This window comes from Streptomyces sp. NPDC057623 (genome assembly GCF_042800355.1).
Taxonomy (GTDB): Bacteria; Actinomycetota; Actinomycetes; order Streptomycetales; family Streptomycetaceae; genus Streptomyces.
Window position 1 is genome coordinate 1 of the sequence record NZ_JBHVGZ010000031.1, and the last position, 107645, is coordinate 107645.

90 protein-coding genes, 2 tRNA genes and 1 pseudogene are annotated in these 107645 nt (G+C 70.5%); 45 read left to right on the forward strand and 48 right to left on the reverse strand.

Annotated features, from left to right (window positions below):
• Positions 1–153: 153 nt before the first annotated feature.
• From ACFU95_RS27690 to ACFU95_RS27720, 7 genes are all read right to left on the reverse strand, one after another.
• The gene (locus ACFU95_RS27690) at positions 154–1125 is read right to left on the reverse strand and encodes an N-acetylglucosamine kinase (RefSeq protein WP_383832485.1); all 972 of its coding nucleotides are present in this window, start codon (positions 1123–1125) and stop codon (positions 154–156) included.
• Complete coding sequence (locus ACFU95_RS27695; RefSeq protein ID WP_383832487.1) at positions 1116–2381, reverse strand: 6-phospho-beta-glucosidase; 1266 nt, start codon at positions 2379–2381, stop codon at positions 1116–1118. The genes ACFU95_RS27690 and ACFU95_RS27695 overlap by 10 nt, the downstream gene beginning before the upstream one ends.
• A gap of 111 nt (positions 2382–2492) precedes the next feature.
• The gene (locus ACFU95_RS27700; protein WP_383832489.1) at positions 2493–3383 is read right to left on the reverse strand and encodes a carbohydrate ABC transporter permease; all 891 of its coding nucleotides are present in this window, start codon (positions 3381–3383) and stop codon (positions 2493–2495) included.
• A 2-nt stretch (positions 3384–3385) separates the two neighbouring features.
• Entirely contained in the window at positions 3386–4327 is a 942-nt protein-coding gene (locus ACFU95_RS27705) for a carbohydrate ABC transporter permease (RefSeq protein WP_383832491.1), read from the reverse strand.
• Between the two features lie 6 nt (positions 4328–4333).
• On the reverse strand, positions 4334–5695 hold the full coding sequence (locus tag ACFU95_RS27710; protein WP_383832493.1) for an ABC transporter substrate-binding protein: 1362 nt from the start codon (positions 5693–5695) through the stop codon (positions 4334–4336).
• 181 nt (positions 5696–5876) lie between these two features.
• Positions 5877–7088, reverse strand: a complete 1212-nt coding sequence (locus ACFU95_RS27715; RefSeq protein WP_383832495.1) for an ROK family protein — start codon at positions 7086–7088, stop codon at positions 5877–5879.
• A 159-nt stretch (positions 7089–7247) separates the two neighbouring features.
• The gene (locus tag ACFU95_RS27720; RefSeq protein ID WP_383832497.1) at positions 7248–8603 is read right to left on the reverse strand and encodes an MFS transporter; all 1356 of its coding nucleotides are present in this window, start codon (positions 8601–8603) and stop codon (positions 7248–7250) included.
• Positions 8604–8781: 178 nt separating this feature from the next.
• Here ACFU95_RS27720 and ACFU95_RS27725 point away from each other — a divergent pair, with 178 nt between their 5' ends.
• Positions 8782–9042, forward strand: a complete 261-nt coding sequence (locus ACFU95_RS27725) for a hypothetical protein (protein WP_383832499.1) — start codon at positions 8782–8784, stop codon at positions 9040–9042.
• A 48-nt stretch (positions 9043–9090) separates the two neighbouring features.
• On the opposite strand, the gene ACFU95_RS27730 is transcribed toward ACFU95_RS27725, so the two are convergent.
• Positions 9091–10185 (reverse strand): mechanosensitive ion channel family protein, encoded by a 1095-nt coding sequence (locus ACFU95_RS27730; RefSeq protein ID WP_383832501.1) that lies wholly within the window; start codon positions 10183–10185, stop codon positions 9091–9093.
• A gap of 318 nt (positions 10186–10503) precedes the next feature.
• Here ACFU95_RS27730 and ACFU95_RS27735 point away from each other — a divergent pair, with 318 nt between their 5' ends.
• Entirely contained in the window at positions 10504–11040 is a 537-nt protein-coding gene (locus ACFU95_RS27735) for an HNH endonuclease (RefSeq protein WP_093908392.1), read from the forward strand.
• A gap of 151 nt (positions 11041–11191) precedes the next feature.
• Here the strand turns inward: ACFU95_RS27735 and ACFU95_RS27740 are convergent, their stop codons facing one another.
• The 3 genes from ACFU95_RS27740 to ACFU95_RS27750 are packed head-to-tail and all read right to left on the reverse strand — an operon-like array spanning position 11192 to position 13763.
• Positions 11192–12538, reverse strand: coding sequence for an FtsX-like permease family protein (locus ACFU95_RS27740; protein WP_383832503.1), 1347 nt, complete (start codon positions 12536–12538; stop codon positions 11192–11194).
• Entirely contained in the window at positions 12535–13233 is a 699-nt protein-coding gene (locus ACFU95_RS27745) for an ABC transporter ATP-binding protein (RefSeq protein ID WP_383832505.1), read from the reverse strand. The genes ACFU95_RS27740 and ACFU95_RS27745 overlap by 4 nt, the downstream gene beginning before the upstream one ends.
• Complete coding sequence (locus ACFU95_RS27750; RefSeq protein WP_383832507.1) at positions 13230–13763, reverse strand: PadR family transcriptional regulator; 534 nt, start codon at positions 13761–13763, stop codon at positions 13230–13232. Before ACFU95_RS27750 ends, ACFU95_RS27745 begins: the two co-directional genes overlap by 4 nt.
• Before the next feature lie 194 nt (positions 13764–13957).
• On the opposite strand from ACFU95_RS27750, the gene ACFU95_RS27755 reads away from it, so the two are divergent.
• From ACFU95_RS27755 to ACFU95_RS27765, 3 genes are all read left to right on the forward strand, one after another.
• Complete coding sequence (locus ACFU95_RS27755; RefSeq protein WP_383832509.1) at positions 13958–14236, forward strand: hypothetical protein; 279 nt, start codon at positions 13958–13960, stop codon at positions 14234–14236.
• The gene (gene malQ / locus ACFU95_RS27760) at positions 14237–16378 is read left to right on the forward strand and encodes a 4-alpha-glucanotransferase (RefSeq protein WP_383832511.1); all 2142 of its coding nucleotides are present in this window, start codon (positions 14237–14239) and stop codon (positions 16376–16378) included.
• Positions 16379–16472: 94 nt separating this feature from the next.
• Complete coding sequence (locus tag ACFU95_RS27765) at positions 16473–16730, forward strand: hypothetical protein (RefSeq protein ID WP_383832513.1); 258 nt, start codon at positions 16473–16475, stop codon at positions 16728–16730.
• A gap of 160 nt (positions 16731–16890) precedes the next feature.
• On the opposite strand, the gene ACFU95_RS27770 is transcribed toward ACFU95_RS27765, so the two are convergent.
• Positions 16891–17403 carry a MarR family winged helix-turn-helix transcriptional regulator gene (locus tag ACFU95_RS27770; protein WP_383832515.1) on the reverse strand — a complete coding sequence of 171 codons (513 nt, stop codon included), beginning with the start codon at positions 17401–17403 and terminating at the stop codon, positions 16891–16893.
• Between the two features lie 146 nt (positions 17404–17549).
• Between ACFU95_RS27770 and ACFU95_RS27775 the strand changes: the two genes are divergently transcribed.
• Positions 17550–18497 carry an EamA family transporter gene (locus ACFU95_RS27775; RefSeq protein ID WP_383832517.1) on the forward strand — a complete coding sequence of 316 codons (948 nt, stop codon included), beginning with the start codon at positions 17550–17552 and terminating at the stop codon, positions 18495–18497.
• 32 nt (positions 18498–18529) lie between these two features.
• On the opposite strand, the gene ACFU95_RS27780 is transcribed toward ACFU95_RS27775, so the two are convergent.
• Positions 18530–19072, reverse strand: a complete 543-nt coding sequence (locus ACFU95_RS27780) for an MOSC domain-containing protein (protein ID WP_383832519.1) — start codon at positions 19070–19072, stop codon at positions 18530–18532.
• 142 nt (positions 19073–19214) lie between these two features.
• On the reverse strand, positions 19215–21791 hold the full coding sequence (gene pepN / locus ACFU95_RS27785) for an aminopeptidase N (protein WP_383832521.1): 2577 nt from the start codon (positions 21789–21791) through the stop codon (positions 19215–19217).
• A gap of 112 nt (positions 21792–21903) precedes the next feature.
• On the opposite strand from pepN (ACFU95_RS27785), the gene ACFU95_RS27790 reads away from it, so the two are divergent.
• Positions 21904–22380, forward strand: coding sequence for a DUF1203 domain-containing protein (locus ACFU95_RS27790; RefSeq protein ID WP_383832523.1), 477 nt, complete (start codon positions 21904–21906; stop codon positions 22378–22380).
• An 11-nt stretch (positions 22381–22391) separates the two neighbouring features.
• Here the strand turns inward: ACFU95_RS27790 and ACFU95_RS27795 are convergent, their stop codons facing one another.
• Positions 22392–23408 carry an aspartate-semialdehyde dehydrogenase gene (locus ACFU95_RS27795; protein WP_383832525.1) on the reverse strand — a complete coding sequence of 339 codons (1017 nt, stop codon included), beginning with the start codon at positions 23406–23408 and terminating at the stop codon, positions 22392–22394.
• A 396-nt stretch (positions 23409–23804) separates the two neighbouring features.
• Here ACFU95_RS27795 and ACFU95_RS27800 point away from each other — a divergent pair, with 396 nt between their 5' ends.
• Positions 23805–24356 (forward strand): RNA polymerase sigma factor, encoded by a 552-nt coding sequence (locus ACFU95_RS27800; RefSeq protein WP_383832527.1) that lies wholly within the window; start codon positions 23805–23807, stop codon positions 24354–24356.
• 1 nt (position 24357) lies between these two features.
• On the forward strand, positions 24358–25140 hold the full coding sequence (locus ACFU95_RS27805; RefSeq protein WP_383832529.1) for a hypothetical protein: 783 nt from the start codon (positions 24358–24360) through the stop codon (positions 25138–25140).
• 55 nt (positions 25141–25195) lie between these two features.
• On the opposite strand, the gene ACFU95_RS27810 is transcribed toward ACFU95_RS27805, so the two are convergent.
• Positions 25196–28483 (reverse strand): S8 family serine peptidase, encoded by a 3288-nt coding sequence (locus tag ACFU95_RS27810; protein ID WP_383832531.1) that lies wholly within the window; start codon positions 28481–28483, stop codon positions 25196–25198.
• Between the two features lie 225 nt (positions 28484–28708).
• Between ACFU95_RS27810 and ACFU95_RS27815 the strand changes: the two genes are divergently transcribed.
• The 3 genes from ACFU95_RS27815 to ACFU95_RS27825 all read left to right on the forward strand — a co-directional run bounded on the left by ACFU95_RS27815 (position 28709) and on the right by ACFU95_RS27825 (position 32541).
• On the forward strand, positions 28709–29170 hold the full coding sequence (locus ACFU95_RS27815) for an NUDIX hydrolase (protein WP_383832533.1): 462 nt from the start codon (positions 28709–28711) through the stop codon (positions 29168–29170).
• 276 nt (positions 29171–29446) lie between these two features.
• Positions 29447–31237: a TIGR03767 family metallophosphoesterase gene (locus tag ACFU95_RS27820; RefSeq protein WP_383832535.1), complete on the forward strand. Its 1791-nt coding sequence runs from the start codon at positions 29447–29449 to the stop codon at positions 31235–31237.
• A gap of 98 nt (positions 31238–31335) precedes the next feature.
• Complete coding sequence (locus tag ACFU95_RS27825) at positions 31336–32541, forward strand: serine hydrolase domain-containing protein (RefSeq protein ID WP_383832537.1); 1206 nt, start codon at positions 31336–31338, stop codon at positions 32539–32541.
• Between the two features lie 12 nt (positions 32542–32553).
• Here ACFU95_RS27825 and ACFU95_RS27830 read toward each other — a convergent pair whose 3' ends face one another.
• Positions 32554–32772, reverse strand: a complete 219-nt coding sequence (locus ACFU95_RS27830) for a DUF397 domain-containing protein (RefSeq protein WP_383832539.1) — start codon at positions 32770–32772, stop codon at positions 32554–32556.
• A 4-nt stretch (positions 32773–32776) separates the two neighbouring features.
• On the reverse strand, positions 32777–33655 hold the full coding sequence (locus ACFU95_RS27835; protein ID WP_383832541.1) for a helix-turn-helix domain-containing protein: 879 nt from the start codon (positions 33653–33655) through the stop codon (positions 32777–32779).
• Between the two features lie 203 nt (positions 33656–33858).
• Between ACFU95_RS27835 and ACFU95_RS27840 the strand changes: the two genes are divergently transcribed.
• Entirely contained in the window at positions 33859–34257 is a 399-nt protein-coding gene (locus tag ACFU95_RS27840; protein WP_383832543.1) for an ATP-binding protein, read from the forward strand.
• 53 nt (positions 34258–34310) lie between these two features.
• On the forward strand, positions 34311–35474 hold the full coding sequence (locus tag ACFU95_RS27845; protein ID WP_383832545.1) for an LLM class flavin-dependent oxidoreductase: 1164 nt from the start codon (positions 34311–34313) through the stop codon (positions 35472–35474).
• Between the two features lie 4 nt (positions 35475–35478).
• Here ACFU95_RS27845 and ACFU95_RS27850 read toward each other — a convergent pair whose 3' ends face one another.
• Entirely contained in the window at positions 35479–36888 is a 1410-nt protein-coding gene (locus tag ACFU95_RS27850) for a PLP-dependent aminotransferase family protein (RefSeq protein WP_383832546.1), read from the reverse strand.
• A gap of 78 nt (positions 36889–36966) precedes the next feature.
• Here ACFU95_RS27850 and ACFU95_RS27855 point away from each other — a divergent pair, with 78 nt between their 5' ends.
• Positions 36967–37194, forward strand: a complete 228-nt coding sequence (locus ACFU95_RS27855) for a hypothetical protein (RefSeq protein ID WP_383832548.1) — start codon at positions 36967–36969, stop codon at positions 37192–37194.
• A 64-nt stretch (positions 37195–37258) separates the two neighbouring features.
• On the opposite strand, the gene ACFU95_RS27860 is transcribed toward ACFU95_RS27855, so the two are convergent.
• The 3 genes from ACFU95_RS27860 to pepN (ACFU95_RS27870) all read right to left on the reverse strand — a co-directional run bounded on the left by ACFU95_RS27860 (position 37259) and on the right by pepN (ACFU95_RS27870) (position 41622).
• Positions 37259–37651: a hypothetical protein gene (locus ACFU95_RS27860; protein WP_383832550.1), complete on the reverse strand. Its 393-nt coding sequence runs from the start codon at positions 37649–37651 to the stop codon at positions 37259–37261.
• A 102-nt stretch (positions 37652–37753) separates the two neighbouring features.
• On the reverse strand, positions 37754–38803 hold the full coding sequence (locus ACFU95_RS27865) for a hypothetical protein (RefSeq protein ID WP_383832552.1): 1050 nt from the start codon (positions 38801–38803) through the stop codon (positions 37754–37756).
• A 209-nt stretch (positions 38804–39012) separates the two neighbouring features.
• On the reverse strand, positions 39013–41622 hold the full coding sequence (pepN, locus tag ACFU95_RS27870) for an aminopeptidase N (RefSeq protein ID WP_383832554.1): 2610 nt from the start codon (positions 41620–41622) through the stop codon (positions 39013–39015).
• 171 nt (positions 41623–41793) lie between these two features.
• Between pepN (ACFU95_RS27870) and ACFU95_RS27875 the strand changes: the two genes are divergently transcribed.
• Complete coding sequence (locus tag ACFU95_RS27875) at positions 41794–42432, forward strand: DsbA family protein (RefSeq protein WP_383832556.1); 639 nt, start codon at positions 41794–41796, stop codon at positions 42430–42432.
• Between the two features lie 3 nt (positions 42433–42435).
• On the opposite strand, the gene ACFU95_RS27880 is transcribed toward ACFU95_RS27875, so the two are convergent.
• From ACFU95_RS27880 to ACFU95_RS27925, 10 genes are read right to left on the reverse strand one after another with little or no spacing between them, the layout of a single operon-like run.
• Positions 42436–42672 (reverse strand): hypothetical protein, encoded by a 237-nt coding sequence (locus ACFU95_RS27880; protein ID WP_383832558.1) that lies wholly within the window; start codon positions 42670–42672, stop codon positions 42436–42438.
• Complete coding sequence (locus ACFU95_RS27885; protein ID WP_383832559.1) at positions 42672–43730, reverse strand: glycerophosphodiester phosphodiesterase family protein; 1059 nt, start codon at positions 43728–43730, stop codon at positions 42672–42674. Before ACFU95_RS27885 ends, ACFU95_RS27880 begins: the two co-directional genes overlap by 1 nt.
• A 54-nt stretch (positions 43731–43784) precedes the next feature.
• On the reverse strand, positions 43785–45212 hold the full coding sequence (locus ACFU95_RS27890) for an FGGY family carbohydrate kinase (protein ID WP_383832561.1): 1428 nt from the start codon (positions 45210–45212) through the stop codon (positions 43785–43787).
• A gap of 50 nt (positions 45213–45262) precedes the next feature.
• On the reverse strand, positions 45263–46291 hold the full coding sequence (locus tag ACFU95_RS27895) for a 2-hydroxyacid dehydrogenase (protein ID WP_383832563.1): 1029 nt from the start codon (positions 46289–46291) through the stop codon (positions 45263–45265).
• Positions 46288–47367 (reverse strand): ABC transporter ATP-binding protein, encoded by a 1080-nt coding sequence (locus tag ACFU95_RS27900; RefSeq protein ID WP_383832565.1) that lies wholly within the window; start codon positions 47365–47367, stop codon positions 46288–46290. Before ACFU95_RS27900 ends, ACFU95_RS27895 begins: the two co-directional genes overlap by 4 nt.
• A complete protein-coding gene (locus ACFU95_RS27905) occupies positions 47345–48199 on the reverse strand; it encodes a DeoR/GlpR family DNA-binding transcription regulator (protein WP_383832567.1) in 855 nt (284 codons plus the stop codon). The genes ACFU95_RS27900 and ACFU95_RS27905 overlap by 23 nt, the downstream gene beginning before the upstream one ends.
• On the reverse strand, positions 48196–49308 hold the full coding sequence (locus tag ACFU95_RS27910) for an ABC transporter ATP-binding protein (protein ID WP_383832569.1): 1113 nt from the start codon (positions 49306–49308) through the stop codon (positions 48196–48198). The genes ACFU95_RS27905 and ACFU95_RS27910 overlap by 4 nt, the downstream gene beginning before the upstream one ends.
• Positions 49305–50135, reverse strand: a complete 831-nt coding sequence (locus ACFU95_RS27915; RefSeq protein ID WP_383832571.1) for a carbohydrate ABC transporter permease — start codon at positions 50133–50135, stop codon at positions 49305–49307. The genes ACFU95_RS27910 and ACFU95_RS27915 overlap by 4 nt, the downstream gene beginning before the upstream one ends.
• Positions 50132–51013, reverse strand: a complete 882-nt coding sequence (locus ACFU95_RS27920) for a carbohydrate ABC transporter permease (protein ID WP_383832573.1) — start codon at positions 51011–51013, stop codon at positions 50132–50134. The genes ACFU95_RS27915 and ACFU95_RS27920 overlap by 4 nt, the downstream gene beginning before the upstream one ends.
• Before the next feature lie 4 nt (positions 51014–51017).
• Positions 51018–52439, reverse strand: coding sequence for an ABC transporter substrate-binding protein (locus ACFU95_RS27925; protein WP_383832575.1), 1422 nt, complete (start codon positions 52437–52439; stop codon positions 51018–51020).
• A 172-nt stretch (positions 52440–52611) separates the two neighbouring features.
• Here ACFU95_RS27925 and ACFU95_RS27930 point away from each other — a divergent pair, with 172 nt between their 5' ends.
• From ACFU95_RS27930 to ACFU95_RS27940, 3 genes are read left to right on the forward strand one after another with little or no spacing between them, the layout of a single operon-like run.
• Positions 52612–54081, forward strand: coding sequence for an FGGY-family carbohydrate kinase (locus ACFU95_RS27930; RefSeq protein WP_383832577.1), 1470 nt, complete (start codon positions 52612–52614; stop codon positions 54079–54081).
• Positions 54078–54725 carry a histidine phosphatase family protein gene (locus ACFU95_RS27935; protein ID WP_383832579.1) on the forward strand — a complete coding sequence of 216 codons (648 nt, stop codon included), beginning with the start codon at positions 54078–54080 and terminating at the stop codon, positions 54723–54725. The genes ACFU95_RS27930 and ACFU95_RS27935 overlap by 4 nt, the downstream gene beginning before the upstream one ends.
• Positions 54726–54737: 12 nt before the next feature.
• Positions 54738–55517, forward strand: coding sequence for an SAM-dependent methyltransferase (locus ACFU95_RS27940; protein ID WP_383832581.1), 780 nt, complete (start codon positions 54738–54740; stop codon positions 55515–55517).
• Positions 55518–55650: 133 nt separating this feature from the next.
• Here ACFU95_RS27940 and ACFU95_RS27945 read toward each other — a convergent pair whose 3' ends face one another.
• On the reverse strand, positions 55651–56292 hold the full coding sequence (locus ACFU95_RS27945) for a superoxide dismutase (protein WP_383832583.1): 642 nt from the start codon (positions 56290–56292) through the stop codon (positions 55651–55653).
• 147 nt (positions 56293–56439) lie between these two features.
• Between ACFU95_RS27945 and ACFU95_RS27950 the strand changes: the two genes are divergently transcribed.
• The gene (locus ACFU95_RS27950) at positions 56440–56859 is read left to right on the forward strand and encodes a hypothetical protein (protein WP_383832585.1); all 420 of its coding nucleotides are present in this window, start codon (positions 56440–56442) and stop codon (positions 56857–56859) included.
• Positions 56856–59027: a tetratricopeptide repeat protein gene (locus ACFU95_RS27955; RefSeq protein WP_383832587.1), complete on the forward strand. Its 2172-nt coding sequence runs from the start codon at positions 56856–56858 to the stop codon at positions 59025–59027. The genes ACFU95_RS27950 and ACFU95_RS27955 overlap by 4 nt, the downstream gene beginning before the upstream one ends.
• On the opposite strand, the gene ACFU95_RS27960 is transcribed toward ACFU95_RS27955, so the two are convergent.
• From ACFU95_RS27960 to ACFU95_RS27990, 7 genes are all read right to left on the reverse strand, one after another.
• Positions 59028–60422: an amino acid permease gene (locus ACFU95_RS27960; RefSeq protein WP_383832588.1), complete on the reverse strand. Its 1395-nt coding sequence runs from the start codon at positions 60420–60422 to the stop codon at positions 59028–59030.
• Positions 60423–60554: 132 nt separating this feature from the next.
• Entirely contained in the window at positions 60555–61460 is a 906-nt protein-coding gene (locus tag ACFU95_RS27965) for a TauD/TfdA dioxygenase family protein (RefSeq protein ID WP_383832590.1), read from the reverse strand.
• A 12-nt stretch (positions 61461–61472) separates the two neighbouring features.
• Complete coding sequence (locus ACFU95_RS27970; RefSeq protein ID WP_383832592.1) at positions 61473–62819, reverse strand: LLM class flavin-dependent oxidoreductase; 1347 nt, start codon at positions 62817–62819, stop codon at positions 61473–61475.
• Between the two features lie 187 nt (positions 62820–63006).
• The gene (locus tag ACFU95_RS27975) at positions 63007–63723 is read right to left on the reverse strand and encodes an ABC transporter ATP-binding protein (protein ID WP_383832595.1); all 717 of its coding nucleotides are present in this window, start codon (positions 63721–63723) and stop codon (positions 63007–63009) included.
• Positions 63699–64547: an ABC transporter permease gene (locus ACFU95_RS27980; protein ID WP_383832597.1), complete on the reverse strand. Its 849-nt coding sequence runs from the start codon at positions 64545–64547 to the stop codon at positions 63699–63701. The genes ACFU95_RS27975 and ACFU95_RS27980 overlap by 25 nt, the downstream gene beginning before the upstream one ends.
• On the reverse strand, positions 64544–65611 hold the full coding sequence (locus tag ACFU95_RS27985; protein WP_383832599.1) for an ABC transporter substrate-binding protein: 1068 nt from the start codon (positions 65609–65611) through the stop codon (positions 64544–64546). The genes ACFU95_RS27980 and ACFU95_RS27985 overlap by 4 nt, the downstream gene beginning before the upstream one ends.
• Before the next feature lie 224 nt (positions 65612–65835).
• Entirely contained in the window at positions 65836–67038 is a 1203-nt protein-coding gene (locus tag ACFU95_RS27990) for an ROK family protein (RefSeq protein ID WP_383832601.1), read from the reverse strand.
• A 466-nt stretch (positions 67039–67504) separates the two neighbouring features.
• Between ACFU95_RS27990 and ACFU95_RS27995 the strand changes: the two genes are divergently transcribed.
• Entirely contained in the window at positions 67505–68086 is a 582-nt protein-coding gene (locus tag ACFU95_RS27995) for a biotin transporter BioY (RefSeq protein WP_383832603.1), read from the forward strand.
• On the opposite strand, the gene ACFU95_RS28000 is transcribed toward ACFU95_RS27995, so the two are convergent.
• Both ACFU95_RS28000 and ACFU95_RS28005 read right to left on the reverse strand, forming a co-directional pair.
• Positions 68076–69374 (reverse strand): FAD-binding oxidoreductase, encoded by a 1299-nt coding sequence (locus tag ACFU95_RS28000; protein ID WP_383832605.1) that lies wholly within the window; start codon positions 69372–69374, stop codon positions 68076–68078. The genes ACFU95_RS27995 and ACFU95_RS28000 overlap by 11 nt on opposite strands.
• A gap of 112 nt (positions 69375–69486) precedes the next feature.
• Positions 69487–70215 (reverse strand): hypothetical protein, encoded by a 729-nt coding sequence (locus ACFU95_RS28005; protein WP_383832607.1) that lies wholly within the window; start codon positions 70213–70215, stop codon positions 69487–69489.
• A gap of 247 nt (positions 70216–70462) precedes the next feature.
• Between ACFU95_RS28005 and ACFU95_RS28010 the strand changes: the two are divergent.
• A pseudogene (locus ACFU95_RS28010) lies at positions 70463–71290 on the forward strand (serine/threonine-protein kinase); the annotation flags it as partial.
• A 2387-nt stretch (positions 71291–73677) separates the two neighbouring features.
• Here the strand turns inward: ACFU95_RS28010 and ACFU95_RS28015 are convergent.
• Positions 73678–75147 (reverse strand): amino acid permease, encoded by a 1470-nt coding sequence (locus ACFU95_RS28015; RefSeq protein ID WP_383832609.1) that lies wholly within the window; start codon positions 75145–75147, stop codon positions 73678–73680.
• 217 nt (positions 75148–75364) lie between these two features.
• Here ACFU95_RS28015 and ACFU95_RS28020 point away from each other — a divergent pair, with 217 nt between their 5' ends.
• Both ACFU95_RS28020 and ACFU95_RS28025 read left to right on the forward strand, forming a co-directional pair.
• Positions 75365–75850, forward strand: a complete 486-nt coding sequence (locus ACFU95_RS28020) for a ribose-5-phosphate isomerase (protein WP_383832611.1) — start codon at positions 75365–75367, stop codon at positions 75848–75850.
• Positions 75851–76029: 179 nt separating this feature from the next.
• Entirely contained in the window at positions 76030–76839 is an 810-nt protein-coding gene (locus tag ACFU95_RS28025; protein WP_383832613.1) for an Fpg/Nei family DNA glycosylase, read from the forward strand.
• A 44-nt stretch (positions 76840–76883) separates the two neighbouring features.
• Here ACFU95_RS28025 and ACFU95_RS28030 read toward each other — a convergent pair whose 3' ends face one another.
• Positions 76884–78149, reverse strand: coding sequence for a GNAT family N-acetyltransferase (locus ACFU95_RS28030; RefSeq protein ID WP_383832615.1), 1266 nt, complete (start codon positions 78147–78149; stop codon positions 76884–76886).
• A 162-nt stretch (positions 78150–78311) separates the two neighbouring features.
• Here ACFU95_RS28030 and ACFU95_RS28035 point away from each other — a divergent pair, with 162 nt between their 5' ends.
• Positions 78312–79490 carry a PP2C family protein-serine/threonine phosphatase gene (locus tag ACFU95_RS28035; RefSeq protein WP_383832617.1) on the forward strand — a complete coding sequence of 393 codons (1179 nt, stop codon included), beginning with the start codon at positions 78312–78314 and terminating at the stop codon, positions 79488–79490.
• A gap of 222 nt (positions 79491–79712) precedes the next feature.
• Positions 79713–80177 (forward strand): HD domain-containing protein, encoded by a 465-nt coding sequence (locus ACFU95_RS28040; protein WP_383832619.1) that lies wholly within the window; start codon positions 79713–79715, stop codon positions 80175–80177.
• 82 nt (positions 80178–80259) lie between these two features.
• Here ACFU95_RS28040 and ACFU95_RS28045 read toward each other — a convergent pair whose 3' ends face one another.
• Positions 80260–81462 (reverse strand): acyltransferase family protein, encoded by a 1203-nt coding sequence (locus ACFU95_RS28045; protein WP_383832621.1) that lies wholly within the window; start codon positions 81460–81462, stop codon positions 80260–80262.
• A 540-nt stretch (positions 81463–82002) separates the two neighbouring features.
• Between ACFU95_RS28045 and ACFU95_RS28050 the strand changes: the two genes are divergently transcribed.
• Positions 82003–82197 (forward strand): hypothetical protein, encoded by a 195-nt coding sequence (locus ACFU95_RS28050; RefSeq protein ID WP_030044846.1) that lies wholly within the window; start codon positions 82003–82005, stop codon positions 82195–82197.
• 90 nt (positions 82198–82287) lie between these two features.
• The gene (locus ACFU95_RS28055) at positions 82288–84438 is read left to right on the forward strand and encodes a PQQ-binding-like beta-propeller repeat protein (RefSeq protein ID WP_383832623.1); all 2151 of its coding nucleotides are present in this window, start codon (positions 82288–82290) and stop codon (positions 84436–84438) included.
• Positions 84439–84516: 78 nt separating this feature from the next.
• On the opposite strand, the gene ACFU95_RS28060 is transcribed toward ACFU95_RS28055, so the two are convergent.
• Positions 84517–84590 (reverse strand) — tRNA-Gly (locus tag ACFU95_RS28060).
• A gap of 131 nt (positions 84591–84721) precedes the next feature.
• Here ACFU95_RS28060 and ACFU95_RS28065 point away from each other — a divergent pair.
• From ACFU95_RS28065 to clpX, 5 genes are all read left to right on the forward strand, one after another.
• A tRNA-Pro gene (locus ACFU95_RS28065) sits at positions 84722–84798 on the forward strand.
• Positions 84799–85031: 233 nt separating this feature from the next.
• Positions 85032–86426, forward strand: coding sequence for a trigger factor (gene tig / locus ACFU95_RS28070; RefSeq protein WP_383832625.1), 1395 nt, complete (start codon positions 85032–85034; stop codon positions 86424–86426).
• A 320-nt stretch (positions 86427–86746) separates the two neighbouring features.
• Positions 86747–87355, forward strand: coding sequence for an ATP-dependent Clp protease proteolytic subunit (locus ACFU95_RS28075; protein ID WP_383832651.1), 609 nt, complete (start codon positions 86747–86749; stop codon positions 87353–87355).
• Between the two features lie 70 nt (positions 87356–87425).
• Positions 87426–88106, forward strand: coding sequence for an ATP-dependent Clp protease proteolytic subunit (locus ACFU95_RS28080; protein WP_308437638.1), 681 nt, complete (start codon positions 87426–87428; stop codon positions 88104–88106).
• Positions 88107–88286: 180 nt separating this feature from the next.
• Positions 88287–89573, forward strand: a complete 1287-nt coding sequence (gene clpX / locus ACFU95_RS28085) for an ATP-dependent Clp protease ATP-binding subunit ClpX (protein WP_062720622.1) — start codon at positions 88287–88289, stop codon at positions 89571–89573.
• A gap of 71 nt (positions 89574–89644) precedes the next feature.
• Here the strand turns inward: clpX and ACFU95_RS28090 are convergent, their stop codons facing one another.
• Positions 89645–90628, reverse strand: a complete 984-nt coding sequence (locus ACFU95_RS28090) for a hypothetical protein (RefSeq protein WP_383832628.1) — start codon at positions 90626–90628, stop codon at positions 89645–89647.
• Between the two features lie 136 nt (positions 90629–90764).
• Here ACFU95_RS28090 and ACFU95_RS28095 point away from each other — a divergent pair, with 136 nt between their 5' ends.
• The 11 genes from ACFU95_RS28095 to ACFU95_RS28145 all read left to right on the forward strand — a co-directional run bounded on the left by ACFU95_RS28095 (position 90765) and on the right by ACFU95_RS28145 (position 107011).
• On the forward strand, positions 90765–93389 hold the full coding sequence (locus ACFU95_RS28095) for a valine--tRNA ligase (RefSeq protein WP_383832630.1): 2625 nt from the start codon (positions 90765–90767) through the stop codon (positions 93387–93389).
• A 192-nt stretch (positions 93390–93581) separates the two neighbouring features.
• Complete coding sequence (locus ACFU95_RS28100) at positions 93582–95108, forward strand: bifunctional folylpolyglutamate synthase/dihydrofolate synthase (RefSeq protein ID WP_383832632.1); 1527 nt, start codon at positions 93582–93584, stop codon at positions 95106–95108.
• Between the two features lie 9 nt (positions 95109–95117).
• Positions 95118–95474, forward strand: a complete 357-nt coding sequence (locus tag ACFU95_RS28105; protein ID WP_383832635.1) for a DUF4233 domain-containing protein — start codon at positions 95118–95120, stop codon at positions 95472–95474.
• Between the two features lie 65 nt (positions 95475–95539).
• A complete protein-coding gene (gene ndk, locus ACFU95_RS28110; protein ID WP_030052239.1) occupies positions 95540–95953 on the forward strand; it encodes a nucleoside-diphosphate kinase in 414 nt (137 codons plus the stop codon).
• A gap of 269 nt (positions 95954–96222) precedes the next feature.
• Positions 96223–97242 (forward strand): rod shape-determining protein, encoded by a 1020-nt coding sequence (locus tag ACFU95_RS28115; protein WP_062720616.1) that lies wholly within the window; start codon positions 96223–96225, stop codon positions 97240–97242.
• Between the two features lie 200 nt (positions 97243–97442).
• Positions 97443–98468, forward strand: coding sequence for a rod shape-determining protein MreC (gene mreC / locus ACFU95_RS28120; RefSeq protein ID WP_383832637.1), 1026 nt, complete (start codon positions 97443–97445; stop codon positions 98466–98468).
• 13 nt (positions 98469–98481) lie between these two features.
• A complete protein-coding gene (gene mreD / locus ACFU95_RS28125; protein ID WP_383832639.1) occupies positions 98482–99165 on the forward strand; it encodes a rod shape-determining protein MreD in 684 nt (227 codons plus the stop codon).
• 128 nt (positions 99166–99293) lie between these two features.
• The gene (gene mrdA, locus ACFU95_RS28130) at positions 99294–101555 is read left to right on the forward strand and encodes a penicillin-binding protein 2 (protein WP_383832641.1); all 2262 of its coding nucleotides are present in this window, start codon (positions 99294–99296) and stop codon (positions 101553–101555) included.
• Entirely contained in the window at positions 101552–102751 is a 1200-nt protein-coding gene (gene rodA / locus ACFU95_RS28135; RefSeq protein WP_383832643.1) for a rod shape-determining protein RodA, read from the forward strand. The genes mrdA and rodA overlap by 4 nt, the downstream gene beginning before the upstream one ends.
• A 704-nt stretch (positions 102752–103455) precedes the next feature.
• Complete coding sequence (locus ACFU95_RS28140) at positions 103456–104958, forward strand: CHAD domain-containing protein (RefSeq protein ID WP_383832645.1); 1503 nt, start codon at positions 103456–103458, stop codon at positions 104956–104958.
• Positions 104959–105046: 88 nt separating this feature from the next.
• Positions 105047–107011 carry a TIGR03960 family B12-binding radical SAM protein gene (locus ACFU95_RS28145; protein WP_383832647.1) on the forward strand — a complete coding sequence of 655 codons (1965 nt, stop codon included), beginning with the start codon at positions 105047–105049 and terminating at the stop codon, positions 107009–107011.
• A gap of 249 nt (positions 107012–107260) precedes the next feature.
• Here the strand turns inward: ACFU95_RS28145 and ACFU95_RS28150 are convergent.
• On the reverse strand, positions 107261–107645 hold a 385-nt coding region (locus ACFU95_RS28150), incomplete at its 5' end, for a hypothetical protein (protein WP_383832649.1).

Genomic DNA, 107645 nt, shown 5'->3' on the forward strand with positions numbered 1-107645 from the left:
GGTGCACCAAGACCTCGGGCATACGGGCACTCTCCGACGCCGGTCCAGTCCCCTTCAGCCCGTCCGGCGTTTGAGGACGAGGCCGTTCAGGCCGATGGGGGTCCAGGGGGCGGAGCCCCCTGGGGATGGGGCGGGTAGGGGCGGACTTGCTGGTTATGGCTCGAAGTGTTGGCGGAGGCGGGTTTGCACCTCGGCCGGCGCTCCCACCGCGTCCAGCCCGAGCAGCGCCGCCCCGAGCACCGGACTCGCCGTGACCACGTCCGGTACCGCCTTGGGAGCGCGGGCGGCGAGCAGGTCGCGGATGCCGTCGGTCAGTTGTGGGTGCCGGGCTGCCAGAACGCCTCCGCCCAGCAGCACGGGTGCCTCTTCCTCCAGCAGGTCCAGCCTGGTCAGAGCGACCGTTGCCATCGTGACCACCTCGTCGGCCAGGCGGTCGACGACGCCGCGGGCGATCGAGTCGCCGGAGGCGGCCGTGGTGAAGAGGACCGGGGTCAGTTCGTGGCGGCGGGTGGGGGCGATGTGTTCGAGGTGCAGGGCCTCGATCAGGGCGTACATGGTGGGGAGGCCGAAGTGGGCGGGGAGGGTGTGCGTCAGCGTCGTGGGTGCTCCGCGGCCGTCCTCCGCGCGTGCCGCGTGCCACAGCGCCTCCTCCGCCAGGCCCCAGCCGCCGCCCCAGTCGCCGGAGATACGGCCCAGCGCGGGGAAGCGGGCGGTACGGCCGTCGGGGCGCATGCCCACGCAGTTGATGCCGGCGCCGCAGACGACGGCCACCCCACGCGGTTCCGTCACGCCTGCCCGCAGGATCGCGAAGGTGTCGTTGCGGACCTCGACGGTCGTGCCCCACGCGCGTGCGTGCAGGGCCGTCGCCAGTTGTTCCTCCTCCACGGGGAAGTCGGCGTTCGCCAGGCATGCCGAGACGTGGTCTGCGGAGGTCACGCCCGCGGCGGCGAAAGCCCGCTTCACGGTCTGGGCGAGACCCTCGATCGCCGGCTCCACCCCTACCGTGGGTGGCCGGAATCCGCCGCCGCGGGCCGTGGCCAGGACCGTTCCGTCGGGTGCCACCACCGCCACGTCGGTCTTGCTGTTGCCTGCGTCCACGGCGAGGACACGTGCGGTCATGCCCACGCTAGGTGCTCCCGGTTGTGTGCGATCAGCTGGTCGGTGAGGGCGTCGGCGTACTCGTACTGGCCGATCAGCGGGTGGGAGAGGAGGGCCTTGAAGACCCGGTCGCGGCCGCCGTGCAGGGCCGCTCGCAGGGCCAGGTCCTCGTACGCGGTCACCTGGGCCATCAGGCCCGCGAAGAGGGGGTCGACGGCTGGTACGGGCAGGGGCGTCGGGCCCTTCGCCCCTACTGATGCCTGTACTTCGATCACCGCGTCGTCGGGGAGGAAGGGGAGCGTGCCGTTGTTGTACGTGTTCACCACCTGGTACGGGCTGCCTGCCCCGCCCAGCAGGGCCGCCGCCAGGTCCACGGCCGCCTCCGAGTAGTAGGCGCCGCCCCGCTTGGCCAGCAGGTCCGGCTTCTCGTCCAGGGACGGGTCGGCGTACAAGGTCAGCAACTGGCGTTCCATTTCAGCCACTTCAGCGGCCCTGGAGGGCTTGGTCCGCAGCTCCCGTACCACCTCGTCGTGCGCGTAGTAGTAGCGCAGGTAGTACGACGGGACCACGGCCAGGCGGTTCAGGAGGGGGCGGGGGAGGTGCAGGTCGGCGGCGATCGTGTCGCCGTGGCCGGTCAGCAGGTCGGGCAGGACGTTCTCGCCCTCGGGGCCGCCCAGGCGTACCCCTGTCTCCCAGGTGAGGTGGTTGAGGCCCACGTGGTCGAGGTGGACCTGCGTGGCGGGCACGTCGAGCAGCGCCGCGAACTTGCGTTGGAAGCCGATCGCCACGTTGCACAGGCCGACCGCCTTGTGACCCTCCGCCAGGAGGGCCCGGGTCACGATGCCGACCGGGTTGGTGAAGTCGATGATCCAGGCGGTGGGGTTGGTGCGGCGGACCCGGTCCGCGATGTCGAGGACGACGGGGACGGTGCGCAGGGCCTTCGCGAGGCCGCCCGCGCCCGTCGTCTCCTGGCCGACGCAGCCGCATTCCAGGGGCCAGGTCTCGTCCTGCCGGCGGGCGGCCTGACCGCCCACGCGGAGTTGGAGGAGGACCGCGTCGGCGCCCTCCACCGCCGCGTCCAGGTCTGTCGTGGTGGTGATCGTGCCGTGGTGGTCCTGGCGGGCGAAGATGCGGCGGGCCAGGGCGCCGATCAGTTCCAGACGGTCCGTCGCCGGGTCCGTCAGGACCAGTTCCTCGATGGGGAGGGTGTCCCGGAGGCGGGCGAAGCCGTCGATGAGTTCGGGGGTGTAGGTCGAGCCTCCGCCGACCACGGTGAGCTTCACTGGGAAGTGCCTCGCCTTCGGGCGCCGGGGACGGTGATCATCGGCCGGATGTCCGGCCCGCCGCGCAGCGGCAGTCGGGGGCAGCGTCCCCCGGGGAAGTACGGCATGCCATCAACCCTTCACTCCGGTGAGTGTGACTCCCTCTACGAACGCCTTCTGGGCGAAGAAGAACACGAGGATCACGGGGGCCATCACGAGGACCGTGGCGGCCATGGTGAGGTTCCAGTCGGTGTGGTGGGCGCCCTTGAACGACTCCAGGCCGTACGAGAGCGTCCAGGCGCCCGGGTTCTCGGACGCGTAGATCTGGGGGCCGAAGTAGTCGTTCCACGCGTAGAAGAACTGGAAGAGGGCCACTGCGGCTATGCCCGGCTTGGCCATGGGGAGGACGATGCGGGTGAGTGTGCGGAATTCGCCGCAGCCGTCCACCCTTGCCGCGTCCAGGTACTCGTTCGGGATCGTCATCAGGAACTGGCGCAGGAGGAAGATCGAGAACGCGTCTCCGAACGCCATCGGGATGATCAGGGGCCACAGGGTGCCCGAGAGGTCCAGCTGCTTCGCCCAGAACAGGTACATCGGGATGATGACGACCTGGGGCGGGAGCATCATCATCGAGATGACCAGCATCAGGGACAGGTTCCGGCCGCGGAAGCGGAACTTGGCCAGCGCGTACGCCACCGGGATCGACGAGACGACGGTGAGGAGCGTGCCCAGGCCCGCGTAGACCAGGGTGTTCCGCCACCAGGTCAGGAAGCCGGGGGTGTCGAAGACCTTGGTGTAGTTGCTCCATTCCCAGGTGTCCGGGACCAGGTCGCGGGTGAGCGCCTGCTGGTCGCTCATCAGCGAGGTCAGGACGACGAACACGAACGGCAGGGTGAAGAAGAGGGCTGCCGCGATGCCGAGGGAGTGGACCGCTGTCCATTCCAGGAGCGCCCTGCGGCGGGCCGTGCGTTCGGCGACTGTTGGGTTTGCCAACTGAACGGGCTTGTCCAGCACTTGGGTCATGGTCAGTCACCTGCCTGGATCAGTCCGCCCCGGCGCCGCATCAGCAGCGCGGTGAACGCCATGGCGAGGGCGAAGAGTACGAGCGCGACCACGCAGGCCGAGCCGTAGTCGAAGCGCTGGAAGCCGAGGTTGTAGACGAGCTGGGGGAGGGTGAGTGTCGACTTGTCGGGGTAGCCCGGCTCGAACTGCTGGCCGGAGCCGCCGATGATGCCGGAGGCGACCTTCCCGGCCACGAGGGGCTGTGTGTAGTACTGCATCGTCTGGATCACGCCCGTGACGACGGCGAACATCACGATCGGCGAGATGTTCGGGAGCGTCACGAAGCGGAACCGCTGCCAGGCCGACGCACCGTCCAGCTCCGCGGCCTCGTACTGCTCCTTCGGTACGTCGAGCAGTGCGGCCATGAAGATGACCATGAGGTCGCCCACGCCCCACAGTGCCAGCGCGGTGAGGGCCGACTTGGACCAGGCGGGGTCCGTGAACCAGCCGGGGGTCGGCAGGCCCAGGCCGTCGAGGACCGAGTTGACCGGGCCGGTGCCGGGGTTGAGGAGGAAGACGAAGGCCAGGGTGGCGGCGACCGGGGGAGCCAGGTACGGCAGGTAGAAGAGGGTACGGAAGACACCCGTGCCGGTCTTGATCTTGGTGATGAGCAGGCCGATGCCGAGACCGAAGGCGACTCGGCAGGTCACCATCACCAGCACCAGCCAGAGCGTGTTGCGCAGTGCCGGCCAGAACAGCGGGTAGTCGTTGAAGACGTAGTTCCAGTTGCCCAGGCCGCGGAAGACCGGTGTGCCGAAGCCGTCGTACTTCATGAACGAGAAGTACACGGTGGACACCAGCGGGTAGGCGAAGAAGACGCCGAAACCAATGAGCCACGGTGACAGGAAGGCCATCGTCCGAAGCGCCGACCTGCGGCGCTTCGCGCGGAGAGTGTGCGTGGACATCGGGCGCTACTTCGCCTGCTCGATGTCGGTGTCGATCTGCCGGGCGGTCTTCTCCAGACCGGCCTCGAGGTCCTTCACCTTGCCGGACTCGTATTGGTAGCCGAAGTCCTGGAGCGTCGTCTGGTACGTCGAGCCGTTGACGGAGGCCGGCGGCGTGTTCGAGTGCGTGTTCTGGGCGATGTCCAGGAACGTCTTGAAGCCGGGGTCCACCTTCAGGTCGGGCGACTTCAGGGCGGCGAAGGTGGACGGCACGTTGTGGATGGCGTTGGCGAAGGAGACGACGGCCTCGGTGTCGGTCGTCAGGTACTTCACCAGTTCCCAGGCCGCGTTCTGCTTCTCGCTCTGCGGGGCGATGCCGATGATCGTGCCGGAGAGGAAGCCCTTGCCGTACTCGTCGGCCTCGTCGTCCGCGACCGGCATCGGGGCGGTGCCGATCTCGAAGTCGGTGCCGGCCTGCCGGGCCATGCCGAGCCGCCACTCGCCGTCGAGCTGCATGGCCACCTGACCGGTCTGGAACGGGTGCTTGGCACCCCACTCGTCACCGAAGGTGTTGCGGTACTTCTCCAGCTTCGTGAAGCCGCCGAGGTCGTCGATGAGCTTCTTCTGGTACGTGAACATCTCCGCGAAGGCCGGGTCCTTGGCGATGTTCGACTTGCCGGCCTGGTCGAAGTAGGTGTGGTCCCACTGGGACATGTAGTGGTCCACGACCGTCTCGTAGCCGTGGTACGTCGGCATGAAGCCCAGCTGCTCGTAGCTGTCGCCCTTGGCGACGGTGAGCTTCTCGGCGTCCTTCGCGAACTCCGACCAGGTCTTCGGCGGGGACTTGATGCCCGCCTTCTCGAAGGCGTCCTTGTTGTAGTAGAGGCCGTAGGCGTCGCCCAGCAGGGGCAGGGCGCAGCGGGTGCCCTCGAACTGGGTGTAGTCCAGCATCGGCTTCGGGATGAGCTTGTCCAGGTCGAGCTTCGACTTCTCGATGAATGGCTTCAGGTCGAGGAAGGCGCCCGACGAGCAGAACTTGCCGATGTTGGAGGTCGTGAACGACGACACCACGTCCGGGCCGCTCGAACCGCCCGCGCGCAGCGCCTGGTTGAGCTTGTCGTCGTTGATGTTGCCGACGACCTTCACCGTGATGTTCGGGTGGGCCTTCTCGAAGCGGTCGACGTTCGCCTGGATGGCCTTGACCTCGGCGGGCGCGCTCCAGCCGTGCCAGAAGGTGATCGTCGTCCTGGCGTTGGGGTCGTCGGTGGCGGCGGACTCCGACTGGCCGGTACAGGCCGTGGCGAGGAGGGCGAGGGAGGCGGTGGCGGCGAGGGCCGCGGCCGCCTTGCGGGACGGTATGGGTGTGACTTTCCAGGACTTTCCGGGCATGACGAGGTCTCCCAAGGGCGGGACGGGTGGGTGAGGAAGGAGGGGGGTGGCTGGAGGGGCCGAATCGCGGAGTGGGGCTGGGGAGGGGCTATGGGGGGCCGAGGGTGGGGCTGAGGAAGGGGCTATGGGGAGCCGAGGAGGGGGCTTATGGGGAGCTGAGGAGGTGAAGTGAGGCGGGCCGTCAGCGGCCGGTGTCGAAGACCTCGTCGCGTGTCGTCGCCAGCGCGCTCTCCAACGCGCCCCGCAGTACGGGGTGTTCACGGACGTCGCCGACCACGAGCCGGGGGCGGGCCGCGGCCAGCTCCTCCAGCTCGTCCTGGACGAGGGCGCGCAGCACCTCGCCGCCGGCGGTGAGGGAGGCGCCGCTGAGGACGACCAGCTCGGGGTCGAGGACGGAGACGAGGGAGGCGAGACCGGTGGCCAGCCGGGTCGCGTAGGTCTGCAGGAGCAGCCGGTGCAGGACGGTGTCCTCGGTGGCTGCCCGGTGGACGAGGGTGGCGGCGGCCTCGGCGTACGGTGTCGACGGGACGTGGGACATGCCGAGTTCGTGTGCGAGCCGGGGGATCGCCTGGGAACCGGCGAGCTCCTGGTAGCCGCCACTGTTGGCTTTGGTTACCTGCCGGACCAGGGGGGTGCCGGGAACCGGTAGGAAACCCACCTCGCCCGCGCCGCCGGTCCAGCCGCGGTGCAGCCGGCCGCCGAGGACCAGGGCGGCGCCCAGGCCGCCCTCGTTCCACAGCAGCACGAAGTCCTCGTGGCCGCGGGCCGCGCCGAGCCGCTGCTCGGCCACCGCCACGAGGTTGACGTCGTTCTCGTACTCGACCGGCATCGGCAGCGCCGCGGCGAGTTCGTCGAGCAGTGCGGGGGTGTGCCAGCCGGGGAGGTGGGAGGCGTAGCGCAGCCGGCCCGTGTTGGGGTCGAAGGCGCCGGGGGTGCCGATGACGAGCCGGTGGACGTCGTCGCGGGCGAGGCCCGCCGCCTTCACCGCGCCGTCCAGGGCGTCGGTGACCTGTCGGACCACGGGGTGGGCCGGGCGCCTGCCGGGGGTGGGCAGTTCGTACGACCCGACCGTGCGGCCGGTGACGTCGGCTACGGCGGCGAGGATGCGTTCGGGGGTGACATCGAGCCCCGCGGCGTACGCGGAGGTCGGATTGACCTCGTACAGCTGGGCGTTGGGGCCGGGGCGGCCCTCCGTGGTGCCGGTCGCCAGGACGAGGCCGGCGGCCTCCAGGCGGGCCAGCAGCTGGGAGGCGGTCGGCTTGGACAGGCCGGTGAGCTTGCCGATCCGCGTGCGGGACAGCGGCCCGTGCTCCAGGAGGAGGTCCAGGGCGGCACGGTCGTTCATGGCGCGCAGGACGCGCGGGGTGCCCGGCGTACCGGCGGTTCCTGCCATGGGGTCGACACCTGCCTCTCGGCTGACCAGCTTCTCAGCGATCTACGACGGAAGTCCATCCAGGATCACTGTTAGGAAAGTTTCCTATCTGGATGTCGAGGAACGTAGACCCGAACGGAAGGTGGCGTCAAGAGTGGTCTACACCAAACGACCCAGTCGTTACTTGACGGCGCTGGGCCCGGTCGCCTGTTCGTGACGGGGGAGCAGGAGCGGTGTCGCCAGCAGCAGGACCCCGGCGAGGGCGATCGCGAGACGCGGGCCGGTCAGCGACGCCAGCAGGCCCCACAGTGCCGTCACCGCCGCGGTCGTCGTCTTGCTGGTGATCGACCACGCCGACAGGGTGCGCGTGGTCCGGTCCGGCGGGGTCTGGTCGAGGCGGGTGGTGGCGAGCACCGGGGCGAAGACGCCCATGCAGGTGATCAGGCCGAACTCGACGGCCATGACGAGGAGCAGGCCGGGGGTGCCGGGGCCGATGAAGGCCAGGCCGACGGGCCAGCAGGCACGCAGGGTGCCCACGGTGCGCAGGACGCGGTGTCGGCCGTGGCGGGCGACCAGGCGCCGGGACAGGCGCGAGCCCAGCAGGCCGCCCAGACAGGGCACGGCGAAGGCGAGGCCGTACTGCCAGGGAGCGAAGCCGAGTTGGCCGAGCATGAGGACGGCGAGCAACGGGGCCGGCGCCATGATCAGGGCGTTGACCAGGAGGGTGTTCAGGAACAGGGGGCGCAGGGTGGGGTGGCCGAGGATGTGCCGCCAGCCTTCCGGAAGGTCGCTCATGCGCAGACCTGAGGGGGCGGTGGGGGAGGGGGGCCGCCCTTCGGCCGCCTCACCTCCGACTCCCTGACCTCCGGCCGCCTGATCTCCGGACGCCTGATCTCCGGACGCCCCCTGGCTTCCGGCCGGATGGCTTGCGAGCCGTCGGCCGCCGGTCTGTTGGCTTTCCTTACCGATCGCGCGGATCCCCAGCGCCGACAGCAGATAGCTCGCCGCGTCCGCCAGCACGGTCGCCATCGGGCCGAACACGCCGATCGCCACCCCGCCGAGCGGTGGGCCGAGCGCGGTGGCCGTCCATGTCGTGGCCTCGAAGCGGGCGTTCGCGACCAGCAGGTCTCCCGGCGGCACGAGCGACTTCAGATACGCCCCGCTCGCCGCGCCGAACGTGATGTCCGCCGCGGCGACCACCACCGACACCACCAGCAGTTGGCCGAGGCCGAGCCCGTCCAGTGCGAACGCGGCGGGGACGCTCAGCAGTGCCGCGCACCGGACCAGGTCCGCCGCGACCATCACCGGCCGCTTCCGGCGGAACTCCACCCACGCCCCGAGCGGCACCGCCACCACCGCCCCGACCGCGAGCCCCGAGGCCGCCAGCAGTGCCACCTCGGTCGCCCCGGCGTGCAGTACGACGACCGCGATCAGCGGGAAGGCGTCGAAGGCCAGCCGCGTCCCGAACGTACTGACCGCGTAGGCCGCCCACAGCCACCCGAACCGCCGCCCCAGCGACCGCCCGTCGCCCGCCACCTGTCCACCGCCCGCTCCGCCTCGCACAACCGCCCGTCGACCCGGGCCATCCAAGCCAGCCGGACACGCCCTGGGCAAACAACCGGGAAGAGGGCTCGCACAACCACCGGTTGTGTCCACCCGTCGAATGCTTGCGGTGAACGAACCGGGCACGCGGCGGAGCACCTAGGCTGCGCGGATGACGCGTGACCGTCGCCGTGCGCTGCTCGCCCTCGCCTCGCTCGCCGTGATCACCGCGGGGGTGTCCTTCGTCTTCTGGGCGACACGGCCCGTGCCGCACGGCGAGTGCCTGGTCGCCTTCTCCCGGATCTCCGCTGTCGGCAGCGAGCCGGTGACCGGGCGTGAGCTTGCGGAGATCGCCCGGCGGGAGTACGAGAAGGCGGTCGCCGAGGGGCGGTGTGAAGCGCCGTGGCCGCGGTGGCGGGGGTGGCTCGACTGAGGTACGCGCCCGCTGCCCGCGTCGTACGGCTGTCCCCGCCCCGCGCGGCTACTTCGTGACGCTCGGCGGTGCCAGCGGCGTCGCGGCCTGGGCCTGCGGCGAGGAGGTGTTGGCGTAGGCCGAGGGGGCCGCCATGCCCGCCGTCGGGTCCGCCATGGGCTCGCCGTCCACCAGGAGGGGAGCGCGGCCGACGATCGGGATGTCGGCCGCGTCGAAGGCGCGCTTGATGCGCCAGCGCAGCTCGCGTTCGACGGTCAGGGACTTGCCGGGCATCGTCTTCGCCGAGACCCGGACGACCATCGAGTCCAGCAGCACGCTGTCCAGGCCGAGGACCTCGATCGGGCCCCAGAGGAGCTCGTTCCAGGGCTCCTCCTTGCTCATCTTCTCGGCGACCTCGTTGATGGTGCCCCTGACCTTGTCCAGGTCCTCGGAGGAGCGGACGGTGACGTCGACGCCGGCCGTCGACCAGCCCTGGGACAGGTTGCCGATGCGCTTGACCTCGCCGTTGCGGACGTACCAGATCTCGCCGTTGTCGCCGCGCAGCTTGGTCACGCGCAGGCCGACCTCGATGACCTCGCCGGAGGCGACGCCGGCGTCGATCGAGTCACCGACGCCGTACTGGTCCTCCAGGATCATGAAGACGCCGGAGAGGAAGTCGGTGACCAGGTTGCGGGCGCCGAAACCGATGGCCACGCCCGCGACACCGGCGGAGGCGAGCAGCGGGGCCAGGTTGATGTCGAAGGCGGACAGGGCCATCAGGGCGGCCGTGCCCATGATCACGAAGCTGGCCACCGAGCGCAGCACCGAGCCGATGGCCTGGGAGCGCTGACGGCGGCGCTCGACGTTGACCAGGAGGCCGCCGATCGCCGTCCCGTCCACCGCCTGCACAGTGCGGTTCATCCGGTCTATGAGCTTGGTGATCGCCCGTCGGATCGCCACTCTCAGCACCGCCGCGATCACCAGGATCAGCAGGACCTTCAGACCTATCGCGAGCCAGGTCGACCAGTTCTGCTCGACCCAGCTCGCGGCCTGGGTCGCGCTCTCGTGGGCGTCCCGGATCGAGGGAACCGCGGGGGTCGTCGACTCCGAGGGGGTTGGCGACGGGGTCGAACCGGCGGCCAGTAGGTCGGCGGGCAAGGACACGGCAGGTACCTCCAGGTGCAGCGGTCCGCCCCACCGGCAGGCGGTCAAGGTCACGAAAAGGTCACCGGCAGGGCAGGCCCACCACACTATCGGGGCATCGTGTGTGGATCGGCGCCATGTTCGAGGGAGGAATCGTGCTCACCTGGGGATGAACTGGTGGGATGAACAGTTCGTCGTCCTGGGGATGGATCAGATGTGGTCGAAAACACTCCCAGCCCGTTACCGGCACATGGTGGCGCTTTCACCAGGCAAGAGGGGAGACTGACTACAGATCGTCCCGGCGCGAGCCACGCGCCGCCGACGCCCAAGGAGGCATCCGTGCCGCATGTCCTGGTCCTCAACGCGTCGTACGAGCCTCTCGGCGTCGTACCGCTCCGCCGCGCGCTCGTCCTCGTCCTGGAGAACAAGGCAGTCTCCCTGGAGGAATCCGGCGCCTTCATGCACAGCGCAACCGTCACTGTCCCCGCACCCAGCGTGGTCCGGCTCAAGCGATTCGTCCGGGTTCCCTATCGGGGGCCCGTTCCTCTTACCCGTAGGGCGCTCTTCGCCCGCGACGGGGGCCGGTGCATGTACTGCGGTGGCGTCGCAACCAGCGTCGACCACGTCATCCCGCGCAGCCGCGGGGGCAAGCACGTCTGGGACAACGTGGTGGCCTCGTGTCGCCGCTGCAACCACGTGAAGGCCGACCGACACCTGTTCGAAATCGGCTGGCGGCTGCGCCACAAACCCGCTCCACCCACCGGACTCGCCTGGCGCATCATCGGCACCGGGCATAGGGACCCGCGCTGGCTGCCGTACTTGCAGCCGTTCGGCGCGGAGGACGCCATGGCCCGGATCGACGGCATTTCCGCCTGACGGTCCGGGCCTTCGCATACCTGCTGTGCGGTGCCCGCGACCTCCGGCCCCGAGGGTCCCCCGTGCCCCCGGGGCCGGACGGTCGCCCCGCCAAGCGGCCGTTCTCCCGCAGGACCGCGGCGCTGCTCTCACCCGTACCGCGGCACCGCTCTCACCCGTACCGCAGCTCCGCCGGCCGCACCGACCTCCGCAGCAACGGCAGTGACGTGGCCGCGGCCAGCAGGCAGGCGGCGTACACGGCCACCGGGACCAGGACCGGCAGCAGCGGTACGGACCCGACGGCGTCGTCGCTCAGGCCGGCCCAGCCCACGTAGATCGCCGTGCCGCCGGCGCCCGCCAGCAGCATCGCCGGGGCGAGCGGCAGCGCCGTCTCCAGGAGCAGCACCCGGCCGAGGACACGCTGCGGCACCCCCGCCGCGGCCTGTGCGGCCAGCCCCCGGCGGCGCGTGGCCAGCGACTCGGCGGTCCCCACGGCCAGGGCGGCCAGGGTCAGCGCCAGCGCGACCAGGACCGCCGCACCGGACAGGCCGAGGGCCGTGGAGTAGTACGAGCGTTCCCCGGCCAGGTAGGGGGTGTGGTCCACCACGTGCAGCATCACCGCCCGGATGCCGGCGAAGGCCGTGCCCACGACCGTCACCAGCAGCACCGCCGCATGGGTACGGGCCGCCGCCCACGGGTCGTCCCGCAGGCGCTCCGCCGCGATCAGCACGGCCGGGCGCTGGGCGCGGGCGGCGAGCACGGAACCCAGCCGCCGGGACGACCAGCCCGCCAGCCATACGGCCGAGACACCGGTCAGCAGACTCAGGGCCACCACCGTCAGCGGGGCGAGGAAGAACCGGAAGGGATTGCCGAACACCGTGCTCACGGCGATCAGGCCCGTCGCCACCACCACCAGCACGGTCACCGCCAGGAACACCCTCCCCGGCCCCCGCGTCGGCCGCACCCGCCGTACCCAGCCCAGCGGCGAGGCCACCAAGCGCCGCAGCGACAGCGCGCTCACGATCGCGCCCAGCACCGGGACGGCCACGGTGACCAGGGCGATGCCGAGCCACGCCAGGGGCTCGGGGCGCTGCCACAGGCGCAGCAGGAGCAGGACGCAGAACACCGTGGCCACCGCCGAGCCGGCCAGACAGGCCAGCCCCGCCTCCAGGGCCGCGATCCGCCGTACCTGGGCGGGTGCGGCCCCCGCGAGGCGCAGCGCGGCAAGGCGCCGGTCGCGGTGCACCGCCCCCACGCGGGCGCACTGCCCGAGAAAGCCGAGGACCGGTATCAGCAGCATCAGCAGTGCGACGATCACGCCCCGCCGGTCGCCGGCCTGGTCCAGGAGTCCGGAGCTGACGGAGACGCGGTAGTGCCCGTCGAGCGGGGCGATCGTGGCGACGGCCAGCCCGAGGCCGGTCGCCAGCGCCGCTCCGATCGCCGTGAGCGTGACCCGCCACCACTCGCGCCGGTCGGATCCCCGGGTGAGCAGCCAGGCCAGCCTGAGGTCGGCTCTCATGCCGCCACCTCCAGCGGCGCCACGGCCCCGTCGGCCAGCCGCACCTCGCGGTCCGCGTACGCCGCCACCTGGGCGTCGTGCGTGATCAGCAGCACCGCCGTGCCCGACTCGCGGGCCGTGTGGGTCAGGGCCGTCATCACCTGCTCGCTCGCCAGTGAGTCCAGTGCCCCGGTCGGCTCGTCCGCGAAGACGATCTTCGGGCCGGTGACCAGCGCGCGGGCCAGGGCCACCCGCTGTGCCTGGCCGCCGCTCATCTCACCCGGCCGCAGTTCCTCCTGACCGCGCACCCCGAAACGCTCCAGCCACTCGCCGGCCCTCGACCGCGCCTCCTGCCGTCGCTCGCCGGCGAGCAGCAGCGGCAGGGCGACGTTGTCCAGGGCCGTCAGCTCGGGGATGAGCTGCCCGAACTGGAAGACCACGCCGAACTCCGTACGCCGCAGCTCGCTCAGCCGCTTCTCCGGCAACCGGTCCAGCCGCTGCCCGTCGTACGTCACCGAACCGGCGTCCGGGCGGACGATGCCGGCCAGGCAGTGCAGCAGCGTGGACTTCCCGCCGCCGCTGGCGCCGGTGACCGCGAGGATCTCGCCCGCCCGCAGTTCGACCGAGGCGCCGCGCAGGGCCTGTGTCCTGCCGTGTGCCTTGACGAGGTCACGGGCCGCCAGCAGCGGCACCGCGCTTTCCGCTGTCCTGCTCATCCTGCGTCTACCTCCGCGGTCAGAGTGGTGAGCCGGGCCGCCGTGGTCGTCATCCAACGGAGGTCGGCGTCGAGGTGGTTGAGGGCGTAGTCCGCCGAGAGCACGGTCGCGAGATCTGTGCCCCGTGCGGTCTTGACCGCCGTGAGCTCGCGCATCCGTGTCATATGGGCGGCGCGCTGGGCGCGCAGATAGGTCTCGGGGTCGCCGCCGGACAGGATCGACACGACGACCTTGGCGAAGATCTCGTTCGTCACGAACGGCGCGGGCGGCGCGATCTCCCCGGCCCACTCGGCCAGTTCACGCGCTCCGCCCTCCGTCGAGCGGTACACGGTCCGCTCCGGGCCGCCGTCCGAATCGGTGCCGTCGACCTCGGCGAGTCCGTCGCGGACCAGCCGCTGCAAAGTCGTGTAGACCTGCCCGTAGGCCAGCGGGCGGGCCTGCGGGAAGCGTTCGTCGTGGCGTCGCTTGAGGTCGTAGCCATGGCTCGGCCCCGTGGCGAGCAGCCCCAACAGGATGTGGCGGGTGCTCATGCCGATCATTATGTACTGAGTACATGTACTGAGTGAATAGTGATCAGGAAAATGGTCCGGGAGAAGCGGCCTTTGCAACAGGATGTGCGGAACAGAATGTGAGGAGAGGCACGTTGTTTCTCTTTGTACGTCTGTCATCGCGTCCGCTGGGTAGGGCTGCGGTAACCCACGTCGTACTCGACAAGGAGGTCCCCGTGGCCACAGCATCGGCCCTGTCCAAACCTGAGGCGCCCATCGAGCCCGGTCTGTACGAAGGCGTCTTCGCCGAGCCCGAGATGCACGCCTGCGTCTTCAGCGCCGAGGGCGCCTGCTTCGAAACCCCCCTCACCAGCGAACCACCCCTCCCCGACGCGGAGCCGCTCACCAGCGAGCCGCCGCTCGCCGACGCCGCGCCGCTGACGAGTGAGGCGGCGACCTGGGACATGGGTATGGACATCGGTATGGACATGGACATGGACTCCCCGAGGCCGTAGATGACAGCAGAGCGGTCGGCCGAAGCCCCTGCCGAGGGTCCCCAGGACCCCGAAGGTCTTGAAGACCTCCCCTCCGACGATCTGGCGCGGCTCGCCGAGCTGCACGGCGTCGCCACCTCCTACCAGCCGTCCGCCGACCGCACCGTCACGGCCTCCGCCGCCGCCCTCACCCTCGCCCTGGCCGCCCTCGGCATCGACGCGAGCACGCCGCGTGCCTCCGCCGCCGCGCGCGCCGCACGGGAGCGGGAGCTGCGCGAGCGGCTGCTGCCCCCGACGGCGGTGTGCTGGAGCGGCGCCGAACCCGGGGCGCTGGCCTCGCTGCCCTCCGGCACCCGGCTGCGCATCGACACCGAACAGGGCGAGACCCGCACCGCCGTCACCCAACTCCCGCCCGGTGTCCACCGGTTGACCGCCACCGCCCCCGACGGCCGTACGGCGACCAGTCACCTGGTCGTCGCCCCGCCCCGCCTGCCCACGGCCGCCGGACGCTCGTACGGCCTGCTCGTCCAGCTCTACTCCCTCCTGTCCCGCCGTTCCTGGGGCATGGGCGACCTCGGTGACCTCGCCGAGCTGGCCGCCTGGGCCGGCCGGGCACTCGGCGCGGGATTCGTGCAGGTCAACCCGTTGCACGCGGCCGTGCCCGGGACCCCGACCGACCCGTCCCCCTACCGCCCCTCCTCCCGGCGCTTCCCCGACCCGGTGCATCTGCGGGTCGAGGACGTGCCCGAGTTCGCCTACGTCGAGGACCGCGAGCGGGTGCGGGTGCTGCTGGAGCGGGCCGGGCGGTTGCGTGCGGCGGTGCTGGAGAAGGGGGAGCTGATCGACCGGGACGCGGTCTGGGAGGCCAAGCGGGAGGCGCTGGAGCTGGTGCGCGAGGTGCCGCTCGGGCCGGGGCGGCAGGCCGCCTACGTCGACTTCCTCGCCCAGGAGGGCCAGGCGCTGGAGGACCACGCCACCTGGTGCGCGCTGGCCGAGGTGCACGGCTCGGACTGGGCGCGCTGGCCGGCGGGGCTACGGGATCCGCGGTCGCCCGAAACCGCCCGCGCGCGGGGCGAGTTGATGGACCGGGTCGACTTCCACTGCCGTCTCGTGTGGCTCACCGACGGCCAGCTGGCCGAGGCCCAGCGGGCCGCGCGGGAGGCGGGGATGCCGGTCGGGATCGTGCACGACCTCGCGGTCGGCGTGCATCCCGGGGGCGCGGACGCCTGGGCGCAGCAGGAGTACTTCGCGGCCGGGATGTCGGTGGGCGCCCCGCCGGACGCCTTCAACGCCCGTGGCCAGGACTGGGGGCTGCCGCCCTGGCGGCCGGACCGGCTGGCCGAGTCGGGGTACGAGCCGTACCGCCGCCTGCTCAGGGCGCTCTTCCGGTACGCGGGCGCCCTGCGCATCGACCATGTGATGGGGCTGTTCCGGCTGTGGTGGGTGCCGCAGGGGCAGCCGCCCACGGAGGGGACGTACGTCCGCTACGACGCCGAGGCGATGCTCGCGATCCTGGTGCTGGAGGCCTCCCGGGCCGGGGCGGTGGTGATCGGGGAGGATCTGGGCACGGTGGAGCCGGGAGTGCGGGAGACGCTGCGCTCGCGGGGCGTGCTCGGCACCTCGGTGCTGTGGTTCGAGCGGGACTGGGACGGCGACGGCCGCCCCCTGCCGCCGGACTCCTGGCGCGCCGACTGCCTCGCCACCGTCACCACCCACGACCTGCCGCCCACCGCGGCCCGCCTCACCGGCGACCACGTCGAACTCCGCGACGGCCTCGGCCTGTTGACCCGCCCCCTGGAGCAGGAGCGGGCCGAAGCGGCGGCGGACACCGCCGAGTGGCTGGAACTGCTGTCCCGGCTCGGGATGCTGCGGGGCACCCACGGGGGGCGCTGCGCCTCCGAGGAGGAGGCCGAGATCCAGGGCGTCCACCGCTTCCTGCTGCGCACCCCGGCCCGCATGGTCGGCGTCTGGCTCCCCGACGGCGTGGGTGACCGCCGCCCGCAGAACCTGCCGGGGACCTGGACCCAGTACCCGAACTGGCGGCTGCCGATCGCGGACGCGGAGGGGAGGGCGGTGACGCTGGAGGAGCTGGCGGGCTCGGCCCGGGTGCGGGCCCTGCTGGAGGTGCTGCGGGCGGGAGCGGGAGCTGCCGGGCCGCGATGACCACGCGCCCGGCACGGGGGGCTGGGCGGCCGCCCGCGCCTCATACGGCACCCCGGGCGCGCGGCCCCTCGTGGGGTTCGATACTTTTGGCAACGTGGACAAGAAGAACGCCCTGCGCGCCGGCGCCCTGGTCGCCGGTACGACGCTGATGATGCTGCTCATGTCGTCCCCCGCGCTCGCGCTGACGCGTGACGACGGTGACGACCCCGGCCCGGGCCTGAGCGTCATCGAGACGCTGGGCCAGTTCGTCCTGGCCCCCCTCGTGATCTTCGCGGTCATCACGGGCCTCGTGATGGTCCTGGACCGCTCCACGGACCGCCGGCCGAAGGCCAAGTCCAAGGCGAGGGCCTGAGCGAGGCAAGCGCCTGAACGAGGCGAGGGCCTGATCGGGGCGTTTTGCCCGGTCCTGGCTTTCCCGCAGCTTTTCCCGAGGGCGCCGACCCCGTCGTACGTACGCGCATCCGCCGTACGCCGACGAGGCCGGCGCCCTCGGTGTGTTCTCCGGCGGGCCGCTAGCGCTGTTCGGGTGTCCCCGCCAGCAGCTCCCGCAACAGGTCGGCCAGTCGGTCGGCCTGTTCGCCGTCGAGGGCCGACAGGGCCTCCGTCTGGACGGCGAGGCCGGCGCCGACCGCCTCGTCGATGAGGTGCAACCCCTTCTCGGTGAGGGTGACCTGCAGACCGCGGCGGTCGTGCGGATCGGGGGAGCGGCGCAGCAGGCCGGCCCGTTCCAGCTTGTCGAGGCGGCCGGTCATGCCGCCGGTGGTGAGCATCAGCGTCGCCGAGAGCTGCCGGGGCGAGAGCGTGTGCGGCTCACCGGCGCGGCGCAGGGTCGCCAGGACGTCGAACTCGCCGCGCGAGATGCCGTAGGGCGTGTACGCCTTCTCCATGCGGTCGCCCAGTGTGCGCGAGAGGCGGAAGATCCGCCCGAAGACCTCCATCGCCTTGGTGTCGAGGTCGGGCCGCACGGCCGCCCACTGGTCGACGATCGCGTCGACGGGGTCCTTGCGCTGGGGGCGTTCGCTCATGTGCCGAGTATCGGTCGTCGGACGCTCGGCCGCAAGAAAGTGGCTTGACGGAAAGTAGCTTACGACTAAGCTACTTGCCATCGACCTGTTCCGAGTCCGGCCGGACGTGTTCCTGGCCGACCTCCCTGCCTCGAAGGGTGCGTGCCATGGGTGCGCTGATACTCCTCACGGCGCTCGCCCCCGTCTCCTGGGGCACGACCTACGCGGTCACCACCGAGTTCCTGCCGCCCGACCGCCCCCTGTTCACCGGCCTGATGCGCGCGCTGCCCGCCGGACTGCTGCTGCTCGCCCTCGCCCGGGTCCGCCCGCGCGGCGCCTGGTGGTGGAAGTCGGCGGTGCTCGGCGCGCTGAACATCGGCGCCTTCTTCCCGCTGCTGTTCCTGTCCGCGTACCGGTTGCCCGGTGGCATGGCGGCGGTCGTGGGCTCGGTCGGGCCGCTGTTCGTCGCGGGACTCGCGGCGCTGCTGCTGGGGGAGCGGCCGACCGTGCGGACGCTGCTCACCGCGGTCGTGGCCGCGTTCGGGGTCAGTCTCGTCGTGCTGCGGGCGGCCGGTGCCCTGGACGCGCTGGGCGTCCTGGCGGCGCTCGCCTCCACCGCCTCGATGTCCACGGGCACGGTGCTGACCAAGCGCTGGGGACGCCCGGACGGCGTCGGACCCCTCGCCCTCACCGGATGGCAGCTGACGGCCGGCGGCCTGCTCATCGCCCCGCTCGCCCTCCTGGTCGAGGGCGCGCCGCCCGCGCTCGACGGCCCGGCGATCGGCGGCTACCTCTATCTGGCGCTGGCGAACACGGCCCTCGCGTACTGGCTCTGGTTCCGCGGCATCGGCCGCCTCACCGCCACCCAGGTCACCTTCCTCGGGCCGCTGTCCCCGCTGACCGCCGCCGTGGTCGGCTGGGCGGCACTGGACCAGACGCTGACGCCGCTTCAGCTGGCGGGCATGGCGCTGGCGTTCGGGGCGACCGTGGTGGGGCAGATCGGGGCGGGGCGCCGGGTGGCGGCGAGGGCGGCCACCGGTGAGTCCTTCGGTTCCGCTGAAGTGAGGCATCGAGAGGACTCGACGGACGTGAAGGTTCAGGCGTTGCGACGGTAGATCGCCGCGGTCCGCGTGAGCACCCCGTGGGATCAGACTTGGTCCAGCCGCCGATGCGGTCCGTCGGGGAGCTTTACCTTGATCAAGTCGCCGGGGCGCACCACCCCGCCTTCCTTCACGACACTCATGATCCCGGCCTTGCGCACGATGTTCCCGGCCTCGTCACGGCCGACGACCTGCTTCAGCAGCCCGTTTCGGAAGTTGTCGATCTGCAGGCAGGGGTTGCGCAGCCCGGTCACCACCAGCATCGCGTCCTCGCCCAGGCGCAGCTCGGTGCCGACAGGCAAACCGAGCAGGTCGATGCCGCGAGTGGTGACGTTCTCCCCGAGCTCACCTGGCGCGACCCGGTATCCCGCGCCACCGACCTCGGCAAAGAGCTCTTCGTGGATGAGGTGCACCTGGCGCAGGTTCGGCTGAGTGGGATCCTGGGCAACGCGGGAGCGATGCCTGACCGTCACACCGGCGTGGACGTCTCCCTCCACGCCCAGTCCGGCCAGCAAGGTGATGCTGTCCCGGTTCGGCTTGGTGAACGAATACCGGCCATTGCTGCTGACCGCCGTCACCGTCCCGTTCATGCCTGCGAACCTCCTCCTCAGCGGCGATGACCCTTCAGGAGCCTAGCCCTCAAGCCTCAGTTTTCAAGGCGTGGTCCCGTTGCGAGGAGGGCGCCCGGCGCAACAGCACCGGGCGCCCTCGTCGACGTACGTACTACGGCCGTTACTGCTCAGCCGCCGTGTCCGCGGCCTGGGCCTTCAGAGCCCGTTCCACGCCCGCCCGGGACTCCGAGACCAGACGTCGCAGGGCCGCGTTCGGCTCCGTCGACGTCAGCCAGCTGTCCGTCTTCTCCAGCGTCTCCTCGGAGACCTGGATCGTCGGGTACAGGCCCACGGCGATCTGCTGGGCGATCTCGTGGGAGCGGGAGTCCCAGATGTCCTTGACCACCTCGAAGAACTTGTCCCCGTACGGGGCGAGGAGTTCGCGCTGGTCGGTCTGGACGAAGCCGCCGATGACCGCCTCCTGGAGGGCGTTCGGGAGCTTGTCGGAGTCGATGACCGACGACCAGGCCTCGGCCTTGGCCTCGGGGGTCGGGCGGGCCGCGCGGGCCGTGGCGGCGTGACGCTCGCCGGCCGCCGTCCTGTCCCGCTCGTACTCGCCCGCGATCTCGGTCTCGTCGAAGCGGCCCACGGCCGCCAGGCGCTGCACGAACGCCCAGCGCAGCTCCGTGTCGACGGCCAGCCCCTCGACCGACTGGGAGCCGTCCAGCAGGCCCTCCAGCAGGTCCAGCTGCTCCGGCGTACGGGCCGTCGCGGCGAACGCCCGCGCCCACGCCAGCTGGTGGTCGCTGCCCGCCTCGGCGGACCGCAGATGGGCCAGCGTGGCGTCCGTCCAGCGGGTCAGCAGGGCCTCGCGGGCGGCCGGGGCGGCGTACAGCTCGATCGCCAGCTTCACCTGGCGCTGCAGCGACTGCACGACGCCGATGTCGGACTCCTTGCCGATGCCCGACAGGACCAGCGAGAGGTAGTCGCGGGTGGCGAGCTCCGCGTCGCGCGTCATGTCCCAGGACGACGCCCAGCACAGGGCCCGCGGGAGGGACGCCTCGAAGTCGCCGAGGTGCTCCGTGACGAAGGCCAGGGACTGCTCGTCCAGGCGGACCTTCGAGTACGACAGGTCGTCGTCGTTGAGGAGGATCACGTCCGCGCGGCGCTTGCCCACCAGCTGCGGAACGGCGGTCAGTTCACCGTCCACGTCCAGCTCGACGCGCTCGTCGCGCAGCAGCCTGCCCGACGCGTCGTCGAGGCTGTAGAGGCCCACCGCGATGCGGTGCGGCCGCAGCGTCGGCTCACCCTTCGCGCCGGCCGGCAGCGCGGGTGCCTCCTGGCGGATCGCGAAGGACGTGATGACACCGTCGGCGTCCGTCTCGATCTCGGGACGCAGGATGTTGATGCCCGCCGTCTCCAGCCACTTCTTCGACCAGGTCTTCAGGTCACGGCCGGAGGTCTCCTCCAGGGCGCCCAGCAGGTCGGACAGGCGCGTGTTGCCGAACGCGTGGCGCTTGAAGTACGCCTGCACACCCCGGAAGAACTCGTCCATGCCGACGTAGGCGACGAGCTGCTTGAGGACGGAGGCGCCCTTGGCGTACGTGATCCCGTCGAAGTTGACGAGGACGTCGTCCAGGTCCCGGATCTCGGCCATGATCGGGTGGGTGGAGGGCAGCTGGTCCTGCCGGTAGGCCCAGGTCTTCATGGAGTTGGCGAAGGTGGTCCAGGAGTTCGGCCACTTCGATCCGGGAGCGTGCGCGAGGCAGGACGCCTCCGCGTAGGTGGCGAACGACTCGTTCAGCCACAGGTCGTTCCACCACTCCATGGTGACCAGGTCGCCGAACCACATGTGGGCCAGCTCGTGCAGGATCGTCGCCGCACGCTGCTCGTACGCGGCGTCGGTGACCTTCGACCGGAAGACGTACTGGTCACGGATGGTGACCGCGCCGGCGTTCTCCATCGCGCCCGCGTTGAACTCCGGCACGAACAGCTGGTCGTACTTCGCGAACGGGTACGCGTAGTCGAACTTCTCCTGGAACCAGTCGAAGCCCTGCCGGGTCACCTCGAAGATCGCGTCCGAGTCGAGGTACTCGGCGAGCGACGGCCGGCAGTAGATGCCGAGCGGGACGGACTGGCCGTCCTTCTCGTAGACGCTGTGCACGGAGTGGTACGGGCCGACGATGAGCGCCGTGATGTACGACGAGATGCGCGGCGTCGGCTCGAAGGACCAGACGTTGTCCTTCGGCTCCGGGGTGGGCGAGTTGGAGATCACCGTCCAGCCCTCGGGGGCCTTCACGGTGAACTGGAAGGTGGCCTTCAGATCGGGCTGCTCGAAGGACGCGAAGACGCGGCGCGCGTCCGGGACCTCGAACTGGGTGTAGAGATATGCCTGCTGGTCGACCGGGTCGACGAAGCGGTGCAGGCCCTCGCCGGTGTTGGTGTACGCGCAGTCGGCGACCACCCGCAGGACGTTGCGGCCCTCCAGCAGGCCCGGCAGCGCGATACGGGAGTCCTTGAAGACCTCGCCCGCGTCGAGCGGGTCGCCGTTGAGAGTCACCTCGTGGACGGTCGGTGCCACGAGGTCGATGAAGGAGTCGGCGCCGTTCTCCGTGACGTCGAAGCGCACCGTGGTCACGGACCGGTAGGTGCCGCCTTCCTGCGCGCCGGAGAGGTCGAGATCGATCTCGTAAGAGTCAACGGTGAGCAGCTTCGCCCGCTGCTGCGCCTCTTCGCGAGTCAGGTTTGTGCCAGGCACGCGGTCATCTCCTCGATATGTGTGGGTTGCGCCATCCTTCCACGGGACCTGCACGGAGCGCGATGTCCGTTTACCGCCGGTGGGCGGGACGTACGCGCGTGACGCTGGGGACATGACGACCTATCGCGCACGCCCCGTCGACCCGACGGCCCTGAAGGAGCTTCGCTCTGCTGACGACGCGGGACGCCGGACGGTTCCCGTGACCGACGAGGAGGGCGGGGCGCCCCTGCGCTGCTGCCTGCGCAAGAGCGCGCCCGGGGAGCGGATCGCCCTCGTCTCGTACGCCCCGCTGCGCCGCTGGGCGGCCGGGAACGGCGCCGATCCGGGTGCGTACGACGAGCAGGGGCCCGTCTTCATCCACGCGGAGGAGTGTGCCGGGCCGCGACTGGACGGCCTGCCCTTCGTGAACGCGCACCGCGTGGTCCGCCGGTACTCGGCCGAGGGGCACATCCTCGGCGGAGAGCGGGTCGAGGGCGCGGACAGCACGGCCCAGGGCCTCCAGAACGCGTTCGACGACCCGTCCGTGGCGCTCGTCCACGTCCGGGCCGTCGAGTACGGATGCTTCCTCTACGAGGTCCGCAGGGCCTGAGGGGGCAGGTCCTAGCCCTTCAGCTCCGCCGCCACCAGCTCCGCGATCTGCACGGCGTTCAGCGCCGCGCCCTTGCGGAGGTTGTCGTTGGAGAGGAAGAGGGCGAGGCCGTGCTCGACCGTCTCGTCCTGGCGGATCCGGCCGACGTAGGACGGGTCCTGGCCGGCCGCCTGCAGCGGGGTCGGGACGTCGCTGAGGGCCACGCCGGGGGCGCCGGCCAGCAGTTCCTTGGCGCGCTCCACGCTGATCGGGCGGGCGAAGCGGGCGTTGACCTGGAGGGAGTGGCCGGAGAAGACCGGGACCCGCACACAGGTGCCGGAGACCTTCAGCTCGGGGATCTCCAGGATCTTGCGGGACTCGTGGCGGAGCTTCTGCTCCTCGTCGGTCTCGTTCAGGCCGTCGTCGACGATCGAGCCGGCCAGCGGCAGCACGTTGTACGCGATCGGCGCGACGTACTTGTTCGGCTCGGGGAACTCCGCCGCCGAGCCGTCGTGGGTGAGCTTGGGCGCGTCGTCGCCGACCTTCTTGACCTGCTCGAACAGCTCGTCCACGCCCGCGAGACCGGAGCCGGAGACCGCCTGGTAGGTGGCGACGACCAGCGCCTGAAGGCCCGCCTCGGCGTGCAGCGGACGCAGCACCGGCATCGCGGCCATCGTCGTGCAGTTCGGGTTGGCGATGATGCCCTTGGGGCGGTCGGCGATCGCGTGCGGGTTCACCTCGGAGACGACCAGCGGGACCTCGGGGTCGCGGCGCCAGGCCGAGGAGTTGTCGATCACCACGGCGCCCTGGGCGGCGACCTTCGGCGCCAGGGCCTTGGCGGTCGAGCCGCCCGCCGAGAACAGGACGATGTCCAGGCCGCTGTAGTCGGCCGTCGTCGCGTCCTCCACGGTCACGCCGTCCAGGACCGTCCCCGCCGAGCGGGCCGAGGCGAACAGGCGCAGCTCGGTGACCGGGAAGTCCCGGTCCTTGAGGATCCTGCGCATGACCGTGCCGACCTGACCGGTGGCTCCGACGATTCCGACCCTCACGGCGACTCCTTCTACGTGATCTGCGTGGCTTGTCTGTGTCTGCTGCATGGCCGAGGCGTTTCCATCATGCGGTCAGCCTTGGTCCGCCTGTCCAATCGTTTGACCGGGATGACCGAACGGTGGAACGCGTCGGACCCCGGCCAGAGCCGCGGTTCTGCGGCGCTCACCCGGGCTGAGCTGGAGATATTCGCCCTGCGGCGGCCCCGCACCGCAAGCTCGCCTGCCCGCCCGCAACCGGCCTACGCGGCGGTGTGACGTACGCCTCTGCGCGTGTCCCGGTGCGCGCCTGTGTGCGGCTCTGTGTGCAGCGGCGGGGCGTCCCGGGAAATTCCGGCGGACGAGGTCGAACGTTTTGGCCCGTCCTGGCGTCACAGTCACCACACGGCGAGGGGAGGGGTGGCTGTGCTGCGCAGAAAGGCCCGCCGCGACCAGGGGGGCGGTGCCGTCCAGGAGGTACCGGACGATCCGCTGGACGCGGCCCAGGAACGTCGGGTGCGGGCGGTGCTCGCGCTGGGCGGGGTGCCGCAGGCGGACCTGCCGGACGGGGTACAGCAGGTCCGCCTGCGGCTGCTGGAGCGGGCCGCGAGCGGGCGCGAGGCCCCGCGGGACGTGTCGGCGTGGGCGGCGGTCGTCGCCTCCAACCTCGCCATGGACTGGCACCGGGCCAAGAAGCGCCAGGAACGGCTCGGTGAACGCCTCGCCTCCCTGCGCCAGCCGGCCGCCCACCCCTCCGGTGAGGAGACGAGCCTGCTCTCCCTCGCCGTCGCCCGGGGCCTGGACGAACTGCCCGACGCCCAGCGTCAGGTCCTTGTCCTGCGTTTCTACGGCGATCTCCCCGTGCGCGACATCGCCGAGGAGCTGGGCATCCCGGAGGGCACGGTCAAGAGCAGGCTGCACACGGCGGTACGGGCCCTGCGCGCCCGCCTGCACGAGGACGAGGTGGTGTGACATGACCGCCGAGCACGAGGGCCGCGCCGGCGTCGACGCGCTGATGGCCGCGATCACCGACGAGCCGCTCACGGACGAGGCGCGCGCGGACGCCGCCTTCATGGCGGAGCACCGGTCGGCCGTCGCCGATGTGGCGCTGCTGCGGGAGCAGCTGGGGATCATCGGGCACGCGCTCGCCGAGCCGGCGGCGGCCCCGGCCGCCGAGCCGGAAACCGACCCCGTTCCCGACCCCGCCCCCCTTCGGGTACGACAGCCCTCCCGCGCCCGGCGCCGCGTGTTCGCCGTCGCCTTCGGCGGGCTCGCCGTGGCCGCCGCGGCGTCCGTGCTGGCGGGCATGGGCTGGCTGCTGACACAGGCCGGCGGCGACGCCTCCGACGCGGGGGCCGGTGCCGCCGCCGACAAGCAGGCATCCTCCGAGGCCGGCGGCGGCAATGCCTTCGGCAGCCCCGGCTACCTCGCCTGCTCCCGCCTCGTCGCCGAGGGCAGGGCCACCTCGGTGGAACGGCTCCCCGGTACGACGTCCCTGCGCGTCACCCTGCACATGAGCCACTACTACAAGCCGGACAAGCCAGATAAGACGGACAAGGGCGAGGAGGAGCTGACCTTCGTGGTCGACGAGAACCTCGTCCCGGGCCTGCGCGCGGGCGACCCCGTCCTCATCGGTATCCCCCAGGGCGCCCGCCAGCCCGACTTCTGGGCCGTCGGCGAGCAGAACATCGCCCCCGAACGGGCCTGGATCACCGCCTCGCTGCCCAAGTCGCGCGACCGGACCTGCGGGGGATGACAGAGAAACGGGCGGGCGCCCACACGGACGCCCGCCCCACTGCCGTACCGCGACGCTACGGCGTGACCTTCTCGATCTTCACGTTGCCCACGCCCGCCGCCGTGCCGCGTGTGTTCAGCAGCCGGACCTGGCCGAAGAACTCACGTCCCTCGGGCGCGGCCGCCGCGGCGGTGACACTGCCCGCGACCGTGGCCGAGTCACCCGTGCCGAGCTTCACCGGGGTCGACTCGTCGACCGTGACGGTGCCGAGCGCCGAGGAGTAGAACACGTCCAGGTAGTCGAAGGCCGTCGAGCCGGCCGGCACCGAGTACCCGACGACCTCGATGCTGTACTTCCCGGCGGCGGGCTCGGCGATCGAGACCGCCTCCTCCGAGTCGCCGTCGGCGGAGCTGCCGACCTGGGTGCCGGCCGCGTCGTAGACGACCAGGTCGAGGTCGGCGGCCGCGTCGGAGACGTTGCCGATGGAGACGTCGAGGGACGTGGCGCCCTCGGGCACGTCGACCGTGGTGGTCTGCGTGTCGCCCTCGGCGATGGTCGGACGCGCCGTCTTCGAGGAGCCGAGCGGGCCGCCGGCCAGCTTGCCGTCGAGGGCGGCGTACTTGTTCGTCACCTTCCAGGAGGCGGCGGTCGGGGTGCCGACCTTGGCCTCGGGGAGGGTCACGGTCTCCGGGTCGAAGGCCGCGCCCAGGACGGTGACGTCGAGCTTGTACGGGTTGTCGAGCAGCGGCGACGTACGGCGCGACTCGACCTCGATCTCCCAGACGCCGGGCTGCGGGTCGGCGTAGGAACGCACGTCCGGCTTGCAGCCGTTGCCGTCGAGGTAGTTGTTGTAGCAGTACGGCGTGCCGGTGTTGTCGGACGGCGTGCCGTACGGGTGGATGGCGATGAACCGGGTCTGGCTCTTGTCCTTCAGCCCGTCGATCGCGATCTCCAGCGACTTCGCGCCCTCGGGGACGGTCACGAAGTACGACTTGGTGCTGTTGCGTTGCGTCGAACCGGCCGCGGAGTACGAGTACTTGAGCGGCTCGGAGACCACGACCGTGTTGAGGACCTGCTGGTCGATGCCCTCGGTGCGCGGGTCGTCGACCTCCAGGATCGCGCTCTTGATGCCGGCCGAGGACGGCTTGGCGGCGACCTTGACGGTGACCGGCTTGTTCAGGCCGAGGCCGATCTCGTCCGAGCCGACGATCCGGAAGGTGTCCCCGGCGTTGTTCTCGAAGTGCAGCTCGTGCCGGATCGCCTTGTCCGCGCCGGACGTACGGGTGATCGTGACGTCGTACGTCTTCTTCTGGCCGGCCTTCAGGCCGCCCTCGCGGTCGTAGACGCCCGTGCCGAAGCCCGGGGTCTTCAGGAACTGGTCGATCGCGGTGTCGACCGGCGCCTTCACCGTGTATTCGTGGGCGGTGGCGCCGTCACGGATCGAGTCCCAGGCGTCCACGATGTTGATGAGGCCGGCCCCCTCCTCGTACGCCTGCACACCCTTGATGTGGTCGGCGGTCGAGGTCAGCGCGGTGCGCAGCTTCGCCGGGGTGAGGTCGATGCCCTTGGCCTTGGCGGCGCTCAGCAGCAGCGCGGACGCGCCCGCCGCCTGCGGGGACGCCATCGAGGTGCCCTGGAGCATGCCGTAGCCGGCCGGGAGCGAGTAGCCGGCCTCGGCGACCGGGGCGCCCGGCAGCCAGGTCTGGATGGTGTTGATCGCGGCACCCGGCGCGGAGAGCGTCGGGGTGAAGCCACCGTCCTCACGCGGGCCGCGCGAGGAGAACGGCATCATCGCGTACTTCTTCTCCACGGCCGAGCCGTAGTTGGCGGCCCAGGTCTCCTTGGAGATGGTCGCGCCGACCGAGATGACCTTGGCGGCCAGCGCCGGGTCGCCGATGGTGTTGGCGCCGGGGCCGGAGTTGCCCGCCGAGATGACGAGCTGGACGCCGTAGGTGTCGATGAGGCGCGTGTAGAGCTCGGCGCGCGCGTTGTTGCCGTCGTTCAGCGCCGGGAGACCGCCGATGGACATGTTGACGATGTCGACGCCGCGGTTGACGACGAGGTCGATCATGCCCTCGGTGAGCGCGACGTTGGTGCAGCCGCCGGTCCAGGTGCAGGCGCGGGACGCGACGAGCTTCGCGCCCGGCGCCGCGCCGTTCATCTTCCCGCCGAACAGGCCGTTCGCGGCGGTGATGCCGGCGACGTGGGTGCCGTGCTCGGACTCGATGACGCCGATGTTGACGAAGTCGCGCTTCTGCCCGACCCAGTCCCCGCCCAGCGGGTCCATCGGCACGTCCTTGCGGATCTGCACGACGAACGGCTGGCGCTCGACGACGTCGGTGGCCGGGTCGTCGGTGCCGAAGTACCCGATCTGGTAGCCGTCCTTGTACGGCTTCATCGGGGTGTCGTCACCGAAGTCGAAGTTGTTGTTGAGGTCGACCCGGACGGTGCCGTTCGCGGCGTCGTAGAGGACGCCCCAGGAGTCGGTCTTGTCGCCGTCGCGGTTGGCGTCGCCCGCCGCGTCGCCCCCCGTGGTGTACGACTCCAGGAAGGTGCTCACCTGGTAGGAACCCGCGGGCGCCGTCCAGGTCTTGCCGCCGAAGGTGAACGTGGGCCCGGAGACGGAGGTCACCATCGGGCGCCAGGTGCGGTCGTTGTCGACGATCGGGTCGGTGGCCGTGACCCAGTCGACGATCTTGCGCTCGCCGGTGGTGGTCTTCTGGAGCGCGGGATGCCCGAGGTCCACACCGCTGTCGAGGATGCCGATGGTGATGCCGCGGCCGTCCGCCTTCGGGTGGTCCTCCACGAAGTCGACGGCGCCCGTCTCGAAGGACGGGTTGTACGGGTTCTCGGCCGGGGTCTTCTTGTTCGGGGCCGCGTACGAGGTCGCGGCGGCCGTCGACTTCTTCGTGTCGACGGCGGGGTCGTCCAGGGGTATCTCCTCGCGCAGGTCGATGCCGTGCACCGAGGAGAGCTTCGTGGCGGCGGCGATGGCCGAGTCGGCCTTGCCGGTGGGGACGGTGGCCCGGACATAACCGAGCTTGTCGTACGTGCGGCCCACAGAGCCGACCGCGTCCAGCTGCTCGGCGACCTTCTCGGTCTGACCGGGCGCGGTCGCGATCATCATCGTGACGTTCTTCTCGCCGTCGGCCTTCGCCTCGGCGAGCAGATCGGCATCGCCCGAACCGAGCTTGTCGTGCGCGGACTTGACGCTCGGGTCCGTCACGGCGGGCGCGGGATCCGCGGCGATGGCCATGGGTATCGGCCCGGCCGCGGAGAGCGCGGCGACGAGACCGGCGGCCACGGCTATGCGGGCCGCGCGTCTCGGACCCGGCTTCGGTTCGCGCTGGGGGTTGAGGGTCATCGGCATCCCTTGTTGGTAAAGGAGCATCGGTCGTCCGGTATGTGATCCCGGACGACCGCACAGCCTTACGCAAGGGAAGGATGTTTGGGAAGAGTTGACCGAATCGATATGGAGGGATGGGGGAAACCCGCTATGCAATTGGGGTGAGCGGGCCGAAAGGGGCAAGTCGCCCACAAGCCGGAAAATTGCCTGCGCCCCGCCCTTCCGGCCGTCTAACGTCCGTATGTGCGGAAGAAGTTGAGGGTGGCGGCCTACGCCATTTGCGTTCGTGACGGACAGCTCCTCCTGGCGCGCTCCCCGGCGCCCGGCGGCGGCTTCGAGTGGGTGCTGCCGGGTGGCGGCATGGAGCACGGTGAGGATCCCTACGACACGGTGGTGCGGGAGGTGGAGGAGGAGACCGGCTACCTCGTCGAACCGACCGGGCTGCTCGGCATCGACTCCGCCCATCACACGTTCCCGAGCGGCCGCTTCGGCCGGCCCGTCGACCACCACGGCGTACGGCTCGTCTACGAGGCCCGGATCACCGGCGGCGACCTGCGCTACGAGGCCAACGGCTCCACCGACATGGCGGCTTGGCACGAGATGGACGCCGTGACGGCTCTGACCCGGGTCTCCATGGTCGACAAGGGGCTGTCGCTGTGGCGTGAGCGGCCCGCGGCGGGGCGGATCGGAGCCGCCGGGGTCTAGGGCTTTCGCAACAGCCCCAGGCGTGGTTCAGACGCCGGGAAACAGCTTCACTACCCCGGAAGATGAACACGGAGTGACCGCGTCCCGGCCGTTCGAGGAGCGGCCGTGGACGCGGAAGGTAGTCCAAGATCCACGTACGGTGATCGGCGCTGCCCGTTGCGGTCATGTTCATGCGCAGGTCATCCCCACTGCCAACGATCCACAGTGAGCGGGAGGTTCGCTTCGGCGACCGCCCGCGACCACTGCCGACGCGTTCGCACTCGGGGAGATCGCGCCATGTCGCGCATACGCTCTGTCGCCAGCTCCGCGCTGGGGATCCACCGTCGTACCCTGCTCGCCGCCACCGGTGCGGTGACCCTCTCCGCGGGCGTCGGCTACGCCCTGCGGCCCACCGAGAGTGAGGCCGCCACCACCACGCCCGCCGCGGACGCGGCAGGTGCCGGGGCGGGCAACGCCGCCGCCGAGGCCCCCGTCGGCGCCTCCCGCAGGGTGCCGGTCGCGCTCGCGCCGTACACCAAGGGCACCACCGTCGCCTCGGTCGCCACCCCCACCGGCAGCTCCGGCTACCGCCGGCTCGGCGACGGGCCCGGCTGGAAGCGGGTCGTCCGCGAGAACCTGGCCACGGCCAGGTCGGGGCGCGAGAAGCGGCGTACGGCGCTCGCCGCCTTCGTCCAGCTCACCGATCTGCACCTGATCGACGCCCAGCACCCGCTCCGCCTCGAATACCTGCGCTCGACGGACGTGCACGCCTGGCGGCCGCAGGAGGCGCTGACCGTGCCCGGCGCGGTGGCGCTGGTCGAGCGTGTCAACGCGCTGCGGGGCGCCCCCGTCACCGGCGCCCCGCTCCACTTCGCCATGACCACCGGCGACAACACGGACAACAACGCCAAGTCCGAGCTGGAGTGGTTCCTGACGGTGATGAGCGGCGGCCGCGTCACCCCGAACACGGGTGACCCGCGGCAGTACGAGGGCGTCCAGAACAGCGGCCTCAAGCTGTACTGGCAGGCCGACGACAGCGTCCGCGACGCCGACAAGCAGCTCGGCTTCCCGCACATCGAGGGCTACCTCGCCGCCGCGATCCGCGAACTGCGCAGCCCCGGCCTGAACATCCCCTGGTACTCCACCGTCGGCAACCACGACGCGATGCCGCTCGGCACCTACGCCTCGCACGCCGACTCCTACCTCACCGACCTCGCGGTCGGCGGCAAGAAGCTCATGAGCGTGTCCGCGGCGGACGCCAAGAAGCTCCAGGACTCCCTCAAGCAGGACAAGGACCCGAGGGGCACCGTCTTCAAGGACTTCCTCAAGGCCCACGCCCGCTCGACGCGCTCGGTCACCCCGGACGAGAGCCGGGCCCCGTTCACGCCGAGGGAGTATCTGCAGGCCCACCTGAACCCGGCGCACCGCGGCCACGGCCCGGTCGGCCACGGCTACTCGACGGCCAACCTGGACGCGGGCACCCAGTACTACAGCTTCCGTATCGCCGACGACGTCATCGGCATCAGCCTCGACACCACCGACCCGGGCGGCCACTACGAAGGGTCCATCGGGGCGGCGCAGTTCAAGTGGCTGGACCGGACGCTGCGCGAGAACAAGGACTCGTACGCGATCGTCTTCAGCCATCACACCAGCAAGACGATGGGCAACCTCCGCCGCGACCCGGCCCGCCCGGGCGAGCGGCGCGTGGGCGGCGCCGAGGTCGTCGAGCTGCTGGCGAGCCACCGAGGCGTCCTGGCCTGGGTGAACGGCCACATCCACAAGAACGTCATCACCCCGCACTCCGCCGCCGGGGGCCGCTCCTTCTGGGAGATCTCCACCGCCTCCCACGTCGACTTCCCCCAGCTCGCCCGGATCATCGAGGTGGTGGACAACAACGACGGCACGCTCTCCCTCTTCACCACCCTGATCGAGTCCTCGGCCCCGCACCGCACGAACTTCACCGACCACTCCCAGACGGGCCTGGCCGCCCTCTACCGCGAGCTGTCCCTCAACGCGCCGGGCGCGAGCACGAAGCTGGCGGGTGACCGGAAGGACCGCAACACGGAGCTGGTGCTGAAAAAGGGCTGAATCGCGCTCAACTGACCCATCCCGTTTCAACCTTCGCGACAGCCGGCCGGTCTCTCCCGGCGATCACGCTCGACGGAGCGTGCGGAACGGGGAGAGACATGAGCGTACGTACGATCCGCACGGCCCTCGTGGCCGCGACGGCGGTGGCGCTGTCGGTGGCCCTCGTGGCCCCCGCTGTGGCGGCGACGCCTGCCGGAGCGGGCGGTCACGACGCCACCCGCAAGGCCATGGAGGCCGCGGTCGACGCCGGTGTCCCCGGCGTGACGGCGACGGCGAAGGACGGCCACGGGACCTGGTCGGCGACGGAGGGCGTCGGCAACCTCAGGACGGGGAAGCCGCGTTCGGCGGACGACCGTTACCGGGTGGGCAGCATCACCAAGACCTTCGTCGCCACGGTGCTGCTCCAGCTGGAGGCGGAGGGCAGGCTGTCGCTGGACGACTCGGTGGAGAAGTGGCTGCCGGGGCTGGTCCGGGGCAACGGCCACGACGGGAGCCGGGTCACCCTGCGTCAGTTGCTCAACCACACCAGCGGCATCTTCAACTACACGGCGGACGAGGGCTTCGGCGAGACGTACTTCCTCAAGGACGGCTTCTTCGAGCACCGCTACGACACGAACAAGCCCGAGGAACTGGTCGCGCTCGCCATGACCCACGAGCCGGACTTCGCGCCGGGTACGTCGTGGAACTACTCCAACACCAACTTCGTGCTCGCCGGAATGGTGATCGAGAAGGCCACGGGCCGCCCGTACGGCGAGGAGATCCGGGCGCGCGTCATCAAGCCCCTGCACCTGACCGCCACCTCCGTCCCGGGCACCCGCGTGACGGTCCCGGGCCCGAGCAGCCGGGCCTACTCCAAGCTGGCCGAGACGGCGACCGGCCCGACCTACGACGTCACGAAGATCAACCCGTCCCTCGCCTACGCGGCCGGCGAGATGATCTCCAACTCGACCGACCTCACCCGCTTCTACACGGCCCTCCTGCGCGGCAGGCTCCTCCCGCGCGAGCAACTGAAGGAGATGACCACGACCGTGCCCGTCAACGGGGCCACCGGCTACGGCCTCGGCCTGATGAAGACCGAGCTGAGCTGTGGCGTCAGCGTCTGGGGCCACGGTGGCGGCATCCATGGCTCGATATCCGAGGCGGTCACGACCAAGGACGGCCGTCGTTCCCTGGCCTTCAACTTCAACGGCGACTGGTCGGGGGAGACGGGGGCGGTGATCGAGGCGGAGTTCTGCGGGACGGAGCAGGACACGAAGCGCCGAGTCGAGTCGGGCGTGAGGTTCGCACCGTCCCGTATCGGCTGACCGGCACGCCCGTCAGCGCCGGGCGCCCACGGCGTGGGCCACGAACGCGGTCCACGCCGTGGGGGGCAGTACGAGGGCGGGGCCGGTGGGGTTCTTGGAGTCGCGGATGGCGATGCCCTCCGCGGGGAGACGGGCGGCTTCGAGGCAGTTGTTGCCAGTGCCGTCGCTGTAGGACGACTTGAACCAGGCGTTCTCGTGCGCGAGTTCGTGGGCGGTAGGCATCGTGGGCATCGGGCTACAGCTCTCGTTCCAGTCGGTGGAGGAATTCGGGGGTGTCCTCTGGAGGCAGCGCTGATGCTGTCATGGCCTCGAACCGGCGCATGAAGCGGTCCACTTCACGGGGTTTGTCCGAGGTGGAGAGTGCACCCCAGGCATTGTCCATCTGGACTCGTGGTGGGAACGCGTTGCCGAAGTCGAGGAGGGCGAAGTCGTAAGTGGCGCGGTAGCTCCAGCGGAACGGTAGGACCTGGATGGTGACGTGATCCCACGTCGACAGCTTTTCCAGCTTCGCGTACTGCTCGCGCATCACATCGGCGCCTCCGACCGGGTATCGCAAGGCGGCCTCTCCGAGGATGACGTGCAGCCTGACAGGGTCATCTCGCGTCAGTACCGCCTGGCGCTCCATCCGCACCGCGACGCTACTGCGAATGACTTCGCTCGTGGTCTCCTCGATCGGCTTCTGCACCTCATGCAGAGTCTGTGCGTATCGCTCGGTCTGAAGCAAGCCGTAAACCAGCGCTGGGTGGTACGCCTTCATGGACTGGGCCACCGGCTCCAGCCCGACGAATCCCGGCATGCCCGCGGGCATCAGTCCCCGGTGCTGGGTCAGCCAATCCTGCTGACTGGACTCGCGGTTGAGGCTGATCAGGGACTCGATGACCTCTTCGTCGGTAACGCCGTACTTGGTCAACAGCTTCCGCAGGTCGCCGACATTGCGGAAGTTGAGCGAGCCGGTCTCGATGCGCTGGAGCGACGCCTCGGAGATCCGCAGGCCCTGGACCGCCTGCTTACGAGTCAGCCCGATTCCCAGTCCCGCATCACAGTTCTCACGCAACTGGCGCAGTTGTAGACCAAGTTCGAGTCGTTGCGCCGTCCGTCCGCGCTTCGCAGCCATGTGCACCGCCTTTGTGCTTCAGCACGTTGTGCTTGTGTTCCTGTGCGGAGTGTGACATCTCGCGTGGTGCTGGCGCAGCTGATTGTGCGGATCCAGGCATAGTCCAATTTTGCCACTCCTGAATTTTCAGAGCATGTTCGATTGTGGCGGCGCAAGTGGGACGAACACGCTGATCGGGAAGCCCCCACCAGGAAGGACCGCCCATGTCCACCCTCCTCACCCAAGACTGGTCCCTCGGCTACCCCATGACCCTCCGCAGCGTCCGCCTCGCCCGTCTCCACACCCGCCGTCGGCTGACCATGTGGAACTGGACCGGCGACATCGACGACGCCGTACTCGTCACCTCGGAGCTCGTCGCCAACGCCGCGCGGCACGGCAGGCTCCCCGGCCACGAACTCTGGTTGCGGCTGGCCGTGCTGGAGGGCGGCGGCCTCACCGTCGAGGTGTCGGACCCCGTGCGGGCGTTCCCGAAGGTCGGCACAGGCGCCGATGGCCAGGAAGGCGGCCGTGGACTCCTCGTCGTCGCCCAACTCGCCGCCGAACTCGACTGGTTCCTGCGCGCGGAAGTCGGCAAAACGGTTCGAGCACGTTTCGGGTGCTGAACCAGTACATTCGGAATCCAGCACTCCGAATCGTGAAAGGCCGCCCCCCAGCGATGAAACTCGACATCTTCAGCGAGATACAGAACCCCCGCCCCTGGCCCGCCGGCGACCACCAACACCGCCGTATCCAGCAGGCGATCGAACAGGCGGTGCTCGCCGACGAGCTGGGCTACGGCTGCTGGTGGCAGGTCGAGCACCACGGTGCGGAGGAGTTCAGCCTCTCCTCCGCGCCGGAGCTGCTGCTCGCCGCGCTCTCCCAGCGGACCTCGCGCATACGGCTCGGGCACGCCGCCGTGCTCGCGCCGCGCGAGATCAACCACCCCGTCCGGATAGCCGAACGCGCCGCGATGCTGGACCAGTTGAGCGGCGGGAGGGCCGAGATAGGGCTCACCCGGTCGACCCCGCCCGAGTGGCGACTGTTCGGCGCCGACCCGGCGACCGTGCGGGAGCGGACGCGGGACGCCTTCGAGGCCGTACCGAAGATGTGGACCGGGGACACGTCGGTGAGTGGCGGCGTTCCCGTCGTGCCGGCGCCGTACCAGAACCCGCATCCGCCGCTGTGGCAGGCGGCGTCGAGCCCGGCGTCCTTCGAGGAGGCGGGGCGGCGCGGGGTCGGGGTGCTGGGGACGACCCTGTGGGAGCCGCTGGACCGGGTGGCGCGGCTGGTCGAGCTCTACCGGGCCGCCGCCGCGCAGTGCCGCGAGCCCGTCGGCGCCACCGTCAACGACCAGGTCGCCTTCTTCACCTTCGTGCACTGCGCCGAGACCGACGAGGAGGCCATGCGGGGCGGCGCGGCGGCCGCCGCGGCCTGGTACACGGCCACCGCGCTCACCTTCTTCGAGGCCGCCGGGGCCTTCATGGAGACCATGGAGAGGGAGCGGGCGCTGGCCGCCGACCCGAACGGCGGTGGTCTCGCGGGGGAGTTCCTGCGCCGGGAGGCGGCGGCGGCCGGCGGGCCGAGCCCGGCCCAGCTGGTCATCGGGCGCATTCTGCAGGGCGAGACGGTCCCCGACGACGAGGTCTACAACGCCCTCGCCGCACAGGACTCCCTGATCGTCGGCAGCCCCGAGACCGTCCGCAAGAAGCTGCGCGGCTACGCCGACCTGGGCATCGACCGGCTGATGTGCTTCCAGCAGGTGGGGGCCCTCGCGCACGAGAGCGTCATGCGGAGTATGCGGCTGGTGGGGGAACTGATCCCGGAGTTCGACCAGGGCTGAGCCTCTACCCGGCTTCCTCGATCGCCGCCCGCAGACGCCGCACGGCCTCGTTCACCGCTCCGTCCGCGAGATTCCCGTACCCGAGGACCAGGCCGTGCTCGGCGTGGTCCTCGGTGGCGTGGTAGGCGGTGAGGTCGGCGATGCGCAACGACCTGCCCGCCGCCGCCCCGACCACCGCGGCGGAGTCCACGTCGGCGGGCAGCCGCAGGATGAGATGGAGGCCGGCGGCGATGCCGGAGACCGGTGCGCCCGGCAGTTCGTCGGCGAGGGCGCGCACGAGGGCGTCACGGCGGTCGCGGTAGCGCTTGCGGGAGGCCCGCAGGTGGCGGTCGTAGGCGCCCGACTCCAGCAGTGCGGCGAAGGCGAGCTGGTCGAGGGTCGACGGCTGGGCCGCCGTCTGGTCGGACCGGTGCAGATGCCGGGTCCAGCGGGGCGGTGCCACGATCCACCCGATGCCGAGCGCCGGGGACAGCATCTTGCTGAGTGACTTGAACAGGACGACGCGCGACGGGTCCATGCCCTGAAGGGCCGCGACCGGCCGACGGTCGTAGCGGAACTCCGCGTCGTAGTCGTCCTCCAGCACGACGCCGTCCACCTCGCGAGCCCACCGCAGCAGGGCCGCGCGCCGCGCGGGGGCGAGCACGGTGCCCAGCGGGAACTGGTGCGCCGGGCTCGTCAGCACCGCCCGGAGGCCGGGGTGTCCGGCGAGGTCGTCGACGCGCAGGCCCCCGCCGTCCGTGCGCACGGGCACCGGGTCCATACCGGCGGCGCGGATCACCTCGCGCAGCCGGGTCCAGCCCGGTTCCTCGCACCCGACCGCGTCGATGCCTTCGGCGCGCAGGGCATGGCAGAGGCGTCGCACGCCGTCGGTCACGCTGGTGCACACGGTCACGTCGTCCGGGGCCGCCAGGACGCCGCGCGACCGGCGCAGGTACTCGACGAGCAGCGGCCTCAGGCGGGGGTGTCCGCCGGCCGGCGGGTAACCGAACTCCGTGAACTCCATGGTCGTCACCTGTGCCCGTACGGCCTCGGCCCACCGGCGGCGCGGAAACGCGCGCAGGTCCGGCAGCCCCGGGCCGAGGTCGAAACGCGCCTCGGGAGTCTCACGCGCCGCGCGGCGCCCCGACCCGGCGTCCGGGGCGTTCGTCCAGCGCACCCGGGTGGCGGAGCCGGTCTGCGCCTCCAGATATCCCTCGGCGATGAGCTGGCTGTACGCCTCCGTCACCGCCCAGCGCGAACAGCCGAGGTCGGCGGCGAGCTGACGGCTGGGCGGCAGGGCGGTGCCGACTTCGACGCGCCCGTCCCGGATCGCCGCGCGCAGCGCCCGCTTCACGCGCTCGTGCAGCGGTCCGTCACCCGGCCGGCCCAGGTGCAGCAGAAGATCGCCCGCCAGATTGGTCTGTGATTCCCGCATGCCATTGGACGGTAGCAGCGAGCCATTTCTCGCTACCTTCGCATCACCGACGAGTGAGTGGACGTGAAGGAGGCCGTCGTGGCCACAGTGAGGCGCTCGATACCGCTCGGGGACCAACACCAGGTGTTCCGCGGCGTGTTCGAGGACTGGCAGACCAGGGCCGGTGCGCTGTCGGCCCTCCCGGACGCGCCGGTCGTACCGGCCGGGACCCGGCGCGGGCGCACCGCGTGGCGTCGGCTCCGGACCCGCTTCGGCCGGGGCGCGCACGCCCGCCGAGCCGTCGCCGTCGACTGCCCGGCCGCCTGACAGCGAGGTGGGCGGGGCGGCTCGCGCCCTAGCAGCCGCCGCGTCCGCCGCCCCAGCGGGCGCCTTACGACCGGCCCTCGGGCAGCCGACCCGGTCGGCGGCGCCACAGCGGGCGGTACGGGCCGTGCGCGGCGGTCAGGACCGCCAACCCCGCCGCCCCGTAGGCCACATAGCCGGCGCCCCGCCAGTAGAGACCGGACCGGTCCTGCTCCTGCGCGTACTTCTGCTGGTCGTACGTCCTCGTGCCCGTCGAGCGGCCGTTCTCGGTGCTGTAGGAGACCGCGCAGGTGTAGCCGCGTCGCATGGGGCCGGGGTGTGACTCGCCGTCCTCGCCCAGTTGGAGGCCGGGGCACTCCGGGACGCCGTGGGACGACGCGCCCCTCGCCAGCGTGACCAGGCCCCACAGCAGCGGCACCAGGAACAACGCCAGCAACACGCCTCGCACTTCACGTCTCATCCCGCCCAACCTAGCCAAGGTGCCGATGGCACGAGGAGGGGCCACCGGTTCTGGCCCGGCGGCCCCTCCTCTCCCCTCCTGGTGCTGCCTCCCGGTCCGTCACTACCTCGGCAGCACCACGACATACGCGGCCGGATCACGGTCTGCCGCGGCCATCAGTGCCGTACGGACCACCGCCGCCTGCTGCTCCATCGTGTTCCGGAGCTTCTTCGGGGTGATGTAGACGACCGTGATGCCGAGGCGCTCCAGATGGTCGCGCTTGCGGGCGTATTCGGACCAGAGGGCGTCGTCGTCCTGGCGGGGTGCGCGGGTGTCCAGCTCCACTGCCACGGCCTGGTCGGGCCAGTAGGCGTCCAGGCCGCCGAGGTGAGGGCCGCCGGGCAGGCGCAGGTCGACGTTCCAGACGGGGTCGGGCAGGCCGTACACGTGGACCATCTCGTACAGGCGGTCCTCCGCGATCGCCCGGCCCTCGGCGAGGAGGGAGTCCACCGCGTCCACCACGTGCGGGCGGGAGAGGAGCTTCGCCTGGTTCAACTCGCGCACCACCGACGCCGGTTCGCAGTGCCCGGCGCGCACGGCCTCGGTCAGCAGGCGGCGTACCGCGCCCGCGTCCGTCAGTTCGGCCACCGCGTCGGCCAGGGCGCGGGGGACCGGCGCCACCGGGAGGCCCGTCACCTGCTGCGGGGTGGGGAGCGAGGAGGTGCGCAGGACGCGGGCGCAGCCCGTGGAGCGCAGGCGCCGCATGCGGGGGACCAGGACGTCGATCGTGTCCAGGGCGGTCAGCGGCGGCGTGGCGGAGAACCCGTGCAGGGTCAGCGCCGCGAGGCCCGTGATCACCGCGTCCGGGTAGGCGGGGGCGGCGTGTGACTCCTCCGCGTTCGGCTGGGACGGCACCGCGGACGACCGTTCCCGCGCCGCGTACATCAGCACCGCGTGCAGGCGCTCCTCGCTGGTCGGCGGACCGGGGTGGAGCAGCAGGACGCCGGGGAGGATCTGCTGCCAGGGGCCGCCGGGGCGGCACTGCTCGTTCATCTCGGCGGTCGCGACGCCGTGCGACTTCAGCTGGGCCGCCGTCATGACACGGCGGTGCACCTCGGAGAGGTGACGCAGGGGGCGGGGGGAGAGCGGGGGGAGCGGGGCGTTGTGGTTCATGACCCGGAGGTTCCCGCGTCCCGTCCGCCCTTTAACCGCTGTTACACGCCCGTCGACAAATACGGACAACCCGGCACTAAAGGACGGGTGTTCGGATGCCGAGTAGGCACGGAAAACCCCTGGTCCGTTCGGGTTGGGCCAGGGGTTACGGCTGCTATTGCCTGAATTCCGTAACGGTCACGGAGGGCCGTGATCGTTGGCCAAAGGTCTTATGCGGTTGACGCCGATCCGGATGCCGCCGCGTCACACGCCTGCCCCCGCAGCCCCCGCGCCAGATCGTCCCGCGCCTCCAGCACCAGCCGCCGCAGCGCCGGCGCCGCGTCCGCGTGGGCCGCGAGCCACGCGTCCGTGGCGTCCAGCGTGGCCTGCGACTGCTGGAGCCCCGGGAACAGGCCCTGGACCACGTCCATACCGATCTGGATCGACCGCTCGGCCCACACCCGCTCGATCGCCGCGAAGTACTTCCCGGCGTACGGCGCGAGCAGCTCCCGCTGGGACGGCTGGGTGAGCCCGGCGATGGTCGCCTCGACCAGGGCGTTGGACAGCGCGTCGGACTCGACGACCTGCGCCCACCCCTGGGCCTTCACCGCCTCGGAGGGCCGGGCGGCGAGGCACCGGACCTGGTGGCGCTTGCCGGACGCCGTGTCGTCCCGGGCCAGTTCGGCCGCCAGCGCCGACTCGTCCGCGACACCGTGCGCGGCCAGCGGCTCCAGGAACGACCAGCGCAGCTCCTGGTCGACGTCCAGCCCCTCGATCTTCTCCGTGCCCTCCAGCAGCCCCCGCAGCAGCCCCAGGTCCTGCGGCCTCGACGCCACCGACGCGAGGAACCGCGCCCACGCCAACTGCTGCTCGCTGCCCGGCTCGGCCGCCCGCAGCTCCCGCAGCGCACCCTCGGCCAGCAGCCGTTCGCCGGTCGTCCGCCACCCGGGCGCCGCGTAGTGGACCAGCGACGAGTCCGCCCACGCGTGCAGCATCTGCAGCACCCCGATGTCGGACTCGCGGCCCGCGAACCGCAGCACCAGGTCCACGAAGTCCCGCGCCGGCAGCAGCGCGTCCCGCGTCATGTTCCACAGCGCCGACCAGCACAGGGCCCGCGCCAGCGGGTCGGTGATGTCGCCGAGGCCGGCCTTCAGGGTCTCCAGGGAGGCCGCGTCGAAGCGGATCTTGCAGTACGTCAGGTCGAAGTCGTTGACGAGCACGAGGTCGGGGGCCTCGGCGCCGACCGCGAAGACGGCCACCGTCCGTGGACCGGTGACGTCGATCTCCTCCCAGCTGTAGCGCTCCAGAGTTCCCGCCTCGGTACGGCGGTACAGGCCCACCCGCACCCGGTGCGGCCGCAGCTCCGGACGGGACTCGGCCGCCTCCTGCACCACCGCCAGCTCCTCGACCCGCCCCCGCGCGTCCAGCAGCACCTGCGGGGTCAGCGTGTTCACGCCCGCCGTCTGCAGCCAGGCCCGCGACCACGCGCCCATGTCCCGGCCACTGGTCTCCTCCAGCACCGACAGCAGATCGCCCAGACGCGTGTTGCCGTACGCGTGCCGCTTGAAGTAGCGCCGCGCGCCCTCCAGGAAGGCGTCCTGGCCGACGTACGCCACGAGCTGCTTCAGTACGGAAGCCCCCTTGGCATAGGTGATGCCGTCGAAGTTGAGCTTCGCGTCCTCCAGGTCACGGATGTCCGCCGTGATCGGGTGCGTGGAGGGCAGCTGGTCGGCGCGGTACGCCCACGCCTTGCGCCGGTTGGCGAAGGTGATCCAGCCGCCCTTGAAGCGGGTCGCGTCGACCAGCGCGAACGCGCCCATGAAGTCGGCGAAGGACTCCTTCAGCCACAGGTCGTCCCACCACTCCATGGTGACCAGGTCGCCGAACCACATGTGCGCCATCTCGTGCAGGATCACGTTCGTCCGGCGCTCGTACGACGCCTGCGTCACCTTGCCGCGGAAGATGTACTCCTCGCGGAAGGTCACCATCCCCGGGTTCTCCATCGCGCCGAGGTTGTACTCGGGCACGAACGCCTGGTCGTACTTCCCGAAGGGGTACGGGTAGTCGAAGTGGTCGTGGAAGAAGTCCAGGCCCTGCTTGGTGACCAGGAAGACGTCGTCGGCGTCGAAGTACGGGGCGAGACCCTTGCGGCACATGGCGCCGAGGGGGACCTCCAGCGTCGTACCGTCGGCGAAGGTGCGCGTGTACGAGTCCGTGACGTAGTGGTACGGGCCGGCCACCACGCAGGTGATGTACGTCGAGATCGGCTTCGTCTCCGCGAACCGCCACACCCCGTCCGCCTGCGAGCCGACGCCGTTGCTCCACACCGTCCAGCCCTCGGGCGCCCGCACCTCGAAGCGGAACGGCGCCTTGAGGTCCGGCTGCTCGAAGTTCGCGAAGACGCGGCGCGAGTCGGCCGGCTCGTACTGCGTGTAGAGGTAGACCTCGCCGTCCTCGGGGTCGACGAAGCGGTGCAGGCCCTCACCGGTGCGGGAGTAGGCGCACTGGGCGTCGACGACGAGCTCGTTGTCGGCGGCCAGGTCCTCCAGCACGATCCGCGAGCCGTCGAACACCTCACTCGGGTCCAGATCCCTGCCGTTGAGGGAGACGGCCGTCACACTCGGCGCGATCAGGTCGGCGAAGCTGGTGGTGCCGGGCTCGGCACAGCGGAAGCGGATCGTGGTGACCGAGCGGAAGGTGCGCGGCGCCCGGCTCCCGGAGTCCCCGGCGCCCGCCTCGCCGAGGGCGGAACGCACGTCGAGGGACACGTCGTACCCGTCGACGGCCAGCAGGGCGGCCCGCTCCCGGGCCTCGTCACGGGACAGATTCTCACCGGGCACGAGTGGCACTCCCTCGGGTGGTGTTCAGTATGCGGACAGCGCTGATCCTGCCATGCGCTCCTGGCCCGCGGCACCGGTGCCACAGCCGGTGCGGCCCCCGGGAATGGCCGGGCGGGAAGCGACGTTCCTCCTGACGTTCCGCGGACACACGCCCGCCTCATGAGGAGAGACATGTCGGAGAAGACCCCCGTCGACTTCTGGTTCGACCCGCTGTGCCCCTGGGCCTGGATGACCTCGCGCTGGGTGCAGGAGGTGGAGAAGCTCCGCGACATCGAGGTCCGCTGGCACCTGATGAGCCTCGCCGTCCTCAACGAGGACAAGCTGGACGACCTCCCCGCGGAGTACCGCGAGCTGCTGGAGACCAAGGCGTGGGGCCCGGTCCGGGTCGTCATAGCGGCGCAGGAGGAGCACGGCGCCGAGGTCCTCGGCGACCTCTACACCGCGCTCGGCACCCGCATCCACAACCAGGGCGAGGGCCCCGGCAAGGAGACCGTCGCCGCCGCCCTGAAGGACGTCGGTCTGCCCGAGTCCCTCATCGAGCACTGGGACGGCACCGAGTACGAGCCGCAGCTGCGCGCCTCCCACAAGGACGGCATCGACAAGGTCGGCCAGGAGGTCGGCACCCCGGTCATCGCCGTCCCCGGCGCCGACGGCGAGCAGATCGCCTTCTTCGGCCCCGTCGTCACCCCGGCCCCCAAGGGCGAGGACGCCGCGAAGCTCTGGGACGGCACCCTCGCCGTGGCCTCCGTGCCGGGCTTCTACGAGATCAAGCGCACGCGTACGAAGGGGCCGGACTTCAGCAACCTGTAGGGGTCACTCCGGCTCCGTGGCGACGGCCGCCTCCCTGCGGAACTTCTCGGGGAGGAGGTCGTGGTCACGCAGGCGTCCGGCGGGGAAGTACGTCAAGCAGCCGACGGCAGTGCAGCGCCAGAGGTCGTCCACATAGTGGCGCTCCCCCTTCCGCTCACGGACGGCCGCCTTCTCGGCGTTGTCGAGCTTCTGGAAATCCTGCATCGTGCCGCAGGTCGGGCAGGCCCGGCTTCGCGTCATCAACCCCTCCTCGCCATCACCGCCAGATCCGGGAAGTCGGTCACCACCGCGTCGACCCCCATCCCGTAGTACAGCGCGTACTCCGCGAACGCGTCCCCGAAATCGTTCGCTCCGGTACCGCGCCGGAACTGCGCCGGCAGGAACTGGTTCTCCGCCCGGAAGGTGTACGGCCCCACCCGCAGCCCCGCCGCGTGGGCGTCCGCGAGGACCGGCGTGCCGACGAGCGACGACTTGTCCGGCCCGATCCAGTCCGCGTACCCGGCGATCCGTGCCAGCCCCGCCGGGGTCATCATGTCCTTGTACGTCGTCGGATCACCGGACGAGACCAGGTCGTACGGCCCGCCCGTGGTCCCCAGCGCCTGCCACAGCGGCACCCCCAGCCGCTCGGCCGCGATCCGCTTCAGGCTCGTCGGCTCGAAGGACTGCACCACACACTCGCGCCGCCCCAGGCGGTTGCGGCGGATCACCTTCGCCAACTCCGGCTCCAGGGGCAGGCCCAGCCCGCGGAAGTACGTCGGGTGCTTGGTCTCCGGGAAGACGGCGATCGTCCGGCCGTACGTCTTCGAGAGCTCGCGGGCGAGGTCCACGACCTCCTGGAAGGTCAGGACGTGCTCCCGGCCGTCGAAGACCGTGTTGCGGTCGCGCACCAGCGGCAGCCGCTCCACCGCCCGCAGCGTCCTCAGCTCCGCCAGCGTGAAGTCCTCGGTGAACCAGCCGGTCACCGCCCGCCCGTCCACGGTCCTGGTGGTACGGCGGCCCGCGAACTCCGGATGCGCCGCCACGTCCGTCGTCTGCGAGATCTCGTTCTCGTGCCGGACCACCAGGACGTGGTCCTTCGTCGGGACGAGGTCCGGTTCGATCCAGTCGGCGCCGGTCTGCACGGCGTAGGTGTAGGAGGCCGCCGTGTGCTCGGGGCGCCAGCCGGCGGCGCCGCGGTGGCCGATGACGACCGGCCGTCCCGGGCGGTGGGAGGCGGCGGCCGCGGCCGTGGGTACGGTGACGGCCGCCGTGCTGCCGACGGCGGCCGCGAGCAGCAGGGATCTACGTCTCGGGTGCATACAACTCCCCTTCTTTTTCAGGCACTTGAGTACACCGCGCTTGAGTGCGCCTCTTCAGCTCCGTGCCCGGCCGCGCGCCTCGGAAAGGCGGGCCAGGTGTTCCTCATAGCCCTGCGCGTAGTACGCCGCCCGCCCCGCGTCCGGCTCGACGACCGCCGTCGGCCGCGTCCACGCCGCCGCGTCCAGCGCCACCCCGTACCGCTCGGCCGCCGCCAGCACCGCACCCCGCGCGCCCACCTCGCCCTCGACGACCCTGAGCGGCCGCCCCAGGACATCGGCGAGCAGCCGCATCCAGGCCGGGCTGCGCGTACCGCCACCGCACACCGCCAGCGTCCCGGTGAGCCCCGCCGCCTGAAGGCAGTGCCGGGCCGCGTAGCCGATGCCCTCGCAGGTCGCCCGGACCAGATCGGCGCGGGTCGACTCCAGGGAGACACCGGTCAGTTCGGCGCGCAGACGGGGTTCGACGAACGGGGCGCGTTCGCCGGAGGGGGCGAAGTACGGCAGGACGCGCACGCCGTTCGCCCCCGGCGGCGTCTGCGCCAGCAGCCCGTCGACCTCCTCGTGCCGGACGCCCGTCGTCGACAGCACCCAGTCCAGCGCCGCCGTCCCGACCATCGCGGGCATCGCGCGCAGCCAGTGCCCGGGCCGGTCCGTGTTGATGTACAGGCCGGCCGGCTCACCCGTCAGATCGAGGCCGGTGGTCGCGACCAGACTGGCCAGGCAGGTGCCGACGATGAGGAGCCCGTCGCCGGGGGAGGTCACCCCCGCGCCGAGTGCGCAGGCCGGGAGGTCGTACGGCCCGTTCGCGATCCGCGTCCCCGGCGGAAGCCCTTCGCCGCTCGTCCGGTCGGTCGCGACCGGGTCGCTGACGGGCGCGAGGAGCCCGCGGCGGTGGGTCAGGCCGAGGAGCTCGACGACGCGGTTGTCGTACGTCCGGGTGCGCGGGTCGAGGAACGGCATGGACGCGTCCGAGACGTCCGTGGTGGCCCGGCTTCCTCCCGTCAGCCGTTGGAACACCATGTCCTTGCAGTACACGGCGGCCCTGGCGGCATCCAGCGCCTTCGGCTCATGGCTGTCCAGCCACGCCAGCAGCGGCCCGGGGCACCCCGGGAACATCGCGCTTCCCGTCCGCCGGAACACGGTCTCGAACGTGCCGTCCGCCAGCCACCGGTCGACCAGCTCGTGCGCCCGCCCGTCCATCCAGGAGGCCGCCGCCCGCACCGGCCGCCCCTCGGCGTCCACCAGCCACACGCCGTCGCCCTGACCGGTGAGCCCCGCCAGCTCGACCGGTTCGGGGACGCGTCCGGTGACCTCACCGAGGACGGCGACGACCGCCCCGTACAGCTCGTCCATGTCCTGCTCGACGAACCCGCCGTGCAGGGCGAGGCCCACCGGGCGGGACGCCACGGCCAGTTCACGGCCGTCGGAGTCGAACCCGGCCGCCTTCACCGTGGACGTGCCCACATCGATCCCGACGTACATTCCCACCCACCTCTTTGACTCGGTCGGCTGTGCTGTGCTGGTCATCGCCCTCAGGTCAGACAGTGGGCCAGCGGCTCCCCGCGCGCCCAGCGGCCCACCTCGGCCGCCGCGATCGCCGCCGCCTTCTCCGCCACCGCGCGGGACGCGCCGCCCAGGTGCGGGGTCAGGACGACCCGGTCGGCGAGGGCGTGCAGCCGGGAGTCCGGGGGGAGCGGCTCCTGTACGTAGGTGTCCAGGGCCGCTGCCGACAGGTGGCCGCTCTCCAGGCCCGCGCACAGCGCGTCCTCGTCCAGCAACGGGCCCCGCGCCGCGTTCACCACCACCGCGCCCCGCGGCAGCAGGGCGAGTTCCCGGGCGCCGATCAGGCCGCGGGTCTCGGTGGTGAGGCGGGCGTGCAGGGTGATCACCCGGGAGGCGCGCAGGAGATCGTCGAGGGAGGCGACCCGCAGGCCGTGGATCTCGCCGTGGACGTACGGGTCGAAGACCATGACCCGGGCCCCGAACGCGCACAGCACGCGCGCGACCCTGCTGCCCACGGCCCCGTAACCGACCAGTCCGACGGGCAGGTCCTCCAGCTCCAGCCCGCTGTGCTCGTAGGTGTAGTAGGTCGCCCCCTCCCAACTGGCCCGGCGGGCGAGAAGGTCGTGGGCCTGGGGGATGCGGCGCAGGGCCGCCAGCATCAGGCCGACCGTGAACTCGGCGGTGGCGGCGGCGTTGCGGCCGGGGGCGTAGCACACCCGGACGTCGTGCCGCTTGGCCGCGTCGAGGTTGACGTTCACCGGGCCGCCCCGGCAGACGACGACCAGGCGCAGGTCCGGGCAGGCGTCGAGGACGCGTTCCGTCACCGGGCCCATCTGGGTGACCAGCACCGTCGCGCCGGCGAGTGCCTCGATCAGCTCGTCCTCGGCGTCGCTCGCCTCCGTCACCTCGGCCACCGGACCGAACGGTTCCAGTGGCCAGCCGAGAGTCAACTCGCCGATGTCACAGGTGAGTTCACGGCCGATGGCCCGGCTGATGAGCGACGGCAGGATGAAGTGGTCGCCCGCGGCCACCACACGCACGCGGTTCCCGTTGGTCATCGCAGGGAGTCTCCCGTCTCGGCGTCGAAGACATGGGTGAGGTGAGGGTCGGCGGTGACATGGACACGGTCGTCGTGGGCGAGGCGGACCTCGGGGTCGGTGAGGACGACGAGGGGCTTGTCGACGCCGTCCAGAGTGAGGGTCGCGATGCCCGACTCCAGCAGGGGTTCGTGGGCGACCACGCGGGCGGGCAGGCCGTCCTCGCCCGTGAGGGAGAGGTCCTCGGGGCGGATTCCGACCACCACCTCACGGCCTTCCGGTACGGGAAGCGGGAGGGCGATCCGCACCGTGGGGGAGAGACGGGCGTGGGCGCCGGCTTCCGTGGTGCCGGGGAGGAGGTTGATCGCGGGCTCGCCCACGAAGTCCGCCACGAAGACGTTGGCGGGGCTGTCGTAGATCTCGTACGGCGTGCCGAGCTGCTGGATGACCCCGTCCTTCATCACGGCGATCCGGTCGGCGAGGGACAGGGCCTCCTCCTGGTCGTGGGTGACGAGGATCGTCGTATGGCCCAGGTCGCGCTGGATGCGCTTGAGTTCGCGGCGGGTCGTGTCGCGCTGGGCCGCGTCCAGGTGGGAGAGGGGCTCGTCGAGGAGGAGGACGTCCGGTTCGCGGATCAGGGCGCGGGCCAGGGAGACGCGTTGCTTCTGGCCGCTGGAGAGGCCGGCGGGGCGGGCGTCGAGGAGGGGGGTGAGGTCGACGCGTGCGGCGATCTCCCTGACCTTGCGGTCGACGTCGCCCCGGTCGGCCCGGCTGCGGGCCTTCAGGCCGAACGACAGGTTCTCCGCCACCGTGAGGGGCGGGTAGAGGGCGTAGTTCTCGAAGGCGACCCCGATGTTGCGCTGTTGGGCCGGGCGCGCGGTCACCGACGCCCCGCCGACCAGGATGTCGCCGCCGGTCACCGTCTCCAGCCCGGCGATCATCCGCAGGGTGGTCGACTTGCCGCAGCCCGACGGGCCGAGGAGGCCGAGCAGCTCGCCGGAGCGCAGGGTCAGGTCGATACCGCGTACGGCGTCCACCGCCGGACGGCGCCGCGCGCGGTATGTCTTGCGCAGATCACGTAGCTCCAGCTCGGTCATCGCTGCCCTTCGTCACGGTCGCTGCCTCAGGACCCGTCCTGGCGCAGACTTCGTAGGTGACCTTGTGCTCGTCCAGGTCCCGCAGCGCCTCCGCCGACGCCCCGTCGTCGACGAGGAGCAGGTCGAAGCGGGAGAGCGGAACCACCCGGTGCAGGGCGACCCTGGCGAGCTTGGTGTGGTCGATCAGCAGCACGTTGCGGGCGGCCGCGTCGAGCATGGCCCGCTTCACCGACACGATGTGCTGCTCCTGGTGGTAGGCGTAGCCCCCGCGCACGGCCGACGTCGACGTGAAGCAGACGTCCACGCGCAGCTGCTCGATCGCCTCGACGCAGGACACGCCGAGGAAGGAGGAGTGCAGCGGGTCGTAGTCGCCGCCGAGGGCCATGAGGTGGATGCCGCGCTGGTCGGAGAGGAGGTTGATCGCCTCCAGGAAGTTGGTGACGATCGTGAGCGGGGTTATCTCGCCCAGGCGCAGCCTGCGGGCTATCTCCAGGGTGGAGGTGGAGTCGTCCAGCATGATCGCCATGCCGGGCTCGACGAGTTTCAGGGCGCGGTCGGCGACGGCGGCCTTCTCCGCGCGCATGGTCTTCAGGCGGTACTGCACGTTCGACTCGAAGACACCGGACGGCTGGGCCGTCACCCCGCCCCTGAACTTCCGGACGATGCCCTGCCGTTCGAGTTCGTCGAGGTCCCGGTGGATCGTCATGAGACTGACGCCGAAGCGCTCGGCCAGCTCGGCCGCCGTCGCCGTGCCGTCGGCGAGGACCCGCTCGGCCATGGCGGCCTGGCGGGCGGCGGGGCCCTGCTGGCCGGTGCTGTGGTTGCTGCTCATCGCTTCTCGATCCGTCGTCCTGGGCGCTCCGGCCGGTCGGCCTCGAACAGCAGCAGGTTCTCAGGCCGGACCGTCAGCCGGACCGGATCATCGGGGCGAAGGCCGGTCGCGTCGCCGCGCGGGGCGACCAGCGACACGTGCTGCTCGCCGAGCCGGACCGTGACCTCCACCGACCGGCCGAGGACCTCGGTGACGTAGACCGTGCCGGTGAGCTCGTGACCGGGGGGCTGCCCGGGGGCCTGTCCGGGGGCTTCGCCGAGGCTCAGGTCGCGGGGGCGGACGCCGATCAGCACCTCCGTGCCGGGGGCGGCGTCGGCCCGGATCGGCAGCTCGACCGCGCCGTCCGCCGACCGGAAACCGCCGTCGGCCGTGACCGCTCCGGGGAGGAGGTTGATCCGGGGGCGCCCGAAGGCCCGCGCGACCTCGGTGTCGTGGGGCCGGTACCAGATCTCCTCCCGCGTGCCGGTCTGCACGATCCGCCCGCCGCGGATGACCCCGATCCGGTCGCCGAGCGCCAGCGCCTCGACGGAGTCGTGGGTGACGTAGAGGGTCGTGGTGCGCTGTACCGCCCCGATCGCCTTCAGTTCCGCCCTCATCTGCTGGCGCAGCTTGGCATCCAGATGGGACAGCGGCTCGTCGAGGAGGAAGGCGCGGGCCGGACGGACCAGGACCCTGCCCAGGGCCACGCGCTGTCGCTGGCCGTTGGACAGCTGTCCGACGGGGCGGTCCAACAGGGCGGAGATGCCGAGGAGTTCGGCGATCTCACCGATCCGCTGCCGGGCCCGGTCGGCGGGGAGGCGGTGCCGGGGGGAGCGGAGCGGGGAGGCGAGGTTGTCGTAGGCCGACTTGTGCGGGTAGAGGGCGTAGCTCTCGAAGCACATCGCCACGCCACGGTCGTAGGGCTCGACGCCGCGCATGTCCCTGCCGTCGAGTTCGACGGTTCCGGCGTCCGGCTGTTCCAGCCCGGCGACCGTCTTCAGGGTCGTGGTCTTGCCGGCGCCCGACGGGCCCAGGAGGCAGAAGAACTCGCCCTCCCGGACGTCCAGTTCGAGGCCGTCGAGTGCGGTGACCTTGCCGTATGTCTTGTGGACGCCCGACAGCCGGATCATGACTTCACCGCCCCGAACGACAGCCCCCGCACCAGATACCGCTGGATGGTGAGCGCCAGCAGCAGCGGCGGGATCACGGAGACCAGCGCGGCGGCGGCCGTGAGGTTGTACTTGGGCCGGTCGCCGCCGAGGAAGGACAGGGCGCCCACGGTCACGGTCTGGGCCTCGTTGGAGGTGAGGATGAGGGGGAAGACGAAGTTGTTCCACGCGAAGATGAAGGCGAGGAGGGACACGGCCGCCACCCCGGGCTTCACCAGCGGGAGGGCCACTCTCAGGAACGCCTGCTTGCGGGTGTAGCCGTCCAGCAGCGCCGCCTGCTCCAGTTCGGGGGTGAGGTCGGCGAAGTAGGACCGCATGATCCACACGATCAGCGGAAGGGTGACGAGCTGGAGCACCCAGATCATGCCGACGTACGTGTCGAAGAGTCCGAGCTTCTGGTACAGCACGAACAGCGGGATGATCACGGTGAGTTCGGGTGCGAACCGGAACGACAGCAGCGTGAACATCAGGTTCTCGGAGCCCTTGAACCGCCAGCGCGCCGAGGCGTACGCCGCCGGGAGCCCCACGAGGAGCGACAGGACCACCGCGCCCACCGACACGACCAGGCTGTTGACGAAGAACCGCACGAACGGGATGCCCTCGCTGTCGCCGAGGACCGTGCGGTAGCCGTCGAGGGTGGGGGAGAAGGAGAAGTAGGTGGAGAAGAGTTCGTTCGTCGGCTTCAGCGACAGGATCACCATCCAGGCGATCGGGAACAGCGCGAAGACGAAGTAGAGGATGAGGGCGGCGTCGGCCAGCCACCCCGACAGGCGTTTCCTTACCGTCATTTCGCCTCGGCCGCCTTCCGCTGGATCTTCCCCAGGTGCTTCACCAGCACCATCGCGGCGAGATACACGACGGCCCACAGCACGATCGTGTAGCTGATCCCGAACGAGTACCGCTGGAAGCGGATCGCCTCCAGGTACGCCCGGATCTGCAGGACGACGGTCGAGTCACCCGGGCCGCCCTCCGTCAGGGCGTAGATGATGTCGAACACCTTCAGCGAGTCCATGAAGCGGAAGATCACCGCGACGAGGACGTACGGCCACAGCATCGGCAGCGTGAGGCGCCGGAAGGTGTACCACCAGCCCGCGCCGTCGACGGCCGCCGCCTCGAACGGGGAGGTGGGCAGCGACCGCAGACCGGCGAGGGCGAGGATCGCCACGAACGGGGTGTAGACCCAGACGTCCACCGCGATCGACGACAGCAGGGCGCCGGTCGGGGTGTCCGTCCACTGGACTCCGCCGAGGCCGAAGGGTCTCAGCAGGTAGTTGATCACTCCTACCGACGGCTGGAGCATCAGCTTCCAGATGATCGCCGCGATCACCGGCGCGATCATCAGCGGCAGGATGAGGATCTTCTCCAGCACCCGTCCGACGATCGTCGACCGGTGCAGCAGCAGGGCCACGGTCACGCCCAGCAGGGTCTCCACGGCGGCCGCCCCGACCGCGTACAGCACCGTCACCCACGCCGAGTTCCAGAACGCCTCCTGCGTGAAGACGGTCTCGTAGTTCTCGAACCGCACCATGTCCGGCTGCGGCTTGCTCGCCGAGAAGTCGAACAGCGTGTAGTAGAGGCCGAGTCCGAAAGGGTAGAGAATCCCGCAGGTCAGCAGTAGGGCGGGGACGATCAGGACGTACGGGCGAAGGGCGAGCCGCCATCCCATCGGGCTAGCCCACCTTGTCGGCGAGGTCGCCCGCCAGGTCGTCGAGCACCGACCTCGCGCCCTGGCCGCCGTAGATCTCCTGGAGGGCGGATGCCCAGCTGGTGGTCGCGTCGAAGAACTGCGCCTGCGGGGTGAACTGGATCTTCGTCTGGTCGACGACCGTCTCGAAGGTCTCGATGAAGCCGGGCAGGTGCCTCATCTTGTCCTTGTAGGCGCCGGCGTCGGCGATCGACTTGCGCACCGGGTCGATGTGGTTGTGCGTGATCGCGCTCCTGAGCAGGTGCTCCTTGCCGGTCGCCCACTGCAGGAACAGCCAACTGGCGCTCTTCTTCTTGCTCTTGGCGTTCATGCCGAGCGACCAGATCCACATGTTGGTGGAGAGCGACCCGTCCGGCCCCTTGGGTCCGGGGTGGAAGGCGATCTTCCCGGAGGCGGGACTGGCGCCCTCCACCGCCTGGAAGTAGGCGGCCGTGTCGGCGTCGAACAGCATCCCGGCCTTCTTCGCGCCGAGGTCGCTGGAGCACTGGTACCAGGTGTACGACGTCCAGGACGGCGGCCCGCCCTGCTTGACCATGCCCGCCCAGTCCTCGGTGAACGCGACGGCCTCGGGGCTGTTCATGGCGGGTGTGAGCTTGCCGCCGGCGACGGTGAAGTCCTTGAGCCCGTTGCGGGCGTACATCGTCATGAAGCCGGGGTGGATCGTCGCCCAGCTCCGCGACCCCCGTACGGCGATCCCGTACATGCCGTCGAAGCCGGCACCGGGGGCCTTCTGCTTGATGGCCCCGGAGATCTCGCGCAGCTCGTCGAAGGTCTCGGCGGGCTTGAGGCCGAGCTTCTTGAAGACGTCCGTGTTGTAGGCGACGACGTTGGTCTCCCAGCCCCACGGCAGCGCGTACTGCCCGCCCTGGCCGAGCGGCGCGCCCGCCTTCAGGGACCACTGGTCGGCCTGGAGGAGGTTCGGGAAGAAGTCGGCCTGGTCCCATTCGGAGCCGGTGGCCGAGGAGTTGCGCATCCACGGGCCGAGGTCTTCGAGCCAGCCGGGCGGGCCGTACTGCCAGACCATGTAGGCGCCCAGCATGAACACGTCGTACGAAGCACGTCCGCTGGACAGGTCGACGGTGAGCTTGTCGAAGTAGTTGTCCTCGGGGAAGACGTCGTACTCGACCTCGATGCCGGTCCTCTCGGTGAACGACTTCAGGTCGGCGATCAGCGCGTCCGTGTACGGATGCTTGTTGAGCAGCGCTTTTACGGTCGTGCCCTTCTCCCGTTTCCAGTCGAAGGAGCCGGTGACGTCGTCCGCGGCCGAGCCGTCGCTCTTGTCGTCGTCACCGCCGAATCCGGCCCCGCAGGCCGCGAGCAGCGGGGTCGCGGCGGCCGCGGCGGTCAGGGCCAGGAAGCGGCGCCGGTCGTGCACGTGCATGTCCATCCGTGACCTCCACGTGGGGTTCGGCCATCCGGGGGTGCTGGTTAACACGGCGAGTCGACTCGTTAACAGAGGGTGGAACGGCGGAAGTTGGGCGTCAATCCCTCGCGCACGGGAAAATCTCAGTGCAGAGTGAGAAGTTCACGACTCGGATCGCGATGTACGGGAGGTCCGGATGGTGCACGAGCACTTCGAGGGCGAGGCATGGCTGGGGATCGACCTGGGCACCCAGAGCGTCCGGGTCCTGCTGGTCACCGGGGACGGCACCCTCCTCGGCGGCGGCTCGGCCCCCCTCGGCGGGCGACGGGACGGGGCACGGCACGAGCAGGATCCGGGGGAGTGGTGGGAGGCCCTGTGCGCGGCGTCGCGTGCCGCGCTGCGGGGCCGCTCGAAGGTACGGGTCGGCGGGCTCGCGGTGTGCGGGACGTCCGGGACCGTACTGCTGACGGACGGGGCGGGGCGGCCGATGAGCCCCGCGCTGATGTACGACGACGGGCGCGCCACGGCGCAGGCGGCACGGGCGAGGATGGCGGGGCTCGCGGTGCAGGACACCTGGGCGTTGCCGAAGGCGCTGTGGCTGGCCGAGGAGTACGGGCACGGTCGGATCACCCACCAGCCCGACCTGGTCGTCTCCCTGCTCACCGGCGAGCTGCCCCCGGCCGACTCCAGCCACGCCCTGAAGACGGGCTACGACCTGGAGCGCGACGCCTGGCCGTCCATGCTGGCCCGCCTCGGCCTGTCCGACACCGCGATCCCGGACGTGGTCCGCCCCGGCACCCTCCTCGGCGAGGTCTCCGCGACCGCCGCCGAGGCCACCGGCATCCCCGCCGGCACCCCCGTCCTCGCCGGGATGACCGACGGCTGCGCGGCCCAGATCGCCTCCGCCGCCCTGCGCCCCGGCTCCTGGAACTCGGTGCTCGGCACCACGCTCGTCCTCAAGGGCGCGTCCGCCAGCCCGGTCCGGGACCCGACCGGCGTGGTCTACAACCACCGTGCGCCGGACGGGAGCTGGCTGCCCGGCGGTGCCTCCAGTGTGGGCGCGGGCGTGCTCACGGCGGCGTTCTCGGGCGCCGACCCCGCGGCCATGGACGAGCTGGCCGCCGCCCATGAGCCGGCCGGCGCGATCACCTACCCGCTGGTGTCCCCCGGTGAGCGCTTCCCGTTCCTGGCCCCGGACGCCTTCGCGCTCGTCCTCGGCGAACCCGAGTCGGACGCCGACCTGTGGGCCGCGCTCCTCCAGGGCGTCGCCTTCACGGAACGCCTGTGCCTGGACTACCTGCACCACCTGGGCGCCCCTCTCGACGGCCCCCTCACCCTCACCGGCGGCGCCGCCCGCAGCCCGTACTGGAACCAGCTGCGCGCCGACGTCCTGGGCCGCCCGGCCCGCGTCCCCGAACAGACCGAACCGGCCCTGGGGATGGCCGCGTTGGCGGCGTACGGCGCGGGCGCGGCACCGGATCTGGCGGCGGCCGCCGAGCGCATGGTCCGCATCGGCACGACCGTCGAGCCCCGCCCCGACCGCACCGCCCGCTTCGCCGAGCCGTACGCCCGCCTGGTCGACGAACTGACCAATCGGGGCTGGCTCCCGCCCCCGGTCGCGGCGCACGCGCTGGCCCGCCTGGACGGGGATACTGCGCAGTCATGAGCACGAGCACTGATGCGAGCAGGGGTACGACGCTGCTGCTGGCCCGGCACGGGCAGACGATCTGGCACGCCGAGAACCGCTACGCCGGGATCAGCGACGTGGCCCTGACCGACACGGGCCGCGCCCAGGCCGAGGCCCTCGGCCGCTGGGCCGCCGCCCACCCGGTCGACGCGATCTGGACCTCGCCCGTGTCCCGGGCGGTCATCACCGCCGACCCCGCCTGCCGGGCCCTTCGGCTCACCCCCCGCCGCGAACCCGGGCTGCGCGAATGCGACTTCGGCGTGCTGGAGGGCCGTACGCTCGCGGAGTTCGCGGCCGAGGACCCGGCTGCCGCGGCGGCCTTCCGCACCGACCCGGTGGCCCATCCGTTCCCGGACGCGGAGGACCCCGCCGCCGCCGCCGAACGCGGTGCGGCCGCGCTACGCCGTATCGCCGCCGCGCACCCGGGGGAGCGGGTCCTCGTGGTCGCCCACAACACGCTCTTCCGGCTGGTGCTGTGCACCCTGCTGTCGATCCCGGCCGGGGAGTACCGCAGAGTGTTCCCCCGGTTGCGGAACGCGGCGATCAGCGAACTCCGCATGAAATCCGACGGATCCGCCGCACTTCTCTCCCTCAATGTGCCGTGCGAGCCGGACGTCTCGTAGCACCATGTGCCCATGACGGAGATCGACACCTCGGTACCCCACTCGGCCAGGATCTGGAACTACTGGCTGGGCGGCAAGGACAACTACCCCGTGGACGAGGCGGCGGGTGACGCCTACACCGCCGTCTTCCCCGGCATCGTCACCATCGCCCGCAGCAGCCGTGCCTTCCTGGGCCGCAGCATCCGGTACCTGGTCACGGAGGCGGGCGTACGGCAGTTCCTCGACGTCGGCACGGGCCTGCCCACCGTCGACAACACCCACGAGGTCGCCCAGCGCCTCGCCCCCGAGTCGAAGATCGTCTACGTCGACAACGACCCGCTGGTCCTGGCCCATGCCCGTGCCCTGCTGACCTCGACGCCCGAGGGTGTGACGGCGTACGAGGACCTGAGCCTCTACGAGCCGGAGAAGATCCTTCAGGCGGCCTCCCGGACCCTCGACCTCTCCCGGCCCACGGCCCTGATCCTCAGCGGCATCCTCGGTCACGTCGCCGACTACGAGCAGGCCCGCGGCATCGTCCGCGGTCTCCTGGCCGGCCTGCCCTCCGGCAGCTACCTCTCCCTCAACGAGGGCTCCCGCGGTACCGACCCGGCCTACGAGCAGGCCCAGGACGCCTACAACGAGACCGGCGCGGTCCCGTACTTCCTGCGTCCCGTCGACCAGATCGCCGCCTACTTCGAGGGCCTGGACCTGGTGGAGCCCGGCCTCGTCTCCGTCCCGCTGTGGCACCCCGAGCCGGGCGGCGAGGAGCCCCTGCCGATCGGCCAGCACGGCGCCCTGGGCCGCAAGCCCTGACGCCCGCCCGGACGCCCGCCCTTCCGGCACGGGGAAGCCCCCGCGAGTCACGTCCTCGCGGGGGCTTCCGTCATTCCGCCTGCCGTGCGTGAAAGGTGAGAAGACGATCACGAGGCAGGACGCTCGGGGCTCGTCACGGAGCGAGCAGCAGCACGTCGGCGCGGGACCTGGCGGCGGTGTAACGCCGGGCCACGTCCTGCCAGTTGACGACGGCCCACATGGCGTCGATGAAGTCGACCTTCTGGTTCCTGTACTGCAGGTAGAAGGCGTGCTCCCAGGCGTCGAAGACCAGGATCGGGGTCGAGCCCTGGCCGACGTTGCCCTGGTGGTCGTAGACCTGCTCGACGATCAGGCGCCCGCTGAGCGGCTCGTACGCCAGCACGCCCCAGCCGGAACCCTGCGTGGTCGCGGCGGCCTTGGTGAGCTGCGCCTTGAAGCCCGCGTAGGACCCGAACGACTCGGCGATGGCGTCCGCCAGCTCGCCCACACCGTCGGCCGCGAGCGGCTCGCCGCCGCCGTCACCGGTCATGTTGTGCCAGTAGATGCTGTGCAGGATGTGCCCGGACAGATGGAAGGCCAGGTTCTTCTCCAGTCCGTTGACCGACCCCCACTGCTCCTTGTCCCGCGCCTCCGACAACTGCTCCAGCGTGTCGTTGGCTCCCTTGACGTACGCCGCGTGGTGCTTGTCGTGGTGCAGCTCGATGATCTCGGGGCTGATCACCGGCGCGAGCGCGGAGTAGTCGTAGGGCAGTTCCGGGAGTGTGTAGACGGGCATGAAGGGTCCCCTCAGAGCTCTTGTTGCAAATATCTTGCAACAACAAGCTAGCAGCAGGAGAGGGGAAGTGTCCGTCCGGGCGTGCGAATGGGGAATGCGTCGCCAGGTCAGCGGGCTCTACTATCGGCACTCGTGGAGAGGGGTGTCATGGGACCCGAGATCGCCGAACTCGCCCGCACGGCGGGTACGACGGTGGTGGCGCTGATGGCGGGGCAGGCATGGGAATCCGCCCGGGACGGCGTGGTGGCCCTCTGGCAGCGCTTCCAGCCCGCCCGCGCCGAGGCCGTCGGCGGCGAGCTGGAGGCCACCCGGGAGGACCTCCTCCTCGCCCGGGCGTCCGACGACACGGACACCGAGGCCGAGTTGACCGCCGAGTGGCAGGCACGCGTCCGCCGACTGCTCCTCGCGCGGCCCGAGGTCGCCGACGAACTGCGCCGCATCCTCGCGGAGTTGAACCCGCAGCTTCCCGACGCGCGGCCCTCGGTGGACGTCCGGCTGCGCGCGGAGGCCTCCGGCCGCGGCCGGGTCTACCAGGCCGGCCGCGACCAGCACATCACCGAACGATGAGCGAACTCGGCGCGCGGGCCTCGGGACAGGGGCGGATCTTCCAGACGTCCGGCGACCAGTACATCCAGGAGCACCACCACCATTACGACGCCGGTGCCACACCGCTCTTCGGCCCGGAGCCGCCGGCCCGTCACGCCGGGCCGCTCGCGCCCGACTCGGTGCGCGTTCCGCTGGTGGGGCGCCCGCCGGGCATCCTCCGTAACCGCGAGGAACTGCGGGACGCGCTCTCTACGGCCCTCGCCGGCCCCGGCGGCGACGCCCACGTCGTGCACGGCATGGGCGGCTGCGGCAAGACGGCACTCGCGCACTGGCTGTTCACCGAGGCCGTACGCGCACACGGCCGGGTCGGCTTCTGGGTCAACGCCTCCGAGCGGATGTCCCTGCGGGCCGGGATGCTGGCGGTGGCGGGGGACCGGGGGGCGGCCGCCGGTGAGCTGGCCGCCGCCGCGGCCGGACAGCGCGCGGCGGCCGACCTCGTCTGGCACTACCTCGACCACTCCGCCGCGCCCTGGCTGCTGGTCCTCGACAACGCCGACGATCCGACCGTGCTGGAGGACGGGGCGTGGTTGCGTACCAGCCCCCGGGGGACGGTTCTGGTCACCACGCGGCATGCCACCTCGCCACTGTGGCGGGGGCCGGGGGTGACCCGTCATGGCCTCGGGCTGCTGCCGTTGGACGACGCGGCCCAGGTCCTGTGCGACCTGGCGCCCGACGCGGGCGATCTGGAATCGGCGCGCAAGGTGGCCGAGCGCCTCGGCCGTCTCCCCCTCGCGCTCACCCTGGCCGGTTCCCATCTCGCCCACCAGCTGCTGGAGTCGTGGTCCATGGACGAGTACGACCGCAAGCTCGACGAGGAATCGACGTCCATCGTCGACGGCGGGGCCCGTGGGTACGGCAGCGGGCAGTCACGTCAGCTGGTCGGCCGGACCTGGCAGTTGTCCTTGGACGCCCTGACCGAGCAGGGGCTGCCGGAGGCGACGACGCTGTTGCGGTTGCTGTCGTTCCTGGCGCCGGATCCGGTGCCGTTGAGCGTGCTGGCGCAGCTGGCCCGGGGACAGGTCGGGGTCGATGGGCTGGTGCCTCCCTTGTCGGCAGGGCAGTTGGAACCCGCGTTGCGCGGTCTTCTCGACCATTCGCTGGCCGAACTGGTCGAGGTGGACGGGGTGCGATGCGTACACGCGCACGGGGTTCTGCTGGACAGCGTGGCCGCCGGGGTGCCGGAGAGTGGCCGGCCGGACCTCGCGGAGGTGGCGGCCGCCATGCTGGAAGCCGCCCTGCCCCAGCCGCCCGTCAGGCGCGGCAACCTCACTCTGCTGGTGCCGCACGCCATGGCCCTGTTGACGGCGGCACCCGATGAACGGACCGCCGTACTGGCGGTACGGGTGGTTCGCGCGGTCCACGAGTCGGGGGACATACCAGCCGCCCTGGCCCTGGCCTCCGACGTGGTCGACGTTGCCGGGGAAGCCCTCGGCGTCGTGCATCCGGTGACACTGGACGCCCAGGACGCGCGGGCCAAGGCACTGATGTGGGCGGGCCGCTGGGCCGAGTCCGAGGCCCTCTTCCGCACGGTCATCGCCCACCGCGAACGTGTCCTGGGCCCCGACCACCTGGACACGCTGCGCAGCTGCCGCAACATCCGGCAACCGCTCGGCGTCCTCGGCCGGCCCGAGGACGCCGAGCGCTTCGCGCGCCGCGCCATCGAGGGGCAGCGGCGCCTGCTGGGGGAGAACTCACTCGAGACGCTGGACACGTGGAAGAGCCTGTTGGCACTCCTGGCCGTGACCGGCAGGGAGCGGGAACTGGAGACCGAGGCGTCCAGGCTCCTCGGCGTGTGTGAACGTGAGCTGCCCGCGGACCACCCCACGACGGTGGCGGTCCGCCACGAGTACGGCGAGAGCCTGCGGGCGCTGGGACGGTTCGAGCAGGCGGAGCCTCTGGCCCGTGGCGTGCTGGCCGACCTGGTCCGGCTGCACGGCGCCGATCATCCCCAGGCCATCGCCGCCCTGTGCCTCACGGCCCGGGTCGCTCACGGGCTGGGGCGGACCGATGCCGTCGCGGCGCTCGAAGAGGTCATCGAACGACGGGAGCGGGCGCTCGGTCCCGAGCACCCGCTCGTCGCGAGCAACCGTGCGTGGCTCACCGAGTGGCAAGCCGAGGGCCGACCGTGATCAGCCCTTGGCACGCGCCTTCTGCCACCCGTACCCCACCACCGCCAGGAACACCGTCATCCCCCCGGTCGAGTACAACTGCACCCGCGTATCCGGCTCCCGAGCCATCAGCACGAAGATCGTCGCCATCCCCGCCAGCGCCACCCACGTCAGCACCGGGAACGCCCACATCCGCACGACCAGCTTCTCCGGGGCCTCCCGTTCCAGGCGGCGCCGCAGGCGCAGCTGGGAGACGGCGATGAAGATCCAGACGACGAGGATGACCGCGCCGATCATGTTCAGCAGCCAGGGGAAGACGTCGTCCGGCCGCCAGTAGCTCAGCACCACGCACACGAAGCCGAACACAGACGACGCGAGGACGGCGACGCGCGGAACGCCGCCCGACACACGGCCCAGCACAGCGGGCCCCTGTCCGCGCTGGACGAGCGAGTACGCGATGCGCGAGGAGCCGTAGATGTTGGCGTTCATCGCGGACAGGAGGGCCACCAGGACCACCACGTTCATGACCTGGCCGGCGCCGGGGATGCCGAGGTGGTCGAGGGTGGCGACGTACGGGCCCTTCGCGACGACCTCCTCGGAGTCCCAGGGGACCAGGGTGACGACGACCGCCATCGAGCCGATGTAGAAGAGGGCGATGCGCCACATGGCCGTGCGCACCGCGCTCGCCACGCCGCTGACCGGGTTCTCCGACTCCGCGGCGGCGATGGTGACCGTCTCCATGCCGCCGTAGGCGAAGACCGAGGCAAGCAGGCCGATGATCAGCCCCTCGCTGCCGTTCGGGAAGAAGCCGCCCTCACCGGTGAGGTGCGCGGTGCCCGGCGCGTCCGTGCCCGGCAGGACGCCGGCGATCGCCAGCCCGCCCAGCACCAGGAACAGGGCGATCGCGCCGACCTTCAGCGCCGCGAACCAGAACTCGAACTCGCCGAAGTTCTTCACGGCGGCCAGGTTGGCGCCGCAGAAGACGACCATGAACAGGGCCACCCACGCCCACTCGGGCGTATGCGGCAGCCAGGTCGTGACGATCTTCGCGGCGCCGATGCCCTCCAGGCCGACGGCCGTGCAGAGCAGGACCCAGAAGGACCACCCGGCCGTGAACCCGGCCCAGGGGCCGATCGCCTTCTCGGCGTGCGCGGAGAAGGAGCCGGAGGACGGGTACGCGGCCGACATCTCGCCGAGCATCCGCATCACCAGCATCACGAGGAGGCCGGAGAGGACGTAGGCGATGACGATCGACGGGCCGGCGGCGGCGATACCGGCGCCGGAGCCCACGAACAGGCCCGCCCCGATGACACCGCCGAGGGCGATCATCGACAGGTGACGCTGCTTGAGGCCGTGGTTCAGTCCGGGGGAGACACCGTCCGCCTTCGCGGGCGTCTCCGTGGAGGTGCTGGGCATGGGCGCGGCTCGTCCAATGCGTGAGAGGGCAAAAAACGCCCACAGTCTGGACAGCCTCTCCGCTCAGAAGGAGAGGCTGCCCAGTATGCGGACACTCGCCGCACTGTATGTGACGCGTCGGCTACGCGGTGGCTATGCGGCGGCAGGGGTGGCGACGGCCGTGTAGTGCGACGCGTCCCCCTCGATCGAGTAGCTCGCCTTGCCCTCGATGCCGACCGGCACGTCACCGGCGACGGTCACCCGGTGCAGCCGGCGCGGCAGCCCGTCGTAGTTGTCGATGGCGTAGTGCTGGGTGATGCGGTTGTCGAAGACGACCAGCTGGTTCTCGGACCAGCGGTGGCGCAGGACGTTCTCGGGGCGGGTGACGTACGCCTGGAGCAGGTCGAGGATCTTGCGGGACTCGCCCGGCGAGAGGCCCACGATCCGCTGCGCGAACCCGCCGATGAACAGGCCCCGCTCACCGGTCAGCGGATGGACCCGGACCACCGGGTGGACCGTGCGGTACTTGATCGACGTGAACTCGGCCCGCTGGGCGGCCTGCTGGTCGTCGATGTCCTCGTCCGGCACGGCGTAGTCGTAGTCGTTGGTGTGCTCGGCCCACAGGCCGTCGGCCAGCTTCCGCAGCGGCTCGGGCAGCTGGCGGTAGGCGGCCGCCGAGCTGGCGATCAGGGTCTCGCCGCCGTACGGCGGGATCGTGATGCTGCGCAGGGTGGTGGCCTGCGGCGGGTTGAGGACGAAGGTCACGTCCGTGTGCCAGTTGTTGGCGGCACGGCCGCGCTCGCTGTCGACGGGCAGGACGTTCGGGACACCGGTGACGGAGGAGACCGTCGGGTGGGCGGTGGTGACGTCGCCGAACTGGCGGACGAAGGTCTGATGGGTCTCGTCGTCGAGGTTCACGTCGTCGAAGACGAGCGCCTTGTGGGTGTTGAGGGCCTCGCGGAGCGCGGCGACCGTCTCCTCGCCGAGCGGCCGGGAGATGTCGACGCCGGAGACGCGGGCGCCGATGTGAGCGGTGACCTTCTGGATGTCGAGGGACATGAGGGGGGCCTTTCAGACGAGAGCGGGTGCGGGGGCGGGGGTGACGTACTGGTTGGCGGGGCGCGGGAGGCCGTAGCGCTCCCGCAGGGTCTGGCGGGGGCCGTACGCGCCGCGCAGCAGACCGCGGGCGCGCAGGATCGGGACGACGTGGTCGACGAAGGCGTCGAGGCCGGAGGGCAGCACCGGCGGCATGATGTTGAAGCCGTCGGCGGCACCCTGGGTGAACCAGGTCTCGATGGCGTCGGCGACCTGCTCGGGCGTACCGGCGAAGGTGAGATGACCGCGGCCGCCGCCGAGCCTGCCGATGAGCTGCCGCACGGTGAGGCGGTCGCGTCGGGCCAGCTCCACCACGAGCGTGTAGCGGCTCTTGGCGCCCTCGATGGCGTCCTCGGGCGGCAGGTCGGCGGGGAGTTCGGCGTCCAGCTCCAGGGTCCCCGGCTCCAGTTGCAGCAGGCTCTCCAGCCGGTCCACGCCGTGCACATGCACGATGTGGTCCTCCAGGACCCGCTCGGCCGCCCGCGCCTCGGCCTCCGTCGAGCCGAGCACGGGCACGATGCCGGGCAGCACCTTGATGTGCTCGGGATCGCGACCGGCCGCCGCCGTACGTGCCTTGAGGTCGGCGTAGAAGGCCCGCGCGTCCTCGATCGTCTGCTGCGCGGTGAACACCGCCTCCGCGTACCGGGCGGCGAAGCCCTTTCCGTCCTCGCTCGACCCCGCCTGCACCAGCAGCGGGTAACCCTGCGGTGTGCGCGGGACGTTGAGGGCGCCCTCGACGCTGAAGTACGTCCCTCTGTGCCGCGGCGGATGGATCTTGGCGTCGTCGCCCCACACGCCGGCCGCCTTGTCGCCGGTGATCGCGTCGTCCTCCCAGCTGTCCCAGAGCTTCAGGGCGACGTCCAGGAACTCGCCGGCCCGGGCGTACCGCTCGGCGTGCGCCGGCTCGGCGTCCAGGCCGAAGTTGCGGGCGGCTTCGGCACCGGCGGTGGTGACGATGTTCCAGCCCGCCCGGCCGCCGCTGATGATGTCGAGGGAGGCGAACTTGCGGGCCAGGTTGTAGGGGGAGTTGTAGGAGGTGGAGGCGGTGGCGATGAGGCCGATGTGCTCGGTGGCGGTCGCCAGCGCGGTGAGCAGCGTGAGCGGCTCCAGGGCACCGGCCGGGCGCTGGGCGAGGTTGCTCCACAGCTGGGGGCCGTCGGCGAGGAAGAGGGAGTCGAAGGTGCCGCGTTCGGCGACGCGGGCCAGGTTGACGTAGTGGGCCAGGGACACGTGCGCGTACGGGTCGCTCTCGGGGAGCCGCCAGGACGCTTCGTGGTGGCCGGTGTTCATGAGGAAGGCGTTGAGGTGGAGTTGCCGGGCCATGGGTGTCCTTCAGGGATGGAAGGTCGGGGTGCCGTATGAGCGCCGGTCCGGACTCTTCAGCCCGTACGGCGTTTGAGGACGAGGCCCTTCGGGCCGAGAGCGGGGGTCCGGGGGCGCGGCCCCCAGGGATGGGACGGGTGGGGGCGGCGGGGGCGAGGACCGCCCGAGCCCCGGCGGCGACCAGCGCTCACCTGACGTCCTCGGTCACGCCCAGCGCCGCGAGCAGCCGCCCCCGGTACTCCCCGCGCGCCCGCGCATCACGATCGATGGCCAGGTCGACCCCGACCCGCCCCCGCTCCAGCACGAGCACCCGGTCGGCCAGCACGATCGCCTCGTCCACGTCATGCGTGACCAGCAGCACCGACGGCCGATGCCGCTCCCACAGCTCCCGGAGCAGGTTGTGCATCTTGATCCGGGTGAGCGCGTCCAGCGCCCCGAACGGCTCGTCGGCCAGTAGCAGCTCCGGCTCCCGCACCAGCGAGCGGGCCAGTGCGGCGCGCTGCGCCTCACCTCCGGACAGCTCGCTCGGCCAGGCGCGCTCGCGGCCCTTCAGCCCCACTTCTTCGAGGGCCTCGCGCCCCTTGCGCTCCGCGTCCTTGCCGTCGAGCCCGAGGAGGACGTTGTCCAGGACCCGCCGCCACGGCAGCAGCCGTGAGTCCTGGAACACCACCGACACCCGCTGCGGCGCGCTGAGCTGCCCGCTGCCGGCGACCTCGTGGTCGAGCCCGGCGACCGCTCTGAGCAGGGTGCTCTTGCCGGAGCCGCTGTGCCCCAGCAGGGCCACGAACTGGCCGGCGGGGATGTCCAGGTCGATGCCGTCGAGCACGACACGTCCGTCGAACGAGCGGGTCAGGGAACGCAGCTGGACGGCGGGACGGGTCAGCTGCTCAGTGTGCGGCGCCACGACAGCACCCTCCGTTCGATGAGGCGGACCGTGCTGTCCGAGATGAGGCCGAAGACGCCGTAGACGACCAGGCCGACGAGGATGACGTCCGACTGGCCGTAGTTCGTGGCCTGGAACATCATGTAGCCGAGGCCGCTGGTGGCGTTGATCTGCTCCAGGACCACCAGGCCCAGCCAGGAGCCGGTCACGCCGAGCCGGAGTCCCACGAAGAACCCGGGCAGCGCGCCGGGGATGACGATCTCCCGGATGAAGCGCGGCTTCGACAGGCCCTGCACCTCGGCGAGTTCGACGAACCGGTTGTCGATGCCCGACAGGGCGGCGTGGGTGTTGAGGTAGATCGGGATGTAGACGACGATGGCGATGATCGCGATCTTGAAGGTCTCGCCGATGCCCAGCCAGAGGATGAACAGCGGGATCAGACCGAGCGTCGGGATGGCCCGGTTGAGGTTGACCGTGCCGTCGATCAGGGCCTCTCCGGTGCGGGTGAGCCCGGAGGCCAGGGCCAGCACGATGCCGGCGGTCAGACCGATCGCGAAGCCGGACGCGGCCCGCTGGAGCGAGGTGAGGATGTCGGTGACCAGCGTCCCGTCGGTCCACAGCTGGGCGCCGGTCTCCACCACCGTCCAGGGCGCGGGGATCGCGGCGGGGTCGAGGGCCTCGGCGGCGGACGCGAGGGCCCACAGGGCGAGCACCAGCAGGGGCCCGGCGAGCCGGGCGGCGGGCAGGCGCTTGCCGGGCGCGAGCCCGCGGCGGCGTTCGCGGGGCCGTTCGTCGGCGACGACGACGGCGGCCTTGTGCAGGGTGGTCGTGGTCATGGCGGTCACTTCCGGTACTCGGCCGGTACGGACTTCGCGGCGATGCCCTCGAAGCGGTGGTCGAAGAGCTCGCCGACGTCGAACTGGTTCACGAAGCCGCCCTCCGCGAGCAGATCCGCGGTCTCCTGCTCCCACTTGATCGCCTCGTCCCAACTCGGCGGGAACAGCGGCTTGTTGGCGAGCTCGGTGATGGCCTGCGCCTGGGCGAGGGTCAGGTTCTGCGTCTTGACGTAGAACTCCTGGTTCCAGACGTCGGGGTTCTCGTACGTCCACACCTGGCTCCTGGCCCAGAGCGGGATGTACGCGGCGATCGCGGCGGCCTTCGCGGGGTCGTTCAGCACCGGGACCGGAGCCCACAGCAGGTTGAGCAGGTCGACGACGTCGGTGGTGATGGTGCGGGCGCCCTTGGACCCGTACTGCGTCAGATAGGCGGGCGCCTGGGTGTTGCCGAGCGGGGCGATGTCGACCTGGCCGGACTGCAGGGCCGTGAGGAACTGGTTGCTGGTCAGCGGGACCAGCTCCACCTCGTCGTACTTCAGGCCGGCCTTCTTCAGCGCGCGCAGCAGGACGACGCCCTGCGCCTGCCCCTGCGAGAAGGCCAGCCGCCTGCCCCGGAAGTCCTCGACCGACCGGATGTCGCTGCCGGGCTTGGTGGCGAACAGGTAGTTGGGCCTGCGGGTGATGTTGATCGCCACGATTTTCGCGTCGAAGCCCTGGTAGTACGCCTGGATCGGCGGAATGCCCGCGTTGTTGGCGAGGTCCAGGGACTTGGCCCGGAAGGCGTTGATGACATCGGGCCCGGCGCCGATGTTCAGCCAGTTGCTGATCTTGAAAGGAGGGTCTCCCAACTCGGCCAGTCTGAACTGGAGTTGCTGGGCGTTCTGGAACGAGGCGATTTTCAGGCTGGTACCGGCCGGGACCTTGGTGGCCAGCGGGGCGGTCGAGGCGCCCTCGCTGTCGGCGGACGCGCTGCCGGCGCAGCCGGTGAGGCCGGTGAGTCCGGCGGCGGTGACACCGAGCAGCGAGGTCAGGAACAGGCGGCGGTCGACACCCGGGGCAGGCAGAGAGGGCATGGCAGGACTCCGTAGGCCGAAGTGATCGGAAGGCAGGTGAGGGAAAAGCGCATGCGGAATTCCGGGCAGGCGAAAGTCAGGAAAAGGGAGTTCACGCAGGAGGAAATGAGCGCTTCACACGCGGCGACGTGTCAGCAACAAAGGGTGCGACAGCTCACGAACAGGCTCATGAGCAGGATGTTCCCGGTCATCGGTGGCCCCTGTCAACATTCCGAGTTTCTGAATTAAATAGCCTCAGGTGACGCGGCCAGTGGATCCCGGTAGAGCACGTCCAGCGCCACCGAACCACCGGCCACGGCAAGGACGGAATCCGGGAAACTCGACGGCACGACCGCGGCCGCCCGCTCCGCACCGACCGCGTTGCGCAGCGCGCCGAGGCAGTCCTCCCGGCTCAGGACGCCGATCTCGGTGACCACGACGACCTCCGGGTTGAGCACGTCGAGCAGCAGCCCCACCGCCCGCCCGGTCATCCGCGCGCGCTCGGTCAGCAGCCGCACCGCCACCGGGTCCCCGCCCGCCGCCGCGCGCAGGACATGCACGGGGTTCGTCCCGTCGACGACCCCGGCCGCCCGCGCCCGCCGGCACAACGTCCGCTCGCTCAGCTCCACCTGGAGGCAGCCGACCCGCCCGCACTCGCAGGTCTCGCTGCCGCCCGGTACCGGGAGATGGGCGATCGTGCCGGCCTGGGAGCGGGGGCCGTGATGCACCTCGTCGTGCGTGGCGAACGCCGCGTCGACCACGTTCCCGACGAACAGATGCAGCACGCTCCCGCTGCCGCGCGCCCGCCCGAAGAGCCGCTCCGCGTTCACCAACGCCCGCGCGTGCCCGTCCACATGGACCGGCAGCCCGGTGTGCGCGCCGAGCACCTCCCGCACCGGCACGTCGCGCCAGCCCAGCAGCGGGTGTTCGACGACGGTCCCGGAGTCCCGGTCCACCCAGCCGCCCGCGGCGACGCCGACGCCGAGCGGCCGACTGCCCGGCGCCGCCGCCAGCAGCGCGGCCAGCCCGTCGGCGGCGCGGGCGAGGACGCCGTACGGATCCGTCGCCCCCGCGTGCTTCAACTCCCGTGTGGCGACGACCCGTCCGCGCAGATCGAGCAGCGCCACGGTGGTGTACGGCACCGCCACATGCACCCCGCCCACCACGAACCGGGAGTCGTCCAGGTCGATGGGCACATGGGGCCGCCCCACCCCACCCGACTGCCGGGGCGCCGCGGCCTCGCGGACGAGCCCGAGTTCCGTGAAGCGGGCGCAGTAGTCGGTCACCGAGGCCGGTGACAGTCCGGTCAGCCGGGCGATGGTGCTGCGCGCGACCGGCCCGTGCTCCAGCACGGACCGCAGGATGACGCTGGCGCTCGTCCGGCGCCGGTCGCGGTCGGCGATACGAGGGATGGGGGAGGAGAGGGTGGGTGCCGCGGTACGGGGCATGGGGAACTTCCTGGGGAGCCGGTCCGACACTTGCGCCGTCTGGGAGCGGGCGAGTCGTACCGGAGCACCGGAGGGCGACTCACCCCGGGTGGCGACAGACGGCCGTGCCCACGCGTCGCAGGTCGACGTGGCGACGCGACGAGAAGTTCAGGGACTGGGCGACCATGCGCTCGAAGCTAGCAAAACGGCCCACCGCTGCCCAGACGGCGACCGACGGGCGAGACGCTCACTTCTCACAGGGCGACCCGTTTGGTGAGTCCCTACAGTCGCCTCCCGCCCCGGCATGTGAGCTGAACATCCCTGCCTCAGTGACCGGCATCACCCCCTGACCGGTGTAACACCCACCGTTTGTCCGAAGCCCACCAACCTCACGAACCGGCCTTTGTCGACCACTGACGGTGAGGGACCGAAACCCCCTGGGATAGCGTCACAGCGTCCCGTACCGCCCTCACTCCGCGGAGTCCCCATGAGCACCGCCGCTGCCGCCCCCGCCCGCCCCGGGCAGGTCCTCGCCGACCTGATCCCGGCCTCCCGACTGCGCGACATCGCGCTCGTCGTCGGCGGCGCCGCGTTCACCGGCCTCGCGGCCCAGATCGCCGTGCCCGTGCCGGGCTCCCCGGTGCCGGTGACCGGCCAGACCCTCGCGGTGCTGCTCGTCGGCACGGCCCTCGGCGCCGGCCGCGGCTTCCTCTCTCTCGCGCTGTACGCGCTGGCGGGCATCGCGGGCGTGCCGTGGTTCGCGGACGGCACCTCCGGCGCCGCGGCCCCGTCCTTCGGCTACATCCTCGGCATGATCCTCGCGTCCACCGTCGTCGGCGCCCTGGCCCGCCGCGGCGCCGACCGCACCGCGCTGCGCACCGCGGGCGCGATGCTGCTGGGCGAGGCGATCATCTACGCCGTCGGCGTCCCCTACCTGGCCCTGGCCACCGGCATGTCGGCGACCGCCGCGATCGCGGCCGGCCTCACCCCGTTCCTGATCGGCGACGCCCTGAAGGCGGCCCTGGCGATGGGCGCGCTGCCCACCACCTGGAAGCTGCTCAACCGCTGACGCCGTAGCCGGTTCGCAGGAGGCTCGCCGGGTCGTACCGCGACTTGATCCCGGCGAGCCTCTTCGACGTCTGCGCGTCGTACAGCCCCTCGCCCCGATCCCCGGCCCCGAAGGCGAAGTTGACGGCCCGCCCGAGCGTGACGGGTGCGAGCAGGGCGAAGGCGGGGTCCAGGATCTCCCGGGCCCGCGCCCGGTCCGCCATGGTCAACAACCGCACCAGGAACCTCCCTTCGCGGTACGGCACCGAGTTCGGCGCGGGCCGGGCCAGCGCCCCGCCCAGATGGTTGACCTGCACGACGCACATGGCACCGGCGGCCTCCGGACCGGTCCGGGCGAGCACACCGGCCACCGCGTCGAGGTCCCACTCACCCAGCACCGCGCTGTCCCCGTAGTAGGCGTGCGGGAAGTCCGGGTCGCTGTGGATGGTGTGGCTCTCGGCGTACGGCATCTCGCGCAGCGAGTCGGACAGCACCGGCCCGATCCTCCGCAGCGGGGCCACGACCCGATCGCCGTCGGCCCCGGTCCAGGCGACCCGCACCGAGAGGACGTACCGCCCCCGTAGGTGTGGCGGCAGCGCCGGGATGTCCGGATACGGCACGGCGGCGAAGGACGACGTCAGCCCCTCGGGCACGGTCCGCGTCCACTCCTCGTACGCCCGCAGCGCGACCGCCGGACCAACGTCCCGCCCGTCGAAGGCGAGGGCTCCGCCGTAGAGCGTGCGGACGGGAACGAGTCCCATCTCCAGCCCGGTGACGACGCCGAAGGCGTGTCCGGCGCCGAGGAGCGCCCAGTACAGCTCGGACTCCGGTGTCACATGGCGCAGCCGCCCGTCGGCGGTGACGACGTCCAGTGAGCGGACGTGGTCGGCGGCGTAGCCGAACTCCCGCGCCAGGATGCAGAGTCCGCCGCCCAGCGTGTACGAGACGGCGCCGACCGACGGGGCGGATCCGTTCAGCGGAGCCAGCCCGTGGGGCGCGGCGGCCGCCACGACCTGCCCCCAGCGGACGCCCGCCTGGAGACGGACGGTGCGGGCGTCGGGGTCGACGACGACCCCGGCCATACGCCGGGTCGAGACGACGACCCCACCCTCGACCGGGCCCGGCAGCCCGTGCCCGGTGGCATGGACGCCGAGCGGCAGGTTCCGGTCGGCCGCGTGCCGCACGGCGGCGACCACGTCATCGGCCGAGGACGCGGCGAAGACCACGTCGGGGCGCTGCGCGAACCCGGTCTGAAACCCGGCGAGTTCTTCTGCGTCTGCTACGTCTGCAACCTCGTCCACATCGTTCATGGCACCGAGGATGGCCGCATTACCTGACAACCACCGTCAGGTTTTCCGGCAGGGAACCGGGGCACGGTACGCGACCGCACCCCGGTCGCCGCCCACCGGCAGCCGGCGCTGCTCAGCCCTCCTGCGGCCGCCTGGGACGCCGCAGCTGTGACCACCACAGCCCGGCCGCCCCTGCCGCGATCAGCGTCGCGCCGGCCGCGCCGAGCGGCAGGACGTCCCGGCCGAGGCCGGTCTTGGGCAGCTCGTCGGCGCCGGGCGCGACGGGCTTGTTGTCGGTGCCGAGGAGCAGCGGGGTGGCCGGGGCGTCGGGCGACGGGTTCGTCGTACCGAACGGCACCGGGCCCTGCTGCCAGTACGTCTTCTTTCCGTCGCCGGTCTGGACGGGGAGGCAGATCTGACCGGCCTTGCCGAGGTCGTAGGTCGCGTCGACGGCGTACGACTTCGACTCACCGGCCGGGAGATTGTCGATGGGGCAGGCGAATCCGCTGTTCGAACCCTCGGGAAGACTGCCTTCCGCGATAGCTGAACAGCCCTCGACATTCTTGACCGTGAGGCCGTCGAAACCGACGACCAAAAGCTGGATCTTTCCGCTGTCCTTCGTCCCTTCGTTCTTCACCGTGGCGGTGATGTCGGTCTCCTGCGAACTGTTGTCCACCGAGATCTTTTCGGGCAGCAGAGTCGTCAGTTTCACCCCTGCCGGCGCCTCGTCGATGACCTTTCCCCCCTTGCTGCTGCCAGGACCCTGGTCGTCCGCGCCGGCAGTGGCGGAAAGGATCAGCACTGCCGAGAAAGATGTCGCGACCAGCGATCCCGCGATGGCCGTCGTGCGACGAGAACTCATGTTCGTCCCCCTTGCCTGCGCCTGAATTCGCAGTACTTGAAGAGTTACCACAAGATTTCTCCGCACTATGCTGGTACGGCATGAAGTGTGACCATTGTGTTTCAATGGCGAATGTCCGATGCGGCGTAGAGGGGGGTGCAGCGGATTGCCGGGAAATATGGGCGACATGGGAAACATGGAAAACGCGGGGGATGCGAGGAGTGCGGGGGGTGCGGGGAGAAAGAGGAACGGCGGTGTTCCAGGTTTACTGGTGACGGGCCGTTATCGATTGGTCGAGAGTATCGGCCAGGGGGGAATGGGGCGTGTGTGGCGAGCGGTCGACGAAATGCTCGATCGGCTGGTCGCCGTCAAGGAGATGCGCATCGACGGCCTCGACCCCGAGGACACGCGCACCCGCCGTGAACGCACCCTGCGGGAGGCGCGGGCGACGGCACGCATCGACCACCCCAACGTCGTCCGGGTCTACGACGTGGTCGACGAGGGCGAACACCTGTGGATCGTCATGGAGTTGGTGGCCGGCCGCTCCCTGGAACGCATCATGGCGGAGGAGGGCCCGCTGGGCCCGTGCGAGACGGCCCGGATCGGCATGGGGCTGCTGGCGGCTCTGCGCCAGGTCCACGCCGGGGGCGTACTCCACCGGGACATCAAGCCGGGCAACGTCCTGGTGGAGACGGAGGCCACCCGGGCGCGCGGGCGGGGCCGGGTGGTCCTGACGGACTTCGGCATCGCGGCGATCCAGGACGCGAAGGCCCTCACCATGGTCGGCATGCTGGTCGGCTCCCCCGACTACATGGCCCCCGAGCGCATCTCCGGCCGCCCCCAGGGCCCACCGTCCGACATCTGGTCCCTGGGCGCCACCCTGAGCGCGGCCCTCGCCGGCCGCTCCCCCTTCTCCCGCGACACGACCCTGGCGACCCTGCACGCGGTCCTGTACGAGGAGCCCGAACTCCCGCCCACGGCAGGCCCCCTGCGCGACATCCTCACCGCCCTCCTGGAAAAGGACCCCACCCTCCGCCCCGGCCTGGACGACCTGGAGACGTCCCTGGAACCGGTGGCGTTCCCGACACCTACGCCGACGATGCCGGTGGTGGGAGGGCTTGGTGGCGGGGGAGGGGGAGGGGGAGGGGGAGGGGGTTCTGTGGGGGCGCCGGGGGTGCGCGGGGGGCCGGTGACTGAGGGTGGTTCTGGGCGTGGGGGAGCGGGGATTGGGGCCGTTCCCGGGCTCGGGGGCCGGGGAGTCGAGGGTGCGGCCCGCACGGCGGCCCCTGGTACCGGGCGTGGTGGAGCGGCGGAAGAGGCCGGCTCCGGGCGTCAGGGCGCGGAGGCTGCGGCGGGTCTTGAACGTTGGGGGACGGAGACTGCGGCGGGTCCTGAGTCCGGTACGGAGGCAGGGGCCGGCTCCGCGTACCGGGGCACCGAGACCGAGGTGGAAGCCTCAGGATCGGGCGCGGAATCCGAGGCGCGGGAGTCGGGGGCCGGGCGGCTACGGCCGACTGCTGGGCGTCAGGAGCCGGGCGCGGGCGGGCAGTTGGTCCCGGACTCGGGCGGACAGCCGGAGCCGGGACCCGGGGAGACGTTGGTTCCTGGAGCGGCGGGGCCGACAGGGGCGGGGCAAGCTCCGGAGCGTGGGCCCGGGCGCGGGGCCCTCTCCGGAACCGAGCCCTGGGATGAGGCGGCCGTGGGGGAGGCCCTCCCTGGTGCCGAGCCGTCGGACAGTCTCGCACCAGAGCCCGGGTGGTCGCACGGTCCGGCACCGGAGCCGGGCCCGGCGAACGGTTCGGCGTCAGAGTCCGAGCTGTCGGGCGGGCCTGTGCCGGAGGCGGGGCCAGAACCTGTACGCGGATCTGGGCATATGGCCGTACCTGGGTCTGGGCCGGAATCTGTACGTGGGCCCGCGCCCGAACCCGTACGAGACTGTGAACAGGAACCCGGCCACAACTCCGGGCCGGAACTCGAACCTGGCTCCAGCCAGGAACCCGAACCCCAACCCGACCACGAGCCCAGCTCCGACGCCTACGCCGACCCTGCCCCCAACCCCAACCCCGCCCCACCGCCCGAGCCGGACCGGACAGCCGTATCGCTCCATGAACCCGAGCAGACGCGAGGACCCGCCACCGAGTCCGCCCCCGAACGCGGGCAGACGCATGCACCGGCGCCCAGCCCACAGCCCCCACATGGCCCCGATTCCGCGACGACGAAGCTCCCCCTCACCCCCCACCTCCCCCTGAGCCCCCAGCCGTTGAGGGAATCGCCCACCCCCGCCTACCTGGCCCCCTCCCGAGTCCCTCCCCCGCCCGACCCTCGTCAGCCGGAAGACGTACGCGACGCCATACCGCCGCAGCTCTCGGCCCCCACCAAAGACGAGCGAGCCAAGGCCACTCCCGCCCCTGCCTCCGACCACTCACCCACCCCCACACCCCCACCCACCCCGGCCAAAGACCCCCCTCGCGCCCCCGACGCCTCCACCGGACTCGCCTCCCAGGCGGGCTCGGAGCCCCGCTCAGAGGTCCGTTCACCCGCCCCGGGGGCCGACAACTGCAGCGGAGCGCGACCGCACCGCCCCGGCGTCTCCCTGGCGCGCGCCGAAGCGATGACCGAGCGGCGGCCGGTACCCGATCCGGGGCACGTTTCCGGGCCCGGGCCCGGGGGCCGACCACCCGGCCCGATGCCACCCGGCGAACTCCCCGGCCCCGCGGTCCCGGCGGAACACCCCCGACACCCCCGGCGCCGTACCGGAAAGGTCGCCGCCGTCGGAATCGTCGCCGCAGGCGCCGTCGTGGCGGTCATCCTGGCGACCGACCCAGGGTCACCCGGAGACGATCACTCCGGCTCCGCACCCTCAGGGTCCTCCTCCACCGCGACATCCCCGGGCACCGGCCCGTCGTCCACGGTCGAGGGCACATCGAGGCCGCAGAGCCTGCCGCCCGGATCGCGCAGGGAGGCGGGCGGGTTCGCGTGGGTGCCGCCCGAGGGCTGGCGGCGGGACGTCCAGACCGGGTCGGAGGTGCACTACACGTCACCGGACGCCGAACAGGAACTCGCCGCCAAGTCGTCCTTGGCGCGCGACGACCTGATGGACTCCTGGCAGAAGTCGGAGGAGAACGCCCAGCAGGGCCGGCAGTACCGCAAGATCCGCCTGGAACGGACGACGTTCCGCGGGCACCCGGCGGTCGTCTGGGAGTACACCTTCACGCTCCAGGACGACCCCTGGCACGCCCGGCTGCTGGGCTTCACGGTGGACGGCAAGTCGTACCAGATCAACACGTGGTACCGGCCGGACATCGAGACGGAGGCGTTGAAGACGTACGAGAAGGTGAAGGACACCTTCACCGTGCTGTGAGCACACGAGAAGAGGGGCCTTCGAAACGCACACGCGTTCCGAAGGCCCCTCGAACCCACGACCCCGGTCCGGCCGAGGCGGCCGGCCACCCCGGCAGATCGTCAGGTCAGCGGGTCAGCGGGTCAGCCGGTCTTGACCTCGTCACGCGGCGCGTCCGCAACGGCAGCCGTCTCGACGTCCGCGGGGCGCCCCCGGCCGACCTTCTCCTTCACGAAGGCCACGACCAGCACGACCGCGGCCACCAGCAGCGACAGCAGCACGGTCTTGCGGCCGTCGTGCTCGGTGTCGGTCAGCATGTAGCCGAGGACGAACACGATCAGCGCGGCCGTCGCCCAGGTCAGGTACGGGTACAGCCACATCTTCACGACCAGCTTCTCCGGCGCCTCGGCCTGGATGATCTTCCGCATGCGCAGCTGCGAGAAGCAGATCACCAGCCACACGAACAGGGCGACCGCACCGGAGGAGTTGACCAGGAAGAGGAAGACGGAGTCCGGGAACTTGTAGTTGAAGAACACGGCGACGAAGCCGAACACGACCGACGCGAGGATCGCCGTACGCGGCACACCGTTGCCGGTCGTCCGCGCGAAGGACTTCGGCGCGTCCCCGCGCTGGCCGAGCGAGAAGGCCATGCGGGAGGCGGTGTAGAGGCCGGAGTTGAGACAGGACAGCACCGAGGTCAGCACGATGAAGTTCATGATCTGACCGGCGTGCGGGATGCCCAGGGAGTCGAGCGCGGCGACGTAGGAGCCGTCCTTGGCGATGGACTTGCTGTCCCACGGGATCAGGGAGACCACGACGAGGATCGAGCCGAGGTAGAAGACGGCGACACGCCAGATGATGCTGTTGGTGGCCTTGGTGACCGCCCGCTGCGGGTTCTCGGACTCACCGGCGGCCAGGGTGGCGATCTCGCTGCCCATGAAGGAGAACACGACGAGCAGCACACCGGTGAGGATGGCGCCGGCGCCGTGGGGCAGGAAGCCGCCGTGGTCGGTGAGGTTGCTCAGCCCGGCCTGCGAGCTGTCGACGCCCGGCAGGAGCCCGAAGATGGCGAGCCCGCCGACGACGATGAACGCGGCAATGGCCACGACCTTGATCCCGGCGAACCAGAACTCGAACTCGCCGTAGGAGCCGACGGAGACGAGGTTGGTGGCGGTGAGCACCACCATCACGATCAGGGCCCATCCCCACTGCGGAACGGCCGGTATCCACCCCTCCAGGATCGCCGCACCGGCGGTCGCCTCGACCGCCAGCACGACCACCCAGAAGAACCAGTACAGCCAGCCGATGGAGAACCCGGCCCAGCGCCCGAGCGCGCGGTCGGCGTGGGCGGAGAACGACCCGGAGGTCGGGTTGGCCGCGGACATCTCACCCAGCATCCGCATCACCAGCACCACGAGCGTGCCGACGAGGGCGTACGACAGGAGGATGCCGGGTCCTGCGGTGGCGATACCGGAGCTGGACCCGACGAAGAGCCCGGCGCCGATGACGCCGCCGATGGCGATCATGGACAGGTGGCGGTTCTTGAGTCCGGCCTGTAGGCCGTGGCCGCCGGCGGCCGGTCCGGCCGTCTTCTGGTTCGGCTGCGAAGTCATGGAACGGATTTCCTTTGAGCCGTGGGGAGCGGTTCTCGCACGAGCGGTAATCGAGCGGCGCACGAGTCGGACCAGTGAATCGGAGGAGAACGAATTCGGGAACCTTTGATTCGGGATTGTTACTTGAGGTTTCCTTGAGCTTCCATGGCGTGCATCACAGTAAACGCGATCGACACCCGACGCTGCTGCCCCGAAACACCCGTGTCACACTCGTTCCATGCGCGTGTATCTCGGCTCCGACCATGCGGGCTTCGAACTCAAGAACCACCTCGTCGACTGGCTCAGGGCGGCGGGTCACGACCCGGTCGACTGCGGCCCCCACATCTACGACGCCCAGGACGACTACCCGCCCTTCTGCCTCCGCGCCGCGGAGAAGACGGCCGCGGACCCCGACGCCCTCGGCATCGTGATCGGCGGCTCGGGCAACGGCGAGCAGATCGCCGCGAATAAGGTGAAGGGCGTCCGCGCGGCCCTGGCCTGGAGCGAGGAGACGGCGTCCCTCGGCCGTCAGCACAACAACGCGAACGTCGTGGCGGTGGGCGCCCGCATGCACACGCAGGACGAGGCGACGAAGTTCGTCGAGACGTTCCTGAGCACCCCGTACTCCGGTGACGAGCGTCACACCCGCCGCATCACCATGCTGGCCACCTACGAGACGACGGGCGACCTCCCCCCGATCCCCGCGCACCACCCCCAGCAGTAGGCACCCTTTTCAGCCCGTCCGGCGTTTGAGGACGAGGCCGCAGGCCGAAGCGGAGGTCCAGGGGGCGGCAGCCCCTTGGCGGGGTGGAAGGGGCGGAGCCCCTTCAGAGGATGGGACGGGTAGGGGCGGCGGGGGCGAAAATCCCGCTCCCCCCACCCGCACACGAAGAAGGAGCCACCGTGCCCGAGGGCCACACCATCCACCGGCTGGCCCAGGACTACGCCACCGCATTCCTCGGCACGTCCCCCCACGTCACCAGCCCCCAGGGCAAGTTCTCGGACGGCGCACAACTCCTCACCGGCTCAGAACTCACCCACACCGAGGCCCACGGCAAACACCTCTTCCTCGGCTTCCGGGACGCCGACTGGATCCACATCCACCTCGGCCTCTTCGGCAAGGTCAACTTCGGCGACGCCCCCGCACCCCCACCCACGGACACCGTCCGCCTCCGCCTCACGAACAGCACCGCGTACGTCGACCTCCGCGGCCCCACCACCTGCGCCCTGATCACGCACCCCGAGAAGCAGGCGATACACGACCGCCTCGGCCCCGACCCCCTCCGCGCCGACGCCGACCCGCACCGGGCCTACCGACGGATCTCCCGCAGCCGTACGACGATCGCCGCCCTGCTCATGGACCAGAAGGTCATCGCGGGCGTCGGCAACGTCTACCGCGCCGAGGTCCTCTTCCGGCACCGCATCGACCCGTACCGCACGGGCAGGGACATCACCCCCACCCAGTGGGACGCCATCTGGGCGGACCTGGCCGACCTCATGCGCGAGGGCGTCCGCAACAACCGCATCGACACCGTCCGCCCCGAGCACACCCCGGAGGCGATGGGCCGCCCGCCCCGCGTCGACGACCACGGCGGCGAGGTCTACGTCTACCGCCGGGCCACGCTGCCCTGCCACCTCTGCGGCGGCGAGATCCGCACCGCCGACCTGGCCGCCCGCAACCTCTTCTGGTGCCCGAACTGCCAGACCCCTTAGGGCCCCGAAACCCCGAAGCCCCGAGGCCCCCGAAGCCGCCCCGCTCAGAACCCGTGGGGCAACCACGGCGCCACGCCGGACATGAACCCCACCGACGCCTCCGCCAGCGCCCCCTGCCGCAGCTCCCGCACCCGCCCGGCGGCGCCCAGCGATTCCAGGCTCACACCGCCGAGGTAGGCCGCCCCCAACTCCCGTACGGACAGGAAGAGATCGGCGGCATCCGTCGTACGGCCGCACGCCGCGCCCTTGGCGTCCCCGGTCAGCCGCCAACGCCCGGAGTTCCAGGGGCAGAAGGCGTCCTCCACCTCGAACACCACGTCCACCGGCGCCTGATAGGTCCGCGCCTCCAGCGCCGCCCCGACATCCACCAGCCGTACATGCAGCGAGTCCCGTACCCGCAGCGCACACCGCCGGATGTCGGACACCTGGTGCTGCCAGGCCTCGTCCAACGGCCGCCCGTACGCCTTCACCGTGGACGTCAGGTCGATGTCGAACAGGAACCGCCACAGCGCGGCCCGCGCCGCCGGGTCGAGTGCGTCCACGTCCCGCAGCAACACCGACCCCTTGGGCCCGGACGGCTCCCACTCCGGCTTGACCCGAAAGCGCGCGTACCCCACGACCTGGCCGTCGCGCTCCGCCAGCACGCACTGGAGCGGCGAGCCGCCGTCCCGGTCGCTCTCCGGGTCGAGCACCCGCAGCCGCTCCCAGCCGGGCCCGCGCGCCAGCATCCCCGGCCGGCCGGACACCGTGCGCGCGTACACCGCCTCGCACACGTCGAGGGCCTCGGTCGCTGCGGCGTACCGCAGACGTACGTCATCGGTGCCGGGCGGCACGGACAGCCGGACGCGGGTGGTGTCGATCTCGGCGTTCACATGGAAGGTGCCGACGCCGTACCCGAACCGGCCGTAGATCTCCGGCTCGGACGCGGTCAGTACGGCAAGCGGCCAGCCCCACTCGCGCACGTCGTCCAGCTGCCGCCGCATCAACGACGTCAGCACGCCGCGCCGGCGGTGCGTGGCGGCGACACTGACCATCGTGACGCCGGCCGCGGGCACCGACGCGCCCCCCGGCACGGTCAGCCGGAAGCTGAAGGCCCCCGCCGTGCCCACGCACCCGTCCCCGTCCCAGGCGCCGAGGGAACGGTCCAGCTCGGTGAGCGAGTTCCACAGCTCCTGCTCCTCCGGCGCTTCCGCGACCGCACCGAAGGCCCGGATCAGCGTGTCGTACCAGGTGTTCCACTCGCCCTGCCGCAACACCCGCAGCTCGGGAAGGCCCAAGTGGCCAGGGCGGCTCGCACTGTCATTCGCCATGAATCATGCCTACCAGGGCATTGCGGGACGAGCGAGGGAATTTCTCGTTGGCGGCCGCGAGGTGGCTTTCCGTGAAGTTCACTGTGAAGTTGAACCTCGGACGGGGGACAAGTGGGACCTCCCGTGCCAAGCAGCTGGTCCGATGGATAGGGTCCCGAACTAATGGCAGCAGGACGAGAGCGGCGCACGGTGGCCGAGACGTTCACGGCCCGGTTGAAGATGCAGTGGCACCGGGCCCGCGTCGGCGTGCGCAGAAGCGCGGTGGACTACTTCCGCGGCGACGGCTCGGACTGGATCGCACTGGCCGGCCTGCTCCTCACGGTTCCCCTGATCTGCGCCGTGACGATGGCCAACCCGGTGTGGTTCTCCCCGGCCGCGCTGGTCCTGCCGATCGTCGCGGGCGGCCTGCTGCTGCGCCCGGCGAGCCTGCTGGGCCTGTACGCGGCGGCGGCGACGGCCCTGATCGTGGAGTCGGTGCAGCTCGGGCCGTACACGGAGGGTCCGTCCCGCGTCACCCCGGGTGTGGTCCTGGTCGTGGCGGCGTGCGGCTTCTTCGGTCTCCTCATCGCGCAGTTCCGCAGCCGCGTGGGCGTGCCCTGGCGGCGCGGCGGCACGATGCTCTTCGACCTGCGCGAACGCATCCGCGTGCAGAGCAAGCTGCCGGGCCTGCCGCACGGCTGGCATCGCGAGATGGCGCTGCGCCCGGCGGGCGGCCAGTCCTTCTCGGGCGACTTCGTGGTGGCGGCCCGCACGAACGGCGGCCGCACCCTGGAGGTCGTCCTGACGGACGTCTCCGGCAAGGGCATGGACGCGGCCTCCCGCGCCCTCCTCCTCTCGGGAGCCTTCGGCGGCCTCCTCGGCAGCCTGCCTCCGCACGCCTTCCTCCCGGCGGCGAACGGCTACTTGCTCCGCCAGGACTGGGACGAGGGCTTCGCCACGTCGATCCACCTCGTCCTGGACCTGGACTCGGGCGACTACGAGCTCTACTCGGCGGGCCACCCGCCGGGCCTGCAACTGAGCGCGGGCAGCGGCCGCTGGGAGGAGAAGGCGGCCGAGGGCCCCCTCCTCGGCGTGTACGACGGCGCCCAGTTCGACCCCGTGAAGGGCTCACTCCGCCCCGGAGACGTCCTGATGCTCTTCACGGACGGCCTGGTCGAGACCTCCGACCGCGACATCGTCGAGGGCATAGACCGCCTCACCGGCGAGGCCGACCGCTACGTGGCAGGCGGCTTCCACGGAGCCGCCTGGCACCTGATCGAGGCAGTCGCAAAGGACGTCAACGACGACAGGGCCCTCCTCCTGATCTGCCGAGAGGGCCCAACGGCCCAGTCAACACGCTGACCTCCCGGCCTCACGCTCGGAGGCGATCACTCCCCAACGCCGCTCCAGGCACTTTCAGCCCGTCCGGCGTTTGAGGACGAGGCCCTTCGGGCCGAAGCGGGGGTCCAGGGGGCGGCAGCCCCTTGGCGGGGTCGAAGGGGCGGAGCCCCTTCAGGGATGGGACGGGTAGGGGCGGCGGGGGCGAGAAAACCCCCCACCAACCCCGAGCGGCACACTGGACCAATGACCCAGCCCCACCGAACCCCACTGTCCCTGGCCGACATCGAGACCCTCGCCCGCACCGCCCACGCCAACCAGACCGACAAGGCCGGCCACCCGTACACCGAACACCTCAGGGCCGTAGCAGAAGGCGTACACGCACGCGGCGGCGACGAGGACCAGATCGCAGCAGCCTGGCTGCACGACGCGGTAGAGGACGACGCCCTTTCCGAACAGTGGCTGGAAGACGCCCCACTGAGCCCCCGCACGAAGGCGGTCGTACGCGCCCTCACCAAGCACCCCGGAGAACCCCCCGAGACCTACGCCGCCCGCATCCTCGCCACCCCCGGCGCCCTCCTGGTGAAGCAGGCGGACCTGGCGCACAACGCGGACCCGACCCGCCTGGCCGTCCTCGACGAGACGACCCGCAAACGACTGACCGAGAAGTACGCACGGATGCGCGCACTTCTCGGTCTGACCGGAGACTGACTCTCCACGATGTGATGTTGTGCGTCTTTGTGCAGATACGCCGGATAGGCCGGACGCACCCGCTGTGAATCAGGCCGCAGGATCAGGCGTTGACCTTCTCGCGCGCGGCAGCGCCCTCGCGCTTCTCCCGCTCCCGGGCCAACTGAGCCGCGTCCCGCTTGAACGCCCACTCCATCTTCGGCTCCATCGCGAACCGGAACACCCGCTGCACCGGCGAGGTGCACAGCAGCGTGACACCGACCGCCGCGACGACGGACACGAAGATCTCACCGAGCGGCCGCTGGAGCCACGCGTGCTCGAACCAGCCCTGGTAGTCGCCGGCCTTCACGACGAAGCCGTGCAGCAGATAGCCGTACAGCGTGCCCGCGCCGAGCGCCGTGAACCACATGTGCCGACGCGGCACCCAGGCGAAGAAGCAGGCCGTCAGCAGCAGCGAGCAGCCGAACATCGCCAGCACCATGACCGGCCCCGCCCACCACGGCGCGCCCAGCTCCTGCGCGGCGTCCCGGTGGTAGAACCACGCGGTGTTCATGCGCGGCACGGCCCACCAGCCGAAGGCCAGCGCCACCGCGAACACCGGCACGGCCAGGATCCGCACCGTGCGCGTACGCACCATGTGGAAGTGCTCGGGCTTCATGCACAGGCCCAGCACGAAGTACGGCAGGAACTGGAGCACACGCTGCAGATCCAGGTCGTCACCGATCTCCGGGGTGACCGTCGCCGCCATGGCGAGACCGAGCGCGATCGGCAGCGGCCAGCGCACCATCTTCCAGATGGGGGTGGTCATCCGCCAGATGAACAGGGCGCACAGGAACCAGGTCAGGTACCACGGGTCCAGGAGGCTGATGTCCTGACCCGGGTCCTCGGCGATCCAGCGCTTGAAGAGCGGATAGGCCGTCTCGAAGATGATGTACGGCACCGCGACGCCGGTGATCAGGCGCTTCAGCCGACTGGGGCTCGCGTCGAAACTGCGCGAGAAGAAGCCGGAGATGATGATGAACGCCGGCATGTGGAAGGTGTACACGACGGTGTACACCGCCTCCAGGATCCGGCTGTCGCCCTTGATCGGTTCCCAGGAGTGTCCTATGGCGACGAGCACGATCGCCAGGAACTTGGCGTTGTCGAAGAACGCGTCGCGTTGCTTGGCACCGCCGGACGCGGATCTCTTGTCCGCCTGTGCCTGCTGGTTCTGCGGCGAGCGCGGACTCGGCACTCCGTCCGCCGACGACTCTGCCGGGGGGAGTGGCGCTCTGTTGTGGCCGTGCGGTCGCAGCGAGTTGTTCACAGACCCTCCCGCCGGAAGCCGGGGGAGTAGACCGAGGCCCTCACTGCGCATGCGGGGGACGAGGCAGCATGGAACATCTGAGGCACCCTAGCGTTGCCTGTGGGATTTCGTAAAACCCGCGAGGTCATTCCCGGATATCGCGCTCGGCCTCGCGTGTACGACGAACATGCACTGGGTGGACACCTGTTGGCCATCCTTCTTGTCCGGATTCATCCGGACTAATAGGCGCATATGGTCAGGAGCCGACCGCGATGGAATGATCACCTCACACTTAATTCGAAATATTGGCGAACACGTTGTGTGTTGATGGAAACGATCCCGTCGAATTACCTGCGCGGGTGCGCACCCGAAATCCTGTACGGCCGCAACGCGGGAGGTGGCCGCGCACGGTGGACCCGCACAGATCCGGCACAGGTGTGGCGAACGAAACGTCACGTGCCGCATAGCGGGGCCCGGTTGGTGGCACGATGGTTCTGGCGGGGGTGCGCGGGGTCGCATCCCCGGGCCGGGAGAGCGGACCGACCGAGGGTGTGATCTGTTGTGGCCATTTCGCTGTCAGTGGTGTTGCTGTTGGCGATCATCTTGGTGGTGTTGATTCGTGGCGGCTCCCTGAAGGCCGGCCCCGCCGTCGTCGCCGTGCTGTTCGGCTTCTTCCTCGCCTCGACGGGCATGGCCGACGACATCCAGAGATTCCTCAACTCGATAGCCGAGACGATCAACTCGATCCAGTTCTGAGGTCCCTTCCGGGGTCCGTGGGGCGGCCTGGAAGGGTACGGATACCCTCGTTCGTGATCGTCGAACGGTCCGGAACGGGGGAACGTACGGATGGCGCTGCGCGAGACGGACCCGGCGGAGGTGGGCGGCTACCGGATCGAGGACCGCCTCGGCTCCGGTGGCATGGGCGTGGTCTACCTCGCCCGCTCGGCCTCCGGTCGCCGCCTGGCCGTCAAGGTCGTGCACGCGCAGTACGCCGACGACGACGAGTTCCGCACCCGGTTCCGCCGCGAGGTCGCCGCCGCCCGCCAGGTCAGTGGCGCCTTCACCGCACCCGTCGTGGACGCGGACGCCGACGCGCCGCGCCCCTGGATGGCCACGCTCTACATCCCCGGCGAGGACCTCGGTACCCGCATCCGCCGCCACGGCCCCCTGCCCCTGCCGCAGTTGCGCGAACTCGCCGCAGGCCTCGCCGAGGCCCTGCGGGACATCCATCGCGCCGGCATGGTCCACCGCGACCTGAAACCGGCCAATGTGATGCTCGCCGAGGACGGCCCCCGCGTCATCGACTTCGGTATCTCCCGCGCCGCCGAGTTCGCGCCCTCCGACGTCCTCACCCAGACCGGCCGCGTCATGGGCACTCCGCCTTATATGTCCCCGGAGCAGTTCTCCTCCCCCCAGGACGTGGGCCCGGCCGCGGACGTCTTCTCCCTCGGCTCGATCCTCGCGTACGCCGCCACCGGCCATGGTCCGTTCGACAGCCCGAGCCCGTACGAGACGGCCATCAGGGTCGTCGAGGGCACTCCCGAACTCGATGACGTTCCGTCCGAGTTGCTCACCTTCGTCCGACTCTGCCTGGAAAAGCAACCCAAGTCCCGCCCCTCACCGGACGAGTTGCTGCACCTGCTCCGTGACGGCGCCCTCCCCGACCCGCGCCCCGCGGACGAGACGCCGACCGTCGTGCCCCCCGGCCGGCCCCGCCGGCGCCGCGGACGCCTCTGGCTGGCCTCCGCGGCCGGAGCCGTCGTCCTCGCTGCCCTCGCCACCACCACGGTCGCCCTCACCGGCGACGACTCCGACCCGGGCGACCTGCCCCTCGGCTGGCAGGCCTGGCACCGGAAGTCGAAGGACCCGAGCCCCGACAAGGAGCCGATAGGCGCCGACGCTCCCTTCGCCCGCTGCGCGGCGACCGGCCCGTCCCTCGTCTGCGCCGGCGACGACGTCATGGCGACCCGCTTCGCCCTCTCCGACGGCCGCAACACCTGGGCCCGGTCGATCGACGAGACCGCCGACGACATCAGCGGCGGCGACGCGGGCTCGATCATCGCCGCGCGCAGCGGCCGCGTGTACGTCTACGGCGCCGACGACCGGATCGTCGGCGAGGAGCAGTTCAACCCCACGCGCTACACCGTCCAGGCGCTCGACGCCGAGACCGGCAAGGTGATCTGGAAGACGGTCACCGGCGACAGCGACGAGGCCACCGAGCCGAACAACGACCAGGGCTTCTCCACCGCCGTACCCGAGGGCGTCATCACCGTCTACGGCGCGAAAGGGCGGCAGTACGCCCTCCTCGACGCCACCGACGGCAAGGTCCGCTGGAAGCGGCCGATGCCCAGCCCAACCACACAGATCTGCCTGCTGCGCAGCGTCGCCCGGAACGCCTATCTGGTGTGCCAGCAGTGGGGCGAGGAGAACATCACCCACACGAGCCTCGCGCAGCTCGACCCGGCCACCGGCCGCCCCCGCTGGACCGTGCGGGTCGAGGGGGAGCAGGACGTCGTCGGACAGGCCGACGGGCGGCTGGTGGTGCTCGACACGACCGGCGCCCGCCGCACGCTGACCCTGATCAACTCCACCTCGCGCGTCCGGACGACCGTACGGCTGTCCCGGACCCTGCCCGAGGGCACGACCCCCACCCTGCTGGGCGGCACGCTCTACGCCACGTCGTCCAGCGGCAGCGTCCGCGCGATCGCCCCGGACACCGGGCGCCAGCTCTGGGAGAGCAACTCCACCGTGGAGTCGCCGGGCCCCCCGACCGCCTCCGCGTCCCACCTCTACCTGGCGTCCCCCAGCGGCCGTCTGGCGGCCCTGAACCTGCGTACGGGCGCCGTGGAGGCCACCCTCCAGGGACGGGACGACGGCGGCACCGCCGACTCCACCGGCATCGGCGCCCCCCTGACCCTCGTCGGCGACGCCCTCTACGTCCCGTACGGCATCCGCTCCGTCTACACCGTGGACGTACGCACACTGCGCGGCGACTGACGCGACCGGGCGTCCCCGCCGGGAGAACGCATCAGGGCCAGGCCGAGGAATCATCCTCCGACCTGGCCCTGAGCCGTATGGAGCGGGCGACGGGAATCGAACCCGCGTAGCTAGTTTGGAAGACTAGGGCTCTACCATTGAGCTACGCCCGCACAGGACGCGCCGCAGGTCAGGTGACCGCGGCACAGAAGGCATCGTAGCGGGTCGGTGCCCCTCACCGCACACCCCGTTAATGCGGCGGTCGCGCTGCCTGCGGCCATGTACCCTACGTGTCGCACCAGCACGGGGTGTGGCGCAGCTTGGTAGCGCGTCCGCTTTGGGAGCGGAAGGCCGTGGGTTCAAATCCCGCCACCCCGACCACCGACCGGTCCTCGCCGGTCATCCGCGCGGTCACCTCGCTTGATCGCCTTTGGGGCGTTGAGCGGCTGCGGTTACTATGCAAGCTGCGCGCCCGTGTGTCTCATCCACAGGAACCTCTGGACATCCCCGGACATCCACAGGAGATCCTCTGGAGGTCGTCCGGGCGACGAAGTCCGCCGGACCAGTCTGGCCCCGGCAGAAACCAAGAAGTCAGCCCCCAAGGAGACCGAACCGTGAAGAGCGCCGTGGAGACCCTGAACCCGACTCGGGTTCGGCTCAGCATCGAGGTGCCCTTCGAGGAGCTCAAGGACAGCCTCGACGCGGCGTACAAGAAGATCAACCAGCAGGTCACGGTGAAGGGCTTCCGCAAGGGCAAGATCCCGGCCCGCGTCATCGACCAGCGGTTCGGCCGCGGTGCGGTGCTGGAGGAGGCCGTCAACGACGCGCTTCCCAAGTTCTACACCGAGGCTGTCAACGAGGCCGAGATCGACGTCCTGGGCCAGCCCGAGGTCGACATCACCGAGCTGAAGGACGGCGAGACGCTGAACTTCACCGCCGAGGTCGACATCCGCCCGTCCATCGAGATCCCGGACTACTCCGGCATCGAGGTCGAGGTCGACCCGGTCGAGGTCACCGAAGAGGACATCGACAAGTCGGTCGAGCAGCTCCGTGAGCGCTTCGCGTCGACCTCCCCGGTCGAGCGCGCCGCCGAGGACGGCGACGTCATCACGATCGACCTTCAGGCCAAGGTCGAGGGCGAGGTCCTCGAGGACGGCGTCGCCGAGGGCGTCTCCTACACCATCGGCTCCGGCGAGCTGCTGGACGGCATCGACGACGCCGTGAAGGGCCTGGAGGCCGGTGGCGAGGCCACCTTCGCCTCCGAGCTCAAGGGTGGCTCGGCGGCCGGCAAGGAGGCCGAGGTCACCGTCAAGGTCACCCAGGTCGCCGCCCGCGAACTGCCCGAGCTGGACGACGAGTTCGCGCAGCTCGCCTCCGAGTTCGACACCCTCGACGAGCTGAAGGCCGACAGCCGCAAGCGCCTCGAGAACATGAAGCAGTACGACCAGGCCACGCAGGCCCAGGAGCGCGTCCTGGAGAAGCTGCTGGAGCTCGTCGAGGTGCCCGTCCCCGAGAAGCTGCTCGAGGACGAGATCAACACCCGCAAGCACAACCTGGAGCACCACCAGCTCGGCCAGATGGGCCTCGACCTCGAGAAGTACCTCGAGATCCAGGGCAAGACGGTCGAGGAGTTCGACGCCGAGACCAAGGAAGCCGCGGTCAAGGGCATCAAGACGCAGTTCGTCCTCGACGAGCTCGTCAAGCAGGAGAAGCTGAACGTCAACCAGGAGGAGCTCACCGAGCACCTCATGCGCCGCGCCGCCTCCTCCGGCATGTCCCCCGACCAGTTCGCCCAGGCGGTCGTCGAGGGCGGCCAGGTTCCGCTCCTGGTCGGCGAGGTCGCCCGCGGCAAGGCCCTGGCCGTCGTGGTCGAGAAGGCCACGGTCAAGGACACCAACGGCGAGATCGTCGACCTGAACGACGAGGACGAGGTCGAGCAGGCCACGGAGACGGTCGAGGCCGCCGAGGGCACCGCCGACGCCGAGGCCGCGGAGAAGACCGAGGGCTGAGCCCACGGCGCCGCACAGCGCGTAGGAAGGGCCCCGGGGACACCGATCCCCGGGGCCCTTCTCTCGTACGGCCGGACAGCGCCGTCGGCGGGAGCGGCGAACTGCGCGAACGGCCACGACGGACCCGCGGCCCCTCGCGCACCCGAGCCCCCACGGCGCTACGCCCCCGGCGAACACTCACGGAACCGGGATGGCACCGCCCAGCCTGCGCGTTAGGGTCCATGAGTATGAGGGCAGGGGAGTCCCCGTTGCCCACGCAGAAGACGTGCAGACGGCCCGGCGCCGTCGTAAGACGAGCAGGTGGATACGTGACGAATCTGATGCCCTCCGCCGCCGGCGAGCCTTCCATCGGCGGTGGCCTCGGCGACCAGGTCTACAACCGGCTGCTCAACGAGCGGATCATCTTCCTCGGCCAGCCGGTCGACGACGACATCGCGAACAAGATCACCGCACAGCTGCTGCTCCTTGCCGCCGCGGACCCCGACAAGGACATCAACCTCTACATCAACAGCCCGGGCGGCTCGATCACGGCCGGCATGGCGATCTACGACACCATGCAGTTCATCAAGAACGACGTGATGACGATCGCCATGGGCCTCGCCGCCTCCATGGGCCAGTTCCTGCTCAGCGCGGGCACCCCGGGTAAGCGGTTCGCCCTCCCGAACGCCGAGATCCTGATCCACCAGCCCTCCGCCGGCCTGGCCGGTTCGGCGTCGGACATCAAGATCCACGCCGAGCGGCTGCTGCACACCAAGAAGCGTATGGCCGAGCTCACGGCCCAGCACACCGGCCAGACCGTCGAGCAGGTCACCCGTGACTCGGACCGGGACCGCTGGTTCGACCCGGAGGAGGCCAAGACGTACGGCCTCATCGACGACGTCATCACCACAGCTGCCGGCATCCCGGGCGGCGGCGGCACCGGGGCCTGACCGCCCCGTGGGACCGAATCGGCCCCAGCAAGCCCCTCAGCCGACCGCCACAGCTCCTAGGAGACAGACAGTGAACGACTTCCCCGGCAGCGGCCTGTACGACCGCACGCGTGCCGAGTACGCGGGCCCCGTCGCCGAGTCCCGCTACGTGATCCCCCGCTTCGTCGAGCGCACCTCGCAGGGCATCCGCGAGTACGACCCGTACGCGAAGCTCTTCGAGGAGCGCGTGATCTTCCTCGGCGTGCAGATCGACGACGCGTCCGCCAACGACGTCATGGCGCAGCTGCTGTGCCTGGAGTCGATGGACCCCGACCGCGACATCTCGGTCTACATCAACAGCCCGGGCGGCTCCTTCACCGCGCTCACGGCCATCTACGACACGATGCAGTTCGTGAAGCCCGACATCCAGACGGTCTGCATGGGCCAGGCGGCCTCCGCCGCCGCCGTTCTGCTGGCCGCCGGTTCGCCGGGCAAGCGCATGGCGCTTCCCAACGCGCGCGTGCTGATCCACCAGCCGTACAGCGAGACCGGCCGCGGTCAGGTCTCCGACCTGGAGATCGCCGCCAACGAGATCCTGCGGATGCGCTCGCAGCTGGAGGAGATGCTGGCCAAGCACTCCACCACGCCGATCGAGAAGATCCGCGAGGACATCGAGCGCGACAAGATCCTCACGGCCGAGGACGCGCTCTCGTACGGGCTGATCGACCAGATCATCTCCACGCGGAAGATGAACAACGCCGACGTTCGCTGACGCGGACCCGGTATTGTCTGCTGCCCCTTGGCACGGTTTGAGACGGTGCACGTCAAAGTGAACCGCGCCAAGGGGGGCCCGAACGGGGGGCCAGGCAAGGTACCGTCGACATAAGGCAGCACCAGGAGCCGCTGGATTCGAAATCGTCCAGGCGTCTCCCAGGCGAAGGGGAAGCACACCGTGGCACGCATCGGTGACGGCGGCGATCTGCTCAAGTGCTCGTTCTGCGGCAAGAGCCAGAAGCAGGTCAAGAAGCTCATCGCAGGCCCTGGTGTGTACATCTGCGACGAGTGCATCGATCTCTGCAACGAGATCATCGAGGAAGAGCTCGCGGAGACCAGTGAGGTCCGCTGGGAGGAACTTCCCAAGCCGCGCGAGATCTACGAGTTCCTCGAAGGCTATGTGGTCGGCCAGGAGGCGGCGAAGAAGGCCCTCTCCGTCGCCGTCTACAACCACTACAAGCGCGTCCAGGCCGGCGAGAACGGCGGCGCCCAAGGCCGCGACGACGCCATCGAGTTGGCGAAGTCCAACATCCTGCTGCTGGGCCCCACCGGCTCCGGCAAGACGCTGCTCGCCCAGACTCTGGCCCGCATGCTGAACGTCCCGTTCGCCATCGCCGACGCGACGGCGCTGACGGAGGCCGGGTACGTCGGCGAGGACGTCGAGAACATCCTGCTGAAGCTGATCCAGGCGGCCGACTACGACGTCAAGAAGGCCGAGACCGGGATCATCTACATCGACGAGATCGACAAGGTGGCCCGGAAGAGCGAAAACCCGTCGATCACGCGCGATGTGTCCGGCGAGGGTGTCCAGCAGGCCCTGCTGAAGATCCTCGAAGGCACCACGGCCTCGGTCCCGCCCCAGGGCGGCCGTAAGCACCCGCACCAGGAGTTCATCCAGATCGACACCACGAACGTCCTGTTCATCGTGGGCGGCGCGTTCGCGGGCCTGGAGAAGATCATCGAGTCCCGGGCCGGCGCCAAGGGCATCGGCTTCGGCGCGACGATCCGCTCCAAGCGCGAGCTGGAGGCCAAGGACCAGTTCGAGGACGTCATGCCCGAGGACCTGGTGAAGTTCGGCATGATCCCCGAGTTCATCGGCCGCCTCCCCGTCATCACCTCGGTCCACAACCTCGACCGCGAGGCCCTGCTCCAGATCCTCGTCGAGCCCCGCAACGCGCTGGTGAAGCAGTACCAGCGCCTCTTCGAACTCGACGGCGTGGAACTCGACTTCGAGCGCGAGGCCCTGGAAGCCATCGCCGACCAGGCCATCCTCCGCCAGACCGGCGCCCGCGGCCTGCGCGCCATCATGGAGGAAGTCCTCCAGGGCGTGATGTACGAGATCCCGTCCCGCAAGGACGTGGCCCGCGTCGTCATCACGGCGGACGTCGTTCACTCGAACGTGAACCCGACGCTGATCCCGCGGGATGCGCGCGGACGGGGTTCGGGCGAGCAGAAGACGGCGTAGCCGCAGTACGGACATACCGAAGGGGCCCCGGTCGACCGACCGGGGCCCCTTCGCTGTGGCGCGTACGGGTGTCAGGCCTTGACGCGGATCTCTGCGCGCACCTTCGTCGTGATGTCGATGGCCACGTCCTTGGAGACGCTTGCCGCGGCGTCAGTCGGCGACACCAGGGTGATGGTGCTGTAGTCGGCCCAGGCGCAGAACCAGTTGGTCGTCTCCTGCTTGGTGATCACGTTCTGGCCCTTGGTCGACTGGCACTTCATGACCGCGCCGTCGAGGTCGGCGGACTCGGGCTCGCCGACGAGTTCGGTCTTGGGGGCGCTGCTGCTGCCGGAGGAGGAGTCCTCCTCGGCGGACCTCTTGAAGGACGTGAAGAACGCGTCCAGAGCCTTCTCCGGGTCGGCGATCTCGCCGTAGGCGCCGGCGAAATAGATGTTCTTGGCCTTCGCCAGCGCGCCCAGGTCGGGCGTGGTGCTGTTCGGGTCGTTGGGGTCGTAACCCGAGAGGTCCGCGGTCGAGTAGACACCGGTCACGCTGGTGCCGTTCTTGACGCCGCTCTTCTCCAGCTCCGACGTCGAGTCGCTGCCGGATGTGTCGCCCTTGTCGCCCATCCGGGAGTAGTCGCTGAGCAGCTTCTCGGGCGTCGTCAGCTTGTGCGCCCCGTCGTCCGCGAGGCTGGACGAGCCGCCACGGCTGCCGCCGAGCGCGAAGTACGCCCCGACGGCGATCGCGGCCACGACCGCGACCGCGCCGATGATCAGGCCGGCCTTCTTGCCGCCGCCACCGGGTGCCGGCGGCTGCGGCATGCCGTACGGGGCCTGGCCGTACGGCGGCTGCTGCTGGCCGTACGGGTTCGGCTGCTGGGGCGGGACGCCCGGGGCCTGCTGCGGGTAGCCGTAACCGGGCTGGGGCTGGGGCGGAGGAGCCTGCTGGGGGTAGCCGTAGCCGGGCTGGGGCGCCTGCGGCGGCTGGCCGTACGGGCCGGGCTGCTGCGGCTGGCCGTACGGACCGGGCTGCTGGGGCTGCCCGCCGTACGGGCCCGGCTGGTTGTAGCTCATTTCTGGGTTCCCCTCCAGATGCTTATATGTTCACGACATCCTGGCGCAAACACAGCGCACACATGGCATCGGGGTGCCCACCGTTACAGAACAAACGCGTTTCGGGACACGCCAGGGACACCCCTAAACTGAGCGGGTGACCGAGAACGCTCAGCAGCAGCCACCAGCGCCCGACACCGAACTGCCGACCCAGTACGCGCCGGCCGATGTAGAGGGGCCGCTGTACGAGCGCTGGGTAGAGCGCGGTTACTTCGAGGCGGACGCCAAGAGCGACAAGCAGCCGTACACCGTCGTCATCCCGCCGCCGAACGTCACGGGGAGCCTGCACCTCGGGCACGCCTTCGAGCACACCCTCATCGACGCCCTCACGCGCCGTAAGCGCATGCAGGGTTACGAGACGCTGTGGCAGCCGGGCATGGACCACGCCGGTATCGCCACGCAGAACGTCGTCGAGCGCGAGCTGGGCAAGGAGGGCAAGTCCCGGCACGACCTGGGGCGTGAGGCGTTCGTCGAGCGCGTCTGGCAGTGGAAGGGCGAGTCCGGCGGGCAGATCTCCGGCCAGATGCGGCGCCTCGGTGACGGCGTCGCCTGGTCGCGCGAGCGCTTCACCATGGACGAGGGCCTGTCCCAGGCCGTCCAGACCATCTTCAAGCGGCTCTACGACGACGAGCTCATCTACCGCGCCGAGCGCATCATCAACTGGTGCCCCCGGTGTCTGACCGCCATCTCGGACATCGAGGTCGAGTACCAGGACGACGACGGCGAGCTCGTCTCCATGAAGTACGGCGAGGGTGACGAGACCATCGTCGTCGCCACCACCCGTGCCGAGACGATGCTCGGTGACACGGCCGTCGCCGTCCACCCGGACGACGAGCGCTACAAGCACCTGGTCGGCAAGCTCATCAGGCTGCCGCTGACCGAGCGCTCGATCCCGGTCGTCGCCGACACCCATGTCGACCCCGAGTTCGGCACCGGCGCCGTCAAGGTGACCCCGGCCCACGACCCGAACGACTTCGAGATCGGCCAGCGTCACAACCTGCCGTCCCTCACGGTGATGGACGAGCACGCGGTCATCACCGCCCACGGGCCCTTCCAGGGTCTGGACCGCCTGGAGGCCCGCTCGGCGATCGTCGCCGCGCTGCGCGCCGAGGGCCGGATCGTCGCGGAGAAGCGGCCGTACGTCCACTCGGTCGGCCACTGCTCGCGCTGCAAGACCACCATCGAGCCGCGTCTGTCGATGCAGTGGTGGGTCAAGGTCGGCCCGCTCGCCAAGGCCGCCGGTGACGCGGTCCGTGACGGCCGGGTCAAGATCCACCCGCAGGAGATGGAGAAGCGGTACTTCGACTGGGTCGACAACCTCCACGACTGGTGCATCTCGCGGCAGTTGTGGTGGGGGCACCGCATCCCGGTCTGGTACGGCCCGAACGGCGAGGTCGTCTGCGTCGGTCCCGACGACGAGGTCCCGACCGGCGAGGGCTGGCACCAGGACACCGACGTCCTCGACACCTGGTTCTCCTCCGGCCTGTGGCCCTTCTCCACGCTCGGCTGGCCCGAACAGACCGAGTCGCTGGCGAAGTTCTACCCGAACTCCGTCCTGGTCACCGGCTACGACATCCTCTTCTTCTGGGTCGCCCGGATGATGATGTTCGGCCTGTACGCGATGGACGGCACCCCGCCGTTCCACACCATCGCCCTGCACGGCATGGTCCGCGACCAGTTCGGCAAGAAGATGTCGAAGTCCTTCGGCAACGCGGTCAACCCGCTGGACTGGATGGACAAGTACGGCAGCGACGCGCTGAGGTTCACGCTCGCCCGCGGTGCGAACCCCGGCGTCGACGTCCCGATCGGCGAGGACTGGGTCCAGGGCTCCCGGAACTTCGCCAACAAGATCTGGAACGCCACCCGCTTCGCGCTCATGAACGGCGCGACGGTGGACGGACCCCTGCCGGACCCGTCGGCGATGTCGTCGACGGACCGCTGGATCCTCTCCCGCCTGAACTCCGTCGTCGCCGAAGTCGACGCGTTCTACGAGGACTACCAGTTCGCCAAGCTGTCCGACGCCCTCTTCCACTTCGCGTGGGACGAGGTCTTCGACTGGTACGTCGAGCTGTCGAAGACGACGTTCCAGGCGGGCGGCGAGCCGGCCGAGGTCAGCAAGCGCGTCCTCGGCGAGGTCCTCGACGTCACGCTGAAGCTGCTGCACCCGGTGGTCCCGTTCGTCACCGAGACCCTGTGGACCACGCTCACCGGCGGCGAGTCGATCGTGATCGCCGAGTGGCCGGCCGACAGCGGCTTCCGTGACCAGGGCGCGGAGCAGGAGATCGAGTCGCTCCAGTCCGTCATCACCGAGGTCCGCCGCTTCCGCGCCGACCAGGGTCTGCAGCCGGGCCAGCGCGTCCCGGCCCGGCTGACCCTCGACGGCACGGCCCTCGCCCCGCACGAGCCGGCCATCCGCCAGCTGCTGCGCCTGCAGCCGGAGGGTGAGAACTTCACGGCGACGGCGACCCTCCCGATCGCCGGCGCCGAGGTCGCCCTCGACCTCTCCGGCACGATCGATGTCGCGGCCGAGCGCAAGCGCCTGGCCAAGGACCTCGCGGCGGCCGAGAAGGAAAAGGCCCAGGCCACGGCCAAGCTCGGCAACGAGGCGTTCCTCGCGAAGGCCCCGGACAACGTCGTGGAGAAGATCCGCGGCCGCCTGGCGAAGGCCGAGGAGGACATCGCCCGGATCGCCGCCCAGCTGGAGCGACTGCCGCAGGCGTAGGTGTTTCTACGGCTATGAGGCCCCCGGTGCTGTCAGGCGCCGGGGGCCTTCACGTCCCAAGGGGCGGGGGCTGTGTCGATATGCGGCTCCGCCGCGTGGGCGCGACCAGCCACAACCGGCCCGCAGCCGCCGGACAAGCCACACCACCCACTCCCTGGGCGCACTGTCAGTCCCCGTCCGTAGACTGGCCCCGTGAGCGACCAGAACGAGCCCGACCCCCTCGACCCCTTCGACGAGATCATCGCGGAGGCGCAGACATCAGCCGCTGACGCGGCGGGCGACCGCGACCCCGACCTGGCGGTCATCGAGGCCGGCAGCCGCACCCTGCGCACCCAGGGCGGCCCGCCGCAGGCCGACGTGCCCGCGCGCCCCGAGGACCCCGAGGTCGACAAGGCCCTGCGCGAGGTCGAGGCGGAGCTCGCGACGCGGTGGGGCGAGACCAAGCTGGAGCCGTCCGTCAGCCGTATCGCCGCGCTCATGGACGTCCTGGGCGAGCCGCAGCGGTCGTACCCCTCGATCCACATCACCGGCACCAACGGCAAGACGACGACCGCCCGCATGATCGAGGCCCTCCTCGGCGCCTTCGAGCTGCGCACCGGCCGCTACACCTCGCCGCACGTCCAGTCGATCACCGAGCGGATCAGCCTCGACGGCGCAGCGATCTCCGCCGAGCGCTTCATCGAGACGTACCAGGACATCAAGCCGTACATCGAGATGGTCGACGGACAGCAGGAGTACCGGCTGTCCTTCTTCGAGGTGCTCACGGGCATGGCGTACGCCGCGTTCGCCGACGCACCCGTCGATGTCGCCGTCGTGGAAGTGGGGATGGGCGGCTCGTGGGACGCCACCAACGTCATCGACGGTGATGTCGCCGTCGTGACGCCGATAGACCTCGACCACACCGACCGGCTGGGCACCACTCCGGGTGAGATCGCCGCCGAGAAGGCCGGGATCATCAAGCAGGACGCCACCGTGATCATGGCCCAGCAGCCGGTGGACGCCGCGCAGGTGCTGCTGAAGAAGGCCGTGGAGGTCGACGCCACCGTGGCCCGCGAGGGCCTGGAGTTCGGGGTCGTGTCGCGTCAGATCGCCGTCGGCGGCCAACTGGCGACCCTGCGCGGGCTGGGCGGCGAGTACCCCCTGGTGTATCTGCCGCTGCACGGCGCGCACCAGGCGCACAACGCCGCCGTGGCCCTCGCCGCCGTGGAGGCGTTCTTCGGCGTCGGCTCCGCGCGAGCCGAGTCGCTGGACATCGACACGGTCCGCAAGGCGTTCGCCGCCGTCGCCTCGCCGGGGCGGATGGAGGTCGTACGGCGGTCGCCGACCGTCGTGCTGGACGCCGCCCACAACCCGGCCGGCGCGCGGGTCACCGCCGAGGCGGTCGGGGAGGCCTTCGACTTCAGCCGGCTGATCGGGGTCGTGGGCGCGAGCGGCGACAAGAACGTGCGGGGTCTCCTTGAGGCCTTCGAGCCGATCTTCGCCGAGGTCGTCGTCACGCAGAACTCCTCGCACCGCGCCATGGACGCCGACGAGCTGGCGGCCATCGCCGTCGAGGTGTTCGGCGACGACCGCGTGCAGGTCGAGCCGCGGCTGCCGGACGCTCTGGAGGCCGCGATCACGCTGGCCGAGGAGGAGGGCGAGTTCGCGGGCGGCGGGGTGCTCGTCACCGGGTCCGTCATCACGGTCGGCGAAGCCCGACTCCTGCTGGTGAAGGGCTGAGTCCGAAAGATGCGTACGCTCTGTTCCTCGACCCTGATCGGCGAGTTCTTCGTCATCGGGTTCGCCGGTCTGGTGGCCATGAAGGATCCCGACCTGTCCACGTCGACGGTGTGGACGGTCAGTGGCATCGCGATGTTCCTGTGCCTGCTGCTGTGCGGCCTGGTGACGCGACCCGGCGGAGTGGCCCTCGGCTGGGCGCTCCAGATCGCCCTCATCGCGTCCGGCTTCATCGTCTCGACGATGTTCATCCTGGGCGTGATCTTCGCGGCGCTGTGGTGGGCCTCGGTGCACTACGGGAGAAAGGTCGACGAGGCGAAGGCGAGATTCGCCGCCCAGAGCGACTCCTCTACACCTGACGCTGCGTAACAAGGGCCCGGACACGCCCTGTAACCTCATCCCACCGCACCACCGGCAGTAAGAAGGAGTCCTCCGTGACCCAGCGCACCCTCGTCCTCCTCAAGCCCGACGCCGTCCGTCGAGGCCTGACCGGCGAGATCATCAGCCGCATCGAGCGCAAGGCCGGCTGGCAGATCACCGCGCTGGAGCTGCGCACCCTGGACCAGGAGACGCTGGAGCAGCACTACGGCGAGCACAAGGGCAAGCCCTTCTACGAGCCGCTGGTGGAGTTCATGGCCTCCGGCCCGGTCGTCGCGCTGATCGTCGAGGGCGAGCGGGTCATCGAGGGCTTGCGCGCGCTGGCCGGTCCGACCGACCCGATCGCCGCCGCGCCGGGCTCCATCCGGGGTGACTTCGGTGTGATCGTCCGCGAGAACCTCATCCACGCCTCCGACTCCGAGGAGTCCGCCGAGCGTGAGGTGAAGATCTTCTTCCCGGGCCGTGCCTGAGCCCTGTCACCCGGCCCGACCTGGGGCAGCCGAAGAAACCCGGCCGCCCGGCGGCATATGCGCGGCGATCGAGGGAACGAGTGCCCCCGATGGCCCGTCTCCACAAGCGGGGCGGCTCGCCATCTGCTGACAATGGCGAAGACCCTCCCGCAGTGTTCGTGAAAGCGCGTCTACGATAGAAGTCTTCACGTCACAGCACCCACTTCGCCGACCTGAAAAGCCATCAAAAGCTCCCAGGGAAGGCCAGACGAATCCTGATGGGGAACTCAATGTCGTTCATCGGCCGTGACATGGCTGTCGACCTCGGGACCGCCAACACGCTGGTGTACGTCAGGGGTCGCGGGATCGTACTCAATGAGCCGTCCGTCGTCGCGATCAACACCAACACCGGTGGCATCCTCGCGGTCGGCGCCGAAGCGAAGAAGATGATCGGGCGCACGCCCGGCAACATCGTTGCCGTACGTCCGCTGAAGGACGGCGTCATCGCCGACTTCGAGATCACCGAGCGGATGCTCCGCTACTTCATTCTGAAGATCCACAAGCGGCGGTATCTGGCTCGTCCGCGGGTCGTCGTCTGTGTGCCCTCGGGCATCACGGGCGTCGAGCGCCGCGCCGTCATCGAGGCGTCGTCCCAGGCCGGCGCCCGCCAGGTGCACATCATCGAGGAGCCCATGGCCGCGGCCATCGGCTCCGGCCTGCCGGTCCACGAGGCCACGGGCAACATGGTGGTCGACATCGGCGGCGGCACCACGGAGGTCGCGGTCATCTCCCTCGGCGGCATCGTCACCGCCCAGTCCATCCGCGTCGCGGGCGACGAACTGGACAACGCGATCATCCAGCACATCAAGAAGGAGTACTCCCTTCTGCTGGGTGAGCGGACGGCCGAGCAGATCAAGATCACGGTCGGTTCGGCGTACGACCTCGACGCTGACGAGCACACCGAAATCCGCGGCCGGGACCTCGTCTCCGGGCTGCCGAAGACCGTCGTCATCTCCGCGGCCGAAGTACGCAAGGCCATCGAGGAGCCGGTCAACTCCATCGTGGACGCGGTGAAGACGACCCTCGACAAGTGCCCGCCGGAGCTGTCCGGCGACATCATGGACCGAGGAATCGTTCTGACCGGCGGCGGCGCCCTCCTGCGCGGCCTCGACGAGCGCCTGCGCCGCGAGACCGGCATGCCGATCCACATCGCCGAGGACCCGCTGGACAGCGTGGCACTCGGTTCCGGCAAGTGTGTCGAGGAGTTCGAGGCGTTGCAGCAGGTGCTGGACGCCCAGCCCCGCAGATGACGTAACTCTTCGATTCCGCCGTACGGGATGATCTCCTCTCGTACGGCGGATCGTTGATATAGAGGCATAAGCTTCCCAAGAGCCTCGAAGCGCGTCATTCAAGCTCGTATACAAGCTCCGCCCACAAATTCCGTATAAGAACCCCGCGGGTTTCCCCGGGGTTTCCCGAACTCCTATGAGGAAGGGCACGGCCGCCGCACGTGAGGGACACACGAGAGAGCCGGCTGCTCCTGGTGCTGCTGATCGCCATCGCGTTCGCGCTGATCACGGTGGACATCCGCGGTGGTGAGGATTCCCCGGTCGACGGTGCCCGGTCCGCCGCGGCCACGGTCTTCGGCCCGATCGAGAACGGCGTGTCGTCGGCGGTCGACCCGGTCGGCAACGCGGTCGCGGCGATCCGTGACTCCGGCGAGCGCCACGACCGGCTCGCCGCCCTGGAGCAGGAGAACGCCGCCCTCAAGGCCAGGCTCGGCAGCGACGACCGCAACCGCAGCCGGCTGAAGCAGCTGGACAAGATGCTGAAGGTCGCGGGCCAGGGCCAGTACGGCATCAAGGGCGCCGAGGTCATCGCCATCGGAGCGGCCCAGGGCTTCTCCTGGACGATCACCATCGACGTCGGCGAGAACGACGGCATCCGGCGCGACATGACCGTCCTGAACGGGGACGGGCTGGTCGGGCGGGTCACCACCGTCGGCCCCAACACCGCGACCGTGCTCCTCGCCAACGACCCCGACTTCACCGTGGGCACCCGCATGGAGTCCAGCGACGAGCTCGGCTTCGCCTCCGGGCAGGGCGACCGCCCGCTGCGTGTCGAACTCCTCAACGGCAAGGCCGAGGTGAAGAAGGGCGACCGGCTCGTCACCTTCGGCTCCCAGGCCGACAAGCCCTTCGTGCCCGGCGTCCCCGTCGGTGTCGTCTCCCGCGTCGACCCGTCCGGCGGAGGTCTGACCCGCACCCTCTACGTCACGCCGTACGCAGGTTTCTCCAAGCTCGACATCGTCGGCGTCGTCGTCCAGGCCCCCACCAAGGACCCGCGCGACACGGTGCTCCCGGACAAGCCCGAGCCGACCCCCACGCCGACCGTGACGGTCACCGTCACACCGGGCGCCGAGGACCCGGTCGACGGTCAGAACCAGCCCCAGGCGGACGGCCAGTACCAGCCGCGGGCCGACGGCCAGTATCAGCCTCCGGGCGACGACCAGAACCAGTACGAGCAAGAGCAGTAGGAGCTGAAGCCCCATGCGCGTCAACCGAATCCTGCTCTCCTCCGCCCTGATCGTGGTCGCCCTGGTGGTCCAGGTGAGCGTCCTGGCCCGCCTCCACCTCCCGGGCGCCGTCCCCGACCTGCTGCTGCTCACGGTCTTGGGCCTCGCCATGGTCTACGGCCATGTCGGGGGCGCCCTCATCGGCTTCGGCGCCGGCCTCCTCGCCGACCTCGCCCCGCCCGCCGACCATGCCGCCGGCCGCTATGCGCTGGTGCTGTGCGTCATCGGCTACCTCGCCGGGCTCATCAAGCCCGACAACGGGCGGCTCAAGTCGGCCACCGGGCCGATGGTGGTCGTGGTCGTCGCCGCGATCGGCACCACCCTGATGTACGCCGGAGTGGGCGCCCTCGTCGGGGACACCGCGGCCCGCCATGTCGGCCTCGGCAGTCTGCTGTTCACGGCCGCGCTGTACGACCTGCTGCTCGCCCCGTTCGTCGTCCCCGGGATCATGGCGCTGGCCCGGCGCGCGGAGAACGACCCGCTCGCCGACAGCAACTCCCAGACGAAGAAGGCCGACATCTCCACCGGCTGGCTCTCCGGCGGCACCGGCCTGCGCATCGGCGGCCAGCGCGGCGGACTCAAGGGCGGCCTGAAGGTGAAGGCGGTGCGGGCGCGAACGGCGCGCGCCGGACGCATCAAGGGGGTCAAGCGGCTGTGAGGACAGGGGAGTTCACCCGGACGGGTGAGGCCAGGAGGAACCGGGCGGCACGGGCCGGCCGTTCATCACTCGTACACACACAGCCGTATTCGCACTGGTACTCGCACTGAGAGGGGGAGGCAGCCGCAGTGACCAACATCCCCGAGACCGGCCGGACGCCACGCGTCCAGATCCGGCTCATCGTCATCCAAGTCCTCGTCCTCTCCCTCCTCGGCACCCTGGGCGGTCGCCTGTGGTACCTCCAGATCCGCGAGGGCGACGTGTACGCCAAGGAGGCGTCAGGCAACCACGTCCAGCAGGTCGTGCAGCCCGCCGTGCGCGGCTCGATCCTGGACGCACGGGGCGTGCCGCTCGCCGACAACGAGACACGGCTGGTGGTCTCCGCCTCCCGCACCGACCTGCTGAAGATGAAGGACGACGGCGAGGCCGTCCTCACCAAGCTGGCCGATGTGCTGGGCATGACGCCCCAGGAGGTCCAGGAGAAGGTCCGGCTGTGCGACGCCGAGACCCCGCAGCCGTGCTGGAACGGCTCGCCGTACCAGCCGATCCCCATCACCGACGAGGCCACCCCGAAGCAGGCCCTGCAGATCCGTGAGCGGGCCGAGGACTTCCCCGGCATCACCGCCGAGCCGCAGGCCCTTCGCCGCTACCCGAGCCCCGGCGAGTCCAACACCGCCCAGGTCCTCGGCTACCTCTCCCCGGTCACCGACGAGGAACTCCAGCAGGCCCAGGACACCGACTCGCCGTATCTGCGCTCCGACCAGGTCGGCCGCTCCGGCCTGGAGCGGCAGTACGACAAGCAACTGCGCGGCAAGGCCGGCGTCACCCGCTACGAGGTTGACAACCTCGGCCGGGTCATCGGCCAGGCCAAGGCGGACGCCGCCCAACCCGGCTCCAACCTCGTCACCAGCATCGACGCCCGCGTGCAGCGGGTCGCCGAGTACGAGCTGAACCAGGCGATGAAGGACGCCCGCAAGGAGTGGGACCGCAACACCAACGAGCCGTACAAGGCGGACTCGGGCGCGGTCATCGTGATGGAGGCCAAAACCGGCCGCATCGTCGCCATGGCGTCCAACCCGACCTACGACCCCAACGCCTGGGTCGGCGGCATCTCCGCCAAGGACTACAAGAAGCTCACCGGCAAGGCCTCCAACTACCCGCTGCTCAACCGGGCGATCCAGGGCCAGTCGGCCCCCGGCTCCATCTTCAAGGTCGTCCCGACGGCCGCCGCGGTGAACGCGGGCTACTCCTTCAACGGCCCGTACCAGTGCTCCAGCTCGTACTCCATCGGCGGCCAGGTCTTCAAGAACTTCGAGTCCAAGGGGTACGGCCCGATCAGCCTCGGCCGCGCCCTGGAGGTCTCCTGCGACACCGTCTTCTACCGGCTCTCCCACGAGGAGTGGAAGCGGGACGGCGGCACCAAGCCGAAGAAGAACGCCAACGACTGGTTCTACAAGACGGCGCACCAGTTCGGCCTCGGTGCGGAGACCGGCATCGACCTGCCCAACGAGGTCACCGGCCGCGTCCCCGACCGCCAGTGGAAGCTGGACTACTGGAAGGCCAACAAGGACGCCTGGTGCAAGTACGGCAAGAGGGACGGCAGCTACGCCGAGAAGATCGCCTACGAGAACTGCCTCGAAGGCAACCGGATGCGCGCCGGTGACTCCGTCAACTACTCCATCGGACAGGGCGACACCCTCGTCACCCCCATCCAGATGGCGACGATCTACTCGGCCATCTCCAACGGCGGCACCCTCTACGACCCCACGGTCGGCAAGGCGGTCCTGAGCGCCGACGGCAAGAGCGTCGAGGAGATCAAGCCCACGTCGCACGGCAGGCTGCCCATAAGCAAGCAGACGCTGGCCTCGATGGACGACGCCCTCGCCGGCGTCGCCACCCGCGGTACCGCCGCCTGGCGGTTCGCGGACGTCGGCTGGCCGCAGGACAAGATCCCGATGCACGCCAAGACCGGTACCGCCGAGGTCTACGGCAAGCAGACGACCTCATGGTTCGCGACGTACACCAAGGACTACTCGGTCGTCATGACGATCTCCCAGGGTGGTACGGGTTCCGGCGCATCGGGTCCGGCCGTGCGCAACATCTACGACGCGCTGTACGGCGTCTCCGACGACGGCTCGATCAACAAGAAGAACGCGCTGCTGCCCACGCCCCAGAAGAGCCTGCCGAAGGTCCGCACGGACGGCACCATCACCTCGCCGAAGGTCTCCAAGGACCCGGCGAAGGACCAGCGGGCCAGCCAGAAGGGCGACGCCGAGCCGGACGGGCAGCAGCTCGCCGGGACCGCGGCGACGCCGACGCCCGAGAACCGGGACACCCGGCGCAGGCGACGCAGGGCGCGTCGGAGGGGAAGCCGGAGGATGCTCACATGACCGGCGCCAACAGCTTCCAGGTCTCCGGGTACGGACCCGAACGGGCGGGCTGGACCCGCCTGTTCGCCCGCGACTCGCTCGCCCGCCGACTGGACTGGCCGATACTGCTGGCGGCGATCGCGCTGTCGCTGATCGGCTCGATCCTCGTCTTCTCGGCGACCCGCAACCGCACCGAGCTCAACCAGGGCGACCAGTACTACTTCCTCATCCGGCACTTCCTGAACACCGGCATCGGAATCACCCTGATGATCGGGACCGTGTGGCTGGGCCACCGTGCCCTGCGCACGGCCGTGCCGATCCTGTACGGCGTCTCGGTCTTCCTGATCCTGCTCGTGCTCACCCCGCTCGGCTCCACGATCAACGGCGCCCACTCCTGGATCAAGCTTCCCGGCGGCTTCTCGCTCCAGCCCTCGGAGTTCGTGAAGGTCACGATCATCCTGGGCATGGCGATGCTGCTGGCGACGAGAGTGGACGCGGGCGACAAGCAGTACCCCGACCACCGCACGGTGGTGCAGGCGCTGGGCCTGGCCGCCGTACCGATGCTGATCGTGCTGCTCATGCCCGACCTCGGCTCGGTCATGGTGATGGTGGTGATCGTGCTGGGCGTGCTGCTCGCGTCCGGTTCCTCCAACCGCTGGGTCTTCGGACTGATCGGCGCGGGCACCACGGGGGCGATCGCGGTCTGGCAGCTGGGCGTCCTGGACGACTACCAGATCGCCCGCTTCGCGGCCTTCGCCAACCCCGAGCTCGATCCGGCGGGTGTCGGCTACAACACCAACCAGGCGCGTATCGCGATCGGCTCGGGCGGGCTCACGGGCTCGGGGCTGTTCCACGGCTCGCAGACGACGGGCCAGTTCGTGCCGGAGCAGCAGACCGACTTCGTCTTCACCGTCGCGGGGGAGGAACTGGGCTTCGTCGGCGGCGGGCTGATCATCGTGCTCCTCGGCGTGATCCTTTGGCGGGCCTGCCGTATCGCGCGCGAGACGACCGAGCTGTACGGGACGATCGTCGCGGCGGGCATCGTGGCGTGGTTCGCCTTCCAGGCTTTCGAGAACATCGGGATGACCCTGGGGATCATGCCGGTGACCGGCCTGCCGCTGCCGTTCGTGTCCTACGGCGGATCGTCGATGTTCGCGGTGTGGGTGGCGGTGGGGTTGTTGCAGTCGATTCGGGTGCAGCGTCCGATGTCGGCGTGACCGCTGCGCTAGGCCGGGCGGCGGTGGAGAACAAGGGCCGGTGCCGCGGTGCCGGCCGGGGGTGGGGCGTCAGCCGGGGATGGTGTGGCGGCCTGGTGCTGAGGACTGGAGCGCCGGTCGGGCCTTGAGGGCCTGAGTGCTGACCTGGTGCTGTGGCGCCGGGATCGCGAGCAGCGGCGACTGTGGCGCCGGGATCGTGACTGTGGCGCCGGATCGGACCGTGGTGTCGGCAGGGGCCGGAGCCGGGGATCGCTGGCGTCGGCTCGGGCCGTGAGGGCTGACCGGTGCCGCGGTGTCCGCCGTTGCCATGGAGCTGCGGCGCAGGCCCGGCGCTGTGGCGCCCGACCGGAGCTGTGATGGCCCGCCGCGCCGGTGAGTCCGCCCCGTCGAACCGGTGAGTCCGCCCTGCCGCACCGGTGAGTCCGCCGCGTCGAACCGGTGCGTGCGCCCGCCGAGCCGGTCCTCCGCCCAGCCGAACTGGTACCTCCCCCCGGCGGAACCGTTCCGCCCCGCGAATCGCTCCTTGGCCGCCCCGCCCCGCCCCGCCCCGCCGAGCCGGTCCGTGCGCCCCGCCCCACCAGTACCGTGCGCCCCGCCGTACCAGGCCGCGCAGGCAGGATTTCCTGCTGTCATCCCCCTGTTCGCCTGCGGTTCATGGCTGGTAAGCCCTGTCATCCGGTCCTGACTCCCACTAGATTCAGGTCATGGCGGACACGAAGCGCGAAATCGAGCGGAAGTATGAGTCCGACGACAGCGGCCTGCCCGACCTGACCGGCGTCGCCGGTGTCGCGGCCGTCATCGACAAGGGTGTCGCGCATCTGGACGCCACCTACTACGACACCGCGGACGAGCGCCTGCACGCTTCGTCGATCACCCTGCGCCGCAGAACCGGTGGCTCCGACGCGGGCTGGCATCTGAAGTTCCCCGTCGCTCCGGGAGTACGGGACGAGGTCCAGGCCCCGTTGTCCGATGCCCTGCCCGGTGACCTCGCCGGCCTCGTCCGCTCCCGGGTACGGGACGTGGAGCTGGCGCCCGTGGTCCGGCTGCGCTCCGACCGTGACGTGCGCGACCTCGTGGATGCCGACGGCCGGGTGCTGGCGGAGGTGAGCGTGGACGCCGTACGCGCGCGACGGCTCGCCGGAGGGGACGCCGACGCCCAGTGGACCGAGATCGAGGTGGAGCTGGCGGACGGCGTCGATCCGGGCTTCCTGGACAAGGTGGAGAAGCGGTTGCGCAAGGCGGGCGTACGGCCTTCGAAGTCGGCGTCGAAGCTCGCGCGAGCCCTGGCCGAGACCGCCCCGAAGAAGCCCGCCCCCGCGTCCGTCGAGGATCCCGTGACCGCGGGCGACCACGTGCTCGCGTACGTCCGCGCCCAGCGGGACGCGATCGTCGAGCTCGACCCCGCCGTACGCCAGGACGTCGAGGACTCCGTCCACAGCATGCGCGTAGCCACCCGCCGGATGCGCAGCACCTTCAAGTCCTTCGGCAAGGTCCTGGACCGGACGGTCACGGATCCCATCGGCGACGAGCTGAAGTGGCTGGCCGGCGAGCTGGGCGTGGACCGGGACCGGGAAGTGCTGAACGAACGTCTGTCGGCGGCTCTCGACGAGGTGCCCCACGCGCTGGTCTCCGGCCCGGTCGCCGAGCGGCTGAGCCACTGGGCGGGAGACAGCCCCGGCGGGGCGAGCGGCCGGCTGATCGGCGTCCTCGACTCCCGCCGCTACCTGGCCCTGCTCGACGCCATGGACGGCGTGCTCGCCGACCCGCCGCTGCGGAAGGCGGCCGGGAAGAAGCCGGGCAAGGTGCTCCCCAAGGCCGTGCGGAAGGACTTCGGCAAGGTGTCCGCGCTCGTCGAGCAGGCGCTGGAGCTGGAGCCCGGCACGGACCGGGACGTCGCGATCCACGAGGCCCGCAAGAAGACCAAGCGCACCCGCTACGCGGCGGAGGCCGCCACGCCCGCGCTGGGCAAGCCCGCCAAGGCCCTGACCAAGACGATGAAGTCCTTGCAGAACCTGCTCGGGGAGCACCAGGACAGCGTCATGGCCCGCCAGACCCTGCGCGAGCTGTCCGCGGTCGCGCACGCGGCGGGGGAGAGCGCCTTCACGTACGGGTTGCTGTACGGGCGTGAGGAGCAGCGGGCGGCGGCCGTGGAGGCCGAGCTGCCCGGGGTCTGGGACGGGATCAGGGGCGGGGCGGACGTCCTGTGAGCCTGCGGACGTGCTGGGGGTGTCCGCGGTCGCGTTAGGCTAGATGGTCACCCCTGTCATTTCAGTCCAGCTCACGAAGGTTCGCGAGATGCCTGCCGAAGTCGCTGCGTCGGTGTTCCCGCAGCTCGAAGCTCTGCTCCCGCATGTGCAGAAGCCGATCCAGTACGTCGGCGGAGAGCTCAACTCCACGGTCAAGCCGTGGGAGTCGTGTGACGTCCGCTGGGCGCTCATGTATCCCGACGCCTACGAGGTCGGGCTGCCCAACCAGGGCGTCATGATCCTCTACGAGGTCCTCAACGAGCAGGAGGGCGTCCTCGCCGAGCGCACGTACAGCGTGTGGCCGGACCTGGAGGCCCTGATGCGCGAGCAGGGCGTCCCGCAGTTCACGGTGGACAGCCACCGGCCGGTGAAGGCCTTCGACGTGTTCGGCCTGTCCTTCTCCACCGAGCTCGGGTACACGAACATGCTCACGGCCCTGGACCTGGCCGGCATCCCGCTGGAGTCCAAGGACCGGACGCTCGACGACCCGATCGTCCTGGCCGGCGGCCACGCGGCGTTCAACCCCGAGCCGATCGCCGACTTCATCGACGCGGCGATCATCGGCGACGGCGAGCAGGCCGTGCTGGACATGACGAGGATCATCCGCCAGTGGAAGGCGGAGGGGATGCCGGGCGGCCGCGAGGAGGTCCTCTTCCGCCTCGCGAAGACGGGCTCGGTGTACATCCCGGCGTTCTACGACGTCGAGTACCTCCCCGACGGCCGTATCGCCCGTGTCGTGCCGAACAAGTCGGGTGTCCCGTGGCGCGTGTCCAAGCACACGGTCATGGACCTGGACGAGTGGCCGTACCCCAAGCAGCCCCTCGTCCCGCTGGCCGAGACGGTTCACGAGCGGATGTCGGTCGAGATCTTCCGCGGCTGCACCCGCGGCTGCCGGTTCTGCCAGGCAGGCATGATCACCCGCCCGGTGCGTGAGCGCTCGATCACCGGCATCGGCGAGATGGTCGAGAAGGGCCTGAAGGCGACCGGCTTCGAGGAGGTCGGCCTCCTGTCCCTCTCGTCGGCGGACCACAGCGAGATCGGCGACATCGCGAAGGGGCTGGCGGACAGGTACGAGGAGGACAAGATCGGCCTGTCCCTCCCCTCCACCCGCGTGGACGCGTTCAACGTGGACCTGGCGAACGAGCTGACGAGGAACGGCCGTAGGTCGGGCCTGACCTTCGCCCCCGAGGGCGGCTCGGAGCGCATGCGCAAGGTCATCAACAAGATGGTCTCGGAGGACGACCTGATCAGGACCGTCTCGACGGCCTACGGCAACGGCTGGCGCCAGGTGAAGCTGTACTTCATGTGCGGCCTGCCGACGGAGACCGACGACGACGTCCTCCAGATCGCCGACATGGCGACGAAGGTCATCGCCAAGGGCCGCGAGGTCTCCCGCTCGAACGACATCCGCTGCACGGTCTCGATCGGCGGCTTCGTCCCGAAGCCCCACACCCCCTTCCAGTGGGCCCCGCAGCTCTCGGCCGAGGAGACGGACGCCCGTCTCGAGAAGCTCCGCGACAAGATCCGCGGCGACAAGAAGTACGGCCGCTCGATCGGCTTCCGCTACCACGACGGCAAGCCCGGCATCGTCGAGGGACTCCTCTCCCGCGGCGACCGCCGCATCGGCGCGGTCATCCGCGCGGTCTACGAGGACGGCGGCCGCTTCGACGGCTGGCGCGAGCACTTCTCCTACGACCGCTGGATGGCCTGCGCCGACAAGACGCTGCCCGCCTTCGGCGTCGACGTCGACTGGTACACGACGCGTGAGAAGACGTACGAGGAAGTCCTCCCCTGGGACCACCTGGACTCCGGCCTCGACAAGGAATGGCTCTGGGAGGACTGGCAGGACGCCCTCGACGAGACCGAGGTGGAGGACTGCCGGTGGACGCCGTGCTTCGACTGCGGGGTGTGCCCGCAGATGGACACGGCCATACAAATCGGGCCGACTGGGAAGAAGTTGCTGCCTCTGACGGTGAAGAACGCTGCGCCGGCACCGAGCGGGCACTCTCACTGAGTGGGCGAGGCGCTCGATCGAGTGATTGCGGCCCTGGCTGAGGCGAGCGGGGAAGAGGTGGCCGCTGCGCTGGCTTCTGGCGGGGCTTCTGGCCTTCGACGGTCAGTGCCGCGGCGGGTGCCTGGTACGCCTCTTCCAAGCCCCGCTGAGTCCTGGGGCATCCACTCAGAGGTCGAGTGGGTCTGAGTGCTCAGACCTTGCTGAGGCCCCATACAGCGATGTTGAGCCCCCTCTCATTACAGAGGGGGCTCAATGCTGTCCGATGCCGGTGAGCTGCCTGAGCGGTTGGCTCAGCTTGCCTTTGGCAAGTTGATGTCCAGGACGGTGATTGCTGGATAAAGTCGGATTGTTACTACTGGTTGCGGGGGCAACCAGGTTTTGGTCGGCGGTGCCGACGTGCCTGGGGAGGGCAGGTAGCGCATGAGTCGTCGCTCTGCTGGTTTGGTCGGCGTCTGGGCTGAGATGCAGCGTCAGCAACAGCGCCAGATGGAAACTGAGGCGAGACAACGCAGGGAGGAAGCTCGGCAGGCGCGGGCTTACGGTTGCGTCCAGAGAAGTGGTGTACGGGTTCGACCTGATCCGGGGGTTTGCTCCGGCATCGGGATGGTGCCCGCATAGTTGAACGGCCACCGGC

Coding starts and splice junctions, on each gene's coding strand:
- ACFU95_RS27915 (WP_383832571.1), bottom strand. CDS start 50,135: ATGACGGTAAGGAAACGCCTGTCGGGGTGGCTGGCCGACGCCGCCCTC.
- ACFU95_RS28105 (WP_383832635.1), top strand. CDS start 95,118: ATGCGTACGCTCTGTTCCTCGACCCTGATCGGCGAGTTCTTCGTCATC.
- ACFU95_RS27865 (WP_383832552.1), bottom strand. CDS start 38,803: ATGAACCACAACGCCCCGCTCCCCCCGCTCTCCCCCCGCCCCCTGCGT.
- ACFU95_RS27700 (WP_383832489.1), bottom strand. CDS start 3,383: ATGACCCAAGTGCTGGACAAGCCCGTTCAGTTGGCAAACCCAACAGTC.
- ACFU95_RS28145 (WP_383832647.1), top strand. CDS start 105,047: ATGCCTGCCGAAGTCGCTGCGTCGGTGTTCCCGCAGCTCGAAGCTCTG.
- ACFU95_RS27935 (WP_383832579.1), top strand. CDS start 54,078: ATGAGCACGAGCACTGATGCGAGCAGGGGTACGACGCTGCTGCTGGCC.
- ACFU95_RS27770 (WP_383832515.1), bottom strand. CDS start 17,403: ATGAGCGAACGCCCCCAGCGCAAGGACCCCGTCGACGCGATCGTCGAC.
- ACFU95_RS27705 (WP_383832491.1), bottom strand. CDS start 4,327: ATGTCCACGCACACTCTCCGCGCGAAGCGCCGCAGGTCGGCGCTTCGG.
- ACFU95_RS27900 (WP_383832565.1), bottom strand. CDS start 47,367: ATGACCGAGCTGGAGCTACGTGATCTGCGCAAGACATACCGCGCGCGG.
- ACFU95_RS27810 (WP_383832531.1), bottom strand. CDS start 28,483: ATGACCCTCAACCCCCAGCGCGAACCGAAGCCGGGTCCGAGACGCGCG.
- malQ (WP_383832511.1), top strand. CDS start 14,237: ATGACAGCAGAGCGGTCGGCCGAAGCCCCTGCCGAGGGTCCCCAGGAC.
- ACFU95_RS27930 (WP_383832577.1), top strand. CDS start 52,612: ATGGTGCACGAGCACTTCGAGGGCGAGGCATGGCTGGGGATCGACCTG.
- ACFU95_RS28140 (WP_383832645.1), top strand. CDS start 103,456: ATGGCGGACACGAAGCGCGAAATCGAGCGGAAGTATGAGTCCGACGAC.
- ACFU95_RS27960 (WP_383832588.1), bottom strand. CDS start 60,422: ATGCCCAGCACCTCCACGGAGACGCCCGCGAAGGCGGACGGTGTCTCC.
- ACFU95_RS27890 (WP_383832561.1), bottom strand. CDS start 45,212: ATGTACGTCGGGATCGATGTGGGCACGTCCACGGTGAAGGCGGCCGGG.
- ACFU95_RS27955 (WP_383832587.1), top strand. CDS start 56,856: ATGAGCGAACTCGGCGCGCGGGCCTCGGGACAGGGGCGGATCTTCCAG.
- ACFU95_RS27905 (WP_383832567.1), bottom strand. CDS start 48,199: ATGAGCAGCAACCACAGCACCGGCCAGCAGGGCCCCGCCGCCCGCCAG.
- ACFU95_RS27895 (WP_383832563.1), bottom strand. CDS start 46,291: ATGACCAACGGGAACCGCGTGCGTGTGGTGGCCGCGGGCGACCACTTC.
- rodA (WP_383832643.1), top strand. CDS start 101,552: ATGACCGGCGCCAACAGCTTCCAGGTCTCCGGGTACGGACCCGAACGG.
- ACFU95_RS27925 (WP_383832575.1), bottom strand. CDS start 52,439: ATGGACATGCACGTGCACGACCGGCGCCGCTTCCTGGCCCTGACCGCC.
- ACFU95_RS28090 (WP_383832628.1), bottom strand. CDS start 90,628: ATGAGCTACAACCAGCCGGGCCCGTACGGCGGGCAGCCCCAGCAGCCC.
- ACFU95_RS27885 (WP_383832559.1), bottom strand. CDS start 43,730: ATGCACCCGAGACGTAGATCCCTGCTGCTCGCGGCCGCCGTCGGCAGC.
- ACFU95_RS27995 (WP_383832603.1), top strand. CDS start 67,505: ATGAGCACCGCCGCTGCCGCCCCCGCCCGCCCCGGGCAGGTCCTCGCC.
- ACFU95_RS28000 (WP_383832605.1), bottom strand. CDS start 69,374: ATGAACGATGTGGACGAGGTTGCAGACGTAGCAGACGCAGAAGAACTC.
- ACFU95_RS28075 (WP_383832651.1), top strand. CDS start 86,747: ATGCCCTCCGCCGCCGGCGAGCCTTCCATCGGCGGTGGCCTCGGCGAC.
- ACFU95_RS27875 (WP_383832556.1), top strand. CDS start 41,794: ATGTCGGAGAAGACCCCCGTCGACTTCTGGTTCGACCCGCTGTGCCCC.
- ACFU95_RS28115 (WP_062720616.1), top strand. CDS start 96,223: ATGTCGTTCATCGGCCGTGACATGGCTGTCGACCTCGGGACCGCCAAC.
- ACFU95_RS27940 (WP_383832581.1), top strand. CDS start 54,738: ATGACGGAGATCGACACCTCGGTACCCCACTCGGCCAGGATCTGGAAC.
- ACFU95_RS28030 (WP_383832615.1), bottom strand. CDS start 78,149: ATGGCGAATGACAGTGCGAGCCGCCCTGGCCACTTGGGCCTTCCCGAG.
- ACFU95_RS27970 (WP_383832592.1), bottom strand. CDS start 62,819: ATGGCCCGGCAACTCCACCTCAACGCCTTCCTCATGAACACCGGCCAC.
- ACFU95_RS27775 (WP_383832517.1), top strand. CDS start 17,550: ATGGGTGCGCTGATACTCCTCACGGCGCTCGCCCCCGTCTCCTGGGGC.
- ACFU95_RS27750 (WP_383832507.1), bottom strand. CDS start 13,763: ATGAGCACCCGCCACATCCTGTTGGGGCTGCTCGCCACGGGGCCGAGC.
- ACFU95_RS27830 (WP_383832539.1), bottom strand. CDS start 32,772: ATGCCCACGATGCCTACCGCCCACGAACTCGCGCACGAGAACGCCTGG.
- ACFU95_RS27805 (WP_383832529.1), top strand. CDS start 24,358: ATGACCGCCGAGCACGAGGGCCGCGCCGGCGTCGACGCGCTGATGGCC.
- ACFU95_RS27825 (WP_383832537.1), top strand. CDS start 31,336: ATGAGCGTACGTACGATCCGCACGGCCCTCGTGGCCGCGACGGCGGTG.
- ACFU95_RS27860 (WP_383832550.1), bottom strand. CDS start 37,651: ATGAGACGTGAAGTGCGAGGCGTGTTGCTGGCGTTGTTCCTGGTGCCG.
- ACFU95_RS27710 (WP_383832493.1), bottom strand. CDS start 5,695: ATGCCCGGAAAGTCCTGGAAAGTCACACCCATACCGTCCCGCAAGGCG.
- ACFU95_RS27950 (WP_383832585.1), top strand. CDS start 56,440: ATGGGACCCGAGATCGCCGAACTCGCCCGCACGGCGGGTACGACGGTG.
- ACFU95_RS28005 (WP_383832607.1), bottom strand. CDS start 70,215: ATGAGTTCTCGTCGCACGACGGCCATCGCGGGATCGCTGGTCGCGACA.
- ACFU95_RS28015 (WP_383832609.1), bottom strand. CDS start 75,147: ATGACTTCGCAGCCGAACCAGAAGACGGCCGGACCGGCCGCCGGCGGC.
- ACFU95_RS27820 (WP_383832535.1), top strand. CDS start 29,447: ATGTCGCGCATACGCTCTGTCGCCAGCTCCGCGCTGGGGATCCACCGT.
- ACFU95_RS27740 (WP_383832503.1), bottom strand. CDS start 12,538: ATGAGAGCCGACCTCAGGCTGGCCTGGCTGCTCACCCGGGGATCCGAC.
- ACFU95_RS27880 (WP_383832558.1), bottom strand. CDS start 42,672: ATGACGCGAAGCCGGGCCTGCCCGACCTGCGGCACGATGCAGGATTTC.
- mreD (WP_383832639.1), top strand. CDS start 98,482: ATGCGCGTCAACCGAATCCTGCTCTCCTCCGCCCTGATCGTGGTCGCC.
- ACFU95_RS27990 (WP_383832601.1), bottom strand. CDS start 67,038: ATGCCCCGTACCGCGGCACCCACCCTCTCCTCCCCCATCCCTCGTATC.
- ACFU95_RS28035 (WP_383832617.1), top strand. CDS start 78,312: ATGGCAGCAGGACGAGAGCGGCGCACGGTGGCCGAGACGTTCACGGCC.
- ACFU95_RS27910 (WP_383832569.1), bottom strand. CDS start 49,308: ATGATCCGGCTGTCGGGCGTCCACAAGACATACGGCAAGGTCACCGCA.
- ACFU95_RS27840 (WP_383832543.1), top strand. CDS start 33,859: ATGTCCACCCTCCTCACCCAAGACTGGTCCCTCGGCTACCCCATGACC.
- ACFU95_RS28040 (WP_383832619.1), top strand. CDS start 79,713: ATGACCCAGCCCCACCGAACCCCACTGTCCCTGGCCGACATCGAGACC.
- ACFU95_RS27725 (WP_383832499.1), top strand. CDS start 8,782: ATGACGCGTGACCGTCGCCGTGCGCTGCTCGCCCTCGCCTCGCTCGCC.
- ACFU95_RS27965 (WP_383832590.1), bottom strand. CDS start 61,460: ATGTCCCTCGACATCCAGAAGGTCACCGCTCACATCGGCGCCCGCGTC.
- ACFU95_RS27920 (WP_383832573.1), bottom strand. CDS start 51,013: ATGGGATGGCGGCTCGCCCTTCGCCCGTACGTCCTGATCGTCCCCGCC.
- ACFU95_RS27985 (WP_383832599.1), bottom strand. CDS start 65,611: ATGCCCTCTCTGCCTGCCCCGGGTGTCGACCGCCGCCTGTTCCTGACC.
- ACFU95_RS27745 (WP_383832505.1), bottom strand. CDS start 13,233: ATGAGCAGGACAGCGGAAAGCGCGGTGCCGCTGCTGGCGGCCCGTGAC.
- ACFU95_RS27790 (WP_383832523.1), top strand. CDS start 21,904: ATGACGACCTATCGCGCACGCCCCGTCGACCCGACGGCCCTGAAGGAG.
- ACFU95_RS27945 (WP_383832583.1), bottom strand. CDS start 56,292: ATGCCCGTCTACACACTCCCGGAACTGCCCTACGACTACTCCGCGCTC.
- ACFU95_RS27780 (WP_383832519.1), bottom strand. CDS start 19,072: ATGAACGGGACGGTGACGGCGGTCAGCAGCAATGGCCGGTATTCGTTC.
- ACFU95_RS28055 (WP_383832623.1), top strand. CDS start 82,288: ATGGCGCTGCGCGAGACGGACCCGGCGGAGGTGGGCGGCTACCGGATC.
- ACFU95_RS27715 (WP_383832495.1), bottom strand. CDS start 7,088: ATGGCAGGAACCGCCGGTACGCCGGGCACCCCGCGCGTCCTGCGCGCC.
- ACFU95_RS27845 (WP_383832545.1), top strand. CDS start 34,311: ATGAAACTCGACATCTTCAGCGAGATACAGAACCCCCGCCCCTGGCCC.
- ACFU95_RS27835 (WP_383832541.1), bottom strand. CDS start 33,655: ATGGCTGCGAAGCGCGGACGGACGGCGCAACGACTCGAACTTGGTCTA.
- ACFU95_RS27850 (WP_383832546.1), bottom strand. CDS start 36,888: ATGCGGGAATCACAGACCAATCTGGCGGGCGATCTTCTGCTGCACCTG.
- ACFU95_RS28020 (WP_383832611.1), top strand. CDS start 75,365: ATGCGCGTGTATCTCGGCTCCGACCATGCGGGCTTCGAACTCAAGAAC.